Raw genomic sequence first — 115,343 nt, forward strand, 5'->3', positions numbered from 1 at the left:
TAAAATTCCTGATGTTTTACTCGATAATACAGATAGAAACAGAACATCGTCTTTTGCTTTTACAGGAAATAAATTTGAATTTAGGGCTGTAGGCTCTACTGCAAACTGTGGCAACCCAATGACGGTTTTAAATACTATTGTTGCAAAGCAATTAAAAGATTTTAAGGTTGAAGTCGATGCTTTAATCAATAAAAAAGATTTAAAAAAGGATGAGGCCGTTTTTAATGTATTGCGAGAATATATTAAGGATACTAAAGCTATTTTGTTTGAAGGTAATGGTTATGGTAAACCATGGGAAGTGGAAGCTAAAAAGCGTGGCTTAAGCCATAATAAAACCACACCCGAAGCTCTATCTGCTAAAATATCTAAGGAAACCATTGATTTATTTGAAGAAATGAATGTAATGAGTAGGGTGGAAACTCAAGCGCGTTACGAAATTGAAATGGAAGCATATAGCAAGCACATACAAATAGAAGGCCGTGTTTTAGGTGATATTGCTCGAAATCACATTGTTCCAACAGCCATAAAATATCAAAATATTTTAATTAAAAATGTTCGCGGATTAAAAGAGATTTTTGAGGAGAAATATCATGATGTTTCTAAAGAGCAAGTACTATTAATAGAGGAAATTTCGAATCATATCGCTGGTATTAACTCAAATGTTACCAAAATGGTAGATCAACGAAGAAAAGCAAATGCTATAGCTGATATTGAAAAGCGCGCTTTAGCTTATGCTAAAAAGGTAAAACCACTTTTTGATGATATTCGTTATCATTGTGATAAATTGGAAATGTTGGTTGATGATGAAATTTGGCCATTAACCAAGTATCGCGAGTTATTATTTACAAGATAACTAAAACTTGAAGCCTTTTTAGTAGAGAAATTAAATATTAAAAAAGATGTACTTCTCTTTTAGTTAGTTTTTACTTAAAAATATAAATAATTAAAAATAAAAAAGGTATTAATCCAATAAATACTAAAACTTCTAAAATCCTGCTTTAAAAAAGTGGGGTTTTTTCATTCAAAAAAGTAAATTTGCAAAACAATAAATTATTATGAGTCAAGAAGTTTCAAAACGATACGCACAACGAGGAGTTTCAGCATCAAAAGAAGATGTTCACAATGCTATAAAAAATATAGATAAAGGTTTGTTTCCAAAAGCCTTCTGTAAAATAGTTCCTGATTATTTAACTAATGATGATGATTACTGTTTGGTAATGCACGCCGATGGAGCAGGTACAAAATCGTCCTTGGCTTATATGTATTGGAAAGAAACGGGAGATGTTTCTGTTTGGAAAGGTATTGCTCAAGATGCGTTAATAATGAATATTGACGATTTGTTGTGTATTGGTGCGACAGATAATATTATGCTATCGTCTACTATTGGTAGAAACAAAAGCTTAATTCCAGGAGAAGTGCTTTCGGCTATTATAAATGGTACCGAAGAACTTTTGGAAGATTTAAAATCTTTTGGAGTAACCATACATTCTACAGGTGGTGAAACTGCCGATGTTGGAGATTTGGTTAGAACTATAATAGTAGATTCTACGGTAACAGCCCGTATGAAACGTAGTGATGTTATAGATAATGCCAATATAAAAGCTGGCGATGTTATTGTAGGTTTAGAAAGTTTTGGACAAGCATCTTACGAGAAAAGCTATAATGGTGGGATGGGAAGTAATGGTTTAACTTCTGCAAGACACGATGTATTTAGTAAATATTTAGCCGAAAAATACCCTGAAAGTTTTGATGCTGCAGTTCCTGAAGACCTAGTGTATTCTGGAGGAGTAAAATTAACAGATTCTGTTAAAGATTCTCCAATAGATGCTGGTAAGCTAGTATTATCACCAACACGAACATATGCACCCATAATTAAGAAAATTTTATCTGAATATACTAGTGATAGCATCCATGGAATGGTACATTGTTCTGGTGGAGCGCAAACTAAAATTCTTCATTTTGTAGATCAATTTCATATAATAAAAGATAATTTATTTCCAATTCCTCCACTTTTCAAGTTAATACAAGAGCAGTCTAAAACCGATTGGAAAGAGATGTACCAGGTTTTTAATTGTGGTCATAGAATGGAGTTATACTTAAGTCCGGAAGTTGCAGAAGATATTATAGCGATATCAAAATCCTTTAATGTAGATGCAAAAATTATCGGTAGAGTAGAAGCTTCTGAAAATAAAAAATTAACTATAAACAGTGAGTTTGGTGATTTTGTTTATCAATAATTAACAGGTAATGCTTTCTTCATGATGTCGAAAAAAGTTATTTTATGGGTTACAGCTTTGCTATCCCTAGCAAGCATATTAACCGTGGCTTTTTTTGATTTGCAAAGTATGCGGAGTATGCGATTTATAAGTGCAGCTGTTATTTTTGTACTATTTATTTGGTTAAAAGGTTACAAAAATGTGTTGTTATTGTTGGCCTTATTTAGTTTTGTTTGTGCCGACTATTTTTTACATTTTTTTGAAACAGCAGTATTCGCGCACATTACGATTTTTTTTAAAGTGCTCGCAACTATATTTCTGTGTTTAGAGATTTTGCCACACATAATAGGTTTAAAATATAAAATGAAAAAGGTGATTTTGCTTTTCGTTTTAATCTTATTACATATATTTCTTTTTTATAAATTATTCCATTTAGCTCAATCGTCATCAAAAGATGTCTTGCGAAATGGTTTAAGTTTTTGTTATGGTATCATGCAAGTTTTTTTAACAATAATGGCATTTATTTATAGTTACGACTATGGAACAATTAAGGCGCGCTATTTTGCAGTATCTATTTATATAATATTAATTTCTAATATTATAACGTCTCTAGGCTATTTTTTAGGTTTTAATATTCTGTTTTATTTTTCAAGGCCATTATATGTGTTAGGTTTAAGTATTTTGCTTCTTTACAGCCTAATGGATTTTAAAAAACAGGAACCTCTTGAAATATAATTCTTAAATATTCGTTAAAATGGTATAATTATTGATGCTCTGTGTAATTTTAAAAAACATCCTAACTTAATCATGAAAAATTCTTTATTAATTATTACCTGCCTTCTTTTTCAGTGTATTTACGCTCAACCAGATTCTTTATTTCTAAAGGTTAAGAAACCTAAGTATGAAGGTCCGCAATGGCAGCAAAAGAACAAGGCAACTTTCGATTTAAGCGAAGTCGCTTTTGTTAACTGGAATTCGGGTGGTAGCAATTCAATTTCTGGTTTATTGGGGTTTGAAACTAGTGCTAATTATAGCGATAAGTATTTTTCATGGAGAAATGATGCACGCTTACGTTATGGTATAAATAAGCAGCAATCTAGAGAACTTAGAAAAACCGATGATTTAATTGAGATTAATTCAAGTATGGGGTTTAAGCCAGATTTAGAGTCTAATTGGTTTTATTCTGCACAATTAAACTTTAGAACACAATTAACTAATGGGTATAGTTATCCAAATACAGATAATCCTATTTCGAGATTAATGGCGCCAGGCTATTTATTTTTTGGTGGAGGTATGGAATATGGTAAAAACATTGAAAAATTGTCTTTTTATTTTTCACCACTTACCTTAAAAGCAACATTTGTTCTTGATGAAGATTTGGCGAACGCAGGAGCTTTTGGAGTTACACCTGCGGTTTACGATTCTGAGGGTTTATTAATTAGAGCAGGAGAACAAACACGTAGAGAGGTTGGTGTATTGGTTACAAATAGCTACGAGATGGAGTTAGTAGAAAACATAAGTGTTAAAAACCAATTGAGTATGTATTCTGATTATATTAATAACTTCGGAAATGTTGATGTAGATTGGCGTGTAGATTTCGATTTTAAAGTAAATAGTTTTATTCGAGCTACCTTAGGTTCGCATTTAAGATATGATGATGATGTAAAAACATCTATCGAAACCGATGTTGAAGGTGAAACTGAAGAAGCAGGAGCGAAAGTGCAATGGAAACAGTTTCTTGGTGTTGGTTTTGCTGTAGATTTTTAAATAAAATATTGATAGAATTGGTTATAGCTATTTTTGTTGTTAAATTAATATAATAATTTATACTTTTTTGCGAAAATGCTTTTTTAGAACTAAAAAATAAAAATATATGTATAAAATAAATTTATATAAGTCTTAACTAGCATGTTTTAAATAGGATAGTTAAATTGCGTTAATTTTCATTGAAAAAGATACAGCTGCCGTTGTAAACAAAATGCCCAAAAATGTTATCGCTTAAGAATAAAATATATTTAATTACCTCTTTCTTTTTTATTTTATGTTGTTGTAGCCAATATTTTGATAAACCTAGTGGCGTGTTTACTATTAATCTTTTGGCAGATATTGTTTTTTTCGGCATTTCTCTTAAATATAAAAGAACTAGAGAGTGGACTATCTCTTTATTTTGGCTCTTCTTTACGCTATCTGCAACTGCAATATTTGTTGACAATACTATAGCGTATGGAGCAATAACAACATCACTAAAGTTAATTGGTTATGTTATGCTACTAATTTATGTTTATCCAAAACAGAAAAAAGTAAAGAATAAAAAAATAGATATTTTTGTTTATTCCCTTGTGTTTTTTATTAATATATATGTTGTTTATAAAATCGTTGATCTGGTTGCGCCGTTAATCACTGAGCGGTATATCACAGGCTTATTTTTTGTATATGGAGTGGTTCTTATTTTGTTGAGTATTAGCGTTTATAGGTATCGCTTGTTACATGATTCACGATCAAAATATGTTTTGTACTTAGTAGCGTTTTTAATAACGGCAGAAGTTTTTGGTATTATCGCATATTTTTTACAATATAACTTTATGTATTACCTAGAATACTTTTTCTTTTTATTTGGTTTAAGTTTTGGCGTTGTTGCGTTTGTAGATGAAAATGTAGGTGATAGCGTGCACAAGTTAATAAAAACTGGAAGTATTTAGAAATCCGATAATTATAAGACTATTCAGACGTCTGTGGTGATTAAATTTTCGTACATGTTATTATTAACCTCTTCTATTGAGGAGTTATTTGGATACTCGCATAATATTTCGAATAGTATATTTAAATAATATGTTTTAAAAAAAAGGAACTCTTGCTTTACTTCATAACAAAAAAAAATATTCAATGTTAAGTATAAAAAACAAGGTATACTTAATTTCTAGCGTCACCTTTTTATGCAGTTGTGTTGTTTTGTTTTTTAGTTATAGTTTAAACGTTTTATTACTTGCTGAACTTATACTTTTTGCTTTTTTTTTAAGGTATAAAGTTTATTCTGAATGGCCGATAACTTTTTTTTGGATGTTTTTTATCATATCAGAATGTTTTGTTACCTTTTTAGAAAACCCTTTGAATAGTTTATGGGCATCACTATTTAAATTATTTGGGTATATAATGCTATGTATTTGCGGCTTTTTTAAACAAAAACCATTGCGCATTAAACCTTTTGAATATTTAATTTATGGCGTGCTTATTTTTTTGAATACTTATGTCGTTAAGGCTATTATATCAATAGTAGAGCCCCATATTTATTTGAATTATATTGTAGAGTTGTATTTTGTTTTAGGATTTACTCTTATTTTACTAGCCGCTTTCACTGTTAGATATCGGTTAATAAACGATTCACGATCTAAATATTTTGCTTTGTTTGTTGCGTTTTTCACGTTTGCCGAGGTAACTAGTGTAATCGCGCATCATCTTGGGTTGTTTTCTTTATGTTATTTGGAGTATCTATTTTTTTTGCTAGGCTTAACGTATTGCGTACTGTATTCTGTTTTAGAAAATAAAAACGATAAGGCATTCAAATTAATTAAAGGAAGAACTGTTTAAGTACTTCAGATGTTCTAATTCGGTTATGTTTTTTATACGTTTTGAGTTGCCATGTTTAATAAAATAAAGATTATCGGTTACCTCTATAATATGCCTATATAAGTGATCGGTAATTACGATAGCTTTATATTTCTTTTCTTTCAAAATCAACTTTTTAAGAATTTCAATATTTATGGGGGATAGGTGAGAAAAAGGTTCGTCTAGTAAAACCAATTCAGTATTACTTTTCAAAATACTATAAGTTTCAATTAATCTTCGTTCTCCCCCAGATAGCTGCCCTATTTTTCTATTTTTATAATGACCAAAAACTTCAAAATGAGTGGTAAATGTTTTCCAAGACAGTTTAAAAATCTTAAAAATAGTTTTTACTTTTAAATGTACAGGAATAAAATGGTGTTGTGGTAAGTAGGCCACAAGCTTTGTTTGGTATAGCGGTATTAGAATGGGTTTATTATCTACCCTAATTAGTTTGTATTTAGGTGTTAAACTACCAAATATAATGTTTAATAAGCATGTTTTTCCACAACCATTGCTTCCTAGTAGTCCTGTTATTTTATTGGTTTCAGCTTTAAGGTAAATGCCATTTAAAATACGTTTTTCTTTAAAGTAAAGTTCAATATTATCAATTTCAAAAATCATATAAATTCTTTTAAAACTAAAAGAAAAGGAAGGCTTAAAATAAAATCGATAATAAAAATATAGAAAAAAAGTTTAAAAGTAGAAAGGCCTAAATTTTTATAAAATATTAATTTTCGCTTAGCCTTAGTTTCATTCATTAAATACCACAAAAAAGCAATCAAAACTAATTTTATTAAAAATATAGGAATTATACTATAGCCAATAAGTGAGAAAAATATATTCAGTCCAAAAGACCATAACATATATGGCCTATAAAATATAAATAAAGCAGATAATTGTTGCATAGTATGGCTTATAACGAAAAATAATGCAAAATATTTTTAAAGTTATACGAGTTCTACGTGATGTAGTCATTGAAAATTCATAATTTATTGTATTTTTGATATCCAATTAAATAAGGCAGATGTTAGAGAAGTTACAAATAGTAAAGCAACGTTTTGATGAGGTTAGTGATTTAATTATCCAACCCGATATTATTACAGATCAAAAGCGTTACGTTGAGCTTAATAAAGAATACAAAGACTTGCGAATCCTTATGGATAAGCGTGAGGAGTATATAGAGTTTACAAATAATTTAGCTGAAGCTGAAGAAATAATTGCAGATGGTAGCGATGCCGAAATGGTCGAAATGGCTAAGATGCAAATGGAAGAAGCTAAAATTGGCATTCCTAAGTTAGAAGAAGAAATAAAAGTACTTTTAATACCTAAAGATCCTGAAGACTCGAAAAATGCGGTAGTAGAATTACGTGCCGGAACCGGTGGCGATGAAGCGAGTATTTTTGCTGGAGATTTATTTAGAATGTACAGTAAATATTGTGAAGGTAGAGGCTGGCGAGTAGATACTGTTGATTTTAGTGAAGGAACAAATGGAGGTTTTAAAGAAATTCAGTTTGAAGTTTCGGGTGAAGATGTTTATGGAACCTTAAAATTTGAAGCCGGAGTTCACCGTGTGCAACGTGTACCACAAACAGAAACTCAAGGACGTGTGCATACCAGCGCTGCAACCGTAATGGTATTTCCAGAAGCGGAAGAATTTGATGTTGAAATTAATCCAAAAGAAGTTAGAATTGATTTTTTCTGTTCGTCTGGACCAGGTGGGCAATCGGTAAATACAACCTATTCAGCGGTACGTTTAACTCACATTCCTACAGGTTTAGTGGCGCAATGTCAAGATCAAAAATCGCAGCATAAAAATAAAGAGAAGGCCTTTAAAGTATTACGTTCTCGTCTTTACGAAATGGAATTGGCTAAGAAGAACGAAGCCGATGCTGCAAAACGTGGTAGTATGGTGTCTTCTGGAGATCGATCTGCTAAAATTAGAACTTATAATTACTCGCAAGGTCGTGTAACCGATCATAGAATTGGGTTAACACTTTACGATTTGTCTAATATTGTGAATGGAGACATTCAGAAAATTTTAGATGAATTAATGTTAGCTGAAAATACGGAGAAGTTAAAAGCTAATACAGATATAATCTAGTATAAAAATCAGGATGTTTTAAGTAAATAACTTAGAATATCCTGATTTTTTTTAAATAGTAAATATGATTTTTTTATAAAATAATCATAAAAATATCCCTTTAAATAAGCTTAAAGCAAGAATGACTACAAAGCAACTTATTGAACAGATTAAAATAAAAAAATCCTTTTTATGTATAGGTTTAGATGTGGATTTAAACAAAATCCCGCAACATCTTTTAAAAGAAGAAGATCCTATTTTTACTTTCAATAAAGCCATTATAGATGCCACACATCATTTATGTGTTGCCTATAAACCAAACACGGCATTTTATGAAGCTTATGGTATTAAAGGTTGGAAATCTTTAGAGAAAACGATTAAGTATTTGAATGAAAATTATCCTGAAATTTTCACCATTGCCGATGCTAAACGTGGTGATATTGGTAATACAAGTACCATGTATGCAAAAGCTTTTTTCGAAGACTTAGCATTCGATTCTGTTACTGTAGCTCCTTATATGGGTAAAGATTCTGTAGAGCCTTTTCTGGCTTTTAAAGATAAGCACACCATTATGTTGGCCTTAACTTCTAATGCTGGAGCTTTCGATTTTCAAACCAAAAATGTAGAAGGGAAAGAACTTTATAAACACGTTTTAGAAACCTCTAAAACTTGGGAAAATAGCGATAACTTAATGTATGTTGTTGGAGCGACAAAAGCAGAGTATTTCGCCGATATAAGAAAAATAATTCCAAATAGTTTTTTGCTCGTTCCTGGAGTTGGGGCTCAAGGCGGGAATTTGCAAGATGTTTGTAAATATGGCATGACGGAAACGGTTGGTTTACTAATTAATTCGTCAAGAGGTATTATTTATGCATCGTCTAATAATGATTTTGCTCAAGCAGCAACTCAAGCAGCAGAAAAACTTCAACAAGAAATGCAAGATATTTTAAAGTAAAAAATAATATATTTTTTTAAGCAGCCATTTTTATAATTATAAAAGTGGCTGTTTGCATTTTATATATTTTACAATATCAAAAAAAGCTTATGGAAAACATAATTAGCTTTTAGCAGAGCAAGTCTTCTCAACCTTCATTAGAAAATACTCATAATTTATGCTTAAAGAACACTAGTTTATAGTTTCGATTTAATTAAAATATGATCTTGCAGTTTAATTACTGAATAGAGTAAGTTTTAATCAAATAGAGGTATGAGAGTTGTATTAAGTTTTATTGTTTTACTATGGGTTGGGCTAAGGGCCTGTTATGCTCAAGAAAATACGGGTTTTAAATTATGGTACAATGCGCCAGCTTCAAATTGGAATGAAGCGTTACCTTTAGGTAATGGGCGTTTGGGAGCTATGGTTTTTGGCGACCCTGTAAATGAAAACATTCAATTAAATGAATTAACACTTTGGGCAGGTGGACCACATAGAAATGATAATCCCGATGCTAAGGAGGCTCTTTCCGAGGTTAGAGAATTACTATTTGATGGAAAGTACGATGAAGCTCATAGGTTGGCTAATAATGCGATTATTTCAAAAACATCACATGGAATGCCTTATGAAACCGTTGGTAATTTAAGGTTGAAGTTCGAAAATCATGATAATTTTTCAAATTACTATCGCGAATTAGATATTGAAAAAGCGGTGAACACTACTAGTTACGAGGTGGAGGGTGTGAAATATAAGCGTGAAATTTTCACTTCATTTACCGATCAGGTTATTGTTATGATACTCACGGCTGATAAAAGTGGAAAAATTAGTTTCACGGCTAGTATGGATCGTCCTGAGCCAGCAAAAGTTTCTCTTTTTACTGAGAATAATAATGTTTTAGTGATGACAGGCTATGGTAGTGATAATAAAAACAAAAGATTACCAAAAGGAACCGCGCCAATTAAAGGAGCTGTAGAGTTCGATTCTAGAGTGAAAATTGCTACAGACGGCGGAAAAATAACGTCAACAAATAATCAATTAGAAGTTTTAAAAGCAAACAGCGTTACGTTATATATTTCTATAGCAACAAATTTTGTAGACTATAAAGATGTTAGTGCTAATCCTCATAAAAAAGCAGCAGATTATATCGCTCAAGCGGAAAAGAAAAATTACGAGCAGTTAGTAAAAAATCATTCTAATTTTTATCAGAAATATTTTAATAGAGTAACACTCGATTTAGGTAACTCTGAGGCATCTAAAAAACCAACCGATGTTCGAATAAAAGAGTTTAGCACGGAGTATGATCCGTCATTGGCGGCTTTATATTTTCAATTTGGTCGCTATTTATTAATTTCTTCCTCGCAACCTGGTGGACAACCATCTAATTTACAGGGATTGTGGAATAATCTATTATCACCACCATGGAAAAGTGCTTATACCGTAAATATTAATACACAAATGAATTATTGGCCCGCAGAGGTGACTAATTTAGCTGAAATGCACGATCCATTAATTCAAATGGTTAAAGATTTATCGCAAACAGGACAAGAAACCGCTAAAGTTATGTACGGTGCCGATGGTTGGGTAACACATCATAACACAGATTTATGGCGAATTACTGGGCCTGTTGATGGTGCAACTTGGGGTATGTGGACCACAGGAGGAACGTGGTTAACTCAGCATGCATGGGAGAAATTTATGTTTAATGGAAATTTAGATTATTTAAAATCTGTTTATCCTGCTATGAAAGGCGCATCACAATTCTGCTTAAGCTTTTTAACGCCAGAACCAGAAAATGGATGGTTAATTATTACCCCAACAATTTCTCCAGAACATGGGCCAAGTACACGTGCGAAAAGTGTGAATATTGAAGCTGGAACTACTATGGATAACCAATTGGTTTTCGATATGCTTACTAAAACCATTAACGCTGCTCAATTGTTAAATGTAGATGCCGATTTGGTAAAACAAATGCAAGCGACTTTATTACAATTACCACCAATGAAAGTTGGGAAGCACAATCAACTGCAAGAGTGGATGCAGGATTTAGACGATCCGGAAGATAAGCACCGTCACGTATCACATTTATACGGATTGTATCCTTCAAATTTAATTTCACCTTACAGAAACCCTGAGTTATTTCAAGGTGCTGAAAACACATTAATTCAAAGAGGAGATCCATCTACAGGGTGGTCTATGAACTGGAAAATTAATTTATGGGCACGTTTACTCGATGGAAATCATGCTTATAAATTAATGGGCGAACAGATTAAATTAGTAGGTCGGCCAGATTCTCCAAAAGGAGGCGGAACATACGCTAATATGCTAGATGCGCATCCACCATTTCAAATTGATGGAAATTTTGGGTTCACTTCTGGTTTAGCAGAGATGTTAGTGCAAAGTCATGATGGAGCTATACATTTAATTCCGGCTTTACCAGATGTTTGGAAAGATGGAGCGGTTAAAGGGCTTAGAGCAAGAGGTGGTTTTGAAGTAAAAGATTTAGAGTGGGAAAATGGCCAGGTTGTAAAAGTGGTTTTAAAATCTAAGCTTGGAGGTAACTTACGTATTCGCGCTTATAATGAATTAAAACTTCAGAATGGAAAACAATTAAATCTGGCATCTGATGAAAATGTAAATCCGTTTTATAAACTGCCAGAAATTAAAACACCATTGGTTTCTAAATCGGCACAATTAAAAGAATTATCTTTAAGATTAAGTTTTTTATATGATATTGAAACAACAGCAGGTGAAGAGATTGTGTTAGTAGCAAAAAACTAGAAATTAGAGTAATAAGCAAAATTAGGAATAGTTAATTAATGCTCTAGCTTGGTTATTAGTCGAATTAATAAAGTTATTCATGAAAAATATATAAACTTTATTGGGTTAGATAAATAATTAAGTTAAACCAAATATTAATAAATTATAAAAAATGAAATCATCAAAAATTGCATTAAGTTTTACTTTTCTACTTTTTACACTTTTAATGTCGGCCCAAGAACAAGGAGAAATTACTATAGAGACCTTGCTAAACGAAATGGTAGATAGAGAAGCTGTAGCAAGTTTTCCAACAACTAATTTTAGATTAAAACAGGAAAGCAGCTATAACCGAGCTTCAACGAGTCCAAATGAGACTGAGGGTTGGTTTAATAACCATGATTATAACAAAGAAGAGAAAGAAGAAGATCATAATTATATTAGAACAGAGGAAACAAATGGTGAAAAAGAATGGGTACTCATGGACCATATAGGACCTGGTGCTATCGTTCGTACTTGGATGCCGTTTTTAAGTGCCGAGGAGCCTAATACTGATATTATAATAAAGGTGTATTTAGATGGTAGTGACGAACCCGTTTTAGAAGGCAATATGCTTGGTTTGTTAGATGGAACGGGACTAATCCCATATCCTTTAGCACATCAGTCATTACGATCTGCGGTATCTTTTTTTCCAATTCCTTTCGCTAAGGGATGTAAAATTACAACGAGTAAAAAACCGTTTTTTTATCAATTTACTTATAGAGCGTATGATGATTATACTCCAATAAAAACCTTTACAAAATCAGATTTTGACAGAGCTTTACCTTTAACCAAAGAGATTGGCAATTTGTTGTTAAACCCAAAAAATACAGATGTTGGTAAAACGATCTCACTATCGGGTAAAATAGGTTCTAAAAAAGAAAAATCTGTAGCACTAATAGCAGGTAATGCTGCAATAAAAGAACTGACTTTAAAGTTAGACGCTTACAAAAATCCAGAAGTAACACGAACTGTAGTTTTAAAAATCGAGTTTGATGGTGAGCAAACTGTTTGGTGTCCAATAGGAGATTTTTTTGGAGCAGGAATTGGTTTAAATCCTGTTGAAGGTTGGTACAGCTCAGTTGCAGAAGATGGTATTATGACCTCTAGATGGGTGATGCCATATCAAAAATCAGGAAAAATTTCTGTAGTTAATCTCGGGAAAAAATCTATAAAAATTGATTTAAAAGCAACGGTTGGTAGCTGGAAATGGAATGCCGATAGTATGTATTTTAATGCGGCATGGAATGGACAATATCCTTTGGCTACGCGTCCGTTTTCAGATTGGAATTATGTAACGCTTAAAGGTCGAGGTGTTTATGTTGGAGATGCTTTAACTATTATGAACCCTGTGAAAAAATGGTGGGGAGAAGGCGATGAAAAGATTTATGTAGATAACGAAGATTTTCCCTCAATATTCGGGACAGGAACAGAAGATTATTATGCCTATTCTTGGGGAGGGAAGAGCAACGATTTTTACGAGCATCCTTTTCATGCACAACCAAGAAGTAATGTATATAATAAGTTAAATAGAAAGCCGAAAACAGTTAAAGGAAAAAACACTTCAGGATATAGCACAGAAACCCGAACACGTGCTTTAGATGTGATGCCTTTTAGCAGTTCTTTAAAGTTAGATATGGAAGTTTGGAGCTGGACAGATTGTGATATGGGGTATGGTGTTGGTGTATATTGGTATGGTGATAAACAAACAACATCAAACCGAGTTCCAAACATAAAAGAAGTTTTAAATGTACCGCCTTTACCTAAAAATTTTCCGAATAATAAAGAATAATAGAAAAGCAAGATTGTAATTCATGAAAAGTATCGAGATATTTTCTAAACTAATTTTGGTCGTTCTCGCTCTATTTTTGATAGGGTGTAAATCGAATGTGAACTCTAGTGAAAAAATATCCACTAGTGATACTACCAAACCCAATATCATCTTTTTAATGACAGATGATCAACGTTGGGATAACATGGGTTGTTATGGTAAACCAGAATTCAATACGCCTAATATCGATAAGTTGGCCAAGCAAGGTGTTATATTCGATAAAGCTTTTTATGCAGTTGCCATTTGCATGCCTAGTAGAGTAACCATGATGACTGGCCGCTATAACTCAAACCATAGAGTAGGCTTTGTTGCTCCAGACGATTATACGTTATCACAAACAGATTTTAATAAAAGTTATCCTGCAATATTGAAAAATGCTGGTTATCGTACTGGTTTTATTGGTAAGGTTGGTTTTACGGTAAGTGAAAAAGCAACACGACCAAGTACTCCTAAAGCGCATTTTTATAAAGAGCATATGGGAAGCATATTCGATTTTTTTGCAGGAAGTGAAACACACGATAGAAATGGTATGATTACTTGGCCAGAGGAGGATCAAGAATTAAAGAATATTTATAAAGAAGGACGCGAAAATTCTGGACGAACCCTGAGAACAGGGGAAGCTATGATGCGTTTTTTAGATACACAACCGGCAGAACAACCGTTTTGTTTATCGGTAAGTTTCTATGCGGTTAAGCACGATAACAATAAGGATATGTATATGCCATATTTTGAGCAGTTCAAAGACGTGAATATGTCGGTGCCAGAAAACTGGGTAGAGGGTGATAACCCCGATTTACCTGAAGTTGTAAAAGAAAATGCGCGAGGTGTATATTTACATCGTCAACGATCTTCAACACCCCAAATGTATCAGAGGCTTGTGCGTCGTTTTGCAACTCAGGGTTATACTGTGGATGAACAAGTGGGCTTTTTGGTTGAGAAATTAAAAAAGAAAGGCCTTTTAAATAATACGATTATTATTTATACTAGTGATAATGGTCGTTTTCAAGGTTCTCACGGCTTATTTGATAAATGCCTTTTATATGATGAGTCTGTTAAAGCGCCTCTTATTATTTACGATGGAAGAGTACCAGAATCAAAACGTCAACGTCGTGAAGAAGCACTAATATCTTCGGTAGATATAGCTCCAACAATTGTGTCTATGGCAGGTATAGAACCGCCAAACAGTATGCAAGGTAAGGATATCAGCGGTGTAATTAATCAAACAGAAGACTTATCTAAATGGCGTGATGCTGTTTTTATGGAAGATTTGTTTTTGGTAGATATGTTTAGAGCGCGATATAAAGAAAATGCGAATGAAATTAATCAAGCTTTGATAGAATCAAATAAATCTTACCGAAGTAGAGGTGTACGTACAGCACATTGGAAGTATATTGTTTATTATGAACACAGCCCTAAAATAGAGGAATTGTATAATACGGATAATGATACCGTAGAACAGAATAACCTAGTGAATAACCCAAAATATCAAGATGTTTTAATAAAATTAAGACAGCAAACAGAAACATTGTATCAAAAAGCGATTCAGTAGTGCTACCAATTTATTATTACATGAATTAGTCAATTGTTATTAAAAAGGAGAAGGAAGATTTATAACCGAACAAAAATAACTGGTCAATTTTAGAGATGAGGTTTTATTCACTATTTTACTAGTAAATTTAAAATAGATGTTTAATTTGAAATTTTTTACCGTAGTATTATTTTTTGGAATTATAGCCTGTAATAATGCCGTAAAACAAAACCAAGAACCACAAAAAGAAGAGACTAAAAAAAATGTATTGGTAATTTGTATCGATGATTTAAGACCAGAGTTAAATGCTTTTGGAGCGAAGTATATTAAATCTCCAAACATAGATCATTTAGCTTCTATTGGTCGTTCGTTTACGCGTCATTATGTCAACGCACCAAGTTGTGGGCCTTCTCGATACACTTTGCTAACTGGTCAATATGGCGCTCAATATAGACGGCATTATAATCAACCGTTGTTTTCTAGAGCAGCAGATTTAAGTAAAACACCAGAGGTAGAATCTCCTAGTATGCCAGAATGGTTTCGTAAGCAGGGCTATACAACCGTTTCGGTTGGTAAAGTTTCTCATCATCCAGGAGGGCGCGGTGGAGAAAACTGGAATAATGATAGTATTATAGAAATGCCAAATGCTTGGGATAAGCATATTATGCCTGTAGGAGAATGGAAAACTCCACGAGGCGCCATGCATGGTTTAGCTAATGGAAAAGTAAGAACACCTAATCAAAGAGATGTTATTGAAGCTTTTGATGGTGGCGATAAAAGTTATCCAGATGGTCTAATAGCAGAAGAAGGATTAAAACAACTAGAAGAGTTATCATCTCAAGATAAACCTTTCTTTTTAGCTATTGGGCTAATCAAGCCACATTTGCCTTTTGGAGCACCTAAAAAATATTTAGATCTTTATGATGGTGTAGATATTCCAGCACCATTACATCCAGAAAAACCAGAAGGAAAAACCACTTGGCATAAATCTAATGAATTTATGAATTATGACCGTGGAGGTAAAGACCCAAGAGAAGATAAAGCGTTTGCCTTAGAATTAAAAAGATATTATGCTGCCTGTGTGAGTTATGCAGATAAACATGTTGGCGATATTTTACAAAAACTAAAAGAAACGAAAGCAGATAAGAATACTATTGTTGTGCTTTGGGGAGATCATGGATGGCATTTGGGTGAACATGGTATTTGGGGTAAACATAGTCTTTTTGAAGAGTCTTTACGTTCGCCGTTAATTGTTTATACTCCAGGTATGGAAAACTCAGGAGAGCAAAGTGATGCCGTTGTAGAGTCTTTAGATTTATTTCCAACACTATGCGATTTAACTAGTTTACCAACGCCAAATGTTGCGCAAGGGGCTTCTTTAGTTTCTCTAATGGAGAATCCAAAATCAGAAGGACATTCTGCAGTGGCATATACTTCTGGCGCTTCAACTTTAAGAACAGATCGCTATCGTTTTACAGAGCATTGTAGCGGCGTTGTCGAGTTGTATGATCATGAGAAAGATCCGTCAGAAACTATAAATATAGCTTCAGAAAATCCCAAGTTAGTAACTAAACTTAGAGCACAATTAGGAAGTAAGTTGGATGATGCTTTCAATTGTAATCCTTAAAAATAAAATTACGATTAGTACAATTATTTACTATAAAAAATTAAATAAATTTTAAAATGACGAAGAAAATCACATCTCTATTATGTTTAGTGCTATTTACGTTCACGGCATGTCAATCAAAATTTAAACACAAGATTGAAACTTCAGCTCATGGACTTGTTATTCATAAAGATAGTACAATTATTAATATTGAAGTTGTAAACGAGTCTATCATTCATATTAATAAAATAAAAGAAGGTAGCCAACCTACTACGCTTCCGGATTATGTTACGATTTTAGAGCCTCAAGCTGTTAGTTGGGACATAAGCGAAACAGAAGAATTATTAACTATCAGTACCGATTCTTTGGATGTATTTGTAAATGCTAATGGCGTTATAGAATATCAAACTAAAGCAAATAAAAAGTTAGTCTCAGAAACCAATGAACTAACTTATTTAGATGGCGTTGAAAATCATGATGTATCACAAGGTTTTATAGCAGGAGATGAAGGTTTGTTTGGTTTAGGTCAGTTTCAAAGTGGTATAATGAACTGGAAAAATGTGCCTATTCGTCTACAACAATATAATCAAGAAATTGCTATCCCATTTATAGTGTCTACCAATGGGTATGGTATTTATTGGCACAATTACAGCTTAACAGATTTTAATCAGCCCCAAAATGAAATAGTATTTGAATCTGAAGGTGAAATTGAAACAAAGAAAGAAGACCAAGTAATACCAGAAGGTGGTGAAAAAGAAAACGTAGCAGCCTATGTAGCTCATGAAGCTAAGAAAAAAAATATTCGTGAAACAACTTTTACGCCAACCCAAACTGGTGAGTATACCTTTTTAGCACTAAGTGATCATAATGGCCGTATGCGCGGTGAAATTAAAGTAAGTATAGATGGTGATGATGTTATAAATTATTCTACTATATGGATGCCTAGAAGATATTCGGGAAAAAAGCATTTAGAAGCAGGGAAAACCTATAAAGTAGTTTTTCAAAATACAGGTGCAAAAATACTTGGGAATTTGTTTTACAACCAACCAGATTACAATAAAACTGTTTTTAGTAGTACTAAAGGTAATGCTATAGATTATTACTTAATAGCTGGTGGAAATCCTGGAGAAGTTATTTCCCAATACCAAAACTTAACAGGAAAAGCGCCTTTATTTCCAAAATCATCTTATGGTTTTTGGCAATGTAGAGAGCGGTATCACAACCAAGAAGAACTATTGGAGAATGCTCGTGAAATGCGAAAACGAGAAATTCCTTTCGATAATATTGTGCAAGATTGGTTTTATTGGCCAAAAGGAACTAAAGGACCAGAATGGGATAGAGCGAAATACCCAGATCCTGATGCTATGGTTAAAGAATTAACAAAATTAAACTTGACCTTAATGGTTTCTGTATGGCCAGAGGTAAAGAATAAACTATTAGAAGAAAAGTATGGCCTTACCAAAATAGAAAGTAGTAATTACGTAGATATTTACGATAATAAAGTGGCTAAACAATTTTATCGTGCTTTGAGTGATTCTATGTTTCATAAAGGTGTAAAATCTATATGGCTAGATGGAACAGAACCAGAAGGTGTAAAAAACACAAAAGTAAATACTGCTGTTGGACCTTATGAAGATGTTCAAAACCCGTATTCGCTTTTAGTAACAAAGGCTATGTACGATGGAAGAAGAGAAGAGTTTCCAATGGAACGTGTATTTAACTTAACACGTTCGGCTTACGCAGGGCAACAACGTTATGGCGCTACCTCGTGGTCTGGAGATGTAGAAGCTTCATGGGAACAGTTTTCTGAACAAATTGCGGCAGGACTTAATTTTACTATGGCAGGTGTTCCTTATTGGTCACACGATATTGGTGGGTTTTTTAGAGATTCTAAATCTATCAACCCTCAATTTGATAATCAATATACAAATCCTGAATATATAGAACTGTTAACACGTTGGTTTCAGTTTGGTGCATTTAGTCCAATTTTCCGTATTCATGGTTATGTCTCAGAAACTGAAATTTGGAGATACAATGATGCTTTTGAGAGTACAGCGCGCAAGTTTATAGATTTAAGATATCAATTAATGCCATATATCTATTCACAGGCTTGGCAAATTACGAATAATAGCCGTCAATTAATGGCGCCATTGGCATACCATTATCCAAACGATAAAAATACTTGGGGTATTAAAGATCAGTTGTTTTTTGGGGAATCTTTAATGGTTGGATTTGTTACGGAATATGAGCAAAGAACCAAAGAAATGTATTTTCCTTTAGGGACTTGGTATAATTTCTGGAACGGTGAAAAAATAATAGGTGGTAAAACACTAAATGTAAAAGCCGAATTAGATGAAACGCCATTATTTGTAAAAGCAGGAACTATTTTGCCTATTGGGCCAAAAATTCAATATGCAACCCAATTAACAAAAGAGCCTACAAATGTTGTTGTTTATCCGGGTAAGGATGCCGAATTTAAAATGTATCTCGATGATGGAGCATCATATAATTATGAAAAATCAACCTATTCAGAAATTGTATTTTTATATTCAGAAAAATCTAAAACCTTAACAGTTAAAAAAGGAGATGGAGATTATTTTGATTTTAGTGTTAGTCCATTCGAGTTAGCCTTTCAATTGGTAGGCGAGAATTCAGTACACAGATATTTATTTTTTGGTGAAGAGTTGAAGGTTCAGTTTTAAAAGAGCTATTTAACGCTAGAAATTCAAGAATATAAAAGACAATAGTAAAATTAAATTTTACTATGGTCTTTTTGTGTTTATGGCACTTTTTTATAGTAAAAGAACCATGCTTTATAATAAAAAATAAAGGCTTCAATTATTTTTACATGGTAAATCCTTGAAGGTATTCAAATGGAGAAAATCAAAAATAAATGATATATGAATTTTAAGTTAGTTCTATTTCTGATTGTGGCCTGTGTATCTTATAGTATGAAGGCGCAAAATCCCGTTTTTACCCATGTATTTACTGCCGACCCGTCTCCGCACGTATGGCCAGATAATTCCAACAAACTTTGGGTATACACCTCTCATGATGAACCAGGATCTAATAACCATTATGGTATGACGGGCTATCATGCCTTTTCTACAACAGATATGGTAAACTGGACAGATCACGGACGTATTTTACATTTAGATAACGTTGATTGGGCAGAGAGTCATGCTTGGGCTATGGACGCAGCATATTATCGCGGTCAATATTATTTAATTTACTGCATGAAAGAAACCGGAATTGGGCTGTTTAGAACGGGAATTGCACGTAGTGATGTGCCACAAGGGCCATTTACAGATTTGGGCTATGTAAAAGGTGTAGAGTTTGGTCAAGATCCCGCATTATTTATTGATGATGATGGAATACCATATTTGTTTTGGGGGCATGATCGCAAATGTTTTGCAGCAGAGCTAAATGAAGATTTAATGTCTATTAAGCCAGAAACATATATAGATTTAACTAAACAATTAACACATGTTTTCGAGGGGCCTTGGGTGCATAAACGTAAAGGCAAATATTATTTAACATACCCTGGATTAACACCACGTCGCTGGCCAGAAAAAATGTTTTATGCAGTAGCAGATAATCCACTAGGTCCATATGAGTTTAAAGGTGTTTTTATTGATGATTTTGAAGGTCAAAGTGGAACCAATCACGGCGGAACGGTTACTTATAAAGGGAAAGATATCATGTTTTACCACAGCGCTTGGCTATCTGGTGGTTTAAGCGAAACTAGAAATGTAATGGCAGATTATTTACATTATAATAAGCAAGGAGATATCATCCCTATTGTTCCTTCAAAAGAAGGTTTAGGAAATGCTAAGCGAAACAAAACAACGTTGCTTTTAGAGGCGGAAAACGGATTTTCAGGCGGTGGTGAGTTGTACAATGTAATTGTTGATACTTGGATAAAAGGCTATAGCGGTAAAGGTTACGTAACTAATTTTGATAATCCTTATGATCATGTATCCATTTTAGCTCAGGTAGCACAACCAGCAAAGTATCGTTTTATAGTAAGTTATGCTTCACCAGATGGAGAATCGAATCATGATATTTTAATTAATAGCCATGCCTATAGAGAATTTAAATTTCCGAAATCTAAAGCATTTACAGAAATAGATTTTGGAGTTGTTAGCTTAAAAGCGGGCGATAATTTGGTGCGTATTTTTAAAAAAGATTGGCAACCATCAAAAGGTGAGTTTGCTATTGATTATATAAAGTTGGTGCAAGTTTTTGAATATTAATTCTAGCTTTTATATGGAATAAGATTATGGTTGTGATTTTCCTTTTATCAGTATCATTTATCATAATTGGATAACGCACTCCTGATATACTTATAATTCATACCATTTGAATCATAATTTATACTTCACGGCTATAGATTTAAGTAGTTTTATCTCAGATTAAAAAAGATATTTTATTTCTATATAAAAACAGAATTAGTGAAGACATTTACATTACTTATTTCCATAATGGTTTTATCGATTATTCATTTAGGATGCGGACAAAACGTTAATAAATCCATTCAGCAAGAAACTAAGTCTAAAAAGGCTAAAGTATATGTGTCTTCATTATCTGAATTTAGGAACATATTAAATAGCAGTAATTATGATATTACTTTAAAACCTGGCGATTATAATATTACAGAGCTTCCCGAAGAAGAAAGAAGTTTTGTTTGCTCAGGTTCTAATAATACTATTAATCTTTCTGGAGTATATATAAATTTTCCTGTAGGAACTTGTAAAGATGCTCATTTTAATTTTACTGGATCTAATAATACACTTTATGGAGGTGTTTTTGAGGATACATACCAAAATGGAATGACGGAAGTAACCGATTTTGGAAGTTATAATCAAAACCGGAAAACTTTAGCAAAAGGACTTAAAGGAGGAGCTAATATTAGAGTTTCAGGTAACGGAAATACAATTGAAGGTATTAAGTTAACGGCGAGAGGTTCGTTCCCTTATGGTTATGGTAATATGTACGGTATTGGTAGAGGTAATGCTACAGGTTTAGATAAGCGTTGTGCATTGTTAATTACAGGTGTGGGAAATACAGTTGATAATTGCGAGTTTCAGCATCGTGCTTTCGGACATGTTATTTATATGCAAAAAAATGCAGATAAAACACTTATAAAAAACACTTATATTGAAGGTGCTGTGCGCCCCAGTAACGATAGCTACAGTGAAACTAACGATGGCGATTTACCAAAAAGATTTGATTATAAAATGCCTATAGGGCAAATGAAAGGGCTTCCCATTCCGCGCGATGTTATGTTTAACCTAACAGAAGATGGCATTAGAGCATATAACATTCCAGGTTCCGTAACAGTAGAAAATTGTAAAGTGGTTAAATGCCGAGGAGGTATAAAGCTTTATATGGCAAAAGGTGCTGTTAAAGTGAGTAATAGTACGGTTTTAGATTGCGTTGTAGAGGGGTATTCTTTAAATAACGGTGGCGAATTAATTAATTGTAAGGGTAATGCAGCTTATGGCCCATTGCTTTATATGCATTTTGATAAAGTTTCAAACCAAAAAATCGATCTTACCGTATGGCCGGCACCTCACGCCGTTGGTAACCACGTGTTTGCAGCAATAAAAGGACATGGGCACGATATAACGCTAAAAAAAGCTAAAAATAACGAAGCAATAGACCGTGCACTTCGGCCAATAGTAGTTGGATATAAAGCTCGTTTCGAATTTTTAACCACTAGCTATCCCGGAGTACCAAAGGGATATGAAGATAATTTTAACACCTATTTCGGTGATGCAACATACCAAGCTTCAAATATTTTTCTTAAAAACGAAACTGAATATCCTGTTATTATTGGAAATCTTTCAGAAAATAACAAAATAGAAAGTTTAGGTGCGGTTACCAATCTTGGCAAAGAGAATTCTGTTAAACGCAAGATTTGAAACATCGAATTCAATTAATTTAAGTTGAGGTTTTGGAGACTGTTTTTGTCTATAGCTATTGGATAGGTTGTTGTTAAAATGTTATTTATCTATGTGAAGTAAACAATAAGCCTAATGTTTTATAAATTAAAATAATCTACTGAAAACAAGTGATTAATTCATGTTTTAGATAAGGGTAGAATATTAAGGTATTATAAAATGCAAATTCTCAAAAGTGAAATAAAATAAGTATTCAAAAGAAATGAAACAATATAAAACGCTTTCAATTATTAATTTAAAACAGTTATTGGCTTTATTTGTTGTTATAATGTTTAATTCAGTTGTCTGTTCTCAAACAGTAGTTCATTCTTTTAACGAGCTATTACCTTATCTAGATGATGATAATGTACAAGTGAAGTTAAAGCCTGGTAATTATACTATTACGGCAAAAGATATTCAAGATGGCAATTTTACGAGTGCTACGGTTGTTAAAAACCGGGCTAACGTACTTTTTTTGTTTTCGGGAAATAATAGTGTTTACGACTTTACAGATGTTATCATAAGTGTTGAAACTGCAGTGTTAAGTGCTTTTGAAAGTAAAAATACAGAGTTATACGAAATACAAATTATCGGAAATAAAAATGTATTAAAAAACCTTACTATTGCCGATGTTGGCTCTGTAAATGATGCACCAACTAGGCGTGCAACAAATATCGTGATGGATGGAGCAAGTAACAGGATAGAAGGATTTCATATTACAACAAAAGGATCTTACCCTTACGGATATGGTGAAGCTTTTGGCAAGGGAGGAAAAAGCGTAATTAACCATAGAAAGCATTCTTCTTTTTTAGTGAGAGGTTATAAAAATCATGCTAAAAATTGTACTATTATTCATCGTTCTTACGGGCATGCAATGTTTATGCAGGCAGCAGATTGGCCAATTATAGAAGGTTGTTATATAGAAGGAACAATGCGTTCTACCGATGATATGTGGACAGAAAAAGGAACAGGATCAGATGCCGATAAAGTAAATTTTAAAACTGTTTTTGGTTACGCTTTACCGAAAGGATACATGATGTGTTTGGGAGAGGAAGGTATTAGAGCTTATAACGGAGGCGAAACCATTATTGATGGTAAGGAATATAGAAGAGGCACATCAAACCCAACCATTATTAATTGTACTATTAAAAACATGAGGGCAGGCGTTACACTAACTCATGCAACGGGTAAAAAATACGTTTCTGGTACTACAGCAATTGGTTGCCAGAGAGGTTTTTGTATTGGTACTGGCGATATTGTAGATTGTTATGCCGATACACAACATGGTCCCGCATTGGGTGTAGATTATCCAAGTGATCAAGGTATGAATGCCGAAATTACGTTGCTACCTTATCAAGGAGATAGTTATAATGGAGGTGGGCATGCTGCTATTGTTACAGGTAGTAATCATAAAATTATTTTTCATAATGCTTTGCCAAATGCAGACCAAAACCTAAAAATAAATATTGGTGGAGATAATAAAACTGTAGGACTTCTTAATAAAGATGAAAATTATTCTGCTTCAAATATTATACTTCATAACTTTACGAATTATCCGGTAGTTTTAGACGATAATAGTAAAAATTGTACAGGAGTATCAGTAGGTGAAATTACGGATGAAGGTGAAAATAATCATATTTTAAAAATTGTTGAGCTTAATTAATCATATAATAAATTATTCAAAATGAAATCTTACGTAAATACCGTGCTATTTGTTTTTGTAATATGCCATGCAAGTACTGTTTTTTCACAAATTAAATTTAAATCATTAAGGGATTTTATGCAACCTGCAGGAGACTGGCTTCAAGCAAGTCAAGTTAAAGTCGACTCTATCAATAATAAAATTTTTAGTTATGAACCAGGAATAGACTGCTTTGTAAATGGGGCAAAAGGAAGAACCAAATATTTAGTAACAAAAGAGTCTTTTGGAGATATTGAGTTACATATCGAATTTATGCTTCCACAAGGTTCTAACTCTGGTATTTATTTTCAAAGTAGATATGAAATTCAGCTTTTCGATAGTTGGAACGCAACTCACCTTACCTTTTACGATTGTGGAGGAATACAACAACGATGGGATAGCAGTAAAGGTGATAATGGAAAAGGTTTTGAAGGATACGCTCCAAGATTAAATGCTTGTAAAGCACCAGGGAAATGGCAGGAGTTAGACGTTATTTTTAAGGCGGCCAAATTTAATTCCGCAGGAGAAAAAATAACGAATGCTAAATTTGAGAAAGTCATTTTAAATGGTATGGTAATACATGAAAATGTAGAACTATCTGGGCCTACTAAAGGCGCTTTGTCAGAAATAGAAGTGGCCAGAGCACCTTTTAGATTACAAGGCGGTCATGGACCAGTAGCTTTTAGAAATATTAAAGTAAGAGATTTAAGTAATATAAGATTATCTAAACCTAATATGTGGGTAGACCTCTTTGAAAACAACGAAGAAACAGGACCTAATTACGATTTTATTGTTAATGGAGATGCCACGAATCAAGAAGCAAATACCATGTTTGAGTATAATGGTAAAGAACTTAGAGCCATGTATAAATGGCAAGAAACCGTTGCGCCTTATGGTATTGCAATTACCAAAAAAACGTATGGTTCATACGATTTAAAATTTGAGTTTAAGTGGGGGAAACGAAAGTTTGAACCTCGTTTAGATAAAATTCGCGATGCTGGTTTACTTTACCATTGTCCTGTTGGTAGCTATGCATGGCCTTCTAGTTTAGAATACCAAATTCAGGAAGGTGATTGTGGCGATTTGTGGACCATTCTAGGTACTTCTTGCAATGTGCTAAAAGAAGGAGAAATTATTAATGTTAAGAAAGCCGATTATAGTAGATCCAAAAAGTGGACAAATCAAGAAAAATCTGGCTGGAATAAAGTACTACTCGAAGTCCGTGGCGACACCGCAAAATATTATTTAAATGGTGTTTTAATAAACCAAATTGTAAATGCAACCTATGGAGGTTTATCGCTTAATTCTGGTTTTATAGCACTGCAAGCCGAGTATTCCGAGGTAATTTACAGAAAAATAAAAATTAAAGAACTTTAGTTCAAAATTAATTAAAGTATAATAAGAAATCAATACTTAAAAAACATGTATAAAATGTCAACACATAAAAACGCACAGGTATTACTTATAATATGTTTTATTTTAAGTTTAAAAGTTAATGCGCAAATAGCGGTGAACTCTTTAAGCGAGTTAGTCCCATATTTAAGTCAAGATAATGTTCAAGTAAAAATGGCGCCAGGTGTATATTCCATAACAGCAGCCGATGTAAAAAACGGCCTGTATTCAAAATCGTCATTCGTGGGTAAAGAATGTAAAGTTCTTTTGCTTTTTGAGGGTAATAATAGCACATACGATTTTTCCGGAGTCACCATTAAGGTAGAAACAAAGGTTTTTCAATCTTATGGAAACATTAGAATTAACGAAATTCAAATTATTGGGAATAATAATATTCTTAAAAACCTTACATTAATAGACGACGGTTCTGTGTACGATGGACCAACAAAAGGCGCACTAAATATATGTATGGATGGGAAAGAGAATCTTGTTGAAGGTTTCTACGTAGCCGCTAAAGGCTCTTTTCCTTATGGGTATGGCGATGCATTTGGCAAGGGCGGAAAAAATGTAATTAGACATCAAAAACATAGTTCTTGCTTGCTAAGAGGCGAATCCAATCATTTAAAAAACTCAACTTTTATTCATAGAAGTTACGGACATTGTTTGTTCATGCAAGCGGCTAGCAACCCAGTGATAGAAGGCTGTTATGTAGAAGGCGAAATGCGAAGTACAGATAATATGTTATTAGAAAAAGGTACAGGTTCTCCAGCCGATAAGGTCGATTTCATGACCGTTTGGGGTTACCAACTTCCAAAAGGCTATATGTTAAGCACTGGTGAAGCGGGTATACGTGCTTATAATGCCGGAGAAACTATTATTGATGGTAAATTATACAAGCGCGGCACATCTAACCCAACCATATTAAATAATACTATTAAAAACATGAGAACAGGCGTAACTTTAGCGCACGCTAGGGGTAAAAAATATGTAGAAAACTGCACCGTTATTGGATGTGAAAATGGGTTTTCATTAGGTTCTGGAGATGTTATTAATTGTAGAGCAGACTGTAGTTATGGTCCCGTATATTCATCGACTTACGAAAACGATAAAAGCTTCAATGCCGATATTACAATAATTCCTGCGAGTAATATTTACATGAATGGTTCTGGAAGCGTGGCCTACATAGGAGGTCGCGAACACAATATCATATTACGAGGTAGTGATGAAGGCGCTAAAAACGGCCTTAAAATTCAAGTAGGTGGCGAAAAAAACAATATTCGTTTATTACACGGCAATTTTCCGAATCAAAATGATTTTAAAGGATCCAACTTTCAATTAAATAACCTCACTAATTATCCAATATTCTTATCTAAAAAGAGTTCGGACGTGCAAATTAAATCCGTAGGAACTGTAAAAGATTTAGGTACTAACAATAGCCATTAAAAGCAAAAGCCCAATTTAAAATCAATTAAAACACCATGTATAAATTAGTGCTATTGTATTAAAATGGGCGTTACCCGAAAAGGGTCGGGCTTTCACTACTCAATCTTTTTGTTTTTTTAAGGAAAACAAAAAGGATTTCAAACAGGCCGTTCAATCCCTAACGCAAATGTTTGCTTGCTTAATTTTTAATCTAAAGTTTGTTTTAGTTGGCGCTTGTTCTTAAAACTAATTACCTTTTTGTAAGCAATAAGGTAAATAGTAGCCGCTCCAAAAGAAATAAGTGTGCCGTAGTAAATACCAAATAATGGATATACAATGGAAATGACTAATGAATAAATTATTAAAGAAAACATACCCACCGGAACATTTTTTATTACCGTATGTACATGTTCTTTAGAGTATGTAAAGTGAATAATTAGCATTAATGGAAATAAGGTCGTTGGAAAGGCCGAAAAAAGACCCGCCCAAGTTGGTCCAACAAATTTTGGAACACTCGTAATTAGTAAAATTATTAGCGCAGCAAAAAAGGCTCGTACAAACAGAATTTTATAATTAAGTTTTGCTTTTTTCTGGATATTAATATTCTCAATATTTTTAAAAAGATGTATAAATAGAAACGAAAAAGCAATAGGTATAAATATGGCAATATATTTATTAATTTCAACAAGGTGTAATAGCGACACGACTATAAAATATCCAAATAAAGCTGTTAAAGAAGATAAGAGAATATTGAATTTGGAAAAGTATTTTGAGGCTATATAATAAATATAAACAAAAGATAACGCAGCCGTTAAACCAATCATATTATAAACAGCGCTTTTTGCAGCAAATTCAGGGCTTACTTCAAGCCCGAAGAAAAATAATGTTATAGCAGACCCTGTTGGGTATCCAGATAAAACCCCAGCTACTTTTGGACTTACATTTTCAGCAAGTAGAGATAAACCGATAACAAATGCTATGGCAACAAGTAGTTTAATTACAAATAGTAATTCTATCATTTTTATTATTTAAATCGTTTATTTTCTAGCATTCAAAAGTAACAACTAATCTATTTAATTTTATAAAAAATGCTAAAGATTGTAATAATTAAATTTTCGTTCTTTTCAAATAGATTATAGCCAAGGTGATTTAATATAAAATGAGCTTTGTATCTTGTGTTTTTTTAGATAAATAGGTGCAATAATTATGATTGAAAAACTTTTAAAATATAAGTATATTTGGGTTGCAACATTAGTTTTGCTCGTGGTTTTGGCAGCAATAAAAGCTCCAAACATAGAAGTAGATACCGATATTTCTCAGTTTTTTCATGAGGACGATGCTGATTATACCTTTTATCAGGATATGAAATCGGAATTTTCTAGCCAAGATAATTTAATTCTGTTGGGTGTAAAACATCAGAATTCTGTTTTTGATGTAGATTTTCTTAATAAAATTACGGCGCTTACCGATAGCTTAAAACAAATACCTAACATAAAAAAAGTAAACAGTTTACTAACGCTGTCTTACCCAATAAAAAGCATGTTTGGTATTATTGGCGTACCCTATTTAAAGATTGAAGATAGCGGACAATTAGCTTACAACGAAAAGAAAATTTTGACCGATGAGTTGCCTAAAAGTTTTATAAATAGAAAAGGGAATGCCTTGTTTTTATGGATAGAAACCGAACGGAATTTAGAGACAAAACCCTTAGATAAATTAATTGCAAATATTAATGGGCTTAGGGATGGCTATGGAGAGCTAACTACCTTTTTGTGGGGACGAGAAGTTATTGATGTGTCTTTTAAAAACATATTAATAGAAGAAATACTTACGTTTAGTTTCTGGATTTCTATTTTTTTATGTTTGAGTTTAATTTTTATTTTTAAAAAGCCAGTAGCTATTTTATTCCCAATACTCTTGGTTATTATAGTTATTATTCTGTTTTTAGGTAGTATGGTGTATTTGGGCAGACCAATAAGTACCATGTCGAATTTGTTTCCTACTATAATTTTAATTGTTGCAGTTTCTGATGTTATTCATCTGTGCATAAAATATGACATTGAAGTAAAAAAAGGATTATCATCTAAAAAAGCAACCAAAAATGCTTTAAGTGAAATTGGGTTTACAACATTAATAACATCTTTCACAACCGCTGTTGGTTTTTTAGTTTTGTATTTGTCGCCTATGCAAGCCATGCGTAATTTTGGAGTAGAATCGGCTATTTTGGTAATTTTAACCTTCGTATTAACCTTAATATTTTTACCTATATTTTTTAGCGGTTTAAAAAAGGGAAACTTATTTACTATTAGTAAACCGTTTACATTGTTATCAAACAAGGTTTTTAAAAAGTTAGATGGTATTTATAAATATTCTAATACCGTAATAGTGGCGTTTACTGTATTACTGGCTATAAGTTGCTACGGTATCACTTTAATAAGCACAAACAACAGTCACTATTCTTTCCCCGAAAAAACGGATTTGTATAGTAGTTATAAATTCTTCGAAAATAATTTTGGTGGTTCTAGAACATTCGAGCTTGTTCTGTCATCTAAAAATAATAAGAAATTAAATGAACCTGAACTTTTAGAAACCGTTTATGCCATCGATAATTACTTAGCGCAACATCCAAATTTAAACGATGTAAAATCGCCCGTAAATTATTATCAAATTATGAGTCAGGCCTATTATCCAAACACTTATAAAGAAAGGCCTTTACCGTTAGATACCAAAACTATTAAAAAATATGAAAAGCAGTTAGTGTCTATTTTAAAGGAAGATTATTTAGCCAATAAAGAACGAACAATCTTCAAATTTAATGCTCAAATGCAAGATTTGGGAAAGCATGATATAGATGCCATCAATAAAGATATATTAGAGAATGTAACGGGTTTAATTGCTGCTAAGCCTATAGAAGCAAGACTCTCTGGTATAGATATGCTTATTGATATATCACAGGAAAAGAGTATAGAAAACACATTTTTTGGACTTTTAATAGCCATAATAATTGTGTCTATTACTTTAGGAATAGTTTATAAAAACATGACTTTAGGTATCTTGGCCGTTTTTCTCAATTTAATTCCTCTCATTATTACGGCCGGAATTATGGGCTTTTTTAAAGTAGATTTAAGAGCCGAAATTGCACTTATTTTTACTGTTGGTTTTGTAATTGCTGTCGATGATACTATACACCTTTTAAGTAAGTTTCAATGGGAACGTAAAAAAGGAGGCACAGTAGAATATGCAATTAAAACAGCTGTTTTAGAATGCGGAAAAGCTATTTTGGCCACGAGTATTATTCTTGTTGGTGGTTTTTTTATTTTAATGAGTTCGGGCTCTTTAGAAATTTTTATACTTGGTTTATTGGTAGGGCTTATTGTTATTATAACCTTATTTGTCGATTTAATTTTAGCTCCAATTATTATTTTAAAATGGTTTAAAAAACGTCTTTAAAACTAAATTATGAGGTTGTAATATTTTCGATATTATGCTGTTTAAGTTTTATAGGTTGAAGAAAAATAAGTGTTATTAACACTAAGAATAGAGCGCAACATTATTTTATTCTAGTAAACTAAAATTATAAATAGTAGAAACTGTATTTTTACAAAAAAGAATACAATTCCAATTTTTCATGAATTCTAGAGCAAATCAATTAAAAGCATTCGATAGATTATTAACTATTATGGACGAACTTCGTGAGCAGTGCCCGTGGGATAAAAAGCAAACCATGGAAACGCTTCGGCACTTAACCATAGAAGAAACTTATGAGCTGGGCGATGCTATTTTAGATAAAGATTTAGAGGAAGTAAAAAAAGAATTGGGCGATGTGCTTTTGCATATTGTGTTTTATGCTAAAATTGGTAGTGAAACCAAAGATTTTGATATCGCCGATGTTTGTAATTCTATTTGCGAAAAACTGATACATAGACACCCGCATATTTATAGCGATGTTAAAGTTGAAAATGAAGAAGACGTTAAGCGAAATTGGGAGAATTTAAAACTAAAAGAAGGGAAATCTAGTGTCTTGGAAGGTGTCCCAAAAAGTTTGCCAGCTCTTGTTAAAGCTGGTCGTATTCAAGAAAAAGTTGCTGGTGTTGGTTTCGATTGGGAAGAACCTGCTCAGGTTTGGGAGAAAGTAGAAGAGGAACTTAATGAGTTTAAAGTAGAAGTTGAAGCAAACGACCAAGATGCTATGGAAAGCGAATTTGGAGATGTGTTATTCTCTTTAGTGAACTATGCGCGTTTTAAAAAGATAAACCCAGAAAATGCTCTAGAACGCACCAATAAAAAATTCACTAAGCGCTTTCAATATCTAGAAGAAAAAGCAAAGGGCCTAAATAAACCTTTAAGCGACATGACACTTGCCGAAATGGATGTGTTTTGGGAAGAGGCCAAAAATCTATAAATTTAATATGCAAGGCTTTTTTCGAATTGTCATAACCTTAACATGCTTAATTTGTTATTAGGGTTCGTTTTTTCTAAATTTGCACCATGGTAAAAGGCATACATGAAAAGAGAAATATCAGAATCTTTAACTTCAACTTTCTAGTTTTTAGAAATCAGTCGGATAAATTCATTCCTCCTGCATTCTAGTATCCAGCCAATCTCCTTACTCAATTTTTAAACGTTAATTCTTTACTTATTAGTTTATAAGTGAATAGTTTTTTGCGTTTATCTCATTTTTTCTGTTTTACCTAAATTCAGGTATAACCACAAATAATATTCATTTAATGACTATTACAACTTTTGATGCCTTTTCGAGGCTATCAATTAATGATATATCACGTATTTCCAAGTTTTTGCATGAGCATTCTGGTGAGTTCACAGACACCAAAAGCGCCATTCAAAAATCGGTTATGTATGCCGCAAAAGAAGTTCCAGGACTTGGTGGTTATGTTTTTATTATGGAAAACAAACAAGGAATTTTAGGAGCCATAGTTGTTAATAGAACAGGTATGAACGAGTATTTAGCAGAAAACATATTGGTATATATGGCTGTTAAAACCGAATGTAGAGGTAATGGGATTGCCCAGAAGTTAATAGAACATACCATAAAGTATTGTGATGGTGATATCGCAATACATGTTAATAAAGATAATCCAGTTATAGAATTATTCGAAAAACAAGGGTTTAAAGAAAGAAATATAGAAATGCGATTAGTTCGATAATCCATTCAAAAAAAACAAATAAAATGAAAATTATACAAGTAAAAAGAAAAACATCTTACGAGAAAATACATAGCGTGAAAATGGGGGAACTTACAAGCAAAGTAACACATATTAAAAAGTACTTGTTTGGTTTACCTATAAAAACGCTTCATAAATATCGCGAAACATATTATGGTGAAGTTAAAGATTACAAAGATTGTATTCTTTTTGTTTAACCGAATTTTTAATAATTAATTTAAATATATATTAAATGAAAGTACTGGTAATTGGAGCAGGAAACATGGGGCTTACTTATGCGCAAGGCATGTCTAAATCTAGACTGTTAAAAAAGAGAAATATTATGGTTTTGGATAAATCTGAAGAGAAATTGGAAGAACTAAATCAAATATCACATTTTGATGCATTTAAAGAGCTTGAAGACTGCGTGCCAAAAGCAGATATCATTTTTATTGCAGTAAAACCATACCATGCAGAAGGTGTTTTTAAAGCCATCAGTAAATTAGTAAACACGCAACAAATTATTGTCTCTATTATGGCAGGCGTAACAATAGCTTCTATAAAAGAACTAACAGGGTTAGACAAAGTAGTACGAGCTATGCCAAATTTACCAGCGCAAATTGGTAAAGGTTTAACATCTTACGTAACATCACCAGAAATTTCAAGAATAGAAATGCTAACGGTAGAAAGTTTATTAGATACCACAGGTAAATCAATGCGAGTTTCTAACGAAAACTTTATAGATGCCTCTACGGGTATTTCGGGAAGTGGACCAGCTTATGTATTCTATTTTATGCAAAGTATGATGGAAGCGGCCTTACAAATGGGCTTTTCTAAAAACGACTCTACAGTATTGGTTAGTCAAACTTTTACAGGTGCTGTAGAACTTTTTAATCAATCTAATTTATCTCCAAATTCGTGGATGGATAGAGTGGCTTCTAAAGGAGGAACTACACGTGCCGCGCTAGACTCTATGGAAGACAATAATGTTAATGAATTAATTAAAGAAGCCGCTTTTGCTGCATTTAGTCGTGCAGTAGAAATGGGAAAAGAACACTAAAATGTGTAAACAAAGAATAGTAATTAAGGTTGGTACTAATGTAATGACCAACAAAGATAATAGAATTGTAAGACCAGTTTTAAGACGATTGGTAAAACAAATAGCAGAGCTTTACGAGCGTGATATCATGACGATATTAGTCTCCTCTGGTTCTGCCATTGCAGGAAAAGAAGTTTTAGGAAAATCTAAAATTAAAGATAAAACAGTTAGACGCCAAGTATATTCGTCTATTGGGCAACCAAGAATGATGCGTCTTTATTATGATATTTTTCATGATTACGGAATGAAGTGTGCCCAAGTACTACCTACAAAGCGAGATTTTAGCCCAGGAATGCATAGGCAAAACATGATTAACTGTTGTGAAGGTTTACTTTCAGAAGGCGTTATTCCTATTGCCAATGAAGATGATGCCGTATCGGTAACCATGTCTATGTTTTCTGATAATGACGAGCTGGCGAGTTTAATTGCTCAGCTAATTAACGCAGATAAACTAATTATTTTAACTGATATAGATGGCCTTTATACAGGGCATCCGGAAGCGGATAGTAGCGATTTAATAAAAAATGTAGATCCGGGAGACGATCTTAATAAATATATTCAGGACAATAATAAAGGTGAAGGAGAAGGCCGTGGTGGTATGGGATCTAAATTAGATTATGCGCAACAAACCGCAGCCAACAATATTCCAACTTTTATTGCTAATGGAAAAAGTGATAACACCATTATCGATATTATAGATGGAAAAGCTGTAGGAACTAAGGTGTCACTATAAAAAAAAGAGAAAATGGAATTATTATCAGAAGAAATAAAAAATAGTGTTTTAAAAAGTATGGAGGTTCTTTTAAAGGAACATCAGGATAGTTTATTAAATGCAAACAAAAAAGATATAGCGGCTTTTAATCAAGAAGATCAAGCCATGTACGATCGCTTAATTTTGAATAACGATAAGGTCGATGGTATGATTACCGCAATACAGGTGGTTCGAGAACAGGAAGATCCTGTTAATAAAATAATTAGCCGAAAACAGTTTGATAACGGTTTGGATGTTGTGAATAAAACAGCACCATTTGGAACTATTATGATTATTTATGAATCTAGACCAGATGTAACTGTAGAGGCCACAGTACTTGCTTTTAAAGCCAATAATAAAATATTACTTAAAGGAGGTAAAGAAGCCGTACACAGTAACACAGCTATTGTAAAACTGTGGCATATGGCATTAGAAGAACATAATGTGAGTACCGATTATATTCAAATGTTAACCATGGATAGAACGGAAACTCAGGCCTTTTTAAGAAACCCTACCGAACAACTCGATTTAATAGTGCCAAGAGGTGGTGAGCAACTTATTAAGTTTGTAAAAGAGCATGCCAAGTGCGCTGTTTTAGTAAGTGGGCGTGGTAATAATTTTTTATACATTGATGAAGCTGCCGATTGGAAACAAACCATAGAGGTGATTTTAAATGCTAAAACTCAAAAAATATCGGCATGTAATGCTTTAGATAAAATTTTAGTGAGTAAAAAACTTCCTGATTATGCAGGTAGGATTTTAAATTTAAATGAAATTTTAAAAGACAGTGGTGTAGAGGTTTTAGTTGATGAAGAGACAAAATCGATTTTAAGTGATGAAAAATTTATAACAGATGATTCGATTTGGTATCAAGAATTTCTAGAAATGAAATGCTGTATTGGCACCGTAAATTCGGTTTTTGATGCTATTGAAAAAATAAACGAATACTCTGGTGGACATTCTGCTACAGTCATGACTACTAATAGCGATATTGCTAAGAAATTCATGGAACAAGTAGATTGCGCTGTGGTATATCAAAACGCATCAACACGCTTTACTGATGGCGGACAAATTGGTGTAGGAGCAGAGCTTGCTATTAGTACCGATAAATTGCATCATCGCGGACCATTAGGTTTAAAAGAACTCGTTACCAATAAATATTATGTTTTTGGAGACGGCCATGTTCGTGTTTAATATTTTAGTGTTTTAGAAAACACGACATGAAACTAAAAACGCAGCTTCGAATTTTTCTAAGCTGCGTTTTTTCTATTGTAATAAACAAGTGTTATAAATTAATAACGCTCTTTTATTTTTCTTAGTTTTTCTTTTAAAAGAACAAGAGAATCTTTGTGGCCTTTAATGTTTTTATGTACATCTTTAACCAACGGATTATCTTCATCCACATTTGTGAAAAACTGTAAGTTATTTTCTAACTGATTAATTTGCGCTTTTACTTCATCCATTTTCTTACGGATAAATAAGCGCTCATTATCTAAGTTTCTTGTATCACCATCAGAAGATGTTAAGCTATCAAGTTTGTTCTCGTACTTAATCATTTCAATTTCGGTTTTATCCATTTTTAAACTGGATAATAAATCGTCAATGGTTTTTTGGAATTTATCTTCAATAAAGCGCTTGTCGTTTGGTACGCGACCTAAATCTTTCCATGTATTGATGTGACCTTTAATCACTTCAACATCCTTGTCTTTATCATCTGTTGGAGTTACAGCTTTAAGCGTTTCAAGTAATTCAGATTTTTTATTAAAAGCATCTACATGTTCTTGACTTACTGCGTTTCTTTTTGCGTGAATTTTATCGAAATAATGGTTGCAGGCTGCCTTAAATTGTTTCCAGATTTTGTCGCTATCTTTTCTTGGAACATGACCGATTTTTTTCCAATCGTTTTGAATTTTTTTCATCAAAGGCGTCGTTACCGCGGTATCTTCGCTTTCTTTGTTGTCTTCAGCTATTTTTATTAACTCTAATTTTTTCTGTAGATTAGAATATTGCTCCTTCTTTAAATTTTTGTAATAAGCATTTTTATTTCTGTTAAAAGTTCTAACAGCGTCTTTAAATTTAGCCCAAGTATCTTCGTTTACTTTTAAAGGTACTTTTCCTGCATTAAAAAATTGATTTCTTAAATCTTCAATAATTTTAATACGTTTTTGCCATTCACTGTGTGAACCTGCCGGTTGTGCAGCAACAAATTCAATATTAGAAATTATTTCTAATTTGGTCTCTAAGTTTTTATCATAAATCTTATCAATTTCTTTATAATAAACTTGTCGCTTATCGTTAATTATTTTTGTAGCGGCTTTAAAACGGTCCCAAATTTCTTCACGATGTTCTTTACCAACTGGGCCGAGCTCTTCTTTCCACATTTTGTGTAATTCTTGAAGTTCTCTAAACGATCGCATTACATTATCATCTTGCGCTAGCTCTTCAGCACGCTCAATAATTAATAATTTCTTCTCTAAATTATGTTTAAAATCTAAATCTCGTAAGTCTCTGTTAAGGTGTAAAAAATCGTAGAACAACTCCACATGGTGGTGGTAGCTATTCCATGCATTATTGTATTTATCTCTTGGAATTGGTCCTGTTGTTCTCCAACGTTCTTGTAATTCCTTAAAGTGTTTGTAAGTCGTATTTATATTCTCCTCAACGTTTATTAAACCTTTAAGTTCTTCAATTATTTCAAGCTTATCGGTTAAATTTTGCTTTAAGTTTTTTTCTAAACTTTTATAATGGTTGTTTAGCTTATTACGGTATTCTTTGTATGCTGCTTTATATCTTTTTTCAATTGGCGAAGAGTAATAGAAATCAATTTCATTTCCTCCTTCATGTAAGAAATCTTCTTTTTTCTCTTCAACTAGAGCTTGATGCTTTGTTTTAAACTCGGCATTAATACCGTCTACATGAGATTTTATAGCTTGTACTTTTTGTCCCTGAACAAGTTTTTCTAATTCAATTGCTAAGGCTTCAAGCGACATGCTATCGTATTCCTTAACTTCAATAGTGTGCCTATCTTTGTTTCCTTCATCTTCAGCATCTTCAGCATTAGATTCTTCAATTTCATTTAGAACTTCATCATTTTCATTGTCTCCTTTCACTGGGGCAGATGTAGTATCTTCTGTGATAGGTGTTTCAGAAGTTTGTGAATCCTCAGGAGTTACAGCCTCTGGAGTTGTTGTTTCTGGAGTAATAGATTCACTGTTTACAGGTTTAGCATGATCTGCGTTTTCTGCATTAGGGTTATTTAAGTCAGACATTGTAAAATGTTTAGGTTCGTAGTTTTTACTATAGACTTTAAAGATACTAACAAGTCTATTATTAACAAAGGCTTAGGTATGGATATTTTTTATAAATCCCAAATGTCCCAAGATTTTTCTGCTTGTAATTTAAGCATATTTAATCCGTTAATAGTTGTCGCTCCTTTGTCCTTACCTTGTTTCAGGAATTTAGTTTGATCTGGATTGTATATTAAATCGAATAGAATATGTTTATCCGTTATACCGTTGTATGGAATATTCGCGCAAACTTCAACATTAGGAAACGTACCTAAAGGTGTACAGTTTACAATCACTTCATGCTCTGCGACTATAGTTTCCGTTAAATCTTCATAAGTAAAAGTTACGCCTTTCGAGTGTTTTCTAGATACATATTTATAATCGATTCCTAATTCTTTTAAGCTGAAAGCCACCGCTTTACTTGCTCCACCTGTTCCTAGAATTAAGGCTTTGTTATGATGCGATTTTACGAAAGGTTTTAGCGTGTTTTTAAAACCATAACAGTCTGTGTTATAACCAACAAGTTTACCTTTTTTTGTAATCTTTATGGTATTAACCGCTCCAATAGCTTTCGCTTTTTTATTTATTTTATCAAGAAAAGGCATAACAGCTTCTTTGTAAGGAATGGTTACGTTTAAACCTCTAATGTTTTCTGTGTTTTTTATAATTGAAGGAAATAAATCTATGTTTTCTAAATCGAAATTTTCGTAGCTCGTATCTGTTATTTTTTCATTTTCAAATTTGTTTTTGAAATAATTTCTAGAAAATGAATATGATATATCTTTGCCTAATAGTCCTAGTTTTTTCACTTGATAATTTTTTTATTATTCTTTTATATGTCTTGTTTTTTGTCCGTACCATTCTAAGCCTAAAACAAAAGCTATGCCTAGTAAAATAAAACCAATCGCTAAATAAGTATTGGTGTTTAATTCGGGTAAAAAGCGTTGATAATTATGTACAACCTTGGAACCTGCAGAATCGAAAAGAAAACCACCATTTTCATCTATTTTATAAATTGTTTTTTTCCATGGCCAAACAACACCTAAAGAACCTATAATAAAACCTAAGATGGATGATGTGGTAATGCTTTTGTAATGTTTTAAAATATAACTTAATAAATGCGAAAAGGTTACTAAACCCGCAACAGAACCTAAAGTAAACACCGCAAGTACTTGTAGCATTCTTAAACGCTCTGGGTTTGTAGTAAAACCAAAATCTCCTCTTATTATTTCTGAAAAAGTATCGTAAAGGGCATTTACAGAATCAACTAAAAGTAGTACATAATTGCCTAGTAAAATTAGAATGAAGGAGCCTGAAAACCCTGGTAAGGTCATTCCTGACACACTAATAATTCCGCAGAAAAAAACAAACCACAAATTGTCGTTTTCTTTAGCGGGGTTTAAAAAACTAATACCAACACCTAGTAAAACACCAATGGCTAATGATAAATACGTTTGGTAATTGCGGTCTTTAAAATCTTTATTAATATAATAAATTGAACCAATTATCATTCCGAAGAATACACTCCAAACAAAGAGCTCATATTCTTTTATAAGATAATCTAGGATTTTAGAAATACTAAAATAGCTAACAATCATCCCAAAGAAAAGCAAATTTAAAAAACGCCCATTTATGTAATTGTAAAAACTTTTAAAGCGCCCATTAATTAGGAGTTTAAAAGCTTTACCGTTTACCTTTTTTAGGGAGTAAATAAATTCTTCATAAAAACCAGCAACAAAAGCGACAACACCACCAGAAATTCCGGGTACCTTATTGGCAGCACCCATCCCTAATCCCTTTAGGATTAGAAAAATTTTATCGGTAAGTGTTCTGGTGCTTTCCATTATTACTTTTTATTACCCACTTTTTCAAGAATAAAAATAGTTAAAAATCCTAGAATCATTAAGGTTACTGCAAAAACTAATTGGTTATTACCATCGAATGAAAAAGGTGAAACACTTTCTTGCAAAACAGCAGATTTAATGCCTTCGGAATTAGTGTGCCATGTTAGTGTTTTTTTCCAAGGCCAAACCTTGTTTAAAGATCCAAAAATAAAACCTGTAAGTACTGCTAAGGTTATATTGTGATAATGTTTGAATAGCCATTTTAATAAATGACTAAAACTTAGAAGGCCCACAAGTGCTCCTGTAGCAAAAATTAATATTTTTTTGATGTCAAAATCGTGAAAAGCATCACTTAAAGCTTTGTATGCACCTAAAATTATTAAGATGAAGGCTCCAGAAATTCCGGGCAAAATCATGGCACAAATAGCAATAGCGCCAGCGATAAAAAGAAACCAAGGGTTTTCATTATTAGATGAAGCCGGTAGTGTTGTAATGTAGTAAGCAATAAAGGCTCCTATAATTAAACTGATAATTACCGCTAAATTCCACTTTTGAATTTGTTTTCCAACGAAAAAAATACTCGCCACAATAAGGCCGAAAAAGAAAGACCAAATAAGCACTGGGTGATTTTCTAATAAGTATTTGGCTAAGCGCATTACAGATACAAAACTAACCATAATACCGGCTAATAGTGCTATTAAAAAATTACCGTTTAGTTGTTGCCAAAACGGCTTTATACCTTTAGTGAAAAGCGATTTAATTAAATCGGCATTTATGTTGCTTATGGAATTTATTAATTCTTCGTAAATACCTGAAATAAAAGCAATAGTACCGCCAGAAACGCCTGGAACGGCATCGGCTGCTCCCATAGCAAGCCCTTTAAGCGAAATAATTAAATAGTCTTTTAATTGTCTTTGCATGTTTTGATTTTTTACGTAAAAAACCAAAGGTATGTATTTTAATGAAAATGTTTATACAGAATATAAAACTTACTTAGTATTTTGTTTTAGTAAGCTTTGCACAGCTACTTTTTTGTAAATTTCAGGAAAAAGTTCCTCAATTATAAAGCTGTATTCTTCATTTATTTTAAAGGCGTTTTTTAAGTGAAATGTACCTTTATCTGTTTCGTGAAGTGCTAAATATAATCCAGCAAGGCGGTATTCTAGCTCCGCACTATCTGAATAAAATTCAACAGCTTGTTCAAAATTATCAATAGCCGCTTCTGTTTCACCTAATTTAATAAGTAAATCGCCTCGAGTTAACCATGTATTTAATTCGTAGTTGCCTAATTCTAATGTTTTTTTGTATCCACGTTCTGCTTCTTCATAAAAACTTAAACGTTGGTTTATTTGTGCATAAAGTTTCCAATACATCACGTTCTCCGAATCAATATTGATGGCTTTATTTATAAAATAAAGAGCACGTTGATAGTTTTTACGTTTATTATAAAACTTAGTAATAGCAATCCAGCCTTTATCTAATAAAGGGTCTTCATGTACGGTTCTATCATAATATTGGAGTGCTAAATCGTCTTTTTTAAGCTTCTCGTAGCAGTTACCAATATGTAAGAGCGCGAAAGATGTAGGGTCATCTAATTTTAATGTTATTGAATAGTTTTCAATAGCATCTTCATAACGTCCTAATTTTTCTAAAACTTTACCACGTTCAATATAGGCGCCTATAAAAGTATCATCGGAAATAATTGCAAAATCAAATGCAGCTAATGCTTTTTTTAGTTTTTTTAGTGCAAAATATTGAATACCTAATTGGTGCCATGCGACTTCGCAATACGGGTTTTTATCTAAAAAGGTGTTTAAGTAAGTGATAGCCTCTTCATTTTGATTTAAATATTCGAAGCAATATATAATATTATAAAGTGATGAATAGTCTTCAATATCACTTTCTAAACATTTCATGAAATTAATTTTTGCCTCTTCAAATTTATCTAAAAACAAGTACTCCATTCCTATTAACGAGTATAGGTCAACTACATCGTCAGCTAATTTTAAAGCTTGTTTCAATACTTCTATAGCTTTTTCGTGATTGTCTTTTTTAGAAAAAATATTGGCTTTTTGAATGTAGATTTCTTCATTAAGCGGATCAAGACTATAGAGTTGATCTAATAGCATATCTGCCTCTTCAAGTTTGTCTTCAAATACAAAAACTTCAACTCTAAATAATTTTAAATTGATGGATGTAGGGTGCTGGTCTAAACCTAGTTTAATTGCTTTTTTCGCTAAAGCAATTTTTCCTAAGTTAAGATAATGGTGAATAATATTTTCAAACTCTTCCGAATCGAAAAATAAAACATGATTTGTTTTAAGCATCGATTCAAATTTAGTTAGAGGTAAGCTATTATTGTGGTCGTGACCGTACTCCATAAGCACTTTTGTATGTTTTCTACTTTATTAAAGTTAGTATTCTATTTATTGTTTACACCAAAACTGAGGTAAATGTTTTTAACAAAGTAATGAACATTTTTATTTTATTTTAAAAAATAAAACTATAAAACCTTGTCTATAAGTATTTTATGTGTTTTTTTATTTCGTCTAAAATATTAAGTATTTTAGAACAACCTTCCTCAATTTCGATGTTAGAAATAGTTAAGGGTGGAGTAATTCTAACGGCTTTTGGCTCAAAAAGTAGCCAAAATAGTATTAATCCGGCATCTTGACATTTTAAAATTAGTGCATTTGTTATATCTGCAGAAGGTGTGATTATGGCGAGCATAAGACCTATACCACGAATTTCTTTTATTAATGGATGAATTAATAGTTTTCTGAATAGCTGTTCTTTTTGAAGGGTTTGTTCTATCAAGTTACTTTCAGTAATTTCAGTTAGAGTTGCTAATGCAGAGGCAGCAATTACTGGGTGACCTCCAAAAGTAGTGATATGACCAAGTTTAGGGTTATCTTGTAAAAGATTCATTAATTCTAGAGATGCTGTAAATGCACCAATAGGCATACCGCCTCCAAGGCCTTTGCCGGTAACTAGAATATCAGGAATACAATTGTAATGTTCAAACCCAAAAAGTTTTCCTGTTCTCCCAAATCCAGGTTGAATTTCATCTAAAATTAAAAGGGCTCCAACGGCATCACATTGTTTTCTTACTTTTTCTAAATAATTATTTTTTGGTTGAATAAACCCTGCGCCTCCTTGTATGGTTTCTAAAATAACGCAAGCTGTTTTTGTGGTTATTTTATTAATGTGGTTTTCATTATTAAAATCGATAAATTTAACATCGGGTAATAAGGGTCGGTAAGCTTGTTTGCGTTCCTCATAGCCCATAATACTCATGGCCCCCATAGTGTTCCCATGGTACGCCTGGTTTGCAGCAATAATTTCGCTTCGTTCGGTAGCGCGTTTGGCTAATTTTAAAGCACCTTCAATAGCTTCGGTTCCGGAGTTTGTTAAATAGGTAGATTGTAATGATTTTGGTAAATATTTTGCTAAAAGTTTAGTGAGTTCTACGGCTGGTTTTTGGATATATTCTCCATAAACCATAACGTGTGAATATTGATCGAGTTGGTTTTTTATAGCATTAGTTACTCTTGGGTGTTGGTGCCCTAACGGACATGCCGACACTCCGGCAACAAAATCTAGGTAGGCTTTGTTACTCGTATCATAAATATAGGAGCCTTTAGCATGAGAAATTTCCATGGCTAAAGGGTGAGGAGAGGTTTGAGCTTGGTGATTAAAGAAGTCTTTTTTCATCTTAGTAAATCGTCGTAAATTAAGGCATTATATATAGCTGCGCATTCCAAATAAATACGCTATCCTTATTATCAATGCTATTAATGACAACCCTGAGTGCTTCGTCTTCTTCTTTAATTGTAGTGTCTAGTTCGTATTTTTTCCAAGTATTAGTCAATTCAATATTAAGTTTTGTAGATATAGGACTACCTGAGGCTTGTTGTCTAAGACTTATATCTAGATTTCCGCTTCCCATTAGCCAAATATAAAATTTATAATCACCGGTTACCTTTTTAGTATTAATATATAAATAACCCGTTCCTTTATTAGGTCCTTTTACCTGATCGGCAGTAATATCTTTTTCAGGAGATTCTTTAACATTAGATTTTACTGTTACTTTTCTTAATATCCATTTTTCAAATTCAGATGGATGCTTTAAAATATTATTTTTATCATCAATTATTAAGCTAAATTTGTAATCTTTTCTAGAGAATTTCATTCGTTCCAACAACTCCTCGTCAAAAAAGTTTTCTTGCGGCACATAATCTTCTAATCCTTTTATAACAGCTAGCTCGAAAGGTTCGTCTTCTTTAAATAAATCGTCTACGCTTAAGGGCCGCTCATCTTCTCGCCAATCAAAACCTTTTAGGAATTTATCTTTTTCCTGATAATCTTTTTCAGGAAATAATGTTCCGTCAACGGTATTTAAACGCGTATATTCTTCGATGTCACTATTTGCAAATAGCATTTTTATACTGCCGGATTTTGCTTTGTCGATACCTATTAATTCTTGTTTTTCGTTTCGTGTATAAAAAATAGACTCTGCATTTTTATTAATGTTAACTTCTCTTAATTCATTTTCATCATTAAATAATCCAACAAGTGTTATACCGAATATTTGATTGTATCCGTTTTCACTAATAGTATCTTTACTTATTATAAATGCATTATTAAACACACGAAGTGAATCTAATTTTTCTGTTTTCGAATTTGAAATTAAATGAATTGTGTCTCCCGTCATTTGGTTTGCGTTATTCCATAAAATTGGTCGACGCTTAGTTGAAAAGGCATCGGTAGATGAAAAACGATCTAAATTAATGAGTTCAGTAAGTCCTGTTTTTTGATTCGCATGAATAGAATCGGCTTTGGCGCTAATATCTGTTTTAAACAATTTAGCATTATAGTAAGCACGAGTAATTCGGTTTTCTGGTTTTCCAGTAACCATAATTTTATCGGCATGCAGATAAACAGAATCTTTCTCTTGTACCGTAGTTACTAAAGCTCGTTTAGTTATAAAGAGAGAATCTTTAGCCCTAAAAACTTCGGCATAATGACCGGTTACAATACTGCTGTTGATGGTGTCGGTAATTTTAATATTGTTTGTAGCAGAAGCAAAACTTTTTGTATTGTCAAAATAAAGACTATCACCTTCGATAATACGATCGTCATAATATATCTTAGAATTTTTTAGAGCATAACCTGTTTTGTTTTTTGTATCGTAAAAACCTTTTTCGCAATAGGTTTTACTATCTTCTGTAGTTATTGTTGATGGGCCAAATAAATAAGCAAGCCCTGTATCTTCATAAAAATCAAAATAATTAGAGTTTACTACCGTACCATCTCCTGATAAAACTACATCTTCGACAAACTGAAATTTTTTGTCATTCATGTAATAACGACCAATTTTACTTGTAATCGTACCAGAGGAATCTTTAACAACATTTCCACCACTTTTGTAAAACGATTGTTGTTTTACTCTATCAAAATATAACGTATCTGTAGAAATTGTTGAATTTGGACTTTTTAAAATAACTTCACCACTTGCAAAAGCTAATTGGGTTGTACCGCTATATTCCACATATTTAGAAGTCATGGTGATAGTGTCGCCTTGCTTTACAATGACGTTTCCGTAGGCTTCAACAAAATTTTCACCACTGTAATAAATAGCTTTATCGCACCACATGTTACTACCTGCATGCACAATATGAACTTGCTGCATACTATTACGCGTAAGAACTTTTGCTCCTGGATAATTTTCTTCATCTACATTTAATCGTCCGGCATATTCGATGTTAATTTTCTTTTTGTCTTGTGCATGTATAAATGTTGACAGTCCAAAAACGAAAAAGAGTAAAGTATATATGTTTGTTATTTTTATCAAAATGAAAATATTTGAGACAAAAATAACGATTATTAAACGGTATAATTGTATTGAAATAAAAAACACTTCAATAATTTTAGAAGTGCTTTTGATTAACTTAAGTTATAGTTAAGAATTTTCCATAAAAAAAGACCTAACAGTTTAGAGAAACATATCAGGTCTTAAAAATTATTTTGAAATATTTTTATTTACTTCTAAAAATGGTTTGCTTTCTATCTGGTCCAACAGAAACAATAGTAATAGGGATTTCTAATTCTTTTTCTAAGAACTCGATATACTCATTTAAAGATTTTGGTAATTGAGAAGCTTCAGACATTTCTGTTAAATCTTCATCCCAACCGCTAAACTCAGAATATACTGGTTCTACATTTTCCGGCTCGATGTTGTAAGGGAAGTGTTCGATTACTTCACCTTTATATTTGTAAGCTGTACATACCTTTAAGGTTTTAAAACCAGAAAGCACATCACCTTTCATCATCATTAATTGCGTTACACCATTTACTTGGCATGCATATTTTAAAGCAATTAAATCTAACCAGCCACAACGTCTTGGTCTACCTGTTGTTGCACCAAATTCATTACCTATTTTGGCCATTTGTGCACCATCTTCATCAAATAACTCAGTTGGGAATGGACCAGAACCAACACGCGTTGTATAAGCTTTAAAAATACCAAATACTTCGCCTATTTGGTTTGGAGCAACACCTAAGCCTGTACATGCACCAGCTGCAGTTGTATTACTAGATGTTACAAATGGATATGTTCCAAAATCAATATCTAATAAAGACCCTTGTGCGCCTTCTGCTAAAATAGTTTTACCTGTTTTTTGTGCTTGGTAAACATATTCTTCAGAATCTATAAATTTAAGTGATTTTAAAACTTTTACAGCTTCAAAAAACTCTTTTTCTAGTTCTTCTAAGTCATATTCAATTTCAACGTCGTAAAAAGAAATCATTGACTCGTGCTTATTTGCTAAAGTTCTATATTTTTCTTTCCAATCGCATAATTCTAAATCCCCAACACGAATACCGTTTCTTCCGGTTTTATCCATGTAAGTTGGGCCAATACCTTTTAATGTAGATCCAATTTTAGCTTTTCCTTTAGAGGTTTCGCTAGCTGCATCTAGTAATCTGTGTGTTGGTAAAATAATGTGTGCTTTTCTTGAAATGACTAGCGATTTTCTGTAATCTACGCCTTGTTCTTCAAGTTTGTCAAGTTCACCTTTAAAAATTACAGGGTCTATAACTACACCGTTTCCTACTAAGTTTGTAGCATCATCATGAAAAATTCCTGATGGAATGGTGTGTAAAACATGTTTTTTTCCGTTAAAAACTAAAGTGTGTCCTGCATTTGGGCCACCTTGAAAACGTGCAATAATGTTGTAGTTAGAGGTAAGTACGTCAACAATTTTCCCTTTGCCTTCGTCTCCCCATTGTAATCCAAGTAGTAAATCTACTGCCATTGTAAAATTAGTTAGTTGTCTTTTTTGCTATCGGGAGATTTTTTTTTCCCGTAGAAATAGAGTGAATGATTATTTATCTCAATATCGAAAACTTCTTCGATAGTTTTTTTAATAGATTGAATTCGAGGATCGCAAAACTCGATAACTTCTCCTGTATCTGTTAAGATAACATGGTCGTGCTGCCTGTCAAAATAAGATTTTTCGTAATGTGCTTGGTTTTGGCCAAATTGGTGTTTTCTAACTAAACCGCACTCTAAGAGTAGTTCTATGGTATTGTAAAGTGTAGCTCTCGATACACGATACTTTTTATTTTTCATATTTAGATATAGAGATTCTATATCGAAATGTTCGTTGTTATTATAAATTTCTTGAAGTATAGCATAGCGTTCGGGTGTTTTACGGTGCCCCTTATTCTCTAAAAAGCTTGTAAAAACGCTTTTAACTATGTCTTGATTTTTAGTATCTACTTTTGTATCCATAATTTCATCGCAAATTTACACTTTTTTTACACTCTAGTAACCTTATCTATACCATTAATTTTTTTAAGACGGTCTAAAAGTTTTTTCAAAAGGGTTTTATTCTTTACTACAACATCGATTTTTCCTGAGAAAAGTCCATCGTTACTTTGAAAACTAATACTTTTCATATTAACACTCATATTCTCAGAAATTATGGTTGTAATATCGTTTACTAAACCAATATGGTCAATTCCGGTTAAAGAGATATGTGCCAAAAATTCTTGCTGAGAGGAATCTATCCATTTGGCAGGCATTACTCTGTACGCATAGTTAGATTGTAAACTTAACGCGTTAGGGCAATTCATTTTGTGGACTTTTAATCCGTCGGAAACGGTTAAAAAACCAAAGACGTCATCGCCTGGGATAGGGTGGCAGCAAGTAGCCAATTTGTAATCTAGCTTTTCTTCTTCCTTGTTAAAAACAACGGCGTCATATTTTGATGTAATTTCATCTTTCTCTAATTCGTCTGTATTGATATTTGCTTTCCGAGTTATTTTGCTTTTTAGGAAACTCATTAAAGCATTGCTTCTTGATGCAGCGTATGCTTTTAGCATGGTGTTATCTATGGTTCCAAGGCCAATTCTGTAGAATAAATCGAGGCTAGTTTTTAGTTTGAAATAGTTAACCATTTCGTTAATAGACTCTTCGTTAAGGTTTACTTTTAGCTGTTTTAATTTACGGCGTAAAATTTCCTTACCATCTTCACCTATAAGTTTTCTATCTTCTTTTAATGCCGATTTTATTTTACTTCGTGATCGAGCCGTGGTAGAATAATCGAGCCAGTTAGGGTTTGGTTTAGCATTTTCGGAGGTTAAAATATCGACTTGGTCTCCACTTTTTAACTCATAGCTTAAGGGTACTAATTTACCATTAACTTTCGCACCTCGAGTTTTCATTCCTACTTCTGTATGGATGCTAAATGCAAAATCTAAAGTTGTAGCTCCTTTTGGGAGAGATTTTAAATCTCCTTTTGGAGTGAAAACAAATATTTCTTTTGAGTATAAGTTTAGTTTAAATTGTTCTACAAAATCAACAGCATTGGTATGCGGGTTTTCTAGAGCTTCTTGTAATCTATTTATCCAGCTTTCTAAATTATCCTCTTTTTCGCTACCTTGTTTGTATTTGTAGTGCGCTGCATAACCTTTTTCGGCTATTTCGTTCATGCGTTCACTACGTATTTGCACTTCAACCCAGCGGCCTTTCGGTCCCATTACTGTAATATGGAGGGCTTCATAACCGGTACTTTTTGGCGAAGAAATCCAATCGCGAAGGCGTATAGGGTTTGGTCTAAAGTGATCTGTGACTATAGAGTATATTTTCCAGGCAAGAAATTTTTCGTTCTGCGGATCGGCATCGCATTTATATATAATTCTTATAGCGAACTTATCGTAAACTTCATCAAAAGATACGCCTTGATTAATCATTTTCTTTCTAATTGAAAAAATTGATTTTGGACGACCCTTTATCGTGTAATTTAGTTTTTCTTTATCAAGAGAGTGCTTAATAACTTCACTAAACTGTTCAATATAAATATCTTGGTCTTTTTTGCTTTCTTTAGTTTTGTTTAAAATATCGTTATAATCTACTGGTTCAAGATATTTTAAGCCTAAATCTTCAAGGTCTGTTTTTATATTGTATAACCCTATGCGGTGTGCTAGAGGCGCATAAATATAAAGAGTTTCCGATGCTATTTTAATTTGTTTATCTGGCCGCATAGAATCCATGGTTTGCATATTATGCAACCTATCGGCTATTTTTATAATGATAACGCGAACATCATCATTTAAGGTCAATAACATTTTACGGAAATTTTCGGCTTGTAGCGAAACATCCATGTCTTGATCTTTACTTAAAGAAGAAATTTTGGTTAAACCAGCAACAATGGTTGCAATGGTTTTTCCAAATTGTTTTTCAATGTCTTCAATTTTATAATCTGGACTATCTTCAACAACATCGTGTAATAAAGCGGCAGCAATAGAGGTGGCATCTAAACCAATTTCTTGAGCTACTATTTTGGCTACGGCAATAGGATGGAAAATATAGGCTTCTCCAGATTTACGGCGTTGGTCTTTATGTCCGTCTACGGCAACTTCAAATGCCTTACGGATTAGTTTTTTATCATCATCAGAAAGCGTTGTATAACTAACCTTTAATAGTTCTTTATAAGCTTTTTTAATGGCCGCGTTCTCTTTTTCTATGTATTCCTCAGTCATAGACTAAAAGTAATAAAACAAATTTAATAGCCAACGTCAAAAATTACTTTTTTTAGTAAGCTTTTTTTAATTTTTTTCAGTTAAGAATTGAACTAATTGTTTAACAGCTTTACCGCGATGACCAATATTGTTTTTTATACTTAAGTCCATTTCTGCAAAGGTATTGTTATGGTCGTTGGGTTTAAAAACTGGATCGTAACCAAAACCTTTTTTACCATGTTTTTCTGTTGTAATTATACCCTCACAAATACCTGTAAAAGTTTTGAGACTTCCATTTAAGTGTAATGCTATTACAGTTTTAAATTGTGCAGTTCTATCTGTTTTGTTTTGTAGTTGTTCTAACAATTTGTTGGTATTATCTTCAGCATTACGCTGTTCTCCTGCATAACGAGCAGAATAAACACCAGGTTCTCCATTTAGCGCTTTAACTTCTAAACCGGTATCGTCGGCAAAGCAATCGTAATTATAATGTTCTTTTATGTATTCGGCTTTTTGCTTGGCATTACCTTCAATTGTATTATGGGTTTCGGGTACATCTTCAAAACACCCAATATCTTTTAAGCTGAGTAATTCAATTTTACTTGGTATTAGCGATTGTACTTCTTTTATTTTATTTAAATTATTTGTTGCAAAAACTAGTTTCATTCTTAATGTGGGGTTTTTCGACTGTAAAAGTCTTATTTAGTTTAACTTATTGAAAAAAAAACGTACATAATTCTTTAAAATTTCATATTTTGGCATTGTTTTGTTAGTATTTGTAGCCCCGAATAATAATACATATATCCCTCTGTTTAATGTTTTTTTATATCAATAGCGGTCTAACTGTAATAATAGCATTCTATTTTTAAAAATTAGAGTTAAAGTAAAAATATTTTTTGTTTAAGTTAAGTCAATTAAGGTTGAACAGTAAAAGCTATTAATGGAAAAATTAGAAAAATCTATAAAGAAAAGGTATCTATTATTTGTCTTTTCTATTATGATAATAACAATTGCCGCTTTGTTTATTGTGCAAAGTAGTGTAAGCTCGCAAATTTTAGATTCTAATTTAATTAATGTTGCCGAAAAACAACGAGCTTTAGGACAGCGTATATCCAAATTAGCTTTTAGAGTTGGGTTTGTAGAGAAAGAGGGATCTTATACAAGTTCTTATGCTATTTTAAATCAATACATAAATCAATGGGATAGTTTACATCGCTATCAGCAGAGTGTTAATAGTAAAAAAGAAAACAGGGAAGTTGTAGATTCTCTATTAATAAAAAACAAAGTCTACTTAAAAAAAATAGTTGCATCTAGTAAAAAAACTACAAAGAAATCGGGTTTAGATATATTTCAGGCCGAATTGAAACATATTTATGATGTAGAGCAACCTTATCTCGAAAATCTTGATTTATTAATTTCTCAATATCAAAAAAAAGGAGAAACAAATTTAAGAGCTTTAAAAGTCGTAATTTATTCTTTGGCTATAGGTGTCTTTTTACTATTGTTAGGAGGTTTTTTAACAGTAGTAAAGCCGGCCTTTAAAAAGTTTTTGATTAATGTAAAAGAAATAAAAAAATCTAATAAAGAATTGGCTAGTTCAAAAGCCAAAATAAAATCTAACCTAATAGAACTTACAAAACTTAAAACAGATTTAGAGCTTAAAGATGCTAATAATAAAATATTTATAGAGCAAGCTCCTACGGCTATTGCTATGCTAGATACCAATATGTGTTATATAGCAGCTTCTAAAAAATGGATTTCGGATTATAAAATGGAAGATGAAGAAATTATTGGTCGTTGCCATTATGATCTTTTTCCTGAAATTGGAGATGATTGGAAAGCTAACCATCAAAAATGCCTAAATGGAGCCATAGATAAATGTGACGAAGCACCATTTGTGCGCTCAGATGGATCTACACAATGGATTTTTTGGGATGTACGGCCTTGGTACATATCAGAAGGTGTTGTTGGAGGTTTGATAATGCATACCGGTGATATTACAGAAATTAAAGAGAATGAGGAAGAAAAAGATTTAATAAAAAATATATTAAACAATACAAGTGAAGTTGCTAGAATTGGTACTTGGGAAGTAGACCTAGCAAAAAATAAAATGTATTGGAGTAAAATAGTTTGTGAAATACATGGAATAGAAGAAGGTTACTTACCAAGTATTGAGGCTGGAATTAATTTTTATAAAGAAGGGAAAAGTAGAGATTCTCTTGAGAAGGCTGTTAAGGAAGCTATAGAAAACGGAACACCTTACGATTTAGAGTTAGAGCTAATAACTCCAATGGGAGATGTGGTTTGGGTTAGATCTATAGGTCAGGTTAAAATGGTTAATGGAAAAAGCATAAAGCTTTATGGACTATTGCAAGATATAAGTAAAATAAAAGAGTCTGAGATAGCCCTAAATAAGGCTCATTCCGAGTTAAAAGCTATTTTTAATTCTGAATCCATAGCTATTGTATCTACTAATAAAGATGGTGTTATTAGTCATTTTAATCGTGGTGCAGAAATCCTAACAGGTTATTCGGCCTCTGAAATGATTGGTTTAAAAAGACCAAAAGCATATCATTTGCAAACAGAGTTAGATGCATTCAGAATTGATATGGCAAGATTACACGGTAAAGACCCTGAGGGTTTTAGCGCGCAGTTAGAATTATCAAAAAATAATGCTTTTGATACTCGTGAATGGACGTATTTAAGGAAAGACGGTACAACAATGCCTGTGCAATTAACTTTAACTTCTATTAAGGATGATAACGATAACCTTATTGGTTTTTTAGGTGTTTCAACTGATGTTTCGGAAAAAAGAATAGTGCAAAACGAACTTTTAAGAAAAAATCAATTACTAACCTTTGCCGAGAAAATTACCAAGATGGGGAATTGGCAATGGGATCCCGTTAATGGTTTAAGCGAATTGTCAGCTGGATTCCATGAAGTTTATGAGTTTGATGAAGTAAAAAAGAGTTTAACTTTTGATGATTACCTTAATTACATCCACCCAGATGATAAAGAAAAAGTAGAAAAACATATTAGTGATACTTTTGAAAATAAGCATTTTGAGAATAACTTTGTGCATCGTATTGTAACTGCTAAAGGTAACGTAAAAACAATACAGCTTTTAGGTAAGGTATTTACAAATGAATTAGGGGAAATTGTTAGAATTGTTGGTGCCGACCAGGATATTACCGAACAAAAACGGTCTGAAACCGAATTATTGCGTAAAAATCATTTTCTAAGTTTAGCTGAAAGAATAGCGAATATAGGGAATTGGCAATGGGATGTCGTTGGTAATAGATTGAAATGGTCGGCAAATATGCATGGAATTTATGGCAGTAATGAAAAAGAAACCGATTTAAATTATGATTCTTTCTTTAAATTTGTTCATCCGGAAGATAAAGATATGGTTGCCGCATGCGTGGACATTGCTTATAAGGAAAAAAAGTTTCCAGATAATTTTATACACCGCATTATTACTGGTAGTGGAGAGGTGAAAACAATACAGTCTTTTGGAGAGATTATTCTTGATGATCAAGGTGATATTATTGAAATGATTGGAACTACACAAGATATCACTAAGCAAAAAATGGCCGAAAATAAGTTTAGAGGCTTATTAGAGTCTGCGCCAGATGCTATGGTAATAACTAATGGAGAAGGAGTAATTCAACTTATTAATAAACAAGCTGAAAAATTATTTGGATATCGAATAGATGAGATATTAGGAGCGTCTGTGGAAGTACTTATACCTAAAAGATTTTTGGATGTACATGAGAGTCATCGTGATGACTATTTTAATAATCCCCATGTAAGGTCTATAGGTGAAGGAAAAGAACTTTTTGCTATAAATAAAGCAGGTATGGAATTCCCTATACAAATAAGTTTAAGTCCTTTAGAAACAGAACAGGGCTTATTAGTGTCTACCGCAATTCGCGATATTACTCAGCAAAAATTAGCTAAAAATGAGTTGTTGCGTAAAAACCAACTGCTTAATTTTGCTGAGGAAATAACCTTAATGGGGCATTGGATATGGAATATTGTTGACGATAAAGTTGAGTGGTCTAGTAACCTTTACAATATTTTTGAGCTTAATATCAAAGAGGTCGACCTAAGGTTTAATACCTATTTTAGTTTTGTGCACCCAGAAGATAAGGATGTGGTATCAAAGTATTTTGACGATGCTATTTTGGGGCATGGTTTTACTAACTTTTCGCATCGTATTTTAACAAATGGGAAGGTGAAAACAGTTCAGCTATTAGGAGAAGTTGTTACCAATTCTGAAGGAGAGGTTATTGAAATGATTGGAACTTGCCAAGATATTACCGAGCAAAAAATGGCAGAAAATAAGTTTAGAGGTTTGTTAGAATCTGCACCAGATGCGATGGTAATAACCAATGAAGACTCTAAAATTCAAATGATAAACAAACAAGCAGAAATAATGTTTGGTTATAAAATTGAAGAGTTATTTAATAAGTCGGTAGATTTGCTTTTACCAAAACGCTTTTTAACAGGTTGTGAATCTAAGGTAAATACGCTATTAAGTGATTTAGTAGGAACAGAGTCTTCTGGAGAGGAAGATCTGGCCGCTGTGAATAGAGAAGGTAAAGAGTTTCCTGTGCAAATAAGTTTGAGTCCATTAGAAACAGAAGATGGAGTTTTAATTTCTGCTGCTATACGAGATATTACAGCTCAAAAATTAGCAAAATCGGAATTATTAAGAAAAAATCAGCTACTAACCTTTGCTGAAAAAATTACCATGATGGGGAATTGGCAATGGAATATTATTACCAATGATGTAAAGTGGTCTAGTAATCTTTTCGAAATTTTCGGGGTTGATAAAGATGCGGATTTAGCTTTCGATACATATTTTAATTGTGTGCATGATGAAGATAAAGAAATGGTTTCTAAACATGTAGAAAAGGCTATTGATGATAAAAAATTCACGAACCTGATGCATCGTATATCATTACCAGATGGATCTGTAAAAACAATACAGCTTTTGGCTGAGGTTGTTATAGACGGAAAAGGTGAAGTGGTTGAGATGACAGGTACTTGCCAAGATGTAACAGCACAGAGAATGGCAGAGAATAAGTTTAGAGGCTTGTTAGAGTCTGCACCAGATGCCATGGTAATTACAAACGAGGATTCTAAAATTCAAATTATTAATAAGCAGGCTGAACTTCTTTTTGGGTATAAAATAGACGAAATATATAATAAGCCTATAGATTTACTGTTACCAATGCGGTCTTTAGAAGATCACGATTTTCAAAGAAAAACGTTCCTAAATAAACCCAAAACTACAGAGTTAGCTGAAGGTAAAGATATGTTTGCTATTAATAAAAGCGGAAGAGAGTTTCCAATACAAATGAGCTTAAGCCCTCTAAAAACGGAGGAAGGGATGTTGATTTCAGCAGTTATACGCGATGTTACCGAGCAAAAATCTGCCCAAAATAAAATAATTAAAGCTAAAAATGATTTGGAAATTTTAGCACAAAAATTAATTAAAAATAACGATCAGTTAGCAGATTTCGCTCATATTACGTCCCATAATTTGCGTGCACCAGTAAGTAACCTTAACTCGCTTTTAGGCTTGTATAATGCATCTGTAAATGAAGATGATCGGGTATTTTTGTTTCAAAAATTTGAAAAAGTAATAAATCATCTTACCATAACCTTAAATACCTTGGTTGATGCCGTGAAAATTAAGAATAATGTCCCCAAAGAATTCGATACCTTGAAATTTAACGATGTTTTGAATAAAACAAAAGAAATACTAACGGGTCAAATTATAAAAAATGATGCCATTATTACTAGTGATTTCTCAGAAATATCAAAAATTAAATATGATCGAATTTATTTAGAAAGTATTTTTCTTAACTTAGTAGGCAATTCTATTAAGTATAGATCTAAAGATCGGGTGCCAGAAATATTTATTAAATCGGAGATTAAAGATGGAAAAATTAGGATATTATTTCAGGATAACGGCTTAGGAATTGATTTAGAAAGGCATGGTCATAAATTATTTGGCCTTAACAAAGTATTTCATAGACACCCAGAAGCAAAGGGTGTTGGTTTATTTATGGTTAAAACACAAGTAGAAGCATTGAATGGTACAATATATGCAACGAGCAAGGTAAATGAAGGTACTACGTTTTATATTAATTTTAATTAATTGAGTTATGATGAATACACCTGTTAATATTTGCATAGTTGATGATGATGATATTTATCAATTCACCGTCGTAAAAACATTGGAGTTATTAGAGTTTGAAAAAAATATTAAAGTTTTTTCTGATGGAGAAGAGGCTTTGGAGTTTCTTTTAGATAACTTAGATAAGAATGACGAGCTTCCCGATGTTATTTTTCTAGATATTAATATGCCCATTATGGATGGCTATCAATTCATGGAGGAATATGTTAAAATCAAATCCCGACTTGGTAAAAAAACAGTAATATATATGGTGTCTTCTTCTGTTGATCCTGTAGATATAGAAAGGGCTAAAAGAATTAGTGATATTTCCGATTATATTATAAAACCCATTGAGCCCGGAAAGCTTAAAACCATAATGGAAAAATTGATAAAGGAAAATAGTTAAAGATCTATTGATAATGAGTGAGTTGGGGAGAAGTGATTTTATATATGACGAAAATCATTAAAAACTATAATTCTCGAAGCTATATTTGATAATATAAAATATAAGTTATGACAGTAAATTTTGAATACGTAGGAGTAGATGCGAGTGAAACATTATCAGCTTTCACTGAAGAAAAATTAGAAAAATTATTTAGTCGTTATGAGTTTTTAATAAGTGCAACGGTACATTTTAAGCAAGATGAAAAAGCTCATGATACTGGTAAAATTTGTAATATAGAGTTAAGCTTGCCTGGGCCGAGAATTTTTGCAACATCTAATGAGCGCAATTTTGAAGTATCGGTTCGCGAAACCGTTAGTGATTTAGAAAAACAACTAAAAAAACGAAAAGAGGTTTATAAAACGCACTAAACAATTAAGATCTTATTAAACACATATTAAAAAATGGCTAAAATTATGTTTTAGTCATTTTTTTTTGCTTTAGAAATTAAAATAGAAACAATACGTTTATCGATGGTGGTAGGGTTCGTTGCGTAAAATAGTAAAACCTCTATATAGTTGTTCAATAAAAAATAGACGAATCATTTGGTGCGAAAACGTCATTTTAGATAAGGATATTTTCCCCTTTGATTTAGCATAAATCTCGTCCGAAAATCCGTAAGGGCCTCCAATAACAAAAACCAATTGTTTAATTCCGGAGTTCATATGCTTTTGTAAATAGTCAGAAAAACCTACAGAATCATGTTGTTTTCCATTCTCATCTAATAAAATTAGGGTATCCGTATTACTTAATTTTTTTAAAATTAACTCACCTTCTTTTTGTTTTTGTAAGTCTTCACTTAAGTTTTTAGAATTTTTTATATCCGGAATAATTTCTAACGAAAATTTGATGTAAAACCCCAAACGATTCTGATAATCAGTGATTAAGGATAAAAGTTGTTTGTTATCCGTTTTTCCGATGGCAATAAGTTTAATAGTCATATAAGCAAAATTACTATTTAGTATTTATGAATAATGTATTTAAATAAAAAAAAATCTTAAATTTCGTAAAAGTAAAATTTATTTTTAGTAAATCAATTTCTTACTTTTGTTGCAAACCAAAAATAAATTATGATTACACAGGAGCAATTTGATACAGAAGTGAAAATGATAATTTCCAATGCTATTCGTGAAGACGTTGGAGATGGTGATCATAGTTCTTTAGCTTGTATCCCTGAAAATGCAAGAGGTAAAGCTAAACTTTTAGTTAAAGATAAAGGTATCATTGGTGGTGTTAATTTTGCTAAAAAAGTTTTTGCATACGTAGATAAAAATTTAAAATTAGATGTACGTATCGAAGATGGGGCAGAAGTTACCTATGGAGATATTGTAATGTATGTTGAAGGTTCTTCTCAATCTATTTTAAAGGCAGAGCGAACGGTTTTAAATGCTATGCAACGTATGAGTGCTATTGCTACCAAAACAAGAATGTTCGTTGATTTGGTAGAAGGTACTAAAACTAAAATTTTAGATACTAGAAAAACTACACCAGGAATTCGTGTGTTAGAAAAATGGGCTGTAAAAATTGGTGGTGGAGAAAATCATAGATTTGCGCTTTATGATATGATTATGCTTAAAGATAATCATATTGATTTTGCTGGAGGTATTACCAAAGCCATTACAATGGCTAAAGAATATTTGCATGAAACAGGCAGAGATTTACAAATTATGGTAGAAGCTCGCGATTTAAGTGAAGTTGAGGAAATTTTACAATCCGAAGGAATTTACCGTATTTTAATAGATAACTTCGATTATGAGGATACTAGAAAAGCTGTGAAATTAATTGGAAATAAGTGTTTAACAGAATCTTCTGGAAATATAAACGAAGCAACTATTCGTCATTATGCTGAGTGTGGTGTTAATTTTATTTCTTGTGGAGCATTAACCCATTCTGTACACAATATGGATTTAAGCTTAAAAGCGATGAAATAGATTTTAATTTCTTAAAATATATAAAAGAGTGTCTATATAGACACTCTTTTTTTATACCTTGCTTTCAGTAATTACTTTATTAACTTTGTATTCTGTTTAATTTTTTATTAATGACAAAACCCATTGAAGACAAGCTAGATAAAATTCCTGTAATTAATATCTTGGTTCGGTTTTTAAAAAAATTAAAATTACCAGGGTTAGAAGGGCTTTCGTTTTACGATTTAGTAGAGCTTTATGTTATAGGTATTGCCAAGGGCGCATTAGCAACAAGGGCAAGTGCTATTGCTTTTAGCTTTTTTATGGCTATTTTTCCGTTTTTATTATTCGTGCTAATTATTATTCCGTACGTACCTATAGATGATTTTAAAATAGAATTTTTAGTGTTTCTAGAGTCTTTTTTACCACCAAATACTTCGGATTTTTTCTTCGAAAATATTTTTGAAAATATCGACCAATCACAACGAGGTGGTTTATTATCTTCGGTATTCGTCTTATCTATTGGTTTAATGGCTAATGGCGTAAATGCTGTGTTTTCCGGTTTTGAGAATTCATATCACGAGCAGCTTACACGTAATGTTTTTAAGCAATATTTGTACGCGCTAGGTATTGCGTTAATATTGGCTTTTTTACTTATCATTACAATTGTGGTGTTAGGGTATTTTCAGTTATACGTGGTACAAGGGCTGTTTAATGCTTTAGAGCATCGTGGTTACGAGGTAGCAAGTCAAGGTTTATTCTGGACCGATGTTGTAAAATATTTGTTTTTTGTACTTATGGTATACCTGGCAACGGCAACCTTGTATTATTTTGGAACCAAAGAAGGAAAACATTCTAGCTTTTTTTCAGTAGGGGCATTGTTTACAACCTTGCTTATTATCGTAACATCGTATTTTTTCGGTTTGTATATCGAAAATTTTGGACAATACAATAAACTATACGGGTCTATTGGCGCGTTATTAATATTAATGTTTTACTTGTGGCTCAATTCTAATATTTTGTTGCTGGGTTACGAGTTAAACGCATCATTAAATAAACTTAGAAAAAGCTTTTAATTATGAAGAAATACATTTGGTTAATTACAATTTGCATGCTGTCGATATCAGTTCAATCTCAAGACATTTTAGGTCAATGGAAAACAGTTGATGATGAAACAGGAGCGCACAAATGTATTATAGATATTTATGAACAAAACGGCAAGGTATACGGTAAAGTTATAGAAATCCTTGAACCCTTTGATAAAAACACCTTGTGTCAAGATTGTGAAGGTGATAAAAAAGATAAGCCAATTCTAGGTATGGTAATTATAAATGGACTCGAGAAGCATGGAGAACATTATAAAAACGGTACTATTTTCGATGCAGAAAACGGTAAAGAATATAAGTGTAGAATAATGCTAGATCAAGAAACCGGCAAACTTCAAGTTCGAGGTTATATTGCATTTCTATACCTTACGCAATATTGGATACGACATAAGTAATTATTTAATTAAAGGATTAGTACTTTGCATTATATAGACGTTATAATTCCCATCCCGCTTCAAAAATTATTCACCTATAGCATCACGGCTTCGGAGTTCGATTTTATAAAGCCAGGAATGCGTGTTTCTGTTCCTTTCGGTAAATCTAAAATTTATACAGGTATTGTTTATCGCGTTCATCACAATGCGCCAACGGCTTATGAAGCTAAAGAAATCCAACAAATTTTAGATGCAACACCCGTTGTTAACCAAAAGCAGCTAAAGCTATGGGAATGGATTTCTAGTTATTATATGTGCACCATGGGTGATGTTATGCGAGCTTCATTACCAAATGCGTTTATTTTAGAAAGTGAGACAGTAATTTCTAAGAATAATAAAACCATTATAGACGATTCTATTTTAAAGGATGATGAGTTTTTGGTTTATGAGGCTTTACACCATCAATCGTCTTTAAAAATTCAAGATATTTCTAATATTTTGGATAAAAAGAATGTGCTCTCCGTAATAAAGCGTTTATTAGAAAAGGAAGTTATTTCTGTAGAAGAAGAAGTTTACGAAAAATATAAGCCAAAGCTAGTACGCTACGTGAAGCTACATACCTTTTATTCTACAGAAAAGGAATTTCACGAGTTAATGAACGATTTAAGTCGCGCACCTAAACAGCGTGATGTGGTGATGACCTTGTTCTCTATTTCTGCTAAAACAAGAAAACCTGTAAAAGTTTCTGAGCTATCTGCAGAAAGTGGTGCGTCAACATCGATAATTAAATCTTTAATAGACAAAGAAGTTTTAGAAGAGTATTTTATTCAAACCGATCGTGTTCAGTATAATGGAGAAGAGAATAAAGATTCTAAAAAATTAAATAACTATCAAGAAACAGCCTTATCGGAAATAAAAGAAACTTTCGATAAACATCAAGTTACCTTATTACATGGGGTTACGTCTTCTGGTAAAACGGAAGTTTATGTAAAGTTAATAGAAGAGGTGTTAAGTTCAGGGCAGCAAGTATTGTATTTGTTACCAGAAATTGCTTTAACCACACAGTTGGTAAATAGACTTCAGAATTATTTTGGAGATCAAGTGGCGGTATTTCATTCTAAATATTCGTCTCATGAACGGGTTGAGGTTTGGAATCAGGTTTTAGAATGTTCCGCGAAAGCGAAAATAGTATTAGGTGCACGTTCATCGATATTTTTACCTTTTGATAATTTAGGATTAATAATTGTAGATGAAGAGCATGAGCAATCGTTTAAGCAGTTCGATCCTGCGCCGCGCTACCATGCTAGAGATACTGCTGTAGTTTTAGCACATTTGCATAAGGCTAAAGTGCTTTTAGGATCTGCAACTCCTAGTTTGGAGAGTTATTTTAATGCTCAACAAAATAAATACGGTTTTGTGGAACTCATGCATCGATTTAATGATGTATTGATGCCGGAGGTAGAGTTGGTTGATATTAAAGAGCAGCAGAAGAAAAAGCGTATGAAAGGCCATTTTAGCGATAGGCTCATTGCTGAAATGACAGAAACCTTAGCTGAGGGACATCAAATTATTTTATTTCAAAACCGTCGAGGTTTTTCACCTATTGTAGAGTGTAGTACGTGTGGCGAGGCTCCACAATGTCCTAATTGCGATGTAAGCTTAACCTACCACCAATACCGAGACCAGTTACGCTGTCATTATTGTGGATATGTTATTGCAATGCTTAGAAAATGTGCGGCCTGTGGCAGCCCAGAATTAGATAACAAAGGGTTTGGAACCGAGCAGATTGAAGCTGAGGTGAAAGTGCTGTTTCCGGAGCATAATGTTGCGCGTATGGATTTGGATACTACGCGTGGTAAATATGGCTATGAGAAAATTATAACCGCCTTAGAACAGCAGGAAATTGATATTTTGGTTGGTACGCAAATGCTAACAAAAGGTTTAGATTTTAGAAATGTAAAGTTAGTTGGTATTATGAATGCTGATAATATGCTTAATTTTCCTGACTTTAGAGCTCACGAAAGAAGTTTTCAGCTTATGTTGCAAGTATCGGGTAGGGCGGGTAGAACCGAGGAGCGTGGTAAAGTTTTAATACAGACGTATAATCCGTATCATAATATTTTACAGCAGGTGTCTACCAATAATTATATCGACATGTTTAAAGAGCAAATGAACGAGCGGTATAATTTTAAGTATCCACCAATATATAAGCAAATTAAAATTACTTTAAAGCATAAAGATTATAATCGCGTAGAAATAGCTGCAGATTGGTATGCAACTTCTTTAAGACAAGTATTTAAAGAATATGTTTTGGGGCCGGAGTTTCCGCCTGTATCACGAATAAGAAATCAGTATCACAAAAATATTTTAGTAAAAATACCAAAGCAGCACTCGTTAGCAAAAACAAAAGAAGCTATCATTAAAATAAATAATAGCTTCTTGAATGTAAAAGATTTTAGGTCGGTTCGTGTAATTCTTAACGTGGATAATTACTAGTTTTATTAAAATAATAAGGGGACATTATTTTAACAGAACTTCCTTTTTTTAAAGGCGAACGTTGTAATTAAATATTGTTTAACGCATCAACAAGTTGTGTTTTCTTGTTTCTACTTAAAGGAATTTCGTAAGCACCAACTTCAACGTTTTTGCTATTAAATCTGTCAATTTTATCTAAATTAACAATGTAAGATTTGTGAATTCTTAAAAATTTACCTTCTGGTAATTCTGCTTCAAAAGATTTCATGGTCGATAAAACCACTAAGCTATTTTCTTCAGTTACAAGTTTTACGTAATCACCAAGTGCTTCAATCCACTTAATGTCTTTAATATATACTTTACGCTTTTTAAGGTTGCTCTTTACAAATATATGTTCACCATCTTCTTCATTAAAGTCTAGCGTTAACCTATGTTGTTCTAAAGCTTTATCTACAGAAGTGTTAAAACGCTCCCTTGTAATTGGTTTATGTAAATAATTCGGTTGCATCATAATTAAATGCTTTAAACGCATATTCCGTTTTACCCGTTACAAATATAATTTGCGGTTTGTTGTTTAATACATCTAAAAGCTCAAATCCATTTAATACAGGCATTTCAATATCTAAAAAGATTAAGTCTACTTGATGAGTGTTTAAACCATTTTTTGTTTCCAACGCGCTGCTGTACTCTGCTATTAAATTTAATGAGGGATGATTCTCTACTAATTTAACAATAGAGAGGCGTTGTATGGCTGAATCGTCTACTACTACACAGTTTAATGTCATAACATTTTGTTTTATTTCGGTTAAGATATCGACAATAGTACAAAAAATTCGGCTAAAAACCAAAAAACATCGGCAAACTGTAAATTTTAACATTTTTTTAACACAGAGATAATATGTGTTATGCTAGAATTTAAATACGATTAAGTTGTGTAATATATAAAAATTAATTACTTTTGCAGCCAATTTTTAACAATAAAAATAGATTTTTATGAATCATTATGAAACTGTTTTCATCTTAAATCCCGTTTTATCTGAAGATCAGATAAAGGAGACAGTAAAGAAATACGAAGATTTTCTTGTTTCTAACGGCGCTAAGATGGTATCAAAAGAAAACTGGGGGCTTAAAAAATTAGCTTACCCAATTCAAAACAAAAAAAGTGGATTTTATCACTTATTTGAGTATCAAGTAGCCGGAGAGGTTATCAATCCATTAGAAGTAGAGTTTAGACGTGACGAGCGTTTTATGCGTTATTTAACAGTAGCGTTAGACAAACATGCTATTTCTTGGGCAGAAAGAAGAAGAGAGAAACTTAAACAAAAAGCTTAATTATGTCATCAATAGAACAACAATCTAAAGGAAAAAAAGACGGCGAAATTAGATATTTAACGCCTCTAAATATTGAAACTAATAAGCAAAAGAAATATTGTCGTTTCAAAAAATCAGGTATCAAGTATGTAGATTATAAAGATGCAGACTGGTTATTAAGATTTGTAAATGAGCAAGGTAAAATTTTACCTCGTCGTTTAACAGGAACATCTTTAAAGTATCAAAGAAAAGTGTCTGTTGCTGTAAAAAGAGCACGTCACTTAGCTTTAATGCCTTATGTAGCTGATTTATTAAAATAAAATACTGATAACAATGGAACTTATATTAAAACAAGACGTTGAAAATTTAGGATTTAAAGACGATGTTGTAACAGTTAAGAACGGTTATGGTAGAAATTTTTTAATTCCTCAGAAACAAGCAATTATTGCAACCGTTTCAGCTAAGAAAGTTTTAGCTGAAAATTTAAAGCAACGTGCTTATAAAGAGAAGAGAATAGTTGATGAAGCTAATGTAGTTGCTGAAGCTTTAAAAGCTTTAGAAATTAAAATACCAGCTAAAGTTGGAACAGGAGATAAATTATTTGGTTCTGTAAACAACATTGATTTAGCTGCTGCTTTAGAAAAAGAAGGTCAATCTATCGAGAAAAAATTTATTACACTTACAACTGTTAAGCGTTTAGGTAAATATACTGCCGCAATTCGTTTACACAGAGATGTTAATGTAGATTTAGAATTCGAAGTTATTGCTCAATCAAACTAGTTTGTTAACATAAAGTTAATAAATGTTTAGAATATAATTAACCACTCCTTTTGGAGTGGTTTTTTTTTGCTCTATTTTTACGTAAAATTATGCGTGCATAGTTTTGAAACTAAAAACTTTAACTCAATTTTTAACAAATGAAAAAAATTACTCTTTCAATTTTCTTTTTATTTTTTGCCATGTTGTCGTTTGCTCAAGTGACTACATCAAATATAAAAGGACTCGTTTTAGATCAAACTTCAGAACCATTGCCTGGAGCCAATGTTCTAGCCATTCATACCCCAACGGGTACAAAATATGGAGCGGCAACTAATTTTGATGGCCGATTTAATCTATTAAACTTAAGAGTTGGTGGTCCATATACCATTACAGTGAGTTATGTAGGTTACAAAGAGCAAGCGTTTAAAAACGTTTACCTTACTTTGGGAAAAACACAGAATGTAGATGTTGTTTTATCTGAGGATAGCGAGCAGTTAGATGCTGTAGTTATTCAGGCTAACGGGGGCACAGGAACCTTTGGAAGCGATAGAACGGGAGCAGAAACGAGCGTTGGCCGTCGTGAATTAACGCGTTTACCAACTATTTCAAGATCTCAGTCTGATTTTACAAGGTTAGAACCAACAGCTAGTGGAGGCTCTTTTGGAGGTAGAAACGATCAGTTTAACAATTTTTCACTAGATGGAGCTGTTTTTAATAATCCTTTTGGGTTAGATGCAGCAACTCCTGGAGGGCAAACAGGTTCTCAGCCGGTTTCTTTAGATGCTATTGAGCAAATTCAAGTATCTACTGCGCCTTATGATGTTACACAGTCTGGGTTTACCGGAGCATCAGTAAATGCGGTTACTAAAAGTGGAACAAACGATTTCCACGGTACAGTTTATGGTTTTTACAGAGATGAAACTATGACAGGTAAAAAAATTAAAGGTGAAGATGTTGCACGACCAGATTTAAACCAAACGCAATATGGCGTAAGTATTGGTGGCCCAATAATTAAAGATAAATTATTCTTTTTTGCGAATTTTGAAAAAGATGAGCGTGACGATTTAGGAACTAACGGGTGGACTCCAAATACAGGTACAGGTGGTATTACCGAATCTAGAGTTTTAGAAAGTGATTTAATCGCTGTGCAAACGGCTTTAAGAGCTCAAGGCTATGATCCTGGTGCTTACCAAGGTTTTACACATGCTTCAGAATCTACTAAGGGTATTTTTAAAATTGATTGGAATATTAACGATAGTAACCGTTTGGCTGTTGTTTATAATTTTTTGAATGCCTCTCAAGAAAAGCCTGCGCATCCTTCGGCTATTAATCTAAGAGGACCAGATGCTTCAACATTACAATTTCAAAATTCGGGTTACGAGATTAATAACAATTTAAAATCTATACAAATAGAATTAAATTCAACTTTGTCAGAGACTTCAACCAATAAGTTACAAGTTGGTTATACACATTTTGATGATTTTAGAACGCCGTTCTCTACACCGTCACCGGTTATAAATATTTATAAAGATGGCTCTCCTTATATTATTGCAGGTCACGAACCTTTTTCAATTAATAATAAATTAGATCAGAAGGTATTTCAGTTTACCGATAATTTAAATTTCTTTCAAGGTGATCACACATTCACGATAGGAACATCTTTCGAGAAATTCGAGTTTGATAATTCTTTTAACTTAAAAGGTTATGGTTTTGATGTGTTTGGGAGAGTCGATATTGCTGAATTTAATGCTGCTAATTACGATTTTTCAGGAGCGCAAGCTACATTTGCTTCTAAAAACGGATTGCCTGATGGCGTAGATGGCGGTTGGTTATTAGCTGAAACTAATGTTGGGCAGTTAGCATTTTATGCACAAGATGAATGGAATGTATCAGAAAATTTCAAATTAACATATGGTATCCGTTTTGATAAACCTTTGTTTTTTGATACAGCAGATAATGCGCAAGAGTTTATAGATACGGAAAACGGAGAAATCTATTTACCAGATGTAGAATATATAGATCCTAATACAGGAGAGCCTTTATTAATAGATTCTACACAAATGCCAAGTACAGATTGGTTAGTATCACCTAGAGTTGGATTTAATTATGATGCTAATGGTGATAGTTCTTTTCAATTAAGAGGTGGTACAGGTTTATTTACGGGTCGTTTTCCTTTTGTTTGGGTAGGAAACCAAGTTAGTGGTGTAGATGCATTTTTCTACCAAGCTGTAGATCCAGATTTTAAATTTCCACAAGTTTGGAGAACAAACTTAGGTTTAGATAGAAAACTTGAAAACGGTATTATTTTAACAGCGGATTTATCTTACACCAAAGATGTAAATGGTGTTCACGTTCAAAACTGGGGTTTAAATAAACCAACAAGTCAGTTACAAGGTGTAGATAATAGAGCTATTTATGGTGATAGTGATCGTGCGAAAGCCACATTACCTTGGGGTGAAGTTGTTACCGGTAATGCTTACGTTATGACAAACTCTAATGAAGGTCGTATATGGAATGCTTCATTAAAAGCTCAAAAAACATTCGCAAATGGTCTTTATTCTATGTTAGCTTATAGTTATTTAGATGCTAGAGATGTAAATTCTATTGAAGCTGAAATTACAGGAGATGCTTTTAATGGTAACCCTGCATTAGGTAATGTAAATAACGATGTGCTTTCACATTCTAAATACGGAGATAAGCATCGTTTTATTGGTGTAGCTAGTAAAAAATGGGATTACGGAAATGATAAATGGTCTACTACAATATCTACATTTTTTGAATATGCACAAGGTGCTCGTTTTAACTACGTGTATGGTGGAGATATAAACAATGATGGTTCGTCTATTAACGATTTAATTTATATTCCTACTGCTGGAGAAATAAGTTCTATGCAATTTGCTGGAACGGGAGATGCTGCTGCTTTAGAGGCATACATTGGTCAAGACGATTACTTAAGTGATAACAGAGGTCAATATGCAGAACGTTACGGAGCATTAGCGCCTTGGAGAGGTAAGTGGGATGTTAAATTCTTACAAGATTACAGAATAAAAGTATCGGAAGATAAAACCAATACTATTCAATTTAGTATTGATATTTTAAACTTTGGTAACTTATTAAATTCAGATTGGGGAATTATTCAACAACCTAATAATGTACAGCCAATTGGTGTAAGTTTTCCTGATGCCAATCCTGATCCTAATGTTTATGTTGCAGACAGAACGCAGCAACCAATCTATTCTTTTAACGAAAATCAAACTAAAACCTTTGGTTTTGATTCTAGTTTAGCTTCTAGATGGCAAGCTCAAGTAGGTTTACGCTATATTTTCTAAGATAATAACAGATATATTCTTAAATTTGGCGCTCCTTAACTAAGGGGCGCTTTTTTTATGAATAAAATGAAATATATAGTTATACTTTGTGTTTTTTTAGCAAGTTTTTCTTGTAAAGAAAATACTAAAAAAGAAAAACAATCTGCAAAATCAGTTTTAATTGAACGATTGAGCTATCAGCCAAATAAAGCACCAGTTATCAGTGTGCATAGAGGAGGTAAGTCTATTAAAAATTATCCAGAAAATTGTTTAGAAACCATAATGTTTATAAACGATAGTATTCCTGCTGTTTATGAAATTGATATCGCTAAAACCAAGGATAATGTACTTGTTTTAATGCACGATAATCGCTTAGGTAGAACCTCTACAGGCGAAGGAGATATTACAAATTATACCTATCAAGAATTATTACAGTATAATTTAGAAGACGATTTTGGTAACGAAACTACATTTAAAATTCCATTATTTAAAGATGTTCTTCTTTGGGCAAAAGCAAATAATGTGATATTAACTATCGATATAAAAAAGAGTGTTTCTGTAGATCAAGTTGTCGCTTTGGTTAAAGAAACTGGTGCTGAAGATATTTCGGTGATTATTACTTATGATATGAAACAAGCCAGCGCAGCCTACAAAGCAGCTCCAGAATTATTGTTATCCGTATCTGCGAGAAACGACAAAGAATTAGATTGGTTGTTACATTCTGAAATTCCAACAGCAAACATGATTGCCTTTACGGGAACTAGATTATCTCCTGAAGCATTTTATAAAAAATTACACGATTTGGGAATTACCTGTATGCTCGGTACTTTAGGTAACTTAGATAAGCAAGCACAAGCTAAAGGTGACCATCTTTATCAGAAATGGGTAGATTTAGGTGTTGATGTTATTGCAACCGATAGGCCGTTTGCAGCGGCTGCAAGTTTAAATATTAAAAAATAATAAATATAATTCTCTAATAGTGGGAGAATAAAAAGATTATCATGAAATATTCAAGATTAACAAAAGAACAATTCGAAGAGTTACACCAAGAATTTATTAATTTTTTGGCAACCCAATCTATAACTGCCGACGAGTGGACAAATTTAAAAACCAATAAGCCCGATTTAGCAGAAATGGAACTGGATGTTTTTAGCGATTTAATTTGGGAAGGTGCCTTAAATAAAGCCGAATATCTTGAGCATTTTGCACCACAACATATGTATTTGTTTAATTTAAAAGAAGACCAAATGCATGCTATTGTAGTAAACTTGAAAAATGATGTTGATATAACCACACAAGAAGGTTATGATTGGCTTCGTGCAAATTTAATGGACGAAAATGTTGAGTTTTTACAAGCAGATAAAGCATACAGCGAAGATAAAAACTTAGATAAATTTAAAATGATTGAACAAGGTGCCTCAATTACTAAAGGAGAACTGTATCAGTATTTTTATAAGCTGATTAATTAAGCCTTCGCTCACGCGGAAACAAAACAATATTAATAAAAAGAAATTCTACCAAAGTAGAACGTTTAAATATGGCTCAGAAACCAAGCATACCAAAAGGAACAAGAGATTTTAATCCAGAACAAGTTGCCAAACGAAACTATATTTTTAATAGTATTCGAGGTGCTTTTGAAACTTTTGGATTTCAACCTATAGAAACTCCAAGTTTTGAAAACAGCGATACCTTAATGGGGAAATATGGAGAAGAAGGTGATCGTTTGATTTTTAAAATCTTGAATTCTGGTGATTATTTGAATAAAGCTAATGAGCAAGCTTACACTGAAAAAGATTCAACTAAATTAACGTCTAGTATATCAGAAAAAGCATTACGTTACGATTTAACCGTACCATTTGCACGTTATGTAGTACAACACCAAAACGAAATAGAATTCCCTTTTAAGCGTTACCAAATACAGCCTGTTTGGCGCGCCGATAGACCACAAAAAGGTCGTTTTAGAGAGTTTTTTCAATGTGATGCCGATGTTGTGGGGTCTAAATCACTTTGGCAAGAAGTGGAGTTTATTCAGCTTTATGATACGGTATTTTCAGCTTTAAAGTTAGAAGGTGTTACTATTAAAATTAATAACCGAAAAATACTTTCTGGTATTGCTGAAGTTATTGGAGCCTCAGATAAATTAATCGATTTTACAGTCGCTTTAGATAAGCTGGATAAAATAGGCGAAGAGAAGGTAAAAGAAGAAATGCGTTCTAAAGGTATTTTAGAAGAAGGTATTACAAAACTTCAACCGTTATTTACACTTTCAGGCGATTTTGAATCTCAAATTGAAAGTCTCAAATCTATTTTAGATTCATCTGAAGAAGGTAAAAAAGGAATTGAAGAATTAGCTTTTATCAACGAAGCTATTTCAGAATTAGGGTTAAAAACCGCGGCCTTACAGTTAGATGTTACATTGGCTAGGGGTTTAAATTATTATACAGGCGCTATTTTTGAAGTTGCTGCACCAAAAACAGTGAGTATGGGCTCTATTGGTGGTGGTGGTCGTTACGATGATTTAACGGGTATTTTCGGAATGAAAGATGTTAGTGGTGTTGGTATTAGTTTTGGTTTAGATCGTATTTATTTAGTATTAGAAGAACTTGGTTTATTCCCGGAAACGGTATCAAAAAATATAGAGGTTTTATTTATCAATTTTGGAGATAAAGAGGCGTTGTTTAGTTTAAAAGCTATTAAAACCTTAAGAGCAGAAGGTGTTAATGCAGAGCTTTACCCTGATGCTGCCAAAATGAAAAAGCAAATGAATCACGCTAATAAGCGCGCTATACCCTTTGTAGTATTAGTTGGTGATCAGGAAATGGAATCGAATACGTATACCTTAAAAAATATGATTTCTGGAGAACAAGACAAAGTAACTTTGGAAACTTTAATTTCTAAAATTAAATAGTTTCAAAAGCCACTTTGATTTAATTTTTGTGTAAAAAAAACAATGGTGTTAATAAGGTAATCTTATTGCACCATTATTTTTTTAGAAATTGCTCCAAATTCGGTATTTACTGTAAAAATGTAAATTCCCGTTTTTAATTGCTCTATTTTATGTACTAAACGCTTATTTGTATTTTCTGTTTTTATTTCAACTATATTTTGTCCTATAATATTATATAGTTCTATAGTTTTTATGCGAGCAGAATTTGGGTTTGTAACTATTATTTTATTCTCCGCATTGGTATAGGTGATTGCAATGTTCTCATGTTTTAAATCAGTTGTAGCTAAAGTAACTTGCTCGAAGAATGTAATTTCAAATCGGTTTAAATGTGAACCTGCCGCTAAAGAAATAGTATAATCGCTTTCTTTTAGGTTATGACTAATATTTAATAATTTATCAAAAAGATAAACGTTTAAGGCTTCAGGGAAATTTTCCAGTTTATCTAAGCTAATTGTGTTTGTACCGTTGGTTTTAGTATGGATACCTAAAGGAATTTTTGTTGTTTCATCCATGGTATCGATACCTTGTATACTAAATTTTTCATTATTAATTAACCAGTACATATCATCCGATAGTTGATCGATGTCTTGAGCATCAAATCCTTCATCATAATCTGAAGTAGCATGCTCATCTGCCGTTACTAAAAGTTGTCTATGAATTTGGTTTACCGAATTAAAACCAATTCGAAGTTTTGGTCTAGTATCACTTTCTGCTGCTATTTTACTATGTCCAGATTTGGCTGATAAAGTATTGTCGACATGAAATGCACGTTGACCGTTATTAAAGTTAATATTACCAGGGGTTTTTGCCATAACAAAAAAGGCTTGCCCAATTGGTATGTATTGCCTTTCTGAGTCTATGTTTAAATCGTCTGTTGTTGTTAGAGGAGGTGTTAAACCTTGCCATACGGCAGGAACACCACCAGCAAGCGAGTAGGTTGCATAGCCACCTTGAAAATCGCTTTGGCTATGTGTACCACCACTATAATGCTCTTTGTAATAAATAATACCCGTTGTAACTCCAGATTGTTTTTCGCTATTATCTAAAATAAATTGTTGAGCATCAATAGGAGAAGGGTAAGGGTTGCCAACTAAATATTCGTTACCTGCGTAAACTGGTATATTGATATCGCCATTATTTGGCTTTCCTTCAAAGGCATAGGTTTGTTTAAGCTTTTCACTACCAATTCCTGTACCTTTCATGGTAAAGCCTTCTCCTGAGTTTATAGTTCCTGTGCTTCTTATTTGCTGCCAAATAGGAATGTCTTGGTTCATTAAATTGCAATATTTCCAAATCCAATAGTCTGCAATTGCTGTTTCTGTGCCGTTATAACCGGATTTTAAAAAGCTTATGTTTTTAAATATATCGGTTACTTTGTAATTATTATTGTTTGATACATTATTAGTTTGTCCCACAGGAGACGACCAATAATTGTATGTATAAATATCACCTTCAAGTTCTTTATTTTGCTGTATTTTACCTCGGCTAGTTGTAGCTAATGTACTCTCTAAGCCTTGTATTAGTTGAGATTTCCCTCTTAAATCAATAGTGCCATTTAAGTTTAAATACCAGCTTATATTTAATTCGGAATCGTTTCTTACCACATAGGTGATTGGGTTTAAATGAGAATCTGTATCGTCGATAATTAATCCTAAATGCTTTTGAGAATTAGAATAAAAAACATCATTATGTTTAATATGAACAATAGACCAATCTAAGTTTATAGCATCTGCTCCATAAACACCTGTTTCGGCATTATTTATGGCTACTTCTAGAGAACCAGATTGCGTAGTAACAAAAGGCAACGGCGTCGATTGTTGGTTTACTGTTTCTATATTATGAATTTGGGCATGTATGTTATTGTCGCTTATAGCCGCGGCAGAATCGTGAAGTATATTTTCCTCTATGATATCCATACGGTAATACCTTTTTAAGTTTTCCCATGGTAACGGTGTTGATGTATTCAGTTCTGCATTAAAATCTGTTATATTTTTAGATAAAACACTTCCTTTTACGATACCATTATTGTCTTCAATTTCTTGATATATTATTTTACGAAGTTCGTTGCTAGAAAGCGCTTTGTTGAACAACCTAAACTCATCTATAGAACCATTAAAATAATTACTACTATTGCTTGGATATTTACCAATTGTGAAGTTTGATGTATCGTGATTTATATTTCCAGAAGCTGTTGATCTCGATGCTTCTTCAACACCATTAATGTATAGGTTAAAATTGTTTGGTTTATGTGTTACTGTAACATGATACCATTGATTTGTATTTAAGAGTGTTTTACTTGTAAGCGTTTTTGAGTTAGCAAAAGCACTAATACTTTTATTAGGATTAAGTTGAAGATAAAATGAGCGTTGACCCGCAATAATTTGAACATTTTGGGATAAACTGTCAAGTTTTACCCATGTCATGATCGTTACTTCTTCCCAAGAATCTATAACGTATGGCTCTTCAGCATAATCGTCTAAACCATCGAAATAAAGTTCATATTTTCCATTTACATTTATGGATGATTCTACTACAGCAAGATTAGTTTCACATAAAGCTATTTTGTTATGGTTAGAAACGGTTGTAGCGAGGTTGTATGCACTTAGGTTTAGAGGTATCGAAAAGCTATACATTATTAATGTAAGTGTGCAATTTTTTAACCAGCGAAATTTGCATATCGTATTCATAAGTAGGTAAGGTTTTAGTTAACGCTAAAAATTCTTAGGGAGAATTTTAAAGAAGTTTAGGGGAAACTCCTTATAGGTTATTACTATTTTATTCTTTTACTATTTGTGATTTGGTACTCAATTGTATTTAGAATATGCATTTTTGTTTGTTTTTGGGTTATGTTTTAATTTTCTTACCACAAACATATGAAACATTATAATATTAACGTTGAAATACATTAATTAATCGTTGAAATACATTTACATGTTTTTAAATATTCGATTAAAGGTCGTTTTTTAGTGATTTCAGGGTAATAAAGTTTAAAATTCAAATTTTAGTTTTTTTTAATAGAAGTACTATTTATTTATAAAATGCGTTTGCAAATATTGATGGGCTATTTAAATATGAATGCAAAAAAAGTTAGTTTAATTTGAATAAAAATTTATTAGATTTTAAAAGTAAAGCACAAAAAAAAGCCTTTACAATTTTCATGTAAAGGCTTTTTTTATTTTTTAAATAGTTTAGAGTAAATCACGTAGCATTTTTACTGCGCTCTCCGCTGTAATATCACGTTGTGGTGAACCAAACATTTCGTAACCAACCATAAATTTTTTAACCGTTGCACTACGCAATAATGGAGGATAGAAACTCATGTGCCAATGCCAGTGATTGTTAGCGTCTCCGTTTGTAGGAGATTGATGGATACCACTTGAGTAAGGAAATGAGGTATTAAATAATTTATCGTAGGCTTTGGTTATTACCGAAATAGCTTCTGCATAAAGTAAAGTTTCATTTCCAGATAATTCAGAAATATTTCTTTGTTGTTTTTTTGGAGCAATCATAGCTTCAAATGGCCAAACAGCCCAAAACGGGATAAGTACTACGAAGGCATCATTTTCAAAAATAATACGTTCTTGTTTTTCCAATTCTTGAACTAAATAATCACCTAAAAGACTACTGTTATTTTTATTATAATAATTTAATTGTTGTGTATTTTTCTTATCGACTTCGTTCGGTAACGTAGTTTGGCTCCATATCTGACCATGTGGATGTGGGTTGCTACAGCCCATTACGGCACCTTTGTTTTCGAAAATTTGAACATAATTTATTAAGTCGTTCTTAGCGAGTTCATTGTATTCACGTTGCCAAGCAAATACAACTTTTTCAATTTCGCTAGGGTCCATATCTGCTAAACTTTTTGAATGGTCTGGGCTAAAACAGATTACTTTACAAATACCTTGTTCGCTTTGTGCTTTTAATAAACCATCGTTAACTTTAAAAACCTTAGAGTCGGTTTGTAATGCTCCAAAATCGTTAGTAAAAACGAAAACATCGTCGTATTTCGGGTTTACTTCTCCGTTTATTCTTGTGTTTCCTGCACATAGGTAGCAGCTTTCATCATAAGTTGGGCGAACTTCGTTATTTACGGCTTCATTTTGTCCTTGCCATGGACGTTTAGCACGGTGAGGAGAAACTAAAACCCATTCTCCAGTTAAAATATTATAGCGTTTATGCGAAAAATCTTGTAAGTCGGTAGTCATTATAATGTCTTTTAAATTTTGAATTATTTTATAAGGTGTGTGCCATCTGAAAGTTCTACGGTATAAATAGAGCAATCTTTATTGAATTCTTTTTTATAAGCTTGTGCTACCGATGCTTTAAAATCTTCCACTGCATTTTTAGCAATTAGGTTTATAGTACAGCCTCCAAAGCCGCCACCCATCATACGTGCCCCTAGAATAAGTTTGTTTTCTTTAGCTTTTTCAACTAAAAAATCCAATTCAATACAGCTTACTTTATATTGGTTCTGTAAACCATTATGAGATCCGTAAATTAATTTACCTAATGTCTCTAGGTCGCCACTTTGCATCGCTTTAGAAGCTTTTTCTGCACGTTCATTTTCTTGTATTACAAATAGTGCTTTCTGGTAATCTTCGTCTGTAACTTTATCTTTTACCTTCTGTAAATCGGTTTCGGTTGCATCTCTTAAAGCTTTTATATTAAGCATTTTTGAAATACTCTCACATACAGAACGGCGATCATTATAGGCGCTATCAGATAAGCTGTGTTTTACATTCGTATTGATAAGCATAAGCTCGTAATTTTCGAAGTTAATTTCAAAAGGTTTAGCTTCAATCGAACGGCAATCTAATAATAATGCGTGATTTTTAATACCAAACATGCTGGCGTATTGATCCATAATACCACAATTTACGCCTACGTAGTTGTGTTCTGCTTTTTGCGAAATAAATATCATTTCGGTTTTGCTTAAACCTAGATTAAACAATATATTTAAACCAAAAACAACACTATTCTCTAAGGCAGCAGAAGACGACATTCCTGAACCAGATGGAATATCTCCACCAAACACCATATTGAAATTCTCGATAGTTTTACCTAGCTTTTGAATTTCTGCAATCACACCTAAAACATAATTACCCCAACTCTCCTTAGCCATAGGTTTAATAGAATCTATAGAAAATTCAATAGTGTCGTTAAAATCGGCTGCTGATACAGATGATGTTTTGCCAGTGGCTTTATTGATAGCCGCTATAATACCTTTGTTTACTGCGGCAGGAAATACAAACCCATCATTATAATCGGTGTGCTCACCAATGATATTAATTCTCCCGGGAGAGAATACCATTAAAGGTTCATGATTGAATTTATTTAGAAATTCTTGTTTAATATGCTTTATTAAATTCGTATTCATAATTTCTTGGTGTTATATTAGTTCAGTTTTAGGTTCCAGTTTAATGTATATCTATCACCAGGGTTTAAAGTTTTTAGACCAATTTTATTATTAAAACTATCGGAAACACCTGTTGTTGGCTCTATGGCAATAACGTTGGTTAGTGGAGGAGTATAGGCTTGCAGAAAGCAATCTTCTTCTGAGGAATTGATGCTTAAATTGTAATTAGGTGTTGCGAATTCAACGTTGGTATTATCCAATGCCCAACAATCATCGAGCTGTTTGTTTTTTAATAAAATTTCAGAAGAATCTGGATTATTAATCGTTTCGGTGGTTATCATGCGATCACTAAAGGCCATTTTTTTTGAACTATTAAAAGATAGTAAACTTTCAGATAAATTGCTACTTAAAAAGTAGGGATGCCAACCTAAGGTAAACGGGAATACTTCTGTATCAGTATTCATTACTTCAACATTTAAATCCAATGTTGTTTCTGTTATTCTATATTCTAGTTGAATTGAAAAAGTAAAGGGAAAGCCTTCAGATTTTTGAGTTTCCTTATATAGCAGTTTTACAGATGCGCTATTTTTTGTGCTTACTTCGTCTATAACATTGAAAGTCTTGTTAAACACCAAGCCATGCAAGGCGTTGTTGTTTGCAACTTCGTTAATAGGGAATTTATAGGTTTCTCCATTATATTGATAAGTACCATCTTTAATTCTATTTGCAAATGGAAATAAAACGGAGGATGCATAAGTGTTTTTATAATCTAAAGGGCTTAAATCTTTTATTAGAGTTGTTCCAAAGAGTTTTAATTCTTGAAGACTGGCTCCATCGTTTAAACAGATTTTTGCAAATACTGTTTGGCTCGAATTTTCTATCTCAAGAGCTGAGTTGCTGTGTTTAATAGTGTACAAAATTGTTTAGTATTAAATAATTGGTTTTACAAATATAGCATTTAGACGTCTAAATACAAGGGAATCGCTTAAAATAAACGTATTTTTTACAGTTAAAAAGCGATTTATCTCCTTATTTTAGATATATTTGAATTTTGAATTAAATTAAACTAACTAAACCACAAAAAGTATGATGCAAATTATATCATTTTTAGGATTTACAGTATTAGTAGCTGTTGTATCCTATTTAGCAACTCGAAAAACAAATGAGGATTCTTCCGATGGTTATTTTCTAGGAGGAAGGAGTTTAACAGGGGTTGTAATTGCCGGGTCTTTATTATTAACCAATTTATCTACAGAGCAAATAGTTGGGTTAAATGGTTCGGCTTTTAAGGAAGGTATTTTAGTTATGGCCTGGGAAACACTGGCAGCTATCGCCATGGTTATAACTGCTGTATTTTTATTACCAAGATATTTAAAAGGAGGTATAACTACGGTCCCTCAGTTTTTAGAAAAACGTTATGATAAAATGACGAAAACCATAACTTCTGGCTTATTTTTAAGTGGGTATGTTGTGGTGTTATTACCAATAGTACTTTATTCAGGTGCTTTGGCTATCAACTCAATGTTTAACGTGCCCGAGATGCTAGATGTTTCTAAAACTACAGCGCTCTGGATTACGGTTTGGGGAATTGGTATTATTGGATCTATTTACGCTATTTTTGGAGGTTTAAAAGCTGTTGCTGTTTCTGATACGATAAATGCGGTTGGCCTATTGGTAGGAGGGCTTTTAATACCGTTTTTTGGATTATTAGCTATTGGAGATGGTAGTATTGGTGACGGTATATCTACTTTAATGACTACAAATCCTGATAAATTTAAAGCGCTAGGAGGCCCTGATTCTGCTATTCCATTCGGAACAATTTTTACAGGAATGATGTTAGTGCAGTTGTTTTATTGGGGAACTAATCAGGCTATTATACAACGTGCTTTAGGAGCGAAAAACTTAAAAGAAGGTCAAAAAGGATTATTGTTAGCTTCGGGTGTCAAAATTCTTGGACCACTAATTGTTGTTCTACCTGGTATTATAGCTTTTCATATGTTTGGAAATACTTTAGAGAACCCGGATGAAGCTTACCCGAGATTAGTAACCGAAGTGTTACCCGCAGGATTGGTAGGTTTCTTTGCAGCAGTTTTGTTTGGAGCTATTTTAAGTTCTTTCAATTCTGCATTAAATAGTTCGGTAACTTTATTCGGTATCGATATATATAAATCTCATATTAATAAAGAAGCTACTGAGCATCAAACGGTATTTGCAGGAAAATCTTTTGGAATGATTTTAGCTATTTTATCTATGTGTATAGCGCCTTTAATAGCTAATGCTCCCGATGGATTGTTTGGTTATTTACAAGAAGTGAACGGTTGCTATAGTATTCCTATTCTAACCATTGTTGTAGTTGGGTATTTAACTAAATACGTACCAGCAGTTGCTGCTAAGGTGGCCATTATTTCGGGAGTGATATTATATAGTTTGAGCCAGTTTGTTATTAAGCCATTTGTTGTAGGTGCCGATAATTACCCACATTTCTTACACGTTTTGGCTATTTTATTTGTGCTTAATGTTGTTATTATGCTTATTATTGGTAAACTATATCCTCGTAAAGAACCATTTATACTAGAGTTTACAAAGCAAGTAGATATTACGCCATGGAAACATTTAAAAATCGTGGGGATTGCTATATGCGCAATAGTGATTGGTATTTACGTGTATTTTTCATAAAATAAATATTAAAACAAAAAAAAGCGTTCATTTTAATGAACGCTTTTTTTTGTTTTATATAATATTATCAGCTTAACCTTATTAGCTTTTCAATTATAGGTAGGCATTTTTCCTTCTCAAAATAGCTTTAAAAAACAAAAGCCATATCACTGCAGAACTTAATCTCCTTTGATATGGCTTTTTTGAAATAGTGTTTCTTGTTTTCTTGAATTTAGTAATGTTTTACTATTGAGATTTGAATTTTCATCAAAACCTATTCAATTCAAGTCTGCTATTTCAATTGGTACACTATTGTAATTTTCAAAATGTATTGACCTATTACATTAATATACCGTGGTAATTGTTTTTGTCGATGTTAAAAGGTCTTTATTCGCTTTCGCAATTATTTCTCTATTAACATAACTTCTAAAAGTTATTTAAACTTTCATTCATATATACTTTTAAAAGTAGTCCATCATTAAACATTATCACCTTTCGGTATTTAGTGTTTTATAATGTCCTTTTGTTTTTGCTACCCACGCATACACCTGAAGTAACAAAATCTTAAAAAAACAATAATTTGTAAGAACGTTATCTTATTTAGAATGTTATGTAAATTCAGTGTTGAAGTGAAACCAACTATCGTTGTCATTATCCTTACTGCTAAGATACAACCACAATACAAAATCTAAAAGTTTTTAAGGGTCTAGTTATCAACAATTTATAAACTAATGTTATTAACATTTGTTAATAAAAAAAGCCTTAAGATAAATCTTAAGGCTTTTAACTTACTGTAAAACAGTATTTTGTGATTAACGTCTACGCTCGGTGATTCTAGCTTTTTTACCAGTTAAACCTCTGAAGTAGTAGATTCTAGCTCTACGTACTTTACCACGTTTGTTAACTTCTATCTTTTGTAATGCAGGTAAATTAACAGGGAAAATACGTTCTACCCCAATAGTACCAGACATTTTTCTAATTGTAAAAGTTTCAGAAGAACCTGATCCTCTTCTTTGGATTACTACACCTCTAAAAAACTGAGTACGTGTTTTAGTACCCTCTTTAATTTCGTAGTAAACAGTAATTGTGTCTCCAGCTCCAAACTCTGGAAAATCTTTTTTTGTTACAAACTCGTCTTGAACAAATTTTACTAAAGATTCCATATCTTTATATTTATTTAATTATTAATTCAGAACAACATTCACGATTCTCGCCAGAGGTTAACCCGAAATTGGGTGCAAAGATACTTATTATTTTAAAACACACAATTAAAAAAATAGATTTAAAGTAATTATTAGAGTTTCATCTTAGCTTGAAGAGTCGTTTTTATTAATTCCATATGTGACCATAGGAGTCTTTAAATGTAAAGTATACTAGTTCTATTCATTAGATAACAAGTTCAATATATCAACTTATTAATATTTCTAATTCGGTTAAATATGTTTTGGTGTATTTTTCTCCAAAATTATCAATAGTAATCGCAAAGGCGAGATGTATAATTAGTGCTGTGAATATTCCGAACAATATAGAATCTGTACTTAAGAAGGACATGCTCAAAATAAGAAGAACAATTAGAAGGGCGTAGGCTAATTTTAAACGAAAGAAAGATTTTAATGCCTTTTTAGAGTTTTTAATTTCAGATTCTCTAAAGTCTGAAGCATTGTTTTCGTAAACGGAAATTTTATCGTCTGTTTTTTGATGATGTTTGAGATATGCTGGAAACATGGCAACTATTTCTAAAACACCTATAAAGATCATGGTAATAGCAAAACTTTTATGATTGGACCATATTAAAAAAAGTAAGCCTGCAATTACCGAAATAATTCCAATTATACCAGCGGCAAGGTATAACGTTTTTTCACTGTTTAAGAAATGAGATAATAGTTCCATAATAGATGTGTTGCTTTTCAGTAGACTTTGTTGTAAATATGCTTTAGTTTTTTCTTTTAATTCGGTGGTTTCATATTCCAAGCTATTAGTCCATTCTATTTTGGAGATAGCGAAACCATCAAAACACTCAATAGGTGTTAATTCGAATGCTTTTAGAGTTATTAAAAAACGCTCGATACCTCCAAAAGGATAGTTGGCGGTATAAAATTTAATAACAGCAAAATGTTCGCTGGTTTTTTCCAAGCTATCAAAATCAACTTCAAAGCCATATTCTAAATAATTAAATATTGAAATAACATTTTGTACACCAATTACTTTGAGCTTTTCGTTATCTGTATCTACATATTTTTGAAAATGTGTCTTAGCATAATCGGGTATTAGGGCTCTAAACCTAAGAACTTCTGGCTCCACATCCAGATAATCGTTAAGTTTTTTTACAGCTTCGTCTATTTCTTCTTGAGTATGCTTACTGTCCCAATCAATTTCTGGAGAATCGTCGGGAAATTTATAACCAGGTTGTCGCATATTAAGCATATGTTTATATAATTCTTGAAAGTCTTTGAACTTTAAAGCGTCTATTATATTGAAGGTTATGTATAGCATTAAAAAAAAATAAATTTAAAGTTTATTGTTGAAGTTTTAAACTATAGAAATATAAACTATGAAACGAAGTTATCAATTTTTTGATAAAATGATGACTAGTTAACCTGAAAAACAATGTTTTTAATTAATCAAATTATATATGATGGGGCAGAGCTTAATTAAACTATTTTTATACTTTTTCAGATGTAGTTTATGGAGATATTAAACAGATTTAGAAAGGCGGCTTATTGGACCCTAGATGCCATAAAAGGAGGAGCGGTAAAAAACGATTTTAAGGATATTGAAAGAATGTTCAGTTATACTTCTTTTAGTGCTTTAAAAGCATATCAAAAACCTACTTTAGATGCGTTGTTGGATACTGCAGTGAATAATTCCGCTTTTTATTCTAGTTATAAAAGCTACAAAAGTCTTGAAGATTTTCCTGTAGTTAATAAATCAATTATTAAAGAAAATTTTGATGCTATTACTTTTGATGATAAAAACAATAATTTTCTCCCTGTAAAAACTAGCGGGTCTACAGGTTCTCCCTTTTCGATTTTTCAAACTAAAAGGAAAAAAATTAGAAATACCGCAGATACATTATATTTTGCAAAATTAGCAGGCTATACACTTGGTGAAAAATTGTTATATCTAAGGTTGTGGGCGGCGTATTATAAGAAACCTAAAATTATCGCTTGGTTGCAAAATACTGAGCAATTGGATGTGAGTGATTTAACAGATAATTACATTAAAGAGTTGGTAACTAGGTTAGAAAAAAACAAGGCTCCTAAAGGTTGGATTGGTTATCCTTCTGGTTTCGAAACTATTTGTAAATCTTTAGATAGTATGAAGGCAAAACCTTTAAATTGTAATATAAAATCTATTATTGCCATTGCAGAAGGTTTGAGCCCTGAGGTAAAGTCAAAAATGCAATATTATTTTAAATCCCCAACTGTATCGCGATATTCTAATGTTGAAAATGGAATAATAGCGCAGCAAATGCCAAATGATGAAGGATTTAGAATAAATTGGGCCAGCTACATTGTAGAAATTTTAGATTTGGAAAGTGATATGCCTATAGAATATGGTGCCGTGGGACGTATTGTAATAACAGATCTGTATAACTTGGCAACCCCAATGATTCGTTATGATACCGGTGATATTGGTGCTTTTTTCAATGATACAAATAGTAATGATAATATCCCTAAACTAGAGAGTATTCAGGGTAGAAAAATGGATGTATTATACAAAACAAATGGAGAAATGTTAAATCCGTTTACAATGCACGCCTATGTTTATGATTTTCCGGAGATTAAGCAATTACAGTTTATACAGCACGAAGAAAAAAAATATGAAATAAAAGTGAATATAAATGTAATGTTTGAGCGAGAAAGCCTACTAATCGAAAAGTTTAAAAATGATATAGGTAAAGATGCTCTCATAGACATAGGATATGTGGATGTAATTCCTAGCTTAAAATCAGGAAAAAGAAAGATATCAGTTAATTTATACAAATAATAATAGATGCCCCAAACCAATATATTATTCACTTGTGCAGGTCGAAGAAATTATCTTATTAAATATTTTAAAGAGGCCTTACGAGGGCAAGGGTCTATTTTAGCTGTAGATATGGATGCTCACGCTTCTGCTTTAATCGATGCCGATATCTATTTAACTGTACCTAGTATTTTTTCAGATAACTACATCAAATCATTAAAAGATATTTGTATTTCACATAAAGTAGATGCTTTAATCTCTCTAAACGATTTAGAGTTGCCAATTTTATCAAAACATAAAGATGAGTTCGAGTCTATTGGCACTAAAGTTATTATATCTAATGAGTTTGTTATCGATACGGCTTTCGATAAATGGAAAACCTATCAGTTTTTAATTTCTAATAGTATATTAACACCACTTACATATTTAGACCTAAATGATGCTTTAATTGATTTAGATCACAATAAATTAAACTTTCCTTTAGTTTTAAAACCAAGATGGGGAAGTGCATCTATAGGTGTTGATATTGTTGAAAGCAAGGAGGAACTTATTCTTTCTTATCAATTATTAAAAATTAAACTTTCGAGAACGGTTACAATTATGGAGCGTTTGGTTGATCCTAACAGCACAATTTTAATTCAGGAAAAATTAAAAGGAAAGGAATTTGGTATCGATATTATTAATGATTTTGAAGGTAATTATTTTGGATCTTTTGCACGAGAAAAACTGTCTATGAGATGTGGTGAAACCGATAAAGCCAAATCTATAATAAACAGTGAAATTAGTAATACAGGCAAAGTGCTTTCTGAAAAATTACGTCATTTAGGTACTTTAGATTGCGATGTATTTGTAGATGAAAATAAAGTATATGTTTTAGAGTTAAACCCACGTTTTGGTGGTGGTTATCCTTTTTCTCATGAAGCAGGTATAAATACTGCAGCAATATATGTTGAGTGGATAACAGGCGGAAATGCAGTAGATGCATATAATAACTATAAAGAGTCTATGGTATTCGCAAAACATGAAAAGTTAATAAATGTTCCTGGTTTAGCCCCTGTATAATTATAAAATTAGAAACAGAAATAGTTGGTTATATTATTAACAACATTAAAAATAAAAAAAATCTTAGATAAATTAATTTACCTAAGATTTTTTGGTTTAGCACTAGAGTTAGTGGCAAGTTTTATTTATTCCTTTAAAAATTTTCTAGAACTCACATTATTAATTTTTAATAAATACATACCCTTTTTTAGATTTTCTATATTAATAGTTTCGTTGTTTGAAATAATACCTTTAGCTATTTGCTTACCCAAAATATTATAAATTTGGTACTGCTCGGTTTTTTGTAAACCTGAAATTTGAATAAAATGGCTCGAAGGGTTTGGAGATATGTTTATACCTGGTTTAACTGTGAGATTGGATTTGGTAGAAAGTTTCTCTTTATTTACTTCATAAGGTTTGGCGGTCGCGTAGCCTTCACTAACATCATCTTTATTTTCGAGTAAAGTGCTAGTTATATTCTCCGTTTCCTCCTCAGATGTTGCTATTTGCGCGTTTAAGTTGAGGACACCAAAGAATAAAATAAGAGTTATAGTGTAGATTTGCCTCATAAAAACTGTTTTGTAGTTTAATATACAACAAATTTATTCATTTTTTAGGAAAATTGCTTTTGGTTTAATAAAAATTAACACGATTATCGTTTAAAAATGTATTTAGTCTGTGTTTTGTTTTCTTAAAATGTTTGTTGTGTAAGAAATATAGGTTAATTATGAAATTAAGAAATAGCGAATATTACGAGTGTGTAGTTAGGTAAAATATCAACATAATGCGAAGCTGCTTACTCCAATTCGCTATTCCTTATAGTTGGTTTATTAACTTATTTTTTTAGTAAATTATTGATAATTTCATTCCATTTTTTTACGGACTGTAGCTCTTCTCCTAACTGATAGCTCACTTCTGCATTAAAAAATTCTAAAATTACATCTTCTTTTGTTTTATCGATTGGGCTAAGCTTTAGGTAAAGTTTATCTATGTGTTTAGCTTTTATTACATTAACAATCTCACAGTGTTTTATTTTAGAAAGGTCTACGAATAACTGAGATACTTCTGTTTCTCCTTTAAAAATAAACGAAACAGATTTTTTAGTGTCATCTATACCGATGGCATAGAAGCTGTTTATTTCGTTTTGCGTAATGGTGTTGTTATGTTGGGTTGCTAAATCTTTTAGCACGATTAATTGATGTTTAACAATCGCTTTTTTGCTTCTGTTAGTTAATACAAATGGCATTGCACAAATTGCAACGCATATAATTCCGATAAGGGTTGTTCCTAATTCCATTTTGATAATATTTTAAATTTTGATAATATAATTTCTGTATGAAGCGGTACTTCGCAACATATTAATACTTTAATTTCAATCATCTAAGCGATGCATTTGATTAAAGTGTACTACCAAAAATTGTGGAAAGGAAAAATAAGATCAGACTTTCTTTGCCTAATCAGAATATTTTTTAAATAATTTTGATACTGTTTAAACTTAGCATTAAACAATATATGGTTCGAGAAAATAACAGCATAAAAACTATTGTAAGATAGTTGTAACTCTGGAAAAGAAACCTCGGCTAAATCCGAAACTAAGTTTTCGAATTGCTGCGTATGTGGTTGCAATAACTTAGAGTTGGCTTCTAAGTTTTCTTTATGCGTGCTACTGTTACTTTGCTCTAAGTTATGTAAACTAGAGTAAGGTAACGTTTGTGATGGAGTATATACACCGAAACAGTATACTGAAACCAGCAGAAAAACGCCTAATATGCTATTCCAATTTTTCATTTAAGTAATTGGAGTTTGATTTAGAATGGTATTTACTTCTTTTAAACTCTCCTCATTATCTAATAAAAGGACTAGAGTATCATTAGCCTCAATAACTGTTGAGCCTCCAGGACGTACAAATTTTTTGTTTCGCTTAATCATGACTATAAAAGCAGATCTCGGAAAATGCAAGTCTATAATTCGTTTTTCTACAGCAAAACTTCCGGGGTTTATGCTTACTTCTTCCATTTCCGATTTTGGTAAATTCAAAATATACCTGTCATTTTCGGCAATAGGTTTAACTTCTTCGGGCAATGCTACATTTAGCCATTTCGCAATAATAGAAAGAGTAGTGCCTTGAATTAAAATAGATGTTACCGATATAAAGAATACAATATTAAAAATCATATTGGCCTTATCGATTCCCGCTAAAAGCGGATAAGTGGCAAACACAATAGGAACAGCACCTCGTAAACCAACCCATGAAATGTAAAAACGTCTTCTAAGTTTCATTTTAAAAAACATTAAGCTTAGAAACACACTAATTGGTCTTGCAACAAGAATCAAGAATACTGAAATTAGTAAACCAATGCCCATATATGGGATGATTTGCGAAGGAAAAACAAGCAAACCTAAGGTAAGGAATAGTACAATTTGCATAAGCCATGCAATACCATCGAACATTTTTAAAATAGTCGATTTATGTATTAAATCTTGATTACCTAAATAAACAGAACATATATAAATAGCAAGAAATCCGTTACCACCAAAAAGATCGGTTGCCGAAAATGTAATAAACATTAAAGCGATAACCAAAACAGGGTAAAGCCCCTCGAACCCCAATTTGATTTTGTTGATGATTATTTTGCTCAATTTCCCAAAAGCAAAACCAGCCACACCACCAAAAATCATTTGCTGAAAAAACATTAAAATTATTTTCCAAAGACTTTCATCTTGACTTGTAACTAACGTTAAAAAAGTTAGAGTAAGTACATAAGCCATGGGGTCGTTACTTCCGCTTTCTAGTTCTAAAGTTGGACGTAAATTGTTTTTTAAAGCTAAGTTTTTTGAACGTAAAATTGAAAAAACTGCTGCCGCATCTGTAGATGAAACAATAGAACCTAGTAGCATACTTTCAAAAATGGTAAAATCTGTTACAAACCAAACAAATGTACCTAACGAAACTGCTGTGAGTAAAACACCGAGCGTAGATAAAACGAGGCCTTCTTTTAAAATAGGTTTTACAGCTTTCCAGTTGGTGTCTAGTCCACCAGAAAATAAAATGAAGTTAAGCGAAACAATACCAATAAACTGAGCCATTTTAGAATCACTAAAACGGATGCCTCCAATACCATCGGAGCCTGCTAACATCCCGATAGTTAAAAAGAGAATTAATGTAGGAACTCCAAATTTGTATGAGGTTTTACCAACTACAATACTTATAAAAAGTAATAGAGAGCCAACTAATAATATGTTTTCTATGGTTAAATTCATTTTTTTTACGTCTGATTAAGACAAGACAAATTTAGTTTTTTTACATATCAAAACAATACAATAATTTATTTGTTTTAATAAAAATATAAAACGTTATAAGTATTGTATATTAGTGATTTACAATTAAATTTTATCTGATTTTTTATTCAAAATTAAATTGAATTTATAGGTCTTAACCGTTTATAGTAATTTATAAACTTAATTTTCAGAATAAAAGAAAATATCTGATGGTCTATGCGGAAGTTTTACGCTGTAAATTATCAATTTTGCCTTGTAAATCTTCTATTAGAGTGAAAATATTTGATAAACTCTTTGTGTCCTTTTTACGTATCATGCCTCCAAAAATTAAGGTATTATTATCAAGTTTAATACAACTCTTTTTACTTGACATTAAATGTTTAGTTTCAGGACTTTCTAAAAGTAATTCGGAGTATTTGCTTTTTTCTCCATAGAAGTTAAAAGCACTACTTCTTGTTAAAAAACTTAATAAGGGGGCTTGCTTTAATTTACAAGGTGAGAAATGAGATTTTAAATCTATTTTACGAGATTCTACGGCGATTAATAACCATTTTTTGTCCCAAGAGCCTTTTACTTTAATGGTCCAATTATTTTGTTGCTCAACAAACTTAACTTTTCCTGTAGTAAGTTTACTTATTGATTCCGCAATCAAACTTGTAAAAGGACGATTTTCTGTCACCGATTATTTGTACAAAGGCAATTTATAGTTTCGTTTAATGCTTAGTTCCAGTTTTCATCAAAGTCTAAATCTTCGTAATCATCAAGATCTAATTCATCATCAAACTCATTAAAATCATCATCGTTTTCGGCTTTAAAAACTCTATCTGGAGCATCGTCGGGTACTTGGCCCTGTACAAACATTAAATTAGGGTAATCTGATCCTTCTGCTTCTTCAACAATTTCAGCTAATTCAACATAAAACGTCCACATGCTTAAAAAATCATAAACATAAATCAGTTTTGTTTGCATTTCGAAAGTAACATCGTTAATAGCTGTTTCATTCATTAAACGTGCCGAGCCATCATCGCTTAAATCGAACAAAGATATTTCTTCACCTTGATTCCATTGGTCGTCACTGCGGTAAAAAGATGCCATTTCGCTACCATCAAACCCAAAAGATTGTGTGATAATATTGTGTAAATCTTCGAGTGTATCATCTTCACGAATTTCTAAATCGCGGAACACATCTTCGTCTGTATCGTTATCAAGTATTACTCTAAATCTATAAATCATTGTAAAAAAATATGGTGCAAAGGTAAGTCTTTTTCTAATTATTTACTGAAACGGTGTAAAGTAAATGTTGTAATACTTAAAAGGAAAAACGCACCTACCTGATGGGCAACACCTAACCAAACTGGAACCTGATAAATAATGGTTAATACACCTAATAAAAATTGGATACCTACCATAATTAAAAGGCTTTTGGTTGCTTTACTTTGGTATGGCGTAGTTTCCATTTTTCTTGCTTTATACCAAACTGATACAAGCAGAAAAGCAACAACATATGCTAACATTCTATGTACAAATTGCACACCACTTTTACCTTCTATAAAGTTTTTATAAAGCGGATTTTGTTCAATATATACGGTTTCGTGCATAAATTTGCCATCACTCATTAATGGCCAATGGTTGTGTATAAATCCGGCATCTAAACCAGCAACAAAGGCACCATAAATAATTTGTAAAACCAAAACAGCCAATGCGATTCTAATAAAATTACGAAAGCCCTTATTAACGGTTTTTTTAATAGGAAACATTAAATCTAAGGCCACCCAAAACGTATAAGCAAATGTTAGAAAAGCAGTTGTTAAATGCATCGCGAGTCTGTAATGACTAACGTCTGGGTTATCGATTAAACCACTTTTAACCATGTACCAACCCAGAAAACCCTGAAAGCCACCCATGATTAAAAGTATAATGGCTTTTTTTAGAGTGGGTTTAGTAAATTGTTTTGTGATTAAAAAGTACAGAAATGGTATTAGAAACACCAAGCCGATAAACCTACCTATTACGCGGTGTAGCCACTCCCAGAAGTAGATATCTTTAAAATCTTCTAATGAAAAATGATTATTGAGTTTTTGGTATTCTGGGTATTGTTTGTAAAGATCGAAAGCTTCGGTCCATTCCACATCATCCATAGGAGGTATGGTTCCAGAAATTAATTTATAACTAGAAATTGATAACCCGGAATGCGTAAGCCTTGTAATACCGCCAACAATGACCATAATGAATATTAAGATACATCCCGTAATTAGCCAGTAAATTACTTTTTTGTTGTCTTTTTTCATTTTTTCCTATACGTTAGGTGTTAATATATTGAATATCTATTTTTTTAAACCAAGAGCTTCTCCTTTCTTCAGCATGAGTTGGTAAGCTGCATCATATTCATTAGGAATATCGCCTTCTAAAATAGCTTCTTTTATAAAATCTTTTATAATACCAATTTCTCGAGATGGTTTCATGTTAAAGGCTTTCATAATTTCTTCGCCAGAAACTGGCGGTTGAAAATTACGTACTTGGTCGCGCTGCTCAACTTCTACAATTTTGTCTCTTACAATTTTAAAATTGTTATGATATTTATTAAATTTTTTAGGGTTTTTTGTGGTAATATCGGCTTCACAAAGTGTCATTAAATCTTCTACGTAATCTCCAGCATCGAACACTAATCGACGTACGGCCGAGTCTGTAACCTCTTGAGCTAGCACAATTGGTCTAGAGCTCATGAATACCATTTTCTGTACAAACTTCATTTTATCATTTAATGGCATTTTTAGCCTTTTAAATAAATGATATACCATTTTAGAGCCTTCAAACTCATGAGCATGAAAGGTCCAACCCACTTTTTTACTAAAACGTTTTGTTGGAGCTTTGCCTATATCGTGTAATAATGCAGCCCAGCGTAACCAAACGTTATCTGTATTTTTTGCAATGTTATCTACAACTTCTAAGGTGTGATAAAAGTTGTCCTTATGGCGCTGACCTTCTACTTCATCAATACCTTTTAATGCTGTTATTTCTGGTAAAATGTACTGCAGTAGTTTTGTTTTTTCTAGTAATAAAAAACCAATAGAAGGTGTTTTGCTTTCCAAAATTTTGTTTAATTCTGTAACAATACGTTCTTTGGTTATTATTTCAATTCTATTACAATTACCTGTAATAGCCTGCAGTGATTTTTCTTCAATAGTAAACTCTAATTGTGTAGCAAACCTAATGGCACGCATCATACGCAATGGATCATCACTATAAGTAATATCTGGGTTTAGTGGTGTACGGATTATTTGATTGTTTAAATCATCAATGCCACCAAATGGGTCTAGTAAATCGCCGAAGTTAGTTTCACTTAAATTTAAGGCCAAAGCGTTTATCGTAAAATCGCGACGGTTTTGGTCGTCTTGCAGTGAGCCGTTTTCTACCGATGGGTTTCTACTGTCTTCTGTGTAAGATTCTTTGCGGGCGCCAACAAATTCAATTTCAATGTCTTCATAACGAAGCATGGCTGTACCGTAAGTTTTAAATACCTGTACTTTTGGTTTGTTTGGCAAATTCTTAGCGACTTGTTTTGCTAATTTAATACCATCACCTATGGCAACCACATCGATATCTTTAGCACTGCCTCGTTTTAAAATAAAATCGCGTACAAAACCACCAATCACATAGCTATCCAAATTTAATTCTTTGGCAGATTGTGAGATGATTTTGAAAATTGGGTTTGTTAATGCTTCTTTATAATTCATACTATATTTTGGCACTAATTCACGAATTTTGTAAATCCTGAATAGTTACTAATCTTAAAAATTTGCCGTGGTAATTTAGAATTCGTGGTTAAAAATTACTGACGTATAATTTTTACAACACCACTGTTACTTAATTTTATGATAGACGACGGATTTGCGCATATTTTTTCGCGTTGCAAATTTACAACATAGTCGACACCTTTTAAAACCTCTGGCGCTATTTCTTTAAAGGATTTTGGAGATGGAAAACCACTAATATTTGCAGAGGTAGATACCAAAGCACCATTTAATCGTCTACTTAATTGGTAGCAAAATTCATCGTCCGGAATTCTAATAGCAATCGAGCCATCTTCAGCAATTAAATTAGGAGCTAAATTTTGGGCATCGTCGTAAATAATTGTGGTTGGTTTATCGGCAACATCAATAATGCTTAACGCAGCTTCGGGAATGTTTTTAACGTACTTTTTTAGCATTCTATCATCTGTAACTAAGCAAATTAGGGCTTTGCTATCTTCGCGTTGTTTTAATTTATACACCTTTTTTACAGCTTCAGGGTTTGTGGCATCGCAGCCTATTCCCCAAACGGTATCGGTAGGGTAGAGTATTAGGCCTCCTTGTTTTAAAATCTGTATGGCTTTATTTATTTCTTCATTCATGTTTTGAACCTTATATTTGCAGTCTTGCAAATTTACAACAGAAATTCAAATTGATGTTCAGTTGGTTTATTTTATAACATGAAAGAAGTTAAAGTATTTAATAAAAATGTAGAAAGCGCTTTTAGAGTAAAGCTCGAGAAGCTTGTGGATAACTTCGATGCTATTGCTGGTGGTGAGGGCGAGCGAAATACTATAAAAATCTCAAAAATAGATAATGTAGCTTTAAATATAAAATCGTTTAAAGTACCGAACATTATTAACCAAGTGGTTTACAGTTTTTTTAGAAAAAGTAAAGCACAGCGCTCTTTTGAATATGCTGAAAAACTTATGGAATTGCAAGTTGGTACTCCGAAACCATTGGCCTATTTTGAATATAAAACACCTTTATTATTCAAAAATAGCTTTTACATCAGTGAGCAGTTAGATTGCGATTTAACTTATCGCGAGCTTATTCATGATTTTAATTATCCAGATTACGATAATATACTTCGTGCCTTTACAAGGTTTACTTTTAATTTACACGAAAAGGGTGTTCACTTTTTAGATCATTCTCCCGGAAATACTTTAATTAAGAAGAAAGGCGATGGTTACGATTTCTATTTAGTAGATTTAAATCGAATGAATTTCGGTGAATTAGATTTTGAAACTCGAATGAAAAACTTTGCAAGACTTACTAAGTATAAGCAAATGGTAGAGGTAATGAGCGATGAATATGCTAAGTGTATTGCTAAGGATTATGATACCGTTTTTAATGCCATGTGGAAAGAAGTTGAAACATTTAGAGCTAAATTTACTCGAAAAAAAGCACTTAAAAAGAAACTTAAACTTTAAGTTTCCAGAGTTTTTTAAGTTCTTGATATCTGTAATTTACACCGTAAGCACTTAGATAGCAAATTTGAAAGCCTTCTTTTCCATCTAAAATGCCCAACCTAAAAATATAATTGGTAATAAATTTTATTATTGGGCGGATATAGAGATGATATAGGTTTGCCTTTTTACCTTTATTAAAAAGCTCCAAAGCTTTTAGTTTGGCATAATGCTCCATTTTAGATTTATAATGCGCCGAACTGTTAAAGCAAAAATGAAGCATGTTGTTTTTTAATAGCTTGCTGTCGCCAATAATTTCAGGCATTTCGTGTACAATTTTGTTTTCATTATATTGTACCGTTCCGTTTTGAAATAAGCGATAGGTTGTATCGGTTTGAAAGCCACTAAAACGAATTCTTTTTTGTTTGAAATAGTAAAGACGCTTTACCATAAAAGCTACTTTGCCGTCGGGATGAGATGTTTCTTCTAGAATTTCTTGTTTTAGTTTTTCAGTAATACGCTCATCGGCATCAATAAATAGAACCCAATCGTGCTTTGCTTGCTCTAGTGCATAATTTCGTTGATCGGCAAAATTATTAAAAGCTCTTTGAATGGTTTTTACGTGTTTTAAGGATTGAAGTTTTTCAAAAGTACCATCATTACTAAAGGAGTCTATAACAATAATTTCATCTGCAAAATCAATATTTTCAATTACAGCATCAATGTGGTTTACCTCATTAAAGGTTATTAATAATGCCGATATTTTATTGTCTTTCTTCAAATTAAAACACTTTATTTGGTGGTTTTTGCTTTAATTACGTTGTATAAGTTGTAATGTTTTGATAAAGCTTCCCACTGTAAATCATTTTTGTTTTTAGAAATATTTTCTTTTTTTAAAGCTACTTTTTGTGTGCCTATTATAGGTATGGGTTCGTTTGGTAAATTTGTAGCTTGTCTAGCTAATGTACCATTTAAAATAGCCATAGCCTTAAACCATAAATCATCGGCTTTAGGTGTAAGTTTTAAAAATAAATCTTCATTAAATATATCATTATGTAAACTATGTGGAGGGTATAGAATTCCCCAAGCTCCTATTGGGCATAAGGCCCTCATGTCCATCTCAACATCTTTAAATTTCCATTGGTTAAACGGACGATAGCCTTTATCTTCATCAAATTTTATTTGATTGGCTCTATTGGCAATAACATCTTTAGGAAACTTTAAGTGTTCTTCATATAAATTTTTAACAAGATTTTTATCATAAATTAAGTCATCGTCGCATGTTATAATTATTGAATCTGGATAGTTTTTTAAAGTATGTATTAGTTTTTTATGAGAACACGTTAATGGTGAATATTTTATTTCGAATAAAGACGATTGTAACCTCTCTATTGATTTTGGTAAATTATTTTTTAAATCTTCATGCAACCATAAAATTATTTTTGTTGGCAAATGCGATTGATTAAACAAACTTTTAATAACTAAATGAAGGGTGTTAAAACGAGAAGGAATGGATGTTAATGAAACAATAAGGGGTAAAGTTTCTTTATCTTTCACTAAAAAAGATGGCGATGCAAAGTGTAAAAAAATGCTGTGCCATATAGATTTAGGAAGTTCTTTAACAATTTTCATAGACTAAAAATAAATAAAGACGCAAATATAGTAAATACTTAGTGTCTATTCTTTTTAATATTACCTCATGTTTTGTTACTTTGCCTTTTGTAATAACTATAGATTTAATTTAAAACAATGTCGAAACTATCCGTAATAATAAGTACTTATAATGCAGAGGCTTGGTTAGAAAAAGTACTTTGGGGTTATAGCTGCCAGACTTTTAAAGATTTTGAAATTGTTATTGCAGACGATGGTTCTGGACCCAAAACCAAAACTTTAATCGATGCTTTTAGGAGTGAATATAAGTTAGACATTAATCATGTTTGGCAAGAAGATGATGGTTTTCAGAAATCTAGAATTCTTAACAAGGCTGTTGTTGCGTGTAAAAGTGAATATATAGTTATGAGTGATGGCGATTGTATACCAAGAGCCGATTTTATGGAAATACACGCTACCCAAAAAGAAGCGGGTTACTTTTTATCAGGAGGTTACTTCATGTTGCCAATGGATATTTCTGTGAAAATTGATGAAAATGATGTGCTTTCTGGAAATTGTTTTGATGTGAAATGGCTTAAAGCAAATGGTTTAAAATCATCTTTCAAAAATAATAAGTTAAATGCTAGAGGTTTTAAGTCTACATTGTTAAATACAATAACACCTACAAAACCTAGTTGGAACGGTCATAATGCTTCGGGGTGGAAAAAAGATATTGTTGCCATTAATGGTTTTGACGAGCGTATGCAATATGGAGGACAAGATCGCGAATTGGGAGAGCGTTTAGTAAATTATGGTATAAAGCCAAAGCAAATTCGTTACAGTGCTGTATGCGTGCATTTAGACCATAAACGTGGTTATAAAACGCCTGAATCTATAAATAAAAATTTAGCTATTCGTGCAACAACAAAGCAGAACAAGTTAAAAAGGACGGCCTTTGGTATTGAAAAGGATATTAAATAGTAACAATCTCTTTTTTATTGGTATCTAATTTTGGTAGCTTTATGTAATCACCTAATATAATGTCGTATTCTTTAGGATGAAAATCTTTTCTTGCGTCAGATGGATAAAAAGTCATTTCTCCGAAAATAGTTTTATTATTTACTGAATATAAATCCACACGTACAAAAGGAAATTTGTCTGCTAGTTTTTTAGCAACAGTAACCATATCATCAAAATTCACTGGTTTTTCAATAGCACCTTCGTAAGTTTTATTTTCTTTATTATAAAACTCGAGTTTGTTCCATTCTAAATCGTAAAAAGCCCGTTGATCATTGATTCCTCGTTCTATATCAATTTGAACGAATTTAGGGACACCATTAAAACAGAAAAATTTATAATCGTTAAGAACATCTTTATCAGTTTCGGATAAAAACTTTTCAGCAATTAGTCTGGGTTGCACGTTTTTATAAGCCCATTCTAAACCACCGCGATAATATTGATTTTTTCTCATCCATTTATTCATGAGGTACCGTGCTCGCTTTTCATTAAGTTTGGCTTTATCTTTTACAATAAGATTAAAATGAAACCCATGTACGCCTTTAATTACAAATTGGTTAGGGAGTTTTGTAAAATCTACCTTAGAAGCACTATCGTAAACCTCAATTAAATCGTTTAAATATTTTTCTCCAATTTTTTCTTTGACGTATTCACGAACTGAATACTTGTCAACTAGTTGTGTTAGAATAGGAGGGTGGTAATAGACTTTTAACCATGAAATTTTTTGATTAAACTCTACCGGATTATCTAAATTTAACTTTTTATCCGAATAATATTCGTAATAAAATTTCATATATACATCAGCAGGTAGAAATTTCATTTTCTTAATAATTCCGTAAAGGCTTTTCTTAAAAATATTCATAGAAAAATATAAGTTATCAGTTTCGATAAATGTGGGGCCTAATTTACTATTTTAAAAAATAAAGGTCTCATTTTATTTTTAAAAAGTAAAATGAGACCTCTACATAATAGATTTTATATGCTAAACTTATACAGCTACACTATGCTCTCTTAAAGCATCGTTAAGCGATGTTTTTTTGTTTGTACTTTCTTTACGTTTGCCAATAATAATAGCACATGGTACATTGTAAGTTCCAGCAGGGAATTCTTTAGCATAACTACCTGGTATTACTACCGAACGAGCAGGAACAACACCTTTATATTCAACAGGTTTATCGCCAGTTACATCAATAATTTTTGTACTCATGGTTAAAGTTACACCAGCACCTAAAACAGCTTCTGTTTCTACACGCACACCCTCTACAACAATACAACGGCTACCAATAAAGGCATTATCTTCTATAATTACTGGAGCGGCTTGTAATGGCTCTAAAACACCACCAATACCAACACCACCAGAAAGGTGAACGTTTTTACCAATTTGAGCACAACTTCCAACGGTTGCCCAAGTATCTACCATAGTTCCTTCGTCTACATAAGCACCAATGTTTACGTAACTTGGCATTAAAATAGTTCCAGCCGAAATATAAGCACCATGTCTAGCAACTGCATGAGGTACTACACGAATACCTTTTGCAGCATAACCTGTTTTTAATGGAATTTTATCATGAAATTCTAATGGTCCACATTCTATAGTTTCCATTTTTTGAATTGGGAAATATAAAACTACGGCTTTTTTAACCCACTCGTTAACTTGCCATCCACCTTCAATAGGTTCTGCAACGCGCAATTCACCTGCATCTAATAAGTCAACAACTTTTCTAATGGCTGTTGTAGTTGCTTCTTCATTTAAAAGGTCTCTATTTTCCCAAGCTTTTTCTATGATTTCTTGTAATTGTGTCATTTTTGTGTTTTATTTTTCGCAAATATAATAGGTATCAACTAATTTACAGTAACTATTAAAATATAATATTGAGGTTTTAGCCGTTAAACTTGGGTTAAAATGTATCACATTTATATACCTAAATATGCTGTTTGTCTATTTTTTAAATCCTGTTATCGATAAAATATTTCTCATGTATGTTTTTAGTCGTTAAAAATATTCATTTCGACAGTTAAACGTTGAAATTCCTCCGATTTTCTAGTAAACGAAAATCTGTGTGGTTACAACTAATATATTGTTTTCAACATGTTGTTGCTCTGTATATTTGTCTCATCAAACGATTATAACAAACATGAAAACAAATTTTATCATATTATTAATTTTACTTCTTACAGTTTCTGTTGGTAATGCTCAAAGTACGAACAACGAAAATGTTATTGTAAAAACCAATGAAATTGTTTCTGTTGAAGAAGATTCAAAACTAGATACAGTTAAAACTGTTGAGCAAGAAAGTAAATTAATTGATGCTGTAGAATTTCAAGCTATTTTAGCGCGTACTACAAGCGATATTAGAAGTTACCTAAACAGAGAAAGAAACATTAGCAATATTGGTTTATTGTTTCCTACTATAGAGAAAAGAGTAAAAGCTTAATTAAAACATAAACATAATATATTAAAGGTTATCTGAAAAGATAGCCTTTTTTGTTTTTAAGCAGTTTCTATACTATTAATAAACTATTTTTGTACAAAATTTATTTATGGCACGCATTTTAGCAATAGATTATGGCACTAAACGAACCGGAATTGCAATTACCGATGAGTTACAAATTATTGCATCCGGACTTACTACAGTAAACACTAAAGAAATTTTTAGTTTTTTGAAAACGTATGTATCCAAAGAGCGAGTAGAATTATTTTTGGTAGGTGAGCCTAAACAAATGGATAATACGGCATCAGAGAGCGAAGTCTATATTTTAAAGTTTTTAAGTACCTTAGAAAAGCATTTTCCTAATATTCCTGTAAAGCGAGTTGATGAGCGTTTTACATCTAAAATGGCTTTCCAAACCATGATTGATAGTGGTTTGAAAAAAAATCAAAGAAAAAATAAAGCTTTGGTAGACGAAATTAGTGCCACCCTTATTTTACAGAGTTACTTGTATTCTAAATAATTGGTAAAATCTGGTTTGATAGATTATGCTTAGTCTTTAAAAGGTTTTTTATTTGAAAACCTGTTTTTTCTAAGTAAAAAGTTCGTAGTAAATTTATAGAATTGTACTTTTGCAGTTACTAACAAAAAACATAGAATGATTTTACCTATTGTAGCATACGGCGATCCCGTTTTAAAAAGAAAAGCGACCGATATTACTGAAGAATATCCGAAATTAGACACGCTTTTGGATAACATGTTCGAAACCATGTACAATGCCTATGGTGTTGGTCTTGCTGCACCACAAGTAGGTTTGCCAATTCGTATGTTTTTAGTAGATACTACACCTTTTGCTGATGATGAAGAATTAACAGAAGAGGAACAAAAAAGTTTAGAAGATTTTAAACGCGTTTTTATAAATCCAAAAATCACTAAAGAAGAAGGAGAAGAATGGGCTTTTAATGAAGGTTGTTTAAGTATTCCGGATGTTCGTGAAGATGTATTTAGAAAACCTATTATTACTATTGAGTATTTAGATGAAAACTTTAAGGCACACACCGAATCATTTGATGGTTTAGTAGCAAGAGTAATTCAGCATGAATACGACCATATCGAAGGTGTTTTATTTACAGATAAACTATCGAGCCTAAAAAAGCGTTTAATAAAAGGAAGACTTTCAAACATTTCTAAAGGCAAGATAAAAGTAGATTACAGAATGCGCTTTCCTGATCAAAAAAAGAAGAGATAATATTTGCAAGACATCAATAAACATTTGATATTTGCGACTTTCAAAAAATAATTTATGAGTTTAGATAAAGTTCTATCAATATCTGGAAAACCAGGTTTGTATAATTTAGTAACGCAAACCAGAGGTGGTTTTATAGCAGAATCGTTAATCGATAAAAAACGTATTACTGTAAATGTGCGTCAAAATGTTAGCGTTTTAAGCGAAATAGCTATTTATACTTTAACAGAAGAAGTACCGTTGAAACAAGTGTTTTTAAATATTAAAAACAAAGAAAACGGAGAAGAAAGCTCGGTTAAACCTAAAGATGGTAAAGATAAATTAGAAGAATACTTTTTTGAAATTTTACCAGATTATGATGAAGATCGTGTTTATGCTAGTGATATTAAAAAAGTATTACAATGGTATAACTTATTAGTGAAAAATAATTTACTAGATAATTTAGAAGCTGAAATTGCAGCAAGTAAAGCTGCAGACGAAGAAGAATAAATACTAGTTATTTAAAATATACATCAAAGCTTCCATATTATGGGAGCTTTTTTTTTAACAGTTATGTAAGTAATACAGCCTTTTTACGTCTATTAATGAGTTAATTAATTTCTTTTGAATATGAGCTCACTTTGGTTTTTCGACGACGTAAATCTTTTTAAAGTACTTTGTCCGCATAAATTTAAAAATTACAAGAAGGATCATAGTTTTGATGCTTACAAAAAGCAAGATTATATTTATTTCGAGCAAGATTTTGCCAACAAAGTCTATTTAATAGAAAAAGGTAAAGTTAAAATTGGATACTATAATGAAGATGGAGTAGAGGTAGTAAAAGCCATTTTAACCAAAGGAGAATTGTTTGGAGAAACTGCCATATTAGGTGACGATACTAGAGAAGAGTTTGCTCAATCTGTAGATAATGCAACAAGTATTTGCCCGGTTGGAGTAGATACTATGCACGATTTAATGAGAGATAATCAAACCTTTAGTTTTAAAGTCTATAAAGTAATAGGCTTTAAATTAAAAAAATTAGAACGTCGTTTACAATTATTACTTTTTAAAGATGCCAAAACTCGTCTTCTAGAATTTCTACATGAATTATGTACCGATTATGGTTACGATTGTGATAAAACTGGAGATCGGGTAGTAAACCATCCATATACCCAAAAAGATATCGCCTCTCTAATTGGTACATCTAGGCCCACTTTAAATGTACTTTTAAATGAGTTAAGAGATGAAAATGTGCTAGAATTTAAAAGAAAAGAGATAAGAATTTATAAAAAAAGTGCTTAATGTTAGTTGGCTAACATTTTATAATGTTTTAGTGAAATACCTTTGGAGTATAAAACAATCACTAAAAAAAGATAAAATGATTAAGAACACAATTTTAGCAATGTTAGCCCTAGGGATTTTAACAACATCATGCGATAGCGATGATGACAATGCACCAACAACTGCAAATTTAACAATCAATCTTACAGGTCTAGAAGAGCTTGGCAATGATTTTGTTTACGAAGGATGGGTAATTGTTGATGGAGCTCCGGTTTCAACAGGAACATTTTCATCAGTAGATTTTCCACAATCTTTTTCTGTAGATGCCGATCAATTATCAAGTGCGTCAACTTTTGTGCTTTCTATTGAGCCAGCAGTGGATCCAGATCCTGCTCCAGCTGCAACAAAAATTTTAGCAGGAGATTTTTCAGGGAGTTCAGCAAGTGTAAACTCCAATAATATTGTTGGAGATTTATCAACTTCTACCGGAAAGTATATTCTTGCCACACCTACAGATACAGATGATACTAACGAAGCAAGTGGTGTCTGGTTTTTAGATAACTCTGGAGAAGCAGCTGTTCAAGGTTTAGATTTACCAACACTATCTGACGGATGGGTTTATGAAGGTTGGGTTGTATTCGATGGTACTCCAGTAAGTACAGGTACGTTTACAGATCCAAATGCTGCAGATAATAATGCTGCAACTTCAGTTTTTAAAGGCGATGCAGGTAATGGACCTGGTTACCCAGGAGAAGATTTTCTTCAAAACGCACCTTCAGGATTAACTTTTCCAACAGATTTAAAAGGTAAAACTATTGTAATTTCAGTAGAACCAAATCCTGATAATAGCGCGGCACCTTTCACATTAAAACCTTTAGCTCATGTGGTTGCTGCAGATGCAATGAATCACACAGTAATAGATATGGGCGCTGGCCCTATAGTAAGTTTATCTGGTACAGTAACTAGATAATATATTTCAAATAAGCACAAAAAAAGCCCTGGTAATTTTACTAGGGCTTTTTGTTTTTTATAAGGTTTGGACTATAAAATAATAGCTAAACTTAAAATTAGTTGATCTGGACGGGTATCTAAGCGGCTATTATTTATGCCATTGTTTCCAATAAACGTACCCTCATTTTCTGTAAACCCACGCTCATACCTTAAGTCAATACCAACTTTTTTAAAGTTAACACCAACACCAAAGTTAAGGCCCACTGAAAAATCATCTTCAATATCACCAATAGTAATACCGTCGAATTCAGTGTCTAAAATATATTGGAATGATGGACCTGCAAAGACACTAACAGGACCTAGAATTTTTAATCCAACTAAGATAGGAGCATCTAATTTCTGCATTTCAAAGCTATCATTATCATAATCACTTTTTGTTTTGGTGTAAACAATTTCAGGTCTTAAATACAATTTGTCACCAATTTTCCCAAATAAACCAATATGGTACCCAACATTTCTATCTGGGTTTTTTGCATTTTCATTAATAGATTCTACATACTTACCATTGGCGTTGTAATTTAAACCTCCTTTAATACCAATACCACTAGCTGTTTGCGCAAAAGCTGCTGATGGGACAACAATGGCGAATACTAAAATTAAAAATAAATTTTTCATAATGTTCGTTTTAAGATTTCGTTTATTATTACAAAAACGTTGCCAAAGTTAAATTATTTCCTTTTTTTAAATATTGCTTTCGGATTTTAGTTAATTATCTTTGCCAACTGATACAAATATATAGATGAAATTCGAATTAAACGCAAAAGACCCACAAAGCAAAGCTAGAGCAGGAAAATTAACTACAGATCATGGTGTAATAGAAACACCTATTTTTATGCCTGTGGGAACTGTTGGTACGGTTAAGGGAGTGCATCAAAGGGAGTTAAAGAATGATATTAATCCCGATATTATTTTAGGAAACACTTATCATTTGTACTTAAGACCTCAAACACATGTGCTAGAAAAAGCAGGTGGACTTCATAAATTCATGAATTGGGACAGAAATATTCTAACCGATTCTGGAGGTTATCAAGTGTATTCGCTTTCAGCAAATAGAAAAATAAAAGAAGAAGGTGTGAAGTTTAAATCACATATCGATGGTAGTTATCACACATTTACACCAGAGAATGTTATGGAAATTCAACGTACTATTGGAGCCGATATTATTATGGCATTCGATGAGTGTACACCTTATCCTTGCGATTATAATTACGCTAAACGCTCTATGCACATGACGCATCGGTGGTTAGATCGCTGCATTAATCATCTAGAAAAAACACCTTTAAAGTACGGTTACGATCAGGCATTTTTCCCTATTGTTCAAGGAAGCACTTATAAAGACCTTAGAAAGCAATCGGCCGAGTATATAGCAAACTCAGGTGCTGTAGGTAATGCAATTGGTGGTTTATCGGTAGGAGAACCTGCAGAAGAAATGTATGCCATGACGGATGTGGTTTGTTCTATTTTACCAGAAGAAAAACCAAGGTATTTAATGGGAGTAGGTACTCCAATCAATATTTTAGAAAATATTGCGTTAGGTGTAGATATGTTCGATTGTGTTATGCCAACTAGAAATGCCAGAAATGGTATGTTATTTACGGCACATGGTTCTATTAATATTAAAAACTTAAAGTGGGCAGAAGATTTTTCCCCAATTGATGAGATGGGGATAACTTTTGTAGATACGGAATATAGTAAAGCGTATTTACGTCATTTATTTACAGTTAACGAATTGTTAGGTAAACAAATAGCAACCATACATAATTTAGGTTTTTATATGTGGTTGGTTCGCGAAGCAAGAAAACATATATTAGCAGGAGATTTTAATGACTGGAAAAACCAAATGGTAAAACAAATGGCTAATAGACTTTAGAAGAATTAAAATATTGAAACACTGCTTATTTATTGAAGCTGTATAAGTATGAAAATATTAGATTGGTACATATTAAAACGCTATTTGTTTACATTTTTAATGATGTTGTTACTGTTTATTCCAATTGGGATAACAGTACACTTAGCAGAAAAAATTGGTAAAATTTTAGAGAATGAAGTGCCTCTTGGCGAAGTTCTTATATACCTTTTAGATTTTACTATTTATTTTGCGCATTTACTTTTTCCTTTATTTTTATTCTTATCTGTAATTTGGTTTACTTCAAAATTGGCTAATAATACGGAGGTTATTGCTTTTTTAAGTTCTGGTGTGTCATTCTCTAGATTTTTGCGTCCTTACATGATTGGATCAACAATTGTTGGTGCTTTGTCTATTTTATTAGGTTTGTATTTAGCACCTAATGCCAGTAAAGGCTTTAATGATTTTAGTTATAAATATCTTAAAAAGGGTAGAAGTGCGGTAGAAAATACAAATGTTTTTAGACAAATTAATGATAATGATATTATATACGTAAGTAGTTTTGATGTTAAAAATAGTATTGGCCGAAACTTTACGTTAGAACATTTTGAAGAGAATAAACTTGTTTATAAAATTACTGCCGATAAAATTAAATATGTTGAAAAAGATTCATCTTCAACTTATGAATTAACAAATTATACCAAACGTTTTATTGGTCAAAATGAGGACGAATTGGGCATCTTAAAGAAAAAAGATACTCTTTTCGCTTTTGATGTAGATGATTTAATTCCTGAGATTTATGCAGCAGAAACTAAGATGTACGGCGATTTAAAGCATTTTATTGCTAAAGAAGAAGCTCGTGGATCGTCTAATGTAGGGCGATTTAAATTAGTGTTATATAGAAAATGGAGTTTACCAGTGTCTGTATTTATACTAACCATTATTGCTGTTGCGGTATCTTCTAAAAAAAGAAGAGGAGGTATGGGAGTTAACTTAGCCGTTGGGATTTGTATAGCTATGGTATTTGTGTTTTTCGACAAAATTTTTGGTGTTATGGCCGAACAGTCGGATTTTAATCCACTTATTGCTGTATGGTTTCCAAATATTATTTTTGGAGTTTTAGCTGCTTATCTATTATACAATGCCAAACGTTAATTTTAAAGATTATTTTCATTTACATATTCTAGTTTTTATTGCTGGTTTTACTGCAATTTTAGGCGAGTTAATTACTATAGAAGCTATATCATTAGTTTGGTTCCGTATGCTAATGGCATCTATTTTACTTGTAGTTTATGTTTTGTTTTCTAAAGTAAATTTAAAGGTTAGTCCAAGGGCTATTTTAAGACTATCATTCGCTGGTATTATTATTGCATTGCACTGGATTACCTTTTTTGGAGCTATCGACGCCTCAAATATTTCTACCACTTTGGCTGTGTTTTCTACAGGTACATTTTTTGCCTCTATAATAGAACCTATTGTTTATAAGCGCAAAATATTATGGTATGAGATTATATTCGGTATATTGGCAATAGTTGGTGTTTGTATCATTACACAAAGTGAAGTCGAGTATCTTTCAGGAATTATTCTGGGCGTTTTATCAGCTTTTTTTTCATCATTATTCGCTGTGCTTAATGGTAGTTTTCTAAAAAAAAATACAGCAACCGTTATTTCATTTTACGAATTTATAAGTGGTGTATTATTTATTACTATTTATATTTTATGCTTCGGTGAAGGGTTTACTAAAGAGTTTTTCAGTTTAAGTACTACAGATTTTTGGTATCTTTTTATCTTAGCATCCGTCTGTACCACATATGCCTTTATTGCTTCGGTTTATATTATGAGAACTATAAGTCCTTATACGGTAGTACTTACATACAATCTAGAGCCTGTATACGGTATTGTTTTAGCGCTAATTTTGTTTCCTGAAAAAGAAAAAATGAGTCCGTCATTTTATTACGGAGCCCTTGTTATTATTACCGTAGTTATATTAAATGTATTACTTAAAAATCGTAGAAAGATAAAAAGAAGTCGCTCATAATGTATTAACAAAATTAAAGTTTTTATATTTGCAGACTAACTCTAATAAAAAGTCAAAACAAATTTCCTATGGAATATTTAGAATTTGAACTCCCAATAAAAGAGCTTGAAGATCAATTACAGAAATGTAAAATTATTGGTGAAGAAAGCGAAGTAGATGTTACAGAAACATGTACTCAGATAGAAAAAAAGCTTAAAGAAGCTCAAAAAGATATTTATAAAAACCTAACGGCTTGGCAACGTGTGCAAATGTCTCGTCATCCAGAACGTCCTTATACTTTAGACTATATTAAAGCTATTTGCGGTAATTCGTTTTTGGAGCTACATGGCGATAGAAGCTTTAAAGATGATAAAGCAATGATTGGTGGATTAGGTAAAATTGGCGATCAGAGTTTTATGTTTATTGGTCAACAAAAGGGATATAACACCAAAACAAGACAATACAGAAATTTTGGTATGGCTAATCCAGAAGGATACCGAAAAGCGTTACGTTTAATGAAATCTGCAGAAAAATTCGGAATTCCTGTTGTAACACTTTTAGATACTCCTGGAGCTTATCCTGGTTTAGAAGCTGAAGAGCGTGGACAAGGAGAAGCTATTGCTCGAAATATATTAGAAATGACACGCTTAAAAGTGCCAATTATAACCATAGTAGTTGGTGAGGGTGCATCTGGTGGAGCATTAGGCATTGGTGTAGGAGATGTTGTTATGATGTTAGAGAATACTTGGTATTCTGTTATTTCTCCAGAATCTTGTTCATCTATTTTATGGCGTAGTTGGGAGTATAAAGAACAGGCAGCATCTGCTTTGAAATTAACGGCGCCCGATATGAAAAAGCTAAAAATTGTCGATGAGATTATTAAAGAACCACTTGGTGGTGCACATCGCGATAGAACAAAAACTTTTACATCGGTTAGTAATGCCATTACAAAGCATTACGAGGTATTAAAAAAGTTATCAGAAAAAGATTTGGTAGCCCAACGTATGGATAAATATCTGCAAATGGGTGTTTACAAAGACTAAAGCCTAGAAAACATACAAAATAAAAAATCTGAAGGGAATCACTTCAGATTTTTTTTATGCTTATTCACAATATTTTTAAGTTATTAACAGTTAAATTGTTAACTAATGGTTAACATTCCTAGCCGTAAAAATCTATAAACCTACTTCAATTTTAATTACTTTCGTAGTTATGAAACAACCAAACCCCGTTCAGGGATATAAAGTCGATAAAAGCACACTAATAAGCCTCGAAAAAGGTAAAATACCTCCACAAGCTATTGATTTAGAGGAGGTTGTTTTAGGGGCAATGATGATTGATAAAAAAGGTGTCGATGAAGTTATCGATATTTTAGCACCCGATGCATTTTATAAAGAAGCACATCAACATATATTTGAAGCTATTTTTACTTTATTTGAAAATAGTGAACCTGTCGATTTATTAACCGTTTCAACACAGTTAAAAAAGAATGCAAAGTTAGAGCAATCGGGTGGCGATTTTTACCTCATTTCTTTAACGCAAAAAGTATCATCTTCTGCGCATATTGAGTTTCATGCACGTATTATTCTGCAAAAGTTTATTCAGCGTAGTTTAATAAAAATTTCAAATGAAATTATTGAAGATGCCTACGATGAAACCAAAGATGTATTTGATTTATTAGATACAGCCGAGTCTAAACTGTATGAAGTTACACAGGGAAATATTAAAAAATCGAGTGAAACTGCGCAAGATTTAGTAATTCAGGCCAAAAAGAAGATTGAAGAAATTTCTAATAAAGAAGGTTTAAGTGGTATTCCAACAGGATTTACCAAACTAGATAAATTAACCTCAGGGTGGCAACCTTCCGATTTAATTATTGTTGCAGCACGTCCTGGTATGGGTAAAACGGCATTAACTTTATCTATGGCACGAAATATTGCTGTAGATCAAAATGTACCTGTTGCTTTTTTCTCATTGGAGATGGCATCTGTACAGTTAATTATGCGTTTAATTTCTAGTGAAACGGGCTTATCTTCAGAAAAATTAAGAACAGGTAAGCTTGAAAAACACGAATGGGAACAACTTAACGTAAAAGTAAAAAGTTTAGAAAAAGCGCCATTATTTATTGATGATACGCCGTCACTTTCTATTTTCGATTTACGTGCAAAAGCCCGTCGTTTATCGTCTCAACATGGTATAAAATTAATCATGATTGATTACTTACAGTTAATGACAGGTGGATCGAGCCATGGAGGAAACCGTGAACAGGAGATTTCGATGATTTCTCGAAACTTAAAAGCATTAGCAAAAGAATTAATGGTGCCAGTAATTGCACTGTCTCAGTTATCTCGTGCGGTAGAAACGCGTGGAGGCAGTAAGCGGCCATTACTATCGGATTTACGTGAATCTGGTGCGATTGAGCAGGATGCCGATATTGTAAGTTTTATTTATCGTCCTGAATACTATAAAATTGATGAATGGGATGATGATGAACGCTCTCCAACAGAAGGTCAAGCTGAATTTATTATCGCAAAACACCGTAATGGTGGTTTAGAAAACATTAGACTGAAATTTATCGGTAACTTAGGTAAGTTCGACAATTTAGATGATTTTGATTCACCGTTTGAATTCCATTCTAAAATGAATGCGGCTGCAAATGATGATACCTTCCAAGCTGATAATTTTAAGGCGAGTCCAGACCAAGCTTTTGGAAGTTCATTTAATGATGACGATAACGAAGTACCATTTTAGTTTTAATTAGTTTATTATAGAATTTATATAGAGATTTTCAATCTCAAAAAAGGAAAATTATTACTAGAAATAGTAAAAAAATAGTATCGATTTTATCAAATAGAATCATAAATACTGTTTTTTATCCCCACAAAAATTAAGTATCTTTCGCTTATATAATTCAATTTCTCAGTTGGTTTTTATTAATCAACTGAGAAATTATTTTTAGGCAATCTCAAATTGAAAAAGATAATCTTTACATTATTATTTATATGCTTAGCATGTAAAACCTACGCTTCCTATGTTTTTATTCCTATGGGTGTAGATAATCAAAAAAATCACTTAAAAGCATACGGAATTACCTATTGGGTTCTTAATAAAGATCTTAAAGTAAAATGGCTCCTTAATTATCAAGGTGGTTCGTTTTTACTTCCCGACACGGAAGCTATTCAAAGGGAATGCCAAATACGAGGCGTATCTTTCGATGTTATTTCTAATGCTAAAGCGGAAGCTATTTTGGAAGACATAAGTAGTCCTAGCCAAAATATGGAAGCCGTTGTTTTAGAAAAGGCCCCGAAAATTGCAGTTTATACACCAGAAGGAAAATTACCTTGGGATGATGCTGTAACTATGGTGTTAAATTATGCCGAAATTCCTTATGAAACTGTTTACGATGAAGAAGTTTTAAACGATGGTTTATTGTTATTTGATTGGTTGCACTTACATCATGAAGATTTTACTGGGCAATTCGGTAAATTTTATGGAGCTTATCGTGCGGCATCATGGTATATAAACGAGAAAAAAGCAGCAGAAGATTTGGCTCAAAAATTAGGATACAACAAAGTCTCTGATGAAAAATCTGCGGTAGCACATAAAATTAGAGATTATGTTGTTGGTGGGGGTTTTATGTTTGCCATGTGCAGTGCTACAGATAGTTTTGATATCGCTTTATCTGCAGAAGGCGTAGATATTTGTGAACCTATGTTTGACGGCGATGGGAGCGAAGCAGGTTATCAGAATAAAATAGATTATAATAAAACATTCGCATTTACTAATTATCAATTAGAAAGAAGTCCTACCGTTTACGAGTTCTCTTCTATTGATATGACGCGTAAAAGACAGGTAAGCAAAACTACCGATTATTTTTCACTCATGGAATTCTCAGCAAAATGGGATCCTATTCCAACCATGTTATGTCAAAACCATACCGCTTTAGTAAAAGGTTTTATGGGGCAAACAACATCTTTTACTAGAGACGAAATTAAATCAAATGTTTTAGTCATGGGTGAAAATAAAGCTAATGGTGAAGCAAAATACATTCATGGTATAAAAGGTAAAGGCTTTTTTACATTCTATGGCGGGCACGACCCTGAAGATTATCAACACCGTGTTGGTGACCCTAAAACAGAATTGGATTTACATCCAACTTCTCCTGGTTATAGATTAATTCTCAATAACGTGTTATTTCCTGCTGCAAAAAAGAAGAAACAGAAAACATAATAGCTCCTATTCCTAATTTATAATAAAAAAAACTTAAAAACATGGCATCAAAAAAAGCAATACTCAACAAAATACAAATAGTTCTTACCAATCATTTTGAAACTCCAGAAGATGCATTTAACTTTTTTGATAAAAGTGGCGATGGTAAATTATCTAAAAGTGAAATAGTCGCTTTACTTAAGGAAGCTGAGATTAATGGCTTTATCCGAGGATTAGTGTCATCAAAATTGATTGATGGTTATGATCAGGATGGTGATGGAAAAATTGATTGGAAAGAGTTTAAAAAGGCTATCAAGGAAATAGCTAAAGATGGAAAGTAATGAAAAAGGTTATGCTATAAATGAAAATTTTTCAAAAGGAAATTAAATTAAAACCTCATAGAAGGGGCTTTCATTTAATAACAGATACTATTTTGGATGCAATTCCAGAAATTGTAGAGATTCAGATGGGGCAATTACAGGTTTTTATTAAGCATACATCAGCAAGTTTAACTATTAACGAAAATGCCGATAGTACTGTTAGAACGGATTTTGAAAGTCATTTTAATAAAATGATTCCTGAAAATGCACCATATTATAAGCATACTTACGAGGGGCCTGATGATATGCCTGCTCATATTAAAGCTTCGTTATTGGGATCATCAGTTCAAATACCAATTACTAATGGTAAATTAAATTTAGGTATTTGGCAAGGTATTTATTTATGCGAACATCGGGATTATGGAGGAACAAGACAAATAGTTATCAGTGCTTTTGGTATGTGAAATGAATTACTAAATAACATTAAAAGAATTCCGAATAAAATAAAAAATAGCGCCTATCTAAAGGATATAGGTGCTTTTTTTTATCTAAATTTTTAGAGTAGGTAATAATTACGATGTTCTTTTAGCTTAATATAAGCATGTTAATTTTTTTATTTGAAAGGTCGTTCTCGTCATGGCGACTTACTTCTATATACCCATGAGATATTATAAAAACTTGAATATCTCTGGGGAAATAAAGGAATAATATAAATATCATAGCAAATGAAAAATTTAATAGCCCTCTTTCTTTTCGTATTTAGTCAAACTATGTTCGCTCAAAACATCGATTTCAATACTAAAAAAGGTTTTGTAATAGAAGGTTTCGATGTCGTTTCATATTTTAGTAATGCACCTAAAAAAGGAAATGATTCTTATGTAGCGAACTACAAAGGAGGAAAGTTCAAATTTTCAACACAAAGCAATCTGGACACTTTTAATGAAAATCCTGAAAAGTACGTACCGGAATATGGCGGATATTGTGCTTATGCGATTGCTGAAAAGGGAAACAAGGTTTCCGTAGATCCAGAAACTTACGAAATTAGAGATGGTAAATTGTACTTGTTTTACAATTCATGGGGAATTAATACCCTTAAATCTTGGTTAGACGAATCTCCAGACAACTTAAAGGAAAAGGCAGATGCAAACTGGAAACAAATAAATCGAAGTTAGAAAAGATGGATTTGATTCTTTATTTACTTATAGGTTTTTCTGCAGCGGTACTTGGCGCACTTCCTTTGGGTACTACAAATATTGCAGTGATAAACACAACCATTAAAGAAAACGTAGAAAGTGCTCTAAAAATAGTATACCCTGCTGCTTTTGCAGAACTTATTTTAATAGTATTTGCTATCAGTTTTAACAGCCAAATAGAAATGTTTATTAATATGAATATTTGGTTACAGTATACTATTGTGGCTATTTTTATTGTAGTTGGTGCCATTCTTCTCTCAGGAAGAACAGAGTGCGTTAAAGATGAGAATGATGAGTGTGTGATAATTAAAAAAAGGAGAAGGCCGGTTTCAAAACAAATGTTAGGTTTCTTTTTAGGTTTAGTTAATCCAACGGTTCTTATTTATTGGATATTTATAACCACATATTTAAATGGAAATATAATAGATTTAAGCTTTGCTGTAAACTATAAGCTTTTTGTTTTGTTTTTAACAGGTGCGTACCTCGGTAAACTTTTAGTGTTGTATGCATATAGTAAGTTTAGTGATGTTCTAAAGGTAAAGGTGTCAAATGTAACCACACGCGTAAATAGAGTTATAGGTGTGTTACTACTTTGCGTATCCGTATTTCAGATAACTAAATTGATTTACCTTTAATATGTACTTAACTTATTTAAATAAAAGGCATAAAAAAATCCGATTCAATTAAGAATCGGATTTTTTTTTATTAAGCGAATAATATGTTTTACAATAGGCGGAACGCCTTATTTTACTTTCTCGATTACGGCTTTAAAAGCCTCTGGGTTGTTCATAGCTAAATCGGCTAAAACCTTACGGTTTAATTCGATATCATTAGCTTTTAATTTCCCCATAAATTGAGAATAAGATAAACCATGTAAACGGGCTCCTGCGTTAATACGCGTGATCCATAATGCACGGAATGTTCTCTTTTTATTTCTACGGTCTCTGTACGAGTATTGCATCGCTTTATCAACCGCATTTTTTGCTACTGTCCAAACGTTTTTACGACGTCCAAAGTAACCTTTTGCTTGTTTTAGAACCTTTTTTCTACGGGCTCTTTTTGCTACAGAATTTACTGATCTTGGCATAATTTTAATTGTTTTTTTGTAGTAGGCGGTCTATAAATAGACACTTTTTATAAATTGAGCCTAACTCCAGGGTTTATAATTTATTTAACCAACGTTAAAACAGGTTGTGTTTATTTTAAACGCAACATGGTTTTAATGTTATTTTCGTCTGCTTTATGTACTAATGTATCATGACGCAGTGCTAGCTTACGCTTTTTAGACTTCTTTGTTAAGATGTGACTTTTAAAAGCGTGCTTTCTTTTTAATTTACCAGTACCAGTAAGCTTGAAACGCTTTTTAGCACTAGATTTTGTTTTCATTTTAGGCATTTTTTTCTCCTAGATTTTAATTATTTCGCTTAATTATTTTTCTGCCAAATGTATTTGGCAACTTATCTTTATCCTAATAAATTAGGGCAATTTACTTTTTAGGAGCAATAAACATAGTCATACGTTTACCTTCCAGTCTTGGCATTTGTTCTACTTTTCCAAGTTCTTCTAAATCTTGAGCTAAACGTAGTAACAGGATTTGGCCTTGTTCTTTAAATATAATAGAACGCCCTTTAAAAAACACAAATGCTTTTAGCTTTGCACCTTCTTTAAGGAATTTTTCGGCATGCTTCCTTTTAAATGCGTAATCGTGATCATCAGTTTGAGGTCCAAAACGAATCTCTTTGATAGTCACTTTTGTAGCTTTAGATTTTAAAGCTTTATCACGCTTCTTTTGTTCGTAAAGAAACTTTTTATAGTCCATAACCTTACAAACAGGGGGCTCAGCATTTGGTGATATTTCTACAAGATCTAATCCTTGTGTGTCAGCTATTCGCATAGCGTCACCTTTGGTATAAATACCAATTTCAACATTGTCTCCTACAAGACGCAGTTTTTGTGCTGTAATTTTCGAGTTTATCTTGTGTTTATCCTCTTGTGAAACCCTTCTCGGTTGATGTCTTCTTCTAATTGCTATGGCCTTAAAATTTTAAATTAAACTTAATTGTATGTTGTTTCTAAAACGATTTTAACGTTTTTTTAATTTCATTCTTTATTATTTCAGAGAAATCGTCAACGGATATCATTCCTAAATCTTCTCCACCGTGTTGGCGTACAGATATTTTGCCTTCTTGCTCTTCTTGTTCCCCTATAATAATCATATACGGGTGTTTTTGCATTTCAGATTCCCTAATCTTCTTTCCAATAGTTTCATTTCTATGGTCTGCAAGGGCGCGAATTTCGTCATTTTCTAGCAAATTTAAAACTTTTTCCGAGTATTTTTCATATTTCTCGCTAATAGATAAAATAATTACCTGCACCGGCATAAGCCAAAGCGGGAAGTTACCACCTGTATGTTCCAATAATAATGCCACAAAACGTTCCATACTTCCAAAAGGAGCACGGTGTATCATAACAGGACGATGAACCTCGTTATCACTGCCTTTGTAAGTCAATTCAAAGCGCTCAGGGAGGTTGTAATCTACTTGTATTGTCCCAAGTTGCCACTTTCTTCCTAGGGCATCTTTCACCATAAAATCGAGTTTCGGACCGTAAAAAGCAGCCTCTCCTTCTTCTATAACAAAATCTAAACCTTTATCGGTAGCAGCATTAATAATAGCCTGCTCTGCTTTTTCCCAATTGGCTACATCACCAATATATTTGTCGGGATTTTCAGGATCTCTTACAGAAACCTGAGCAGTAAATTTTTCAAAACCTAAAGATCCAAATACATAAAGTACTAAATCAATTACGCTTTTAAACTCTTCATCTAATTGTTCTGGGGTGCAAAAAATATGCGCATCATCTTGAGTAAAGCCTCTAACACGAGTTAGTCCATGGAGTTCTCCACTTTGTTCATATCTATAAACCGTACCAAATTCAGCGTAGCGTACAGGTAAATCTTTGTAGCTCCATTGAAAATTATTGTAAACCTCACAATGGTGTGGGCAGTTCATAGGTTTTAACAAAAACTCTTCATCAGCTTTAGGCGTTGTAATAGGCTGAAAACTATCAGCACCATACTTAGCATAATGCCCAGAAGTAACGTAAAGTTCCTTTTGTCCAATATGCGGAGTCATCACCATTTCGTAACCCGCTTTCTTTTGTGCAGCTTTCAAAAAGTTTTCTAAACGTTCGCGTAAAGCAGCACCTTTAGGTAACCAAAGAGGCAAGCCTTGTCCTACTTTTTGCGAAAATGCGAATAATTCAAGTTCTTTTCCTAACTTTCTATGGTCACGTTTTTTAGCTTCTTCAAGTAAAGCTAAATATTCGGTAAGCTCCTTTTGCTTTGGGAAAGAAGTAGCATAAACACGCGTTAATTGCGGTTTGTTTTCATCACCTCTCCAGTAAGCACCGGCAACACTTAAAATTTTTACAGCTTTTATAATACCAGTATTAGGTATATGTCCACCACGGCATAAATCAGTAAACGTTGAGTGATCGCAAAAAGTAATCGTGCCATCCTCTAAGTTTTCAATAAGCTCCGTTTTAAATTCGTTTCCTTTATATAACTCCAATGCTTCTGCTTTACTAGCCGATCGCATTTTAAAATCATGCTTTCCACGAGCAATCTCTAGCATTTTTGTTTCAATAGACTTAAAGTCCTTCTCAGAAAGTGCAACCTCACCAAAATCTACATCATAATAAAAACCATTATCAATAGCAGGACCAATAGTTAACTTAGCATCTGGATATAATTCCTCAATAGCCTGAGCCAAAACGTGAGCAGAACTATGCCAAAAAGCCGTCTTCCCTTCATCATCCCTCCAAGTATATAAAACTAGCGAACCATCCGTGGTCAAAGGTGTAACCGTTTCAATGGTTGTACCATTAAAATTCGCCGAAATCACGTTTCTAGCAAATCCGTCGCTAATACTCTTTGCAACATCCATAGGAGTTACATTCTCGTCAAACGTTTTCACGCTGCCATCAGGTAATGTAATATGTATCATAAAATAAATTAAAATCTAACGCAAAGATAATAGTATAAACAAATCCACACAATATATATATAGGTAAATCAAAAGAATATTTTTGGCGTTCCTTTAACTGCTCCTATTCTGGAGCAGCTAAAGTCGGGCTTTCACTACTAGCTCCTCCTAAGGTCGGGAGCTCAAACACGCCGTTCAATCCCTAACGCAGGGCAAGTCATTAAAAAGTCGTCCATATGTATAGTAAAAAACTCAGGCGTGGTTCATAACAAAACAAAGAGAATAACTTAAACAGTATATAATAGGGTAGGAGGATGTAGTTATATGTAATATAGATTAAAAAAAGAGTTTTGGTTAGAACAAAAACACAATACTACTTTCAAAGGGAAAACAATTATGTCTACAACATAAGTTAAAGACATCATTAAATTAGAGATCATAAACCTTTTTATAGATAGTCTTTATTAAGTAGAAAGCATGCTCAATATATATAGTGTATAAGTTAGTTTTAATAAATCAACACTTAAATGGCTTTAAAACAGTTTAATAGTTGTTTTAATGAAAATAATTTCAAAAAACATTAAAAAATACCTTGTCAGAACCAAAAAGGCATCTATATTTGCACCCCGCTAAAAAAGGTAAAACTTCAAAGCGTAACGTTCATACAAAAGTTGATTGATTAAGATTTTAAGAGAGGTAAAAACTTTTAAAAAAAGAATCAAAAAACATTGTGAGTTTAATAAAAGGTTGTAAGTTTGCAGCCGCTAAAAACGGTAACGTAAGGGGCTCACCTCTTACCATTCCGAACAGAGAAGTTAAGCCCATTAGCGCCGATGGTACTGCATTTGTGGGAGAGTAGGTCGTTGCCTTTTTTAATCCTCAACAAGAAATTGTTGAGGATTTTTTTTGCAATAAACTCAACGTAAACAATTAATGGTAAACTGTAATCCAGAAGGGAATGTGCTTAGTTATATTTCTGCGTAAGCGATATTCTTCTGTTTGTTATGAGCTAGTTGTATAAGGATATATTAGAACTATTATGTTAAATACATTAATAAATAGAAAAATACGTAGAACTACGCATTTCTCGTAAGTAGTATTTGTCTTATATTTGTATTGCTATTAATTAGTTCTTAGGGAGAATTAATGAAAACTCTGAATCGTAATGATTTGGAGTTTTCGCCTTTTAGGGACTTTCTTTTTTATAACGTGCGTGATTCATGTAATTGGTAAGGGCAGCAATTGTGAATTAATGAGTTTTATAGTTATCTACGGGCTATTTTTAAACTAATTTAAAAGGTTTTTTAACTTTTCGTACATTTACTCCAAGTAATTAGCCTTATTATAGTGAACAGTGTATTTTATTGGATGTTGTAATTTTAATTTGTGGCTCAATAGTTGATTTAATATTTATGGAAATCTTGAAAAGTATTATTTTATGAAAAGTATATTTATAATTATTGCAGTTTTAGCTTTAAACATAACTCAAGCTCAAATATTAGATCCTGTTAATTGGAAGACTTCAGTTAATAGGGTATCGGATACTGAATTTGATTTAATAGCAACTGCAACTATAGACTCTGGTTGGCATTTGTATTCACAAACGGTTCCACAGGATGGACCTATAGCAACGAGTTTTAGTTTTGATGGAAATGGTAACTTTCTTAAAAAGGGGAATACTAAAGAAGATGAAGGTCATG

97 protein-coding genes, 1 rRNA gene and 1 pseudogene (2 of these 99 running past the window's edge) are annotated in these 115,343 nt (G+C 32.5%); 60 read left to right on the plus strand and 39 right to left on the minus strand.

What is annotated here, in order from left to right; all coding sequences use genetic code 11:
* From ACJJV4_RS15675 to ACJJV4_RS15690, 4 genes are all read left to right on the plus strand, one after another.
* Window positions 1–853 carry the final stretch of a glutamine synthetase III gene (locus ACJJV4_RS15675; RefSeq protein ID WP_405296136.1) on the plus strand. 1,334 nt of this gene lie to the left of the window's left edge, so only the last 853 of its 2,187 coding nucleotides appear in the window; its start codon lies off the left edge, out of view; it ends in the stop codon at window positions 851–853.
* Window positions 854–1,055: 202 nt separating this feature from the next.
* Window positions 1,056–2,237 (plus strand): AIR synthase related protein, encoded by a 1,182-nt coding sequence (locus ACJJV4_RS15680; RefSeq protein ID WP_405296138.1) that lies wholly within the window; start codon window positions 1,056–1,058, stop codon window positions 2,235–2,237.
* 786 nt (window positions 2,238–3,023) lie between these two features.
* A complete protein-coding gene (locus tag ACJJV4_RS15685) occupies window positions 3,024–3,983 on the plus strand; it encodes a DUF3078 domain-containing protein (RefSeq protein ID WP_405296140.1) in 960 nt (319 codons plus the stop codon).
* Window positions 3,984–4,312: 329 nt separating this feature from the next.
* Window positions 4,313–4,915: a hypothetical protein gene (locus tag ACJJV4_RS15690; protein WP_405296142.1), complete on the plus strand. Its 603-nt coding sequence runs from the start codon at window positions 4,313–4,315 to the stop codon at window positions 4,913–4,915.
* A gap of 862 nt (window positions 4,916–5,777) precedes the next feature.
* On the opposite strand, the gene ACJJV4_RS15695 is transcribed toward ACJJV4_RS15690, so the two are convergent.
* On the minus strand, window positions 5,778–6,440 hold the full coding sequence (locus ACJJV4_RS15695) for an ATP-binding cassette domain-containing protein (protein ID WP_405296144.1): 663 nt from the start codon (window positions 6,438–6,440) through the stop codon (window positions 5,778–5,780).
* A 403-nt stretch (window positions 6,441–6,843) separates the two neighbouring features.
* On the opposite strand from ACJJV4_RS15695, the gene prfA reads away from it, so the two are divergent.
* From prfA to ACJJV4_RS15755, 12 genes are all read left to right on the plus strand, one after another.
* Window positions 6,844–7,920: a peptide chain release factor 1 gene (prfA, locus tag ACJJV4_RS15700; RefSeq protein ID WP_405296146.1), complete on the plus strand. Its 1,077-nt coding sequence runs from the start codon at window positions 6,844–6,846 to the stop codon at window positions 7,918–7,920.
* Window positions 7,921–8,041: 121 nt separating this feature from the next.
* On the plus strand, window positions 8,042–8,854 hold the full coding sequence (pyrF, locus tag ACJJV4_RS15705; RefSeq protein WP_405296148.1) for an orotidine-5'-phosphate decarboxylase: 813 nt from the start codon (window positions 8,042–8,044) through the stop codon (window positions 8,852–8,854).
* 252 nt (window positions 8,855–9,106) lie between these two features.
* The gene (locus tag ACJJV4_RS15710) at window positions 9,107–11,611 is read left to right on the plus strand and encodes a glycosyl hydrolase family 95 catalytic domain-containing protein (RefSeq protein WP_405296150.1); all 2,505 of its coding nucleotides are present in this window, start codon (window positions 9,107–9,109) and stop codon (window positions 11,609–11,611) included.
* A gap of 151 nt (window positions 11,612–11,762) precedes the next feature.
* Window positions 11,763–13,418, plus strand: a complete 1,656-nt coding sequence (locus ACJJV4_RS15715) for a glycoside hydrolase family 172 protein (protein WP_405296152.1) — start codon at window positions 11,763–11,765, stop codon at window positions 13,416–13,418.
* A 97-nt stretch (window positions 13,419–13,515) separates the two neighbouring features.
* Entirely contained in the window at window positions 13,516–15,006 is a 1,491-nt protein-coding gene (locus tag ACJJV4_RS15720; protein ID WP_405296154.1) for a sulfatase-like hydrolase/transferase, read from the plus strand.
* A 136-nt stretch (window positions 15,007–15,142) separates the two neighbouring features.
* A complete protein-coding gene (locus tag ACJJV4_RS15725) occupies window positions 15,143–16,612 on the plus strand; it encodes a sulfatase (protein WP_405296156.1) in 1,470 nt (489 codons plus the stop codon).
* Between the two features lie 56 nt (window positions 16,613–16,668).
* Window positions 16,669–19,293 carry a TIM-barrel domain-containing protein gene (locus ACJJV4_RS15730; protein WP_405296158.1) on the plus strand — a complete coding sequence of 875 codons (2,625 nt, stop codon included), beginning with the start codon at window positions 16,669–16,671 and terminating at the stop codon, window positions 19,291–19,293.
* 198 nt (window positions 19,294–19,491) lie between these two features.
* A complete protein-coding gene (locus ACJJV4_RS15735; protein WP_405296160.1) occupies window positions 19,492–20,847 on the plus strand; it encodes a family 43 glycosylhydrolase in 1,356 nt (451 codons plus the stop codon).
* A gap of 198 nt (window positions 20,848–21,045) precedes the next feature.
* Entirely contained in the window at window positions 21,046–22,518 is a 1,473-nt protein-coding gene (locus ACJJV4_RS15740) for a hypothetical protein (RefSeq protein ID WP_405296162.1), read from the plus strand.
* Window positions 22,519–22,759: 241 nt separating this feature from the next.
* Complete coding sequence (locus ACJJV4_RS15745) at window positions 22,760–24,199, plus strand: hypothetical protein (protein ID WP_405296164.1); 1,440 nt, start codon at window positions 22,760–22,762, stop codon at window positions 24,197–24,199.
* 21 nt (window positions 24,200–24,220) lie between these two features.
* A complete protein-coding gene (locus ACJJV4_RS15750; RefSeq protein ID WP_405296166.1) occupies window positions 24,221–25,594 on the plus strand; it encodes a DUF1080 domain-containing protein in 1,374 nt (457 codons plus the stop codon).
* A 54-nt stretch (window positions 25,595–25,648) separates the two neighbouring features.
* The gene (locus ACJJV4_RS15755) at window positions 25,649–27,052 is read left to right on the plus strand and encodes a right-handed parallel beta-helix repeat-containing protein (protein ID WP_405296168.1); all 1,404 of its coding nucleotides are present in this window, start codon (window positions 25,649–25,651) and stop codon (window positions 27,050–27,052) included.
* Between the two features lie 185 nt (window positions 27,053–27,237).
* Here the strand turns inward: ACJJV4_RS15755 and ACJJV4_RS15760 are convergent, their stop codons facing one another.
* On the minus strand, window positions 27,238–28,050 hold the full coding sequence (locus ACJJV4_RS15760; RefSeq protein ID WP_405296170.1) for a hypothetical protein: 813 nt from the start codon (window positions 28,048–28,050) through the stop codon (window positions 27,238–27,240).
* Window positions 28,051–28,237: 187 nt separating this feature from the next.
* Between ACJJV4_RS15760 and ACJJV4_RS15765 the strand changes: the two genes are divergently transcribed.
* The 7 genes from ACJJV4_RS15765 to ACJJV4_RS15795 all read left to right on the plus strand — a co-directional run bounded on the left by ACJJV4_RS15765 (window position 28,238) and on the right by ACJJV4_RS15795 (window position 35,237).
* Window positions 28,238–30,481 carry an RND family transporter gene (locus ACJJV4_RS15765; RefSeq protein WP_405296172.1) on the plus strand — a complete coding sequence of 748 codons (2,244 nt, stop codon included), beginning with the start codon at window positions 28,238–28,240 and terminating at the stop codon, window positions 30,479–30,481.
* 178 nt (window positions 30,482–30,659) lie between these two features.
* Entirely contained in the window at window positions 30,660–31,433 is a 774-nt protein-coding gene (gene mazG, locus ACJJV4_RS15770) for a nucleoside triphosphate pyrophosphohydrolase (RefSeq protein WP_405296174.1), read from the plus strand.
* A gap of 325 nt (window positions 31,434–31,758) precedes the next feature.
* On the plus strand, window positions 31,759–32,196 hold the full coding sequence (locus tag ACJJV4_RS15775; protein ID WP_405296176.1) for a GNAT family N-acetyltransferase: 438 nt from the start codon (window positions 31,759–31,761) through the stop codon (window positions 32,194–32,196).
* 23 nt (window positions 32,197–32,219) lie between these two features.
* Window positions 32,220–32,411 carry a hypothetical protein gene (locus ACJJV4_RS15780; protein ID WP_405296178.1) on the plus strand — a complete coding sequence of 64 codons (192 nt, stop codon included), beginning with the start codon at window positions 32,220–32,222 and terminating at the stop codon, window positions 32,409–32,411.
* Window positions 32,412–32,446: 35 nt separating this feature from the next.
* A complete protein-coding gene (proC, locus tag ACJJV4_RS15785) occupies window positions 32,447–33,253 on the plus strand; it encodes a pyrroline-5-carboxylate reductase (protein WP_405296180.1) in 807 nt (268 codons plus the stop codon).
* A 1-nt stretch (window position 33,254) separates the two neighbouring features.
* Window positions 33,255–34,025 carry a glutamate 5-kinase gene (gene proB / locus ACJJV4_RS15790; protein ID WP_405296182.1) on the plus strand — a complete coding sequence of 257 codons (771 nt, stop codon included), beginning with the start codon at window positions 33,255–33,257 and terminating at the stop codon, window positions 34,023–34,025.
* Between the two features lie 12 nt (window positions 34,026–34,037).
* Window positions 34,038–35,237: a glutamate-5-semialdehyde dehydrogenase gene (locus tag ACJJV4_RS15795; protein ID WP_405296184.1), complete on the plus strand. Its 1,200-nt coding sequence runs from the start codon at window positions 34,038–34,040 to the stop codon at window positions 35,235–35,237.
* A gap of 98 nt (window positions 35,238–35,335) precedes the next feature.
* On the opposite strand, the gene ACJJV4_RS15800 is transcribed toward ACJJV4_RS15795, so the two are convergent.
* From ACJJV4_RS15800 to ACJJV4_RS15850, 11 genes are all read right to left on the minus strand, one after another.
* A complete protein-coding gene (locus ACJJV4_RS15800; RefSeq protein ID WP_405296186.1) occupies window positions 35,336–37,312 on the minus strand; it encodes a DUF349 domain-containing protein in 1,977 nt (658 codons plus the stop codon).
* Window positions 37,313–37,401: 89 nt separating this feature from the next.
* On the minus strand, window positions 37,402–38,139 hold the full coding sequence (locus ACJJV4_RS15805; protein WP_405296188.1) for a shikimate dehydrogenase family protein: 738 nt from the start codon (window positions 38,137–38,139) through the stop codon (window positions 37,402–37,404).
* 15 nt (window positions 38,140–38,154) lie between these two features.
* Window positions 38,155–39,174 carry a DUF368 domain-containing protein gene (locus ACJJV4_RS15810; protein ID WP_405296190.1) on the minus strand — a complete coding sequence of 340 codons (1,020 nt, stop codon included), beginning with the start codon at window positions 39,172–39,174 and terminating at the stop codon, window positions 38,155–38,157.
* A gap of 2 nt (window positions 39,175–39,176) precedes the next feature.
* A complete protein-coding gene (locus tag ACJJV4_RS15815; RefSeq protein ID WP_405296192.1) occupies window positions 39,177–40,094 on the minus strand; it encodes a DUF368 domain-containing protein in 918 nt (305 codons plus the stop codon).
* A gap of 69 nt (window positions 40,095–40,163) precedes the next feature.
* A complete protein-coding gene (locus tag ACJJV4_RS15820; protein ID WP_405296194.1) occupies window positions 40,164–41,555 on the minus strand; it encodes a tetratricopeptide repeat protein in 1,392 nt (463 codons plus the stop codon).
* A 136-nt stretch (window positions 41,556–41,691) separates the two neighbouring features.
* The gene (locus ACJJV4_RS15825) at window positions 41,692–42,888 is read right to left on the minus strand and encodes an aspartate aminotransferase family protein (protein WP_405296196.1); all 1,197 of its coding nucleotides are present in this window, start codon (window positions 42,886–42,888) and stop codon (window positions 41,692–41,694) included.
* Window positions 42,889–42,907: 19 nt separating this feature from the next.
* On the minus strand, window positions 42,908–45,028 hold the full coding sequence (locus ACJJV4_RS15830) for an OstA-like protein (protein WP_405296199.1): 2,121 nt from the start codon (window positions 45,026–45,028) through the stop codon (window positions 42,908–42,910).
* Window positions 45,029–45,212: 184 nt separating this feature from the next.
* The gene (locus ACJJV4_RS15835; RefSeq protein ID WP_405296201.1) at window positions 45,213–46,490 is read right to left on the minus strand and encodes an adenylosuccinate synthase; all 1,278 of its coding nucleotides are present in this window, start codon (window positions 46,488–46,490) and stop codon (window positions 45,213–45,215) included.
* A gap of 11 nt (window positions 46,491–46,501) precedes the next feature.
* Complete coding sequence (locus ACJJV4_RS15840; protein ID WP_042502895.1) at window positions 46,502–46,969, minus strand: Fur family transcriptional regulator; 468 nt, start codon at window positions 46,967–46,969, stop codon at window positions 46,502–46,504.
* A 26-nt stretch (window positions 46,970–46,995) separates the two neighbouring features.
* The gene (locus ACJJV4_RS15845) at window positions 46,996–49,221 is read right to left on the minus strand and encodes a RelA/SpoT family protein (protein ID WP_405296203.1); all 2,226 of its coding nucleotides are present in this window, start codon (window positions 49,219–49,221) and stop codon (window positions 46,996–46,998) included.
* Window positions 49,222–49,287: 66 nt separating this feature from the next.
* A complete protein-coding gene (locus ACJJV4_RS15850; protein WP_405296205.1) occupies window positions 49,288–49,866 on the minus strand; it encodes a non-canonical purine NTP diphosphatase in 579 nt (192 codons plus the stop codon).
* A gap of 274 nt (window positions 49,867–50,140) precedes the next feature.
* Here ACJJV4_RS15850 and ACJJV4_RS15855 point away from each other — a divergent pair, with 274 nt between their 5' ends.
* The 3 genes from ACJJV4_RS15855 (at window position 50,141) to ACJJV4_RS15865 (ending at window position 56,203) form a co-directional block, all read left to right on the plus strand.
* Window positions 50,141–55,372 (plus strand): PAS domain S-box protein, encoded by a 5,232-nt coding sequence (locus tag ACJJV4_RS15855; protein ID WP_405296207.1) that lies wholly within the window; start codon window positions 50,141–50,143, stop codon window positions 55,370–55,372.
* A gap of 7 nt (window positions 55,373–55,379) precedes the next feature.
* The gene (locus tag ACJJV4_RS15860) at window positions 55,380–55,796 is read left to right on the plus strand and encodes a response regulator (protein ID WP_405296209.1); all 417 of its coding nucleotides are present in this window, start codon (window positions 55,380–55,382) and stop codon (window positions 55,794–55,796) included.
* Window positions 55,797–55,903: 107 nt separating this feature from the next.
* Window positions 55,904–56,203, plus strand: a complete 300-nt coding sequence (locus ACJJV4_RS15865) for an HPF/RaiA family ribosome-associated protein (protein WP_405296211.1) — start codon at window positions 55,904–55,906, stop codon at window positions 56,201–56,203.
* 96 nt (window positions 56,204–56,299) lie between these two features.
* Here the strand turns inward: ACJJV4_RS15865 and rlmH are convergent, their stop codons facing one another.
* Window positions 56,300–56,773 (minus strand): 23S rRNA (pseudouridine(1915)-N(3))-methyltransferase RlmH, encoded by a 474-nt coding sequence (gene rlmH, locus ACJJV4_RS15870; RefSeq protein ID WP_405296213.1) that lies wholly within the window; start codon window positions 56,771–56,773, stop codon window positions 56,300–56,302.
* Window positions 56,774–56,902: 129 nt separating this feature from the next.
* Here rlmH and nadC point away from each other — a divergent pair, with 129 nt between their 5' ends.
* The 4 genes from nadC to priA all read left to right on the plus strand — a co-directional run bounded on the left by nadC (window position 56,903) and on the right by priA (window position 61,715).
* A complete protein-coding gene (nadC, locus tag ACJJV4_RS15875) occupies window positions 56,903–57,763 on the plus strand; it encodes a carboxylating nicotinate-nucleotide diphosphorylase (protein WP_405296215.1) in 861 nt (286 codons plus the stop codon).
* A gap of 110 nt (window positions 57,764–57,873) precedes the next feature.
* Complete coding sequence (locus ACJJV4_RS15880) at window positions 57,874–58,815, plus strand: YihY/virulence factor BrkB family protein (RefSeq protein WP_405296217.1); 942 nt, start codon at window positions 57,874–57,876, stop codon at window positions 58,813–58,815.
* A 2-nt stretch (window positions 58,816–58,817) separates the two neighbouring features.
* Window positions 58,818–59,240, plus strand: a complete 423-nt coding sequence (locus ACJJV4_RS15885; protein WP_405296219.1) for a DUF2147 domain-containing protein — start codon at window positions 58,818–58,820, stop codon at window positions 59,238–59,240.
* Between the two features lie 24 nt (window positions 59,241–59,264).
* Window positions 59,265–61,715: a primosomal protein N' gene (gene priA, locus ACJJV4_RS15890; RefSeq protein WP_405296221.1), complete on the plus strand. Its 2,451-nt coding sequence runs from the start codon at window positions 59,265–59,267 to the stop codon at window positions 61,713–61,715.
* Window positions 61,716–61,782: 67 nt separating this feature from the next.
* Here priA and ACJJV4_RS15895 read toward each other — a convergent pair.
* Window positions 61,783–62,479 (minus strand): annotated as a pseudogene (locus ACJJV4_RS15895) (LytR/AlgR family response regulator transcription factor).
* Between the two features lie 208 nt (window positions 62,480–62,687).
* Here ACJJV4_RS15895 and rpsF point away from each other — a divergent pair.
* The 7 genes from rpsF to hisS all read left to right on the plus strand — a co-directional run bounded on the left by rpsF (window position 62,688) and on the right by hisS (window position 69,980).
* Window positions 62,688–63,026 carry a 30S ribosomal protein S6 gene (gene rpsF, locus ACJJV4_RS15900; protein ID WP_042498216.1) on the plus strand — a complete coding sequence of 113 codons (339 nt, stop codon included), beginning with the start codon at window positions 62,688–62,690 and terminating at the stop codon, window positions 63,024–63,026.
* A 2-nt stretch (window positions 63,027–63,028) separates the two neighbouring features.
* Window positions 63,029–63,325 (plus strand): 30S ribosomal protein S18, encoded by a 297-nt coding sequence (rpsR, locus tag ACJJV4_RS15905; RefSeq protein WP_042498218.1) that lies wholly within the window; start codon window positions 63,029–63,031, stop codon window positions 63,323–63,325.
* A gap of 13 nt (window positions 63,326–63,338) precedes the next feature.
* The gene (rplI, locus tag ACJJV4_RS15910) at window positions 63,339–63,785 is read left to right on the plus strand and encodes a 50S ribosomal protein L9 (RefSeq protein ID WP_405296224.1); all 447 of its coding nucleotides are present in this window, start codon (window positions 63,339–63,341) and stop codon (window positions 63,783–63,785) included.
* Between the two features lie 137 nt (window positions 63,786–63,922).
* A complete protein-coding gene (locus tag ACJJV4_RS15915) occupies window positions 63,923–67,093 on the plus strand; it encodes a carboxypeptidase regulatory-like domain-containing protein (protein ID WP_405296226.1) in 3,171 nt (1,056 codons plus the stop codon).
* 66 nt (window positions 67,094–67,159) lie between these two features.
* A complete protein-coding gene (locus tag ACJJV4_RS15920) occupies window positions 67,160–68,032 on the plus strand; it encodes a glycerophosphodiester phosphodiesterase family protein (protein ID WP_405296228.1) in 873 nt (290 codons plus the stop codon).
* Between the two features lie 41 nt (window positions 68,033–68,073).
* A complete protein-coding gene (locus ACJJV4_RS15925) occupies window positions 68,074–68,541 on the plus strand; it encodes a DUF6495 family protein (protein ID WP_405296230.1) in 468 nt (155 codons plus the stop codon).
* Window positions 68,542–68,609: 68 nt separating this feature from the next.
* The gene (gene hisS, locus ACJJV4_RS15930) at window positions 68,610–69,980 is read left to right on the plus strand and encodes a histidine--tRNA ligase (protein ID WP_405296232.1); all 1,371 of its coding nucleotides are present in this window, start codon (window positions 68,610–68,612) and stop codon (window positions 69,978–69,980) included.
* 62 nt (window positions 69,981–70,042) lie between these two features.
* Here hisS and ACJJV4_RS15935 read toward each other — a convergent pair whose 3' ends face one another.
* From ACJJV4_RS15935 to ACJJV4_RS15950, 4 genes are all read right to left on the minus strand, one after another.
* Window positions 70,043–72,706, minus strand: coding sequence for a LamG-like jellyroll fold domain-containing protein (locus tag ACJJV4_RS15935; protein ID WP_405296234.1), 2,664 nt, complete (start codon window positions 72,704–72,706; stop codon window positions 70,043–70,045).
* 501 nt (window positions 72,707–73,207) lie between these two features.
* Window positions 73,208–74,227, minus strand: coding sequence for a UDP-glucose--hexose-1-phosphate uridylyltransferase (locus tag ACJJV4_RS15940; RefSeq protein WP_405296236.1), 1,020 nt, complete (start codon window positions 74,225–74,227; stop codon window positions 73,208–73,210).
* 23 nt (window positions 74,228–74,250) lie between these two features.
* On the minus strand, window positions 74,251–75,399 hold the full coding sequence (gene galK / locus ACJJV4_RS15945; RefSeq protein WP_405296238.1) for a galactokinase: 1,149 nt from the start codon (window positions 75,397–75,399) through the stop codon (window positions 74,251–74,253).
* 17 nt (window positions 75,400–75,416) lie between these two features.
* Window positions 75,417–76,295, minus strand: coding sequence for an aldose 1-epimerase (locus ACJJV4_RS15950; protein ID WP_405296240.1), 879 nt, complete (start codon window positions 76,293–76,295; stop codon window positions 75,417–75,419).
* Window positions 76,296–76,464: 169 nt separating this feature from the next.
* On the opposite strand from ACJJV4_RS15950, the gene ACJJV4_RS15955 reads away from it, so the two are divergent.
* A complete protein-coding gene (locus ACJJV4_RS15955) occupies window positions 76,465–78,054 on the plus strand; it encodes a solute:sodium symporter family transporter (RefSeq protein WP_405296242.1) in 1,590 nt (529 codons plus the stop codon).
* A gap of 791 nt (window positions 78,055–78,845) precedes the next feature.
* Here ACJJV4_RS15955 and rplS read toward each other — a convergent pair.
* Window positions 78,846–79,196, minus strand: a complete 351-nt coding sequence (gene rplS / locus ACJJV4_RS15960) for a 50S ribosomal protein L19 (protein ID WP_042502860.1) — start codon at window positions 79,194–79,196, stop codon at window positions 78,846–78,848.
* A gap of 244 nt (window positions 79,197–79,440) precedes the next feature.
* Window positions 79,441–80,526, minus strand: coding sequence for a hypothetical protein (locus tag ACJJV4_RS15965; RefSeq protein ID WP_405296244.1), 1,086 nt, complete (start codon window positions 80,524–80,526; stop codon window positions 79,441–79,443).
* 192 nt (window positions 80,527–80,718) lie between these two features.
* Here ACJJV4_RS15965 and ACJJV4_RS15970 point away from each other — a divergent pair, with 192 nt between their 5' ends.
* Together ACJJV4_RS15970 and ACJJV4_RS15975 are read left to right on the plus strand one after the other, a co-directional pair.
* Window positions 80,719–82,023 carry a CoF synthetase gene (locus ACJJV4_RS15970; RefSeq protein ID WP_405296246.1) on the plus strand — a complete coding sequence of 435 codons (1,305 nt, stop codon included), beginning with the start codon at window positions 80,719–80,721 and terminating at the stop codon, window positions 82,021–82,023.
* Between the two features lie 6 nt (window positions 82,024–82,029).
* On the plus strand, window positions 82,030–83,064 hold the full coding sequence (locus tag ACJJV4_RS15975) for an ATP-grasp domain-containing protein (protein WP_405296248.1): 1,035 nt from the start codon (window positions 82,030–82,032) through the stop codon (window positions 83,062–83,064).
* Between the two features lie 125 nt (window positions 83,065–83,189).
* Here ACJJV4_RS15975 and ACJJV4_RS15980 read toward each other — a convergent pair whose 3' ends face one another.
* The 9 genes from ACJJV4_RS15980 to ACJJV4_RS16020 all read right to left on the minus strand — a co-directional run bounded on the left by ACJJV4_RS15980 (window position 83,190) and on the right by ACJJV4_RS16020 (window position 90,712).
* Window positions 83,190–83,612, minus strand: a complete 423-nt coding sequence (locus ACJJV4_RS15980) for a T9SS type A sorting domain-containing protein (protein ID WP_405296250.1) — start codon at window positions 83,610–83,612, stop codon at window positions 83,190–83,192.
* Between the two features lie 266 nt (window positions 83,613–83,878).
* Window positions 83,879–84,340: a hypothetical protein gene (locus ACJJV4_RS15985; RefSeq protein WP_405296252.1), complete on the minus strand. Its 462-nt coding sequence runs from the start codon at window positions 84,338–84,340 to the stop codon at window positions 83,879–83,881.
* Window positions 84,341–84,450: 110 nt separating this feature from the next.
* Complete coding sequence (locus tag ACJJV4_RS15990) at window positions 84,451–84,831, minus strand: hypothetical protein (protein WP_405296254.1); 381 nt, start codon at window positions 84,829–84,831, stop codon at window positions 84,451–84,453.
* Window positions 84,832–86,304 carry a potassium/proton antiporter gene (locus ACJJV4_RS15995; protein ID WP_405296256.1) on the minus strand — a complete coding sequence of 491 codons (1,473 nt, stop codon included), beginning with the start codon at window positions 86,302–86,304 and terminating at the stop codon, window positions 84,832–84,834. It abuts the gene before it with no gap.
* A gap of 232 nt (window positions 86,305–86,536) precedes the next feature.
* Window positions 86,537–87,001: a hypothetical protein gene (locus ACJJV4_RS16000; RefSeq protein ID WP_405296258.1), complete on the minus strand. Its 465-nt coding sequence runs from the start codon at window positions 86,999–87,001 to the stop codon at window positions 86,537–86,539.
* Between the two features lie 41 nt (window positions 87,002–87,042).
* The gene (locus ACJJV4_RS16005; protein ID WP_405296260.1) at window positions 87,043–87,555 is read right to left on the minus strand and encodes an IS1096 element passenger TnpR family protein; all 513 of its coding nucleotides are present in this window, start codon (window positions 87,553–87,555) and stop codon (window positions 87,043–87,045) included.
* Window positions 87,556–87,593: 38 nt separating this feature from the next.
* Window positions 87,594–88,610 carry a COX15/CtaA family protein gene (locus tag ACJJV4_RS16010; RefSeq protein WP_405296262.1) on the minus strand — a complete coding sequence of 339 codons (1,017 nt, stop codon included), beginning with the start codon at window positions 88,608–88,610 and terminating at the stop codon, window positions 87,594–87,596.
* A 36-nt stretch (window positions 88,611–88,646) separates the two neighbouring features.
* Complete coding sequence (locus tag ACJJV4_RS16015) at window positions 88,647–90,056, minus strand: CCA tRNA nucleotidyltransferase (RefSeq protein WP_405296264.1); 1,410 nt, start codon at window positions 90,054–90,056, stop codon at window positions 88,647–88,649.
* 95 nt (window positions 90,057–90,151) lie between these two features.
* Window positions 90,152–90,712: an L-threonylcarbamoyladenylate synthase gene (locus ACJJV4_RS16020; protein WP_405296266.1), complete on the minus strand. Its 561-nt coding sequence runs from the start codon at window positions 90,710–90,712 to the stop codon at window positions 90,152–90,154.
* A 78-nt stretch (window positions 90,713–90,790) separates the two neighbouring features.
* Here ACJJV4_RS16020 and ACJJV4_RS16025 point away from each other — a divergent pair, with 78 nt between their 5' ends.
* On the plus strand, window positions 90,791–91,543 hold the full coding sequence (locus ACJJV4_RS16025; RefSeq protein WP_405296268.1) for a lipopolysaccharide kinase InaA family protein: 753 nt from the start codon (window positions 90,791–90,793) through the stop codon (window positions 91,541–91,543).
* Here ACJJV4_RS16025 and ACJJV4_RS16030 read toward each other — a convergent pair.
* A complete protein-coding gene (locus ACJJV4_RS16030; RefSeq protein ID WP_405296270.1) occupies window positions 91,533–92,300 on the minus strand; it encodes a glycosyltransferase family 2 protein in 768 nt (255 codons plus the stop codon). The two genes, ACJJV4_RS16025 and ACJJV4_RS16030, sit on opposite strands and share 11 nt — an antisense overlap.
* 11 nt (window positions 92,301–92,311) lie before the next feature.
* Window positions 92,312–93,151 carry a glycosyl transferase gene (locus ACJJV4_RS16035; protein WP_405296272.1) on the minus strand — a complete coding sequence of 280 codons (840 nt, stop codon included), beginning with the start codon at window positions 93,149–93,151 and terminating at the stop codon, window positions 92,312–92,314.
* A gap of 117 nt (window positions 93,152–93,268) precedes the next feature.
* On the opposite strand from ACJJV4_RS16035, the gene ACJJV4_RS16040 reads away from it, so the two are divergent.
* Entirely contained in the window at window positions 93,269–94,090 is an 822-nt protein-coding gene (locus tag ACJJV4_RS16040) for a glycosyltransferase family 2 protein (RefSeq protein WP_405296274.1), read from the plus strand.
* Here the strand turns inward: ACJJV4_RS16040 and ACJJV4_RS16045 are convergent.
* Window positions 94,083–94,946, minus strand: a complete 864-nt coding sequence (locus ACJJV4_RS16045; protein ID WP_405296276.1) for an ATP-grasp fold amidoligase family protein — start codon at window positions 94,944–94,946, stop codon at window positions 94,083–94,085. The genes ACJJV4_RS16040 and ACJJV4_RS16045 overlap by 8 nt on opposite strands.
* Before the next feature lie 168 nt (window positions 94,947–95,114).
* Window positions 95,115–95,930 (minus strand): 2,3,4,5-tetrahydropyridine-2,6-dicarboxylate N-succinyltransferase, encoded by an 816-nt coding sequence (locus ACJJV4_RS16050; RefSeq protein ID WP_405296278.1) that lies wholly within the window; start codon window positions 95,928–95,930, stop codon window positions 95,115–95,117.
* Window positions 95,931–96,261: 331 nt separating this feature from the next.
* On the opposite strand from ACJJV4_RS16050, the gene ACJJV4_RS16055 reads away from it, so the two are divergent.
* The 6 genes from ACJJV4_RS16055 to ACJJV4_RS16080 all read left to right on the plus strand — a co-directional run bounded on the left by ACJJV4_RS16055 (window position 96,262) and on the right by ACJJV4_RS16080 (window position 100,031).
* Window positions 96,262–96,561: a hypothetical protein gene (locus ACJJV4_RS16055; RefSeq protein WP_405296280.1), complete on the plus strand. Its 300-nt coding sequence runs from the start codon at window positions 96,262–96,264 to the stop codon at window positions 96,559–96,561.
* 106 nt (window positions 96,562–96,667) lie between these two features.
* A complete protein-coding gene (gene ruvX / locus ACJJV4_RS16060; protein ID WP_405296282.1) occupies window positions 96,668–97,078 on the plus strand; it encodes a Holliday junction resolvase RuvX in 411 nt (136 codons plus the stop codon).
* A 135-nt stretch (window positions 97,079–97,213) separates the two neighbouring features.
* Entirely contained in the window at window positions 97,214–97,804 is a 591-nt protein-coding gene (def, locus tag ACJJV4_RS16065; protein ID WP_405296284.1) for a peptide deformylase, read from the plus strand.
* 54 nt (window positions 97,805–97,858) lie between these two features.
* Window positions 97,859–98,290: a DUF5606 domain-containing protein gene (locus ACJJV4_RS16070; protein WP_405296286.1), complete on the plus strand. Its 432-nt coding sequence runs from the start codon at window positions 97,859–97,861 to the stop codon at window positions 98,288–98,290.
* A 120-nt stretch (window positions 98,291–98,410) separates the two neighbouring features.
* A complete protein-coding gene (locus ACJJV4_RS16075) occupies window positions 98,411–99,082 on the plus strand; it encodes a Crp/Fnr family transcriptional regulator (RefSeq protein WP_405296288.1) in 672 nt (223 codons plus the stop codon).
* 76 nt (window positions 99,083–99,158) lie between these two features.
* Window positions 99,159–100,031 (plus strand): anti-sigma factor, encoded by an 873-nt coding sequence (locus ACJJV4_RS16080; RefSeq protein WP_405296290.1) that lies wholly within the window; start codon window positions 99,159–99,161, stop codon window positions 100,029–100,031.
* 71 nt (window positions 100,032–100,102) lie between these two features.
* Here ACJJV4_RS16080 and ACJJV4_RS16085 read toward each other — a convergent pair whose 3' ends face one another.
* Entirely contained in the window at window positions 100,103–100,687 is a 585-nt protein-coding gene (locus tag ACJJV4_RS16085; protein ID WP_405296292.1) for an outer membrane beta-barrel protein, read from the minus strand.
* Between the two features lie 124 nt (window positions 100,688–100,811).
* Between ACJJV4_RS16085 and tgt the strand changes: the two genes are divergently transcribed.
* The 10 genes from tgt (at window position 100,812) to ACJJV4_RS16135 (ending at window position 110,292) form a co-directional block, all read left to right on the plus strand.
* Entirely contained in the window at window positions 100,812–101,942 is a 1,131-nt protein-coding gene (gene tgt / locus ACJJV4_RS16090) for a tRNA guanosine(34) transglycosylase Tgt (protein ID WP_341560942.1), read from the plus strand.
* Window positions 101,943–101,990: 48 nt separating this feature from the next.
* A complete protein-coding gene (locus ACJJV4_RS16095; RefSeq protein WP_405296295.1) occupies window positions 101,991–103,073 on the plus strand; it encodes an LptF/LptG family permease in 1,083 nt (360 codons plus the stop codon).
* Window positions 103,060–103,956, plus strand: coding sequence for a DMT family transporter (locus ACJJV4_RS16100; RefSeq protein ID WP_405296298.1), 897 nt, complete (start codon window positions 103,060–103,062; stop codon window positions 103,954–103,956). Before ACJJV4_RS16095 ends, ACJJV4_RS16100 begins: the two co-directional genes overlap by 14 nt.
* Window positions 103,957–104,024: 68 nt before the next feature.
* On the plus strand, window positions 104,025–104,978 hold the full coding sequence (locus tag ACJJV4_RS16105) for an acetyl-CoA carboxylase carboxyltransferase subunit alpha (protein ID WP_405296300.1): 954 nt from the start codon (window positions 104,025–104,027) through the stop codon (window positions 104,976–104,978).
* A 169-nt stretch (window positions 104,979–105,147) separates the two neighbouring features.
* Entirely contained in the window at window positions 105,148–106,686 is a 1,539-nt protein-coding gene (dnaB, locus tag ACJJV4_RS16110) for a replicative DNA helicase (RefSeq protein ID WP_074937595.1), read from the plus strand.
* A gap of 294 nt (window positions 106,687–106,980) precedes the next feature.
* Window positions 106,981–108,165: an asparagine synthetase B gene (locus tag ACJJV4_RS16115; protein ID WP_405296550.1), complete on the plus strand. Its 1,185-nt coding sequence runs from the start codon at window positions 106,981–106,983 to the stop codon at window positions 108,163–108,165.
* Window positions 108,166–108,206: 41 nt separating this feature from the next.
* Window positions 108,207–108,485: an EF-hand domain-containing protein gene (locus ACJJV4_RS16120; RefSeq protein ID WP_405296303.1), complete on the plus strand. Its 279-nt coding sequence runs from the start codon at window positions 108,207–108,209 to the stop codon at window positions 108,483–108,485.
* 20 nt (window positions 108,486–108,505) lie between these two features.
* The gene (locus ACJJV4_RS16125; RefSeq protein WP_405296306.1) at window positions 108,506–108,928 is read left to right on the plus strand and encodes a secondary thiamine-phosphate synthase enzyme YjbQ; all 423 of its coding nucleotides are present in this window, start codon (window positions 108,506–108,508) and stop codon (window positions 108,926–108,928) included.
* Between the two features lie 261 nt (window positions 108,929–109,189).
* Complete coding sequence (locus ACJJV4_RS16130; protein WP_405296309.1) at window positions 109,190–109,636, plus strand: YHS domain-containing (seleno)protein; 447 nt, start codon at window positions 109,190–109,192, stop codon at window positions 109,634–109,636.
* A gap of 5 nt (window positions 109,637–109,641) precedes the next feature.
* Window positions 109,642–110,292, plus strand: a complete 651-nt coding sequence (locus tag ACJJV4_RS16135) for a hypothetical protein (RefSeq protein WP_405296311.1) — start codon at window positions 109,642–109,644, stop codon at window positions 110,290–110,292.
* A 107-nt stretch (window positions 110,293–110,399) separates the two neighbouring features.
* Here ACJJV4_RS16135 and rplT read toward each other — a convergent pair whose 3' ends face one another.
* From rplT to thrS, 4 genes are all read right to left on the minus strand, one after another.
* Window positions 110,400–110,744 (minus strand): 50S ribosomal protein L20, encoded by a 345-nt coding sequence (gene rplT / locus ACJJV4_RS16140; protein ID WP_042495466.1) that lies wholly within the window; start codon window positions 110,742–110,744, stop codon window positions 110,400–110,402.
* A 110-nt stretch (window positions 110,745–110,854) separates the two neighbouring features.
* Complete coding sequence (rpmI, locus tag ACJJV4_RS16145) at window positions 110,855–111,052, minus strand: 50S ribosomal protein L35 (RefSeq protein WP_042495462.1); 198 nt, start codon at window positions 111,050–111,052, stop codon at window positions 110,855–110,857.
* Between the two features lie 91 nt (window positions 111,053–111,143).
* Window positions 111,144–111,683: a translation initiation factor IF-3 gene (gene infC / locus ACJJV4_RS16150; RefSeq protein ID WP_074937583.1), complete on the minus strand. Its 540-nt coding sequence runs from the start codon at window positions 111,681–111,683 to the stop codon at window positions 111,144–111,146.
* Between the two features lie 46 nt (window positions 111,684–111,729).
* Window positions 111,730–113,664, minus strand: coding sequence for a threonine--tRNA ligase (gene thrS, locus ACJJV4_RS16155; RefSeq protein ID WP_405296316.1), 1,935 nt, complete (start codon window positions 113,662–113,664; stop codon window positions 111,730–111,732).
* Between the two features lie 748 nt (window positions 113,665–114,412).
* On the opposite strand from thrS, the gene rrf reads away from it, so the two are divergent.
* Window positions 114,413–114,515: ribosomal RNA gene (gene rrf, locus ACJJV4_RS16160) — 5S ribosomal RNA — on the plus strand.
* Window positions 114,516–115,081: 566 nt separating this feature from the next.
* Window positions 115,082–115,343, plus strand: partial view of a protein-disulfide reductase DsbD domain-containing protein gene (locus ACJJV4_RS16165; protein ID WP_405296319.1) — the 5' portion only. 185 nt of this gene lie beyond the right edge of the window; the window shows 262 of its 447 coding nt (coding positions 1–262); the start codon lies at window positions 115,082–115,084; the stop codon falls past the right edge of the window.

It is taken from the genome of Algibacter sp. Ld11 (assembly GCF_045066735.1).
Lineage (GTDB): Bacteria > Bacteroidota > Bacteroidia > Flavobacteriales > Flavobacteriaceae > Algibacter.

Bases quoted from the DNA above. Each gene is read 5' to 3' on its own strand.
- ACJJV4_RS15680 (WP_405296138.1), top strand. From the start codon at position 1,056: ATGAGTCAAGAAGTTTCAAAACGATACGCACAACGAGGAGTTTCAGCA.
- ACJJV4_RS15685 (WP_405296140.1), top strand. From the start codon at position 3,024: ATGAAAAATTCTTTATTAATTATTACCTGCCTTCTTTTTCAGTGTATT.
- ACJJV4_RS15695 (WP_405296144.1), bottom strand. From the start codon at position 6,440: ATGATTTTTGAAATTGATAATATTGAACTTTACTTTAAAGAAAAACGT.
- prfA (WP_405296146.1), top strand. From the start codon at position 6,844: ATGTTAGAGAAGTTACAAATAGTAAAGCAACGTTTTGATGAGGTTAGT.
- pyrF (WP_405296148.1), top strand. From the start codon at position 8,042: ATGACTACAAAGCAACTTATTGAACAGATTAAAATAAAAAAATCCTTT.
- ACJJV4_RS15710 (WP_405296150.1), top strand. From the start codon at position 9,107: ATGAGAGTTGTATTAAGTTTTATTGTTTTACTATGGGTTGGGCTAAGG.
- ACJJV4_RS15715 (WP_405296152.1), top strand. From the start codon at position 11,763: ATGAAATCATCAAAAATTGCATTAAGTTTTACTTTTCTACTTTTTACA.
- ACJJV4_RS15725 (WP_405296156.1), top strand. From the start codon at position 15,143: ATGTTTAATTTGAAATTTTTTACCGTAGTATTATTTTTTGGAATTATA.
- ACJJV4_RS15730 (WP_405296158.1), top strand. From the start codon at position 16,669: ATGACGAAGAAAATCACATCTCTATTATGTTTAGTGCTATTTACGTTC.
- ACJJV4_RS15735 (WP_405296160.1), top strand. From the start codon at position 19,492: ATGAATTTTAAGTTAGTTCTATTTCTGATTGTGGCCTGTGTATCTTAT.
- ACJJV4_RS15745 (WP_405296164.1), top strand. From the start codon at position 22,760: ATGAAACAATATAAAACGCTTTCAATTATTAATTTAAAACAGTTATTG.
- ACJJV4_RS15750 (WP_405296166.1), top strand. From the start codon at position 24,221: ATGAAATCTTACGTAAATACCGTGCTATTTGTTTTTGTAATATGCCAT.
- ACJJV4_RS15755 (WP_405296168.1), top strand. From the start codon at position 25,649: ATGTCAACACATAAAAACGCACAGGTATTACTTATAATATGTTTTATT.
- ACJJV4_RS15760 (WP_405296170.1), bottom strand. From the start codon at position 28,050: ATGATAGAATTACTATTTGTAATTAAACTACTTGTTGCCATAGCATTT.
- ACJJV4_RS15765 (WP_405296172.1), top strand. From the start codon at position 28,238: ATGATTGAAAAACTTTTAAAATATAAGTATATTTGGGTTGCAACATTA.
- mazG (WP_405296174.1), top strand. From the start codon at position 30,660: ATGAATTCTAGAGCAAATCAATTAAAAGCATTCGATAGATTATTAACT.
- ACJJV4_RS15775 (WP_405296176.1), top strand. From the start codon at position 31,759: ATGACTATTACAACTTTTGATGCCTTTTCGAGGCTATCAATTAATGAT.
- ACJJV4_RS15780 (WP_405296178.1), top strand. From the start codon at position 32,220: ATGAAAATTATACAAGTAAAAAGAAAAACATCTTACGAGAAAATACAT.
- proC (WP_405296180.1), top strand. From the start codon at position 32,447: ATGAAAGTACTGGTAATTGGAGCAGGAAACATGGGGCTTACTTATGCG.
- proB (WP_405296182.1), top strand. From the start codon at position 33,255: ATGTGTAAACAAAGAATAGTAATTAAGGTTGGTACTAATGTAATGACC.
- ACJJV4_RS15795 (WP_405296184.1), top strand. From the start codon at position 34,038: ATGGAATTATTATCAGAAGAAATAAAAAATAGTGTTTTAAAAAGTATG.
- ACJJV4_RS15800 (WP_405296186.1), bottom strand. From the start codon at position 37,312: ATGTCTGACTTAAATAACCCTAATGCAGAAAACGCAGATCATGCTAAA.
- ACJJV4_RS15810 (WP_405296190.1), bottom strand. From the start codon at position 39,174: ATGGAAAGCACCAGAACACTTACCGATAAAATTTTTCTAATCCTAAAG.
- ACJJV4_RS15815 (WP_405296192.1), bottom strand. From the start codon at position 40,094: ATGCAAAGACAATTAAAAGACTATTTAATTATTTCGCTTAAAGGGCTT.
- ACJJV4_RS15820 (WP_405296194.1), bottom strand. From the start codon at position 41,555: ATGGAGTACGGTCACGACCACAATAATAGCTTACCTCTAACTAAATTT.
- ACJJV4_RS15825 (WP_405296196.1), bottom strand. From the start codon at position 42,888: ATGAAAAAAGACTTCTTTAATCACCAAGCTCAAACCTCTCCTCACCCT.
- ACJJV4_RS15835 (WP_405296201.1), bottom strand. From the start codon at position 46,490: ATGGCAGTAGATTTACTACTTGGATTACAATGGGGAGACGAAGGCAAA.
- ACJJV4_RS15840 (WP_042502895.1), bottom strand. From the start codon at position 46,969: ATGGATACAAAAGTAGATACTAAAAATCAAGACATAGTTAAAAGCGTT.
- ACJJV4_RS15845 (WP_405296203.1), bottom strand. From the start codon at position 49,221: ATGACTGAGGAATACATAGAAAAAGAGAACGCGGCCATTAAAAAAGCT.
- ACJJV4_RS15850 (WP_405296205.1), bottom strand. From the start codon at position 49,866: ATGAAACTAGTTTTTGCAACAAATAATTTAAATAAAATAAAAGAAGTA.
- ACJJV4_RS15855 (WP_405296207.1), top strand. From the start codon at position 50,141: ATGGAAAAATTAGAAAAATCTATAAAGAAAAGGTATCTATTATTTGTC.
- ACJJV4_RS15860 (WP_405296209.1), top strand. From the start codon at position 55,380: ATGATGAATACACCTGTTAATATTTGCATAGTTGATGATGATGATATT.
- ACJJV4_RS15865 (WP_405296211.1), top strand. From the start codon at position 55,904: ATGACAGTAAATTTTGAATACGTAGGAGTAGATGCGAGTGAAACATTA.
- rlmH (WP_405296213.1), bottom strand. From the start codon at position 56,773: ATGACTATTAAACTTATTGCCATCGGAAAAACGGATAACAAACAACTT.
- nadC (WP_405296215.1), top strand. From the start codon at position 56,903: ATGATTACACAGGAGCAATTTGATACAGAAGTGAAAATGATAATTTCC.
- ACJJV4_RS15880 (WP_405296217.1), top strand. From the start codon at position 57,874: ATGACAAAACCCATTGAAGACAAGCTAGATAAAATTCCTGTAATTAAT.
- ACJJV4_RS15885 (WP_405296219.1), top strand. From the start codon at position 58,818: ATGAAGAAATACATTTGGTTAATTACAATTTGCATGCTGTCGATATCA.
- rpsF (WP_042498216.1), top strand. From the start codon at position 62,688: ATGAATCATTATGAAACTGTTTTCATCTTAAATCCCGTTTTATCTGAA.
- rpsR (WP_042498218.1), top strand. From the start codon at position 63,029: ATGTCATCAATAGAACAACAATCTAAAGGAAAAAAAGACGGCGAAATT.
- rplI (WP_405296224.1), top strand. From the start codon at position 63,339: ATGGAACTTATATTAAAACAAGACGTTGAAAATTTAGGATTTAAAGAC.
- ACJJV4_RS15915 (WP_405296226.1), top strand. From the start codon at position 63,923: ATGAAAAAAATTACTCTTTCAATTTTCTTTTTATTTTTTGCCATGTTG.
- ACJJV4_RS15920 (WP_405296228.1), top strand. From the start codon at position 67,160: ATGAAATATATAGTTATACTTTGTGTTTTTTTAGCAAGTTTTTCTTGT.
- ACJJV4_RS15925 (WP_405296230.1), top strand. From the start codon at position 68,074: ATGAAATATTCAAGATTAACAAAAGAACAATTCGAAGAGTTACACCAA.
- hisS (WP_405296232.1), top strand. From the start codon at position 68,610: ATGGCTCAGAAACCAAGCATACCAAAAGGAACAAGAGATTTTAATCCA.
- ACJJV4_RS15935 (WP_405296234.1), bottom strand. From the start codon at position 72,706: ATGAATACGATATGCAAATTTCGCTGGTTAAAAAATTGCACACTTACA.
- ACJJV4_RS15940 (WP_405296236.1), bottom strand. From the start codon at position 74,227: ATGACTACCGACTTACAAGATTTTTCGCATAAACGCTATAATATTTTA.
- galK (WP_405296238.1), bottom strand. From the start codon at position 75,399: ATGAATACGAATTTAATAAAGCATATTAAACAAGAATTTCTAAATAAA.
- ACJJV4_RS15955 (WP_405296242.1), top strand. From the start codon at position 76,465: ATGATGCAAATTATATCATTTTTAGGATTTACAGTATTAGTAGCTGTT.
- rplS (WP_042502860.1), bottom strand. From the start codon at position 79,196: ATGGAATCTTTAGTAAAATTTGTTCAAGACGAGTTTGTAACAAAAAAA.
- ACJJV4_RS15965 (WP_405296244.1), bottom strand. From the start codon at position 80,526: ATGCTATACATAACCTTCAATATAATAGACGCTTTAAAGTTCAAAGAC.
- ACJJV4_RS15970 (WP_405296246.1), top strand. From the start codon at position 80,719: ATGGAGATATTAAACAGATTTAGAAAGGCGGCTTATTGGACCCTAGAT.
- ACJJV4_RS15975 (WP_405296248.1), top strand. From the start codon at position 82,030: ATGCCCCAAACCAATATATTATTCACTTGTGCAGGTCGAAGAAATTAT.
- ACJJV4_RS15980 (WP_405296250.1), bottom strand. From the start codon at position 83,612: ATGAGGCAAATCTACACTATAACTCTTATTTTATTCTTTGGTGTCCTC.
- ACJJV4_RS15985 (WP_405296252.1), bottom strand. From the start codon at position 84,340: ATGGAATTAGGAACAACCCTTATCGGAATTATATGCGTTGCAATTTGT.
- ACJJV4_RS15990 (WP_405296254.1), bottom strand. From the start codon at position 84,831: ATGAAAAATTGGAATAGCATATTAGGCGTTTTTCTGCTGGTTTCAGTA.
- ACJJV4_RS15995 (WP_405296256.1), bottom strand. From the start codon at position 86,304: ATGAATTTAACCATAGAAAACATATTATTAGTTGGCTCTCTATTACTT.
- ACJJV4_RS16005 (WP_405296260.1), bottom strand. From the start codon at position 87,555: ATGATTTATAGATTTAGAGTAATACTTGATAACGATACAGACGAAGAT.
- ACJJV4_RS16010 (WP_405296262.1), bottom strand. From the start codon at position 88,610: ATGAAAAAAGACAACAAAAAAGTAATTTACTGGCTAATTACGGGATGT.
- ACJJV4_RS16015 (WP_405296264.1), bottom strand. From the start codon at position 90,056: ATGAATTATAAAGAAGCATTAACAAACCCAATTTTCAAAATCATCTCA.
- ACJJV4_RS16020 (WP_405296266.1), bottom strand. From the start codon at position 90,712: ATGAATGAAGAAATAAATAAAGCCATACAGATTTTAAAACAAGGAGGC.
- ACJJV4_RS16025 (WP_405296268.1), top strand. From the start codon at position 90,791: ATGAAAGAAGTTAAAGTATTTAATAAAAATGTAGAAAGCGCTTTTAGA.
- ACJJV4_RS16035 (WP_405296272.1), bottom strand. From the start codon at position 93,151: ATGAAAATTGTTAAAGAACTTCCTAAATCTATATGGCACAGCATTTTT.
- ACJJV4_RS16040 (WP_405296274.1), top strand. From the start codon at position 93,269: ATGTCGAAACTATCCGTAATAATAAGTACTTATAATGCAGAGGCTTGG.
- ACJJV4_RS16045 (WP_405296276.1), bottom strand. From the start codon at position 94,946: ATGAAATTTCTACCTGCTGATGTATATATGAAATTTTATTACGAATAT.
- ACJJV4_RS16050 (WP_405296278.1), bottom strand. From the start codon at position 95,930: ATGACACAATTACAAGAAATCATAGAAAAAGCTTGGGAAAATAGAGAC.
- ACJJV4_RS16055 (WP_405296280.1), top strand. From the start codon at position 96,262: ATGAAAACAAATTTTATCATATTATTAATTTTACTTCTTACAGTTTCT.
- ruvX (WP_405296282.1), top strand. From the start codon at position 96,668: ATGGCACGCATTTTAGCAATAGATTATGGCACTAAACGAACCGGAATT.
- def (WP_405296284.1), top strand. From the start codon at position 97,214: ATGATTTTACCTATTGTAGCATACGGCGATCCCGTTTTAAAAAGAAAA.
- ACJJV4_RS16070 (WP_405296286.1), top strand. From the start codon at position 97,859: ATGAGTTTAGATAAAGTTCTATCAATATCTGGAAAACCAGGTTTGTAT.
- ACJJV4_RS16075 (WP_405296288.1), top strand. From the start codon at position 98,411: ATGAGCTCACTTTGGTTTTTCGACGACGTAAATCTTTTTAAAGTACTT.
- ACJJV4_RS16080 (WP_405296290.1), top strand. From the start codon at position 99,159: ATGATTAAGAACACAATTTTAGCAATGTTAGCCCTAGGGATTTTAACA.
- ACJJV4_RS16085 (WP_405296292.1), bottom strand. From the start codon at position 100,687: ATGAAAAATTTATTTTTAATTTTAGTATTCGCCATTGTTGTCCCATCA.
- tgt (WP_341560942.1), top strand. From the start codon at position 100,812: ATGAAATTCGAATTAAACGCAAAAGACCCACAAAGCAAAGCTAGAGCA.
- ACJJV4_RS16095 (WP_405296295.1), top strand. From the start codon at position 101,991: ATGAAAATATTAGATTGGTACATATTAAAACGCTATTTGTTTACATTT.
- ACJJV4_RS16100 (WP_405296298.1), top strand. From the start codon at position 103,060: ATGCCAAACGTTAATTTTAAAGATTATTTTCATTTACATATTCTAGTT.
- ACJJV4_RS16105 (WP_405296300.1), top strand. From the start codon at position 104,025: ATGGAATATTTAGAATTTGAACTCCCAATAAAAGAGCTTGAAGATCAA.
- dnaB (WP_074937595.1), top strand. From the start codon at position 105,148: ATGAAACAACCAAACCCCGTTCAGGGATATAAAGTCGATAAAAGCACA.
- ACJJV4_RS16115 (WP_405296550.1), top strand. From the start codon at position 106,981: ATGGGTGTAGATAATCAAAAAAATCACTTAAAAGCATACGGAATTACC.
- ACJJV4_RS16120 (WP_405296303.1), top strand. From the start codon at position 108,207: ATGGCATCAAAAAAAGCAATACTCAACAAAATACAAATAGTTCTTACC.
- ACJJV4_RS16125 (WP_405296306.1), top strand. From the start codon at position 108,506: ATGAAAATTTTTCAAAAGGAAATTAAATTAAAACCTCATAGAAGGGGC.
- ACJJV4_RS16130 (WP_405296309.1), top strand. From the start codon at position 109,190: ATGAAAAATTTAATAGCCCTCTTTCTTTTCGTATTTAGTCAAACTATG.
- ACJJV4_RS16135 (WP_405296311.1), top strand. From the start codon at position 109,642: ATGGATTTGATTCTTTATTTACTTATAGGTTTTTCTGCAGCGGTACTT.
- rplT (WP_042495466.1), bottom strand. From the start codon at position 110,744: ATGCCAAGATCAGTAAATTCTGTAGCAAAAAGAGCCCGTAGAAAAAAG.
- rpmI (WP_042495462.1), bottom strand. From the start codon at position 111,052: ATGCCTAAAATGAAAACAAAATCTAGTGCTAAAAAGCGTTTCAAGCTT.
- thrS (WP_405296316.1), bottom strand. From the start codon at position 113,664: ATGATACATATTACATTACCTGATGGCAGCGTGAAAACGTTTGACGAG.